This window comes from Serratia sp. MF1(2023), from assembly GCF_030954545.1.
GTDB classification, from domain to species: Bacteria; Pseudomonadota; Gammaproteobacteria; order Enterobacterales; family Enterobacteriaceae; genus Serratia; species Serratia sarumanii.
The window spans coordinates 113,697-208,635 of record NZ_JAVHUX010000045.1 but is presented as its reverse complement, the minus strand read 5'-3'; the positions used below and the strand labels follow the sequence as shown (position 1 = coordinate 208,635).

Sequence of the window (94,939 nt, the reverse complement as noted above, 5' to 3'; positions counted from 1 at the left end):
ATCCTGAGCGTGAACATGAAACGACTGCTTGCCGAGGTCAATACCGATGAGCGTAACGTTTTGCATGATGATCCCCTTCAGAAAGAAAAACACCCTGCCAGCGTACCGCTCACAGGGTGGGGGTGACCATCTCATTAACCGCCTGTACAGGCGGTTTTTTCTTAGGCAGCGGTGGTTATTCCGCGTCGCCGGCCGGTTTGGCCTTCGCCTGACGGCGTTTGCCGACGTTTTTGGCGTCGCGATGGCGCACTTTCACCTTGGCCTTTTCTTTGTTCTTCGCTTTATCTTCCGCGCGTTTGGCCAGCACTTTTTTCGACGGCTTGCCGTTGCTCTTCTCATTCGGCACCTTGGTTTTTGGCCGCAGTTCGTCGATCACGCGCGCTTTCAGCGGCTCGTTCAGGTAACGGCCCACTTTGCCCAGCAGCAGATGGTCGTGCGCTTCCACCAGCGAAATGGCGGTGCCTTTGCGCCCGGCGCGGCCGGTACGGCCGATGCGGTGCAGGTAGGTGTCCGCCGTGCGCGGCATGTCGAAGTTGAACACGTGGGTGATATCGAGGATATCCAGGCCGCGTGCGGCAACGTCGGTGGCCACCAGCACGTTAACCCGGCCATCCATCATGCGTTTGACCGCTTCGTTGCGTTTGGCCTGCACCATTTCACCTTCGAGATAGCAGGTGTTAATGCCCGCTTCGCGCAGCCAGGTGGCCAGCTCGTGCACGCGCTCGCGTTTGCGCACGAAGATCACCGATTTCTGCACGTCCGGCTGCTTCAGAAGGTGGATCAGCAGCGCGGTTTTGTGCTGCACGTCATCGGCGCGGTAGTACCACTGCAGGATTTTTTTGCGTTCGCGGCGCGACGGATCGGCCTCCACTTCCACCGGCTCTTTCAGGATGCGCTCGGCGAATTCGCGGATCGCTTCGCCTTCCAGCGTGGCGGAGAACAGCAGCGTCTGGTTGCGCCAGCGGGTTTCGGCGGAGATGGTTTCGATGTCCTGCGCGAAGCCCATGTCGAGCATGCGGTCGGCTTCGTCGAGGATCAGGGTTTCCACCGCACGGCAGTCGAAGTTCTCTTCTTTAATGTATTGCAGCAAACGGCCGGTGGTGGCGACCACCACGTCCTGATTTTCGCTGAACACTTCCGCGTGGTTCATGTAAGCGACGCCGCCGGTGATGGTGGCGATATCCAGCGAGGTATGAGCAGCCAATTCACGCGCCTGATCGGCGACCTGCATCGCCAGTTCACGCGTTGGCGTCAGGATCAATACGCGCGGCGGGCCGGATTTCTTGCGCGGGAAGTCCAGCAGGTGCTGCAAAACGGGCAGCAGGAAGGCGGCGGTTTTGCCGGTGCCGGTCGGAGCCGAACCTAAGACGTCGCGCCCGTCCATCGCCGGCGGGATCGCAGCGGCCTGAATGGCAGTGGGGCGATCGTAGCCTTTGTCGCGCAGCGCGTCGATCAGGCGATCATCGAGTTCGAGTTCGGAAAAAGTGGTTGCTGTCATGGTCTACCTCTACTTGGGGCGCCGATTATAGACGGGTTGGCCGCGATCTTCACCTATTTAAGCGGAAAGCCGCTCTTTTCCCGTCGATCAGATTGCCTTATGCTACGCCAGTTTTATAGCCAGGTGGTGAGTGTGAGCAAGCGATCGAAAGCCGATTTTACCCCGCGCCGCGGGGGTTTTACCTTTAAACAATTCTTTGTCGCCCACGATCGTTGCGCCATGAAAGTGGGCACCGACGGGGTGCTGCTCGGCGCCTGGGCGCCGCTGGGGCAGGCGCGCCGGGTGCTGGACATCGGCAGCGGCAGCGGGCTGATCGCGCTGATGCTGGCGCAGCGCAGCGGCGACGAAGTGACCATTGACGCGGTGGAGCTGGACGAAGCCGCCGCCGGCCAGGCGCGCGAAAACGCGGCGGCATCGCCGTGGCCGCAGCGGATCCGCGTGCATGCGCAGGATATTCACCATTATGCGCAGCGGCATGCCGCTGAGTATGATCTGATCGTCAGCAATCCGCCGTATTTCGAGCCGGCGGTGGCCTGCCGCGACCAGGCGCGCCACAACGCGCGCTACACCGAAACCCTGACGCACGAGGCGCTGTTGGCCTGCGCGGCACAGCTGCTGGCGGCGCAGGGGACGTTTTGCGTGGTGCTGCCGCACGACATCGGCGCTGAATTCGAACGCCTGGCGCAGCAAAGCGGCTGGCACACGGCGGTGAAAGTGAACGTCAGCGATCGGGCCGATACGCCGCTGCACCGGGTGCTGCTGGCGCTGACGCGGCGGGAAACGCCGCTGCAGGCGCAGGCGCTGGCGATCAAGCAGGCCGACGGCAGCTACACCGACGATTTCCGCCGGTTGATCGCCGACTTCTACCTGTTCTACTGAAAAGAAAAGGGCGCCGATTAGGCGCCCTGTCGCAGAGTTTAAGGCTGCAATATGGTCGGCAGCGCTTCCGGCAGCAGATCCGGGTAGTCCAGCGTGTAGTGCAGGCCGCGGCTCTCTTTGCGCGCCATGGCGCTGCGCACGATAAGCTCTGCCACCTGCACCAGATTGCGCAGCTCCAGCAGGTTGTTGGAGATGCGGAAGTGAGCGTAGTACTCGTCGATTTCCGCCTGCAGGGTGTTGATGCGGCGCAGGGCGCGCTCCAGCCGCTTGGTGGTGCGCACGATGCCGACGTAATCCCACATGAACAGCCGCAGCTCGTGCCAGTTATGCTGAATCACCACCCGTTCGTCCGCATCGTCCACCCGGCTTTCATCCCAGTGCGGCAGCTGTTTGGCCTGCTGGATGAACGGCAGGCGCTGCAGAATGTCTTCCGCCGCCGACCAACCGTACACCAGGCACTCCAGCAGCGAATTCGACGCCATGCGGTTGGCGCCGTGCAGGCCGGTATAGCTGACCTCGCCGATGGCGTACAGCCCGTCGAGATCGGTGCGGCCGTGCTGATCGACCATCACGCCGCCGCAGGTGTAGTGCGCCGCCGGGACGATCGGGATCGGCTGCCGGGTCAGATCGAAGCCCAGCGTCAGCAGCTTCTCGTGGATCATCGGGAAGTGCTGGGTGATGAACTCCGCCGGCTTGTGGCTGATGTCCAGGTACATGCAGTCGGCGCCCAGACGCTTCATTTCATGGTCGATGGCGCGGGCGACGATATCGCGCGGAGCCAGTTCGCCGCGCGGGTCGAAATCCGGCATAAAGCGGCTGCCGTCCGGGCGCTTCAGGTAAGCCCCTTCGCCGCGCAGCGCTTCGGTCAGCAGGAAGTTGCGCGCCTGCGGATGGAACAGGCAGGTCGGGTGGAACTGGTTGAACTCCAGGTTGGCGACCCGGCAGCCGGCGCGCCAGGCCATGGCGATGCCGTCGCCGGAGGAGATGTCCGGGTTGGTGGTGTATTGGTATACCTTGGCCGCGCCGCCGGTCGCCAGCACCACCGTTTTGGCGCGGTAGGTTTCCACCCGCTCCAGCTCGCGGTTCCAGACGTACGCGCCCACCACTCGGCGGGTGCCCGGCAGGCCGATTTTGTTCGAGGTGATAAGGTCAACCGCGTTGCGGCGCTCCATCACGCAAATATTGGGGTGAGCGCTTGCTTTCCCCACCAGCGTGGTCTCTACTTCCTTACCGGTCGCGTCCGCGGCGTGCAGGATGCGGCGATGGCTGTGGCCGCCTTCGCGCGTGAGGTGATAATGCTCCTCGCCCTGCGCGTTGACCTCGGTGTCGAACAGCACGCCCTGATCGATCAGCCACTGCACGCAGTGGCGCGCGTTGCCGGCGATGAATTCGACGGCCTCTTTGTCGCACAGGCCGGCGCCGGCAATCAAAGTGTCATCAACGTGTGAGGCAATGCTGTCCGTCTCATCGAACACCGCGGCGATCCCGCCCTGGGCGTAAAAGGTGGCTCCCTCGCTGAGCGGCCCCTTGCTGAGAACGGTAACCTTGCAATGCTGCGCCAGGCGCAGCGCCAGTGACAGGCCCGCAGCGCCGCTGCCGACGATCAGTACATCGCTTACATGTTCAGATGATGGTTGCATAACGTATGATGTGTGCAGAAGAAGAGTGAATTTCATGTTAGCCTAACTGTCCGGGCAAAAGCCACGGATAGGGTGACATCAACAGAAAAAACAATGGCGATATGGAACTTCGTGTTCTATATGAACTCCAAGCGAGTGCTTGCTCAGGAAAATAATGTATGGCTGGCAGTACAATTTTACGCGTGGAGACGGATTTGGGGAGAGTTTACCTCGGATGAGCGAGCAGTTAACGGATCAAGTTCTGGTCGAGCGGGTCCAAAAGGGCGATCAGAAATCGTTTAACCTACTGGTAGTGCGCTATCAGCATAAGGTGGCGAGTCTCGTTTCCCGCTATGTGCCGCAGGGCGATGTGCCCGATGTGGTGCAGGAGTCGTTTATCAAGGCCTATCGCGCACTGGAATCGTTCCGTGGCGACAGCGCTTTTTATACCTGGTTGTATCGAATCGCCGTGAACACGGCAAAGAATTATCTGGTTGCTCAGGGGCGCCGTCCGCCATCCAGTGATGTGGACGCCAACGATGCGGAAAATTACGAAAGTGCGGGCGCACTGAAAGAAATTTCGAACCCTGAGAACTTAATGTTGTCAGAAGAGCTGAGACAGATAGTTTTCCGTACCATTGAGTCGCTCCCCGAGGATCTTCGCATGGCGATTACCCTGCGGGAGTTGGATGGTCTAAGCTACGAAGAGATAGCCGCCATCATGGATTGCCCGGTCGGAACCGTACGTTCGCGTATTTTCCGCGCCCGGGAAGCTATCGATAATAAAGTTCAACCGCTGATCCAGCGTTAGCAATGGCGGGCACAGGAAGGGTACTTAGGCATGCAGAAAGAAAAGCTTTCCGCTCTGATGGATGGTGAATCGTTCGACAGCGAGCTGTTGAGTTCTCTGTCGCAAGATCGAACGCTTCAACAAAGCTGGCAGAGCTATCACCTGATACGTGACACACTGCGAGGTGATGTCGGGCAAGTGATGCATCTCGACATCGCCGATCGCGTAGCCGCTGCACTTGAGAAAGAACCCGCCCGGCTGGTGCCTTCCGCCGTTCAGGAATCTCAGCCGCAGCCTCACACCTGGCAGAAAATGCCGTTCCGGGACAAAGTGCGTCCCTGGGCGAGCCAGATTACGCAAATCGGTATGGCGGCCTGCGTGTCGCTGGCGGTGATCGTCGGCGTGCAGCAGTACAACCAGCCTTCTGCGCCATCGAACGCGTCCGAATCGCCGGCCTTCACCACGCTGCCGATCATGGGCCAGGCCTCGCCGGTCAGCCTGGGCGTCCCGGCCGACAGTTTCTCCACCGGCAGCGGCCAACAGCAGCAGGTGCAGGAACAGCGCAAGCGCATCAACGCCATGCTGCAGGACTATGAACTGCAACGTCGCCTGCATTCGGATCAGCTGCAGCTTGAGCAAGGCAACCCGCAACAGGCCGCCATTCAGGTTCCCGGAACTCAGTCTTTAGGAATGCAACAGCAGTAATGAAGCAAATCTGGTTCTCCGTTTGTTTATTGACGGGCAGCCTGCTCTATTCCAGCATCGCCCCGGCGCAGCCAACTGCGTCCGGGGCGTTATTGCAACAGATGAGCAGCGCCAGCCGTTCTCTCAATTACGAGCTCGCCTACATCAGCATCAGCAAGCAGGGAATCGAGTCGTTGCGCTATCGCCATGCGGTGATCGGCAACGTGCCGCTCGGCCAGCTGCTGCATATGGACGGCCCGCGCCGCGAAGTGTTGCAGCGCGGCGGCGGGATCAGCTACTTCGAGCCTGGCCTGGAGCCGTTCACGCTCACCGGCGATCACATCGTCGATGCGTTGCCGGCGATCGTCTATGCCGATTTCACCCGCCTGGCCAAGTACTACGACTTTATCTCCGTGGGCAGCACCCGCATCGCCGATCGGCCGTGTGAAGTGCTGCGCGTGGTGGCGCGCGACGGTTCCCGCTACAGCTATATCGTCTGGATGGACGAGGACACCAAGCTGCCGCTGCGGGTGGATCTGCTCGATCGCGACGGCGAAACGCTGGAGCAATATCGGGTGATCTCCTTCGCGGTCGGCGCCGACGTGCAGGGCGCGATGCAGGGGCTGCTCAAAGCCAACCTGCCGCCGCTGCTGTCGCTGCCGGCGGTAGAAAACGTCAAGCTCAGCTGGAGCACCGGCTGGCTGCCGGCCGGGGTGGACGAGGTGGCGCGCAATCGCCGAAAATTGCCGAACGTCGCCGTGCCGGTTGAATCCCGGCTCTACAGCGACGGCCTGTTCAGCTTCTCGGTCAACGTCAGCCCGGCGGGCAGCGGAGCCGGGCAGCAATACTACCGTCAGGGGCGCCGCACCATTCAGACCGAAGTGCGCGCGGGCAACGAAATCACTATCGTGGGCGAATTGCCGCCGGCTACGGCCAAGCGCATCGCCGACAGCATTTCTTTCAAGGTATCGCCGCAATGATGAAAGAGTGGGCCACGGTGGTTTCGTGGCAACAGGGCGTAGCGCTGCTGCGCTGTGAACCCAAGGCCGGCTGCGGCAGCTGCACCGCGCGTTCCGGCTGCGGCGCGCGCGCGCTGAACGAGCTGGTGCCGGAAACCGAGCATCAGCTGCAGGTGCATATCGATCAGCCGCTCGAACCGGGGCAGCGCGTTGAAGTCGGCATTGCGGAAGGCAGCCTGCTGCGCTCCGCCATGCTGGTTTACCTGACGCCGCTGCTGGGCATGATGCTGGGCGGCACGTTGCTGCAATATTGTTTCGGCAGCGACGCCTCGGCGGCCGTCGGCGCCGTACTGGGCGGCGCGGCGGCCTTTATGCTGGCGCGTCGGTTGGCCCGGCGTCTGGGCGAGCAGGCCGATTATCAGCCGGTGGTGCTGCAGATTGGGTTGCCGCCTACCGCGATGCGCATGCAGGCGGAAAATTCCCCGCTGATTTAAACCGACGGCCGCGTCATCGCCGGGTTGTGATAGGCGGGGATGCGGTTGTGGATCATATGCTCCAGCAGCGCGATGAACAGATCGGCGCTGAGCAGCGAATCGTAGTTAATCGCGAACAGCACATTTCCCTGGCCGTCGAGCAAACGGATGCCGCGCTGCGGATGGTTTTCCACCGCGCGGATCTGCTCGAGCGGCACGTTGCCCCGTTCCGTGGTCAGCAGGGTGGCGCTCAGCCGCAGCGTTTCGGTCGGCGTGCCTTGCCGCTTGCCGAGCAGCAGTTGCCACAGCCAGCGCGCGTCGCCCTCAACGGTGTGAAACGACACCGTCTCCCCTTGATAGAGCGCATTCAGCGCCAGCGGCCCGCGCTGCTGCAGCTGTTGGTCGACGATCACGTCCGCCAGCCGCCACGAATGGGCGACATTGCTGAAAACCGTACACCAGGGCTGATCCGCGCCGGCGCGGAACGCCGTGACGTCAAACAGCCCGCCAAAAGCCTGGCCGCCGCGAAAGCGATAGATATCGCCGATCTTCTCAAACGGGATGAAGCGCTCTTTGTGATGGTGGCCGTCAAAGACCCGCACGCCGTGCTCGTACAGGCGATAGGTCAGCGTCGGACGCAGATAATGCCGCAGCGCCAGCAGCGTACAGCCGAGTAAAATCGTGCCCGCGCCGGCCTGCAACAGCGTGATGACCTCGCTCTCATCAATGCTGCTCAGCAGCGGCAGCACCAACAGCGCCGCCCCCACGCTAAACAGCAGCGCCGCCGCCGCCAGAATGCCCCAGTTGACCTTTGAAAAATCGTGCCGGCTCAGCATTTGCCCTTTATCGATCATAATGCACCTTCCAATCAACGTACGCAGATATGCTGGTGAACCCCGGTAGGCTGCCGATGTAGTGCCCTGAATAATGTTTTGTCGCGGAGTTCATGCCCTTTCTATCCGAGGGGCGGTGGTGGCGTATATGGGGTTTTTCCTAAAGGAAGATGGATGAGATGGAAATCTAAGAGGTTGATCCAAATATTCTTTTTTTATTATTTCGGAGAGGGTTTATTGCGCTGCGGCCGGTTATGTATTAGCGCCGGAGTTTGGTGGCCACGAATCATCGGCAAGCCTTGGGTTCAGGCCGTATCGTCCGCGTTAACATCTGTTTTCACCCGCCGGGGCGCCCTGTAACATTTAGCGGCGCATAATAGAATGCCTTCACTGCACCGATCGCTAGGTTTTCAGTGGTGTGGCATGTAGAATGCAGCGATTCAGGTGCAAGACGGCCTAACCCATTCACTGTCGCTTTAGGTCCATGCGGGTTTCTATAGGCGAGTAATTCAGAAATACCAAGGCAGAAAAACTTTTATAATGAAGCATATACGAAATTTCTCCATTATTGCCCATATTGACCACGGTAAGTCGACGCTGTCTGACCGCATTATCCAAATCTGCGGCGGCTTGTCTGACCGTGAAATGGCCGCGCAGGTGCTCGATTCCATGGATCTGGAGCGCGAGCGCGGCATCACCATCAAAGCGCAGAGCGTGACGCTGGATTATAAGGCGCTGGATGGGCAGACCTATCAACTCAACTTTATCGACACCCCCGGCCACGTTGACTTCTCCTATGAAGTTTCCCGCTCGCTGGCGGCCTGCGAAGGCGCGCTGCTGGTGGTGGATGCCGGTCAGGGCGTCGAAGCCCAGACGCTGGCCAACTGCTACACCGCGATCGAAATGGATCTGGAAGTGGTGCCGGTGCTGAACAAAATCGACCTGCCGGCCGCCGATCCGGATCGCGCCGCGCAGGAAATTGAAGACATCGTCGGCATCGACGCCACCGATGCGGTGCGCTGCTCGGCCAAAACCGGCGTCGGCGTGCCCGACGTGCTGGAGCGCCTGGTGCGCGACATCCCGCCGCCGCAGGGCGATCCCGATGCGCCGCTGCAGGCGCTGATCATCGACTCCTGGTTCGATAACTACCTGGGCGTCGTGTCTCTGGTGCGCGTCAAGAACGGCACGCTGCGCAAGGGCGACAAGATCAAGGTCATGAGCACCGGCCAGGTGTACAACGCCGACCGCCTGGGCATCTTCACGCCGAAGCAGGTCGATCGCGACGTGCTGAACTGCGGCGAAGTGGGCTGGCTGGTCTGTGCGATCAAAGACATCCTCGGCGCGCCGGTGGGCGATACCCTGACGCAGGCGCGTCAGCCGGCGGATAAAGCGCTGCCGGGCTTCAAGAAAGTGAAGCCGCAGGTGTACGCCGGTCTGTTCCCGATCAGCTCCGACGATTATGAGTCCTTCCGCGATGCGCTGGGCAAGCTGAGCCTCAACGACGCTTCCCTGTTCTACGAGCCGGAAAGCTCCACCGCGCTGGGCTTCGGCTTCCGCTGCGGCTTCCTCGGCCTGCTGCACATGGAGATCATTCAGGAGCGTCTGGAACGTGAATACGATCTGGATCTGATCACCACCGCGCCGACGGTCGTCTACGAAGTGGAAACCACCGGCAAAGAAGTGATCTACGTCGACAGCCCGTCCAAGCTGCCGCCGTTGAACAACATCCAGGAACTGCGCGAGCCGATCGCCGAATGTCACATGCTGATGCCGCAGGAATACCTGGGTAACGTCATCACCCTGTGCGTTGAGAAACGCGGCGTGCAGACCAACATGGTCTACCACGGCAACCAGGTGGCGTTGACCTATGAAATCCCGATGGCGGAAGTGGTGCTCGACTTCTTCGACCGCCTGAAGTCCACGTCGCGCGGCTATGCGTCGCTGGATTACAACTTCAAGCGCTTCCAGGCCTCCGACATGGTGCGCGTGGACGTGCTGATCAACAACGAGCGCGTGGATGCGCTGGCGCTGATCACTCACCGCGACAACTCGCAGTATCGCGGCCGTGAGTTGGTGGAGAAGATGAAAGATCTGATCCCGCGTCAGCAGTTCGACATCGCGATTCAGGCGGCGATCGGCACGCACATCATCGCGCGTTCCACCGTGAAGCAGCTGCGTAAAAACGTGCTGGCGAAATGCTACGGCGGTGACGTCAGCCGTAAGAAAAAGCTGCTGCAGAAACAGAAAGACGGTAAGAAACGCATGAAGCAGGTCGGCAACGTCGAACTGCCGCAGGAAGCGTTCCTGGCCATTCTGCACGTCGGTAAAGACGGCAAGTAACCGCGACGAGTTCGCGAAACGAGGGAGTTTGCATGGCGAATATGTTTGCCCTGATCCTGGCGTTGGCCACCCTGGTCACCGGGATCATCTGGTGCTTCGAGCGCTTCAAATGGGCGCCGGCCCGCCGCGCGAAGATCGCGGCGGTCAACGCACAGACCGCGGGCGCCGTAGACGATAAAACGCTGGCGAAAGTGGCGAAGCAGCCAGGCTGGGTGGAGACCGGCGCATCGGTGTTCCCGGTGCTGCTGTTGGTCTTTGTGGTGCGTTCGTTTATTTACGAACCGTTCCAGATCCCGTCCGGCTCAATGATGCCGACGCTGTTGATTGGCGATTTCATTCTGGTGGAGAAATATGCCTACGGCATTAAAGATCCGATTACCCAGACCACGCTCATTGAAACCGGCCATCCGAAGCGCGGCGATATTGCGGTATTTAAATATCCGCTGGATCCGAAACTGGATTATATCAAGCGCGTGATCGGCCTGCCGGGCGACCGTATTACTTACGATCCGGTGAATAAGCGCGTTACCGTGCAGCCGTCCTGCAACAGTGGGCAGTCCTGCGATACCGCGCTGGCGGTGACCTACGCCGACGCGCAGCCGAGCGACTTCGTGCAGTTGTTCAGCCGCAGCGGCATGGGCGAGGCCAGCAACGGCTTCTACCAGATCCCGCTGAGCGATAACGTGCCGCCGGGCGGCATTCGCATGCGCGAGCGCCAGGAAAGCCTCGGCAACGTCACGCATCGTATCCTGACCGTGCCGGACGCGCAGGATCGGGTGGGCGCTTACTACCAACAGCCGGGCAAACCGCTGGCGGAGTGGGTGGTGCCGACCGGGCATTACTTCATGATGGGCGACAACCGCGACAACAGCGCGGACAGCCGTTACTGGGGCTTTGTGCCGGAGAAGAATCTGGTGGGTAAAGCCACGGCCATCTGGATGAGCTTTGAAAAGCAGGAAGGTGAGTGGCCTACCGGCGTGCGTTTCAGCCGGATCGGCGGCATTCATTAATCGCTGACTGATTCCCTGTTAATTTCACGCCGCAGCCTACTGCGGCGTGAAAGATTAAGGGGATATAAAACACAGCATTATGTTTCCACTCGTTGTAGAATACTTTCTCGAGCGATAAAAAGTTGGCCCCTGCTGGGAGCCACTGCAAACGAAACAGCTTTGGATCGGCTTTCGGCGAAGCAGGCCTGTTCCGTATGCTGCAAGTTTTTGACGCATTCTTGATCTATTGGTAACTCATGAACCCCATCGTAATAAACAGGCTGCAGCGGAAGCTGGGCTACACTTTTCAACAGCAGGAGCTTTTACTGCAGGCTTTGACTCACCGCAGCGCCAGCAGTAAACACAATGAACGTCTTGAGTTTCTGGGTGACTCGATTCTGAGCTTTGTCATCGCCAATGCGCTCTATCACCGCTTTCCTCGCGTCGACGAGGGCGATATGAGCCGCATGCGCGCCACGCTGGTGCGCGGCAACACGCTGGCGGAGATGGCGCGCGAGTTTGACCTGGGCGAATGTCTGCGGCTTGGGCCGGGCGAATTGAAAAGTGGTGGGTTCCGCCGCGAGTCAATCCTGGCGGATACGGTGGAGGCATTGATCGGCGGCGTGTTCCTGGACAGTGATATCCAGACCGTCGAGCGTCTGATTTTGGACTGGTATCGCAGCCGGTTGGACGAAATCAGCCCCGGTGATAAGCAGAAAGACCCGAAAACCCGTCTGCAGGAGTTTTTGCAGGGGCGTCATCTGCCGTTGCCTTCTTATTTGGTAGTGCAGGTTCGCGGTGAAGCGCACGACCAAGAGTTTACCATCCACTGCCAGGTGAGTGGTTTGAGCGAGCCCGTGGTGGGCACCGGCTCGAGCCGCCGTAAAGCCGAGCAGGCGGCAGCGGAACAAGCGCTGAAAAAGCTGGAGCTTGAATGAGCGAAGTAAAACAACACTGCGGGTTTATCGCCATCGTCGGCCGCCCGAACGTGGGCAAATCGACGTTGCTGAACCAACTGCTGGGGCAGAAGGTTTCCATTACGTCGCGTAAGCCGCAGACGACCCGTCACCGCATCATGGGCATCGACACCGATGGCGCCTATCAGGCGATCTACGTCGATACCCCAGGGCTGCACATCGAAGAAAAACGCGCCATCAACCGCTTGATGAACCGCGCGGCCAGCAGCTCGATCGGCGACGTCGAACTGGTGATCTTCGTGGTCGAAGGCACCAACTGGACCGCCGACGACGAAATGGTGGTCAACAAGCTGCGCAGCCTGCGCTGCCCGGTATTGCTGGCGATCAACAAGGTCGATAACGTCACCGACAAATCCAAGCTGTTGCCGCACATCGCGTTCCTCAGCCAGCAGATGAACTTCCTCGACGTGGTGCCTATCTCCGCCGAAAAAGGCATGAACGTCGACACCATCGCCGGCATCGTGCGCAAGCTGCTGCCGGAAGCGGAACACCACTTCCCGGAAGACTACATCACCGATCGCTCACAGCGCTTTATGGCCTCCGAGATCATCCGCGAGAAGCTGATGCGTTTCCTAGGCGAAGAGCTGCCGTACTCGGTGACGGTAGAAATCGAACAGTTCGTGGCCAACGATCGCGGCGGCTACGATGTGCACGGCCTGATCCTGGTTGAGCGCGAAGGCCAGAAGAAAATGGTCATCGGCAACAAGGGCGCCAAGATCAAAACCATCGGCATCGAAGCGCGCCAGGACATGGAACAGATGTTCGACGCCAAAGTGCATCTCGAGCTGTGGGTGAAAGTGAAATCCGGTTGGGCGGACGACGAACGTGCGCTGCGCAGCCTGGGCTATGTTGACGATCTGAAGTAACGATCCGTGGACGGCTGGGAGCGCGCTTTCGTCCTGCATGGGCGGCCGTACAGTGAAACCAGTCTGATGCTGGATCTGTTTACCGAAGGTCATGGGCGGGTGCGCTTGCTGGCGAAAGGCGCGCGCAGCCGCCGCTCCAATCTGAAGGGCTGTCTGCAGCCCTTTACCCCCCTGTTAGTGCGCTGGGGCGGCCGCGGCGAAGTGAAAACGCTGCGCAACGCCGAAGCGGTCTCCCTCGGTTTACCCCTCAGCGGCATGATGCTTTACAGCGGCCTGTACGTGAACGAACTGCTGGCGCGCGTGCTGGAGCAGGAAACCAACTATTCGGTGCTGTTCTTCGACTATCTGCAATGCCTGCAGGCGCTGGCAGCGGAAGACAGCTCGCCGGAGCAGGCGCTGCGCCAGTTCGAGTTGGCCTTGCTGCACCACCTGGGTTACGGCCTCGATTTCCTGCACTGCGCCGGCAGCGGCCTGCCGGTGGATGATGCCATGACCTATCGCTATCGCGAAGAGAAAGGCTTCATCGCCAGCCTGGTGGTGGATCACTACAGCTTCACCGGGCGCGAATTGCGCGCGTTGGCGGAGCGGCAGTTTCCCGATGCCGAGACGCTGCGCGCCGCCAAGCGTTTCACCCGCATGGCGCTGAAACCCTACCTCGGCGGCAAGCCGTTGAAGAGCCGCGAACTGTTCCGCCAGTTCGTGCGCAAACAGCCGAATACGCCGGTCGACGACGCCTGACCTTTTCCCCTTTTGCCGCCTTGCGCCCGCGTGTAAACTGCTGGCACTGAAAATCGTATTTAGAGGTTGTCATGGCTGATTTGCTGCTGGGCGTCAATATCGATCACATCGCCACGTTACGTAACGCGCGCGGAACCCAATACCCGGATCCGGTTCAGGCGGCATTCATTGCCGAACAGGCGGGGGCCGACGGCATTACCGTGCATCTGCGCGAAGACCGCCGCCACATCACCGACCGTGACGTGCGCCTGCTGCGCCAGACCATCCAGACGCGCATGAATCTGGAGATGGCGGTGACCGACGAGATGCTGGACATCGCCATTGAGCTGAAGCCGCATTTCTGCTGCCTGGTGCCGGAAAAGCGCGAAGAAGTGACCACCGAAGGCGGCCTGGACGTCGCCGGCCAGCTGGACAAAATGAGCGTGGCGGTCGAGCGCCTGGCGCAGGCGGGCATTTTGGTCTCGCTGTTCATCGATCCCGATCATCGCCAGATCGACGCGGCGGTGGCGGTGGGCGCACCCTATATCGAGATCCATACCGGCGCCTACGCCGAAGCGCAGGGCGAGCTGGCGGTACAGGCCGAGCTGCGCCGTATCGCGGTAGCCGCCGCCTACGCGGCCGAGAAAGGGCTGAAGGTCAACGCCGGCCACGGCCTGACCTACCATAACGTGCAGCCGATCGCCGCGCTGCCGGAGATGCACGAGCTGAACATCGGCCATGCGATTATCGGCCAGGCGGTGATGAGCGGGCTGCCGGCCGCGGTTGCCGACATGAAAGTGCTGATGCGGGAAGCGCGCCGGTAATGGCGGTGCTCGGGCTGGGAACCGACATCGTCGAGATGGCGCGTATCGAAGCGGTGGTGGAGCGCAGCGGCGATCGCCTGGCGCGCCGCGTGCTGAGCGACGCCGAGTGGGCGCTGTATCAGCAGCACCAGCAGCCGATTCGCTTTCTGGCCAAACGTTTCGCGGTGAAAGAGGCCGCCGCCAAGGCGTTCGGCACCGGCATTCGCAACGGCCTGGCGTTCAATCAGTTCGAAGTGTTCAACGATGCGCTGGGCAAGCCGAATATTCGTTTGCACGGCCGCGCCGCCGAGCTGGCCGGGGAGATGGGGGTCACCGCGATCCACGTTTCGCTGGCCGACGAACGGCGCTACGCCTGCGCGACGGTGATCGTCGAAAGCTGAAAATAGCAAGGGCGCCTGTGGCGCCCTTGTCAGTCCTGCGGCAAATTAAATGCGATCGGCGTGGTGCAGCACCACGAACTTGTCCCACAGCTGTTCGTTGGTCTCGCGATGCTGCGGATCGGTGATGATGGTGTTGTCGATCGGGCAAACCTGCTGGCAGGTCGGCGTATCGTAATGGCCGACGCACTCGGTGCAGCGATCGGTATCGATCTGATAAATCTCATCGCCCATCGAAATCGCCTGGTTTGGGCATTCCGGCTCGCACATGTCGCAGTTGATGCATTTCTTGGTAATCAGCAGTGCCATTGTCAGTTATCTTTCCATCGGTGTGCTCGGGCTGGCGCGCAATCTATCATAGAATCGCCGCGCGGCGGGCGTTTTTTCGTCATCTTACCGCTTAGGGTAACTCAGGTGGGTCATCAGCCAACTGATCGAAATCAACTCTTCTCTGCCCGTCAAACACCCAGCGCTTATCGGTATCCGCCATACGCATCGTAGGCATCACCTCCGGATGGGTAACCCGTATTCCCGCCTCTTGAGCAAACAACCCGATAAAATCGAACGCGCTCAAGGGATCATCAATGATCTGGTGCTGTTGGTCGCGATCGCTCAGCACCAGCAACGGCACCTGGTAATTCTGCCGGGTATCGCCGCTGTGACGCAGAGAACGTATGCCGCCGATATCCTTATGGGAAAGACCGTGATCGGAGAAATAGAACAGTTTAAACGGCGCGCCGGTCTGTTTCAGACTTTGATAAACCTGCTCGATAAAACGGTCAGTCTTGCGATAGGTAGAGAGGTAGCAGGCCAGCTCCTTATTCGGCGACTCGACGCTCGGCGGTTCGCCGTTAAGCCGCTCGCAAAAGTCGGCGTGCGAGCCCATCAGATGCAGCACATACAGGTTGCCTTGCCCCTGGCGGCTCAATAATTGGTCAAATATCGGCAGCAGTGCATCATCATCGGTGTTGCGCGATTGATAGTCGCCTTTCTTCAGGAAGTAATGGCTATCGCTGAACATGGCGATTTTTGATACCGGCGTATCGAATTGCCCGAACATGCCCTGATTGGACAGCCAGTGGGTATTGAGGCCGGCGGCTTTTGCCAGGGTGATAAGATTATCCCCGAGGGCAATGTTGTGGCCGTTGCTTAAAGCCAGCGTGCGGGGGAGCGATTCGAACGTATTCGGCGCGGTGGAAATATAATTGCTGTAAAACCGTCCCTTGGCATTATCCAGAAACGGTGTAGTGGACACCGGATAACCAAATAAGGACATATGATCCCTGCGCATACTTTCGCCGACGATAATGACATAGTTCTCATTCGTTGGTGCGCCGGCGGAAAGCGACCAGCGGTTTGGTGCTGAAGCGTCGGTGTTTAATTCATCAATCTGCTGTTGGTATTGATGGTAAGCTGAATAAGTGGATAAAAAGAAATCAGGCAATCGAAGATTACTCAACCCACCGCTGAATGCTCTGGCGATAATAATCACCGTAAGCAGGGCCAATGCGGTCAATATTGTTTTCTTTGACAGGGGGTATCGCCAAATAAATCGACCGAGAATGACCGGCGTAACCAGAATGGCGACAGGTAACAGATAACAGCTGGCCGGGAGGGTTTGCAAAAACTCCCTTGCCTCTATCGGGTTGGATTGCAGCAGGGCGGACACCACGACGGCTGATGGGGAACCGTATATGGCCCCGACCGGCGCATACAGCGCGCATAGCAGAATAAACGGAATAATCAGGCCGTAACGGGTAAGCGAATGGATAGATAATAATAACAAGGTAAGTGCAATAAAAAGAATATCAATGCCTTTTCCGCCGCTGTATCCCATCGCTTTGATCAATATCAAAGCAATAATGGCGTAAAATAAAAAAGTGCGCAGGGTCGGGTGAGCCACGGAGTGCCGCAACTTATCTAAAATAACAGTGTGTGTATTCATAATGGTATCGTTAAATAATGCTGTCCATGCATGCTCAATTATTGAACGATAATTGAGCGAGTCACCGCCCGCACATTATTTTTCGAATGCAGAGAAGGGAAATAATTGAGCTGGCGGCGTTTTATCGGCCGCCATTATACGCCTCAAACCAACTTTTTCATTAACTGTTCGCTGTGTTTGATGCGATCGCGGGCATGATCGAGATCGTGCTGGATCAGCGCCATAAACAGCAGGTCGGTGAGGGCGTACTGGGCCGTGCTGGAAGAGATGGCCGCGCTGCGGGTGTGGGGCTCTTCGGCGATGGTATAGAGGCAGTGGTCCGCGCGTTGCTGCAGGCCGTTGGGAGAGAAGCTGGTCAGCGCCAGCACTCTGGCGCCGGCCTGGCGCGCCTCTTCCGCCGCCAGATTGATTTCACGCCGTTCGCCGCTGAAAGAGATAGCCAGCAGCAGATCGCGTTTGTCCAGCGCCTGAACCGCCGCCAGCTGGACGTGCATGTCCGGTTCGGCCACTGCCATCACGCCGATTTTCAGCAGTTTGAAGGAGAAATCCTTGGCCACCAGCCCGGAGGCGCCGATGCCGATCAGCATGACCCGGCGCGCCTGGCGCAGCATGTCCAGCGCCTGATGCAGCCGCTCTTCGCTGTTGATGTCCAGCGTCGCGCGCAGCGCCGCCTGCTTTTCCGCCAGCAGTTTTTCACCGACGATTTTCAGCGTGTCGCTGCTGAGGATGTGGTTGTGAACGGTCACCACCGGCTCGGCCTGCGGCTGGGCCAGCGTTTCGCTCAGCGCCAGTTTCAGCGCCGGAAAGCCCTTATAGCCCAGCTTTTGGGCGAACTTCACCACGCTCGACTGGCTGATGCCGGCCAGCTCGGCCAGCTTTTGCGAGCTGAGATGGCGCGCCTGCTCGGCGTTGTTCAGCAAAAAATCCGCCAGCTTGCGGTCGTTTTGCGCCAGTGTCGGATACATCTGGCGTATGCGCAGAAGGGTACTCATTGATCTTTCCCTGGAAACCAGCGGCCATTTTGCCACGCAGGCGGCGAAAACGCGCGGTGAAAATTTTTGTGAGCTCGTCGTTAAAATAGCAAATAGCGCTCGCTTTGTTGAATAAAATATTCAAATATTGATTTAAATTTGTGAATTAAAAATTCAAAGGTGAACAGATGAACTTAGGCGCACTGGTATCGGAAACCCGCAACCCGGCCACCCTGGGGCTGGATGAGATGTCGACGCTGGAGATGGTCCGCTGCTTTAACCAGGAAGACCGCAAGGTGCCGGAGGCGATCGAAAAGGTGCTGCCGGCGATCGCGCAGGCGGTCGATTTGGCCGCGGCGGCGTTGAAGGCCGGTGGGCGGCTGATTTATTTGGGCGCCGGCACCAGCGGCCGATTGGGCGTGCTGGATGCCTCCGAGTGCCCGCCGACCTTCGGCGTGCCGCACGGCGTGGTGGTGGGCTTGATCGCCGGCGGGCCGGGCGCGTTGCTCAAGGCGGTGGAGGGGGCGGAAGACGACGAAGCCCTGGGCGAAGCCGATCTCCGGGCGCTGAACCTCACCGCCGTCGATATGGTGGTGGGGCTGGCGGCCTCGGGGCGCACGCCTTATGTGATCGGCGCACTGCGCTATGCGCGCGGGCTGGGCTGCCCGACGGTGGCCATCTCCTGTAACCCGGATTCGCCGATCGCGCATGAAGCGCAGGTGGCGATCTCGCCGGTGGTGGGGCCGGAGGCGCTGACCGGTTCGACGCGCCTGAAATCCGGCACCGCGCAGAAGCTGGTGCTCAACATGCTGTCGACCGGCGCGATGGTCAAGTTGGGCAAGGTCTATCAGAACCTGATGGTGGACGTGAAGGCCACCAACGTCAAACTGGTGGATCGCGCCTGCCGCATCGTGGTGGAGGCCACCGGCGCCGAACGCGCTCAGGCCGAGGCGGCGCTGGCGCAGACCGGCTTCGAGGTCAAGCCGGCGATCCTGATGATTCTGGCCGGCGTCAGCGCCGAAGAGGCGCAGCAGCGGCTGCAGCGGCACGACGGCTACCTGCGCGCGGCGCTGGCGCGTTAATTCACGGTGGGGGCGGCGATGGACAAGACAACGGCATTGGCGACACAGATCCTGGCGGGCGTGGGGGGCGAGGGCAATATCCTCAAACTGGAGAACTGCATGACGCGGGTACGCGTCGAGGTCAGCGACGAACAGCGTCTGGATCTGGCCGCTCTCAAGCAGCTGTCCGGCGTGAAGGGCTATATCAAACAGGGTGAGCAGCATCAGTTTATCGTTGGCCCGGGCGCCGCCGCCAAGGTGGTGGACGCCATGCGCGCATTGCTGAGCGGTAGCGCGCAGCCCGTCGTCGCCGTCGGTGACGCGGCCCGCATCAAGGCGCAGGCCAAGCAAAAATACGCTGCACCGATGAGCGGCGCGCTGAAAAAGCTGGCCGATGTCTTTATTCCGCTGATCCCGGCGTTTATCGCTTCGGGCCTGATCACCGGCATCATCAACCTGCTGAAACGGCCCGACATTGCCGGCCAACTGGCGGTGGACTACCCGAACGTGCTGGGGTTGCTGGCGATCTTCGGCAGCGCGGTGTTCGCCATCATGAACATTTTGGTCGGGGTCAACGCCGCGCGGGTGTTCGGCGGCTCCCAGGCGATGGGCGGCGTGATGGCGGGCATTCTCTCCAGCCCGGCTCTGGCGCAGATCACCTTGTTCGGCGAGGCGCTGCAGCCGGGGCGCGGCGGGGTGATCGCCGTGCTGCTGGTGGTGGCGTTGATGTGCTGGGTGGAGAAACGCCTGCGCACGCTGCTGCCGGAATCGGTTGAGCTGATCCTTAATCCATTGCTGACCACGCTGGTCACCGCCTCGCTGGCGATCCTGATTCTGCAGCCGATCGGCGGCATTATCTCCGACGCCATCGCCCACGGCGCCAATCTGGCGATCGACAAGGGCGGGCTGCTGGTGGGGGCGCTGCTCTCGGGGCTGTTCCTGCCGCTGGTGCTCTCCGGCCTGCATCAGGGGCTGGTGCCGATCCACGTCGAGCTGGTGCAGGCGCACGGTTCCAACCCGCTGCTGCCGATCCTGGCGATGGCCGGCGTCGGGCAGGTGGGGGCGGCGCTGGCGGTGCTGTTGAAGACCCGCAACGCGCGGCTGAAGAAGGTGATCAAAGGGGCGTTACCGGTCGGCATTCTCGGCATCGGCGAACCGCTGATCTTCGGGGTGACGTTGCCGCTGGGGCGGCCGTTTATCGGCGCCTGCCTCGGCGGTGCGGTCGGCGGCGCGCTGATCAGCTACTGGAAGGTGGCGACGGTAATCACCTTCGGCATTTCGGGGTTGCCTTTGGCGTTGACCATCGTCTCAGGTAAGGTGATGTTGTATCTGGCGGGGATGCTGATTACGATTATCGCCGGTTTTCTCTTCACCTGGATGATGGGGTTCAACGATCCCGAGGAGTAGCGTTTGAGCGACAAGCAGCAACAACCGGCCGCAGAGGGGCGCCGCGTGGTCTTTTTCGATCTGGACGGCACCCTGCATCAGGAGGATATGTTCGGCAGCTTCTTGCGCTTTCTGCTGCGCCGTTTGCCGCTGAACCTGCTGCTGGTGATACCGGTGCTGCCGCCGATCGGCCTGGCGCTGCTGCTGCTGGGGCGCGCCGCGCGTTGGCCGATGAGCCTGCTGCTGTGGGCGATTACTTTCGGGCGCTCCGAAGCGAAGCTCAAGGCGCTGGAGCGGCAGTTTATCGAGGCCTTTCGCCAGAAGGTGACCGCGTTTCCGGTGGTGCAAATGCGGCTGCGGCAGTATCTGGACGAGCACGATGCCGAAGTGTGGCTGATCACCGGCTCGCCGGAACGGCTGGTGGAGCAGGTGTATCGCGATTCGGCGTTTCTGCCGCGGGTGCGGTTGATCGGCAGCCGCATCACGCGCCGCTGCGGCGGTTGGGTCTTGACTCTGCGCTGCCTGGGGACGCAAAAAGTGGTGCAGCTGGAGCAGCGGCTCGGCGCGCCGCTAAAGCTGTACAGCGGTTACAGCGACAGCAAGCAGGATAATCCGCTGCTGTTCTTTTGCGAGCACCGCTGGCGGGTAAGCAAGCAGGGCGAGCTGCAGCAGCTGGAATAAGCCAAGGGCGGAGGATTCCGCCCTTGCTGTTTTTATCAGTACCGCGATCGGTCGTCGGTCACGTCGTGCGGCTGGCGCCCCAGCTGCCAAATCTTCTCCGCATAATGCCCCAGCGCCCACAGGCTCAGGCCGAGCAGCGCGAAAAAAATCGTCTTCGGCATGCTGTCCCAGAAAAACTCGAACAGGCGGGTATACAGGTTAATGCCGAGGAAGGTTAGCCCGAAGCCGCGCAGCATGGCGTCGTCATGCTTCAATCCCAGCCAAATGGCGGCGAGGGCGGCCAGCCCGAACAGCAGACTCCAGTGGAACAGCTCGATCTGGCGTGCGCGGTACCAGCTGTCGAGGTCGCCGTAGTTGCCGAAGATAGACAGCAGCCACAGGGCGATAAACAGATACAGCAGGCCCATCGCCAGCGACACCCGCTGCAGGCCGCGTTGCGCCAACAGCGGCCGCAGCAGCAGCGCGGCGGCGATCAGCACCGCGCCAAAGGCGATAAAACGAATCGGGTAGCTCATGCCGAGCCAGTAGGCGCCCCAGCCGGACAGGTAGCCGGTCTCGGCGCCGAAGGCGTTGCCGAGCGACAGCAGGGCGAACCACCACACCAGCCCGGAGCGGCTGAACCAGCCGATCGCGCCGTACAGCAGCGCGGCGAACAGCAGCAGCACGGAAACCCGGCCGCTGCCGTTATCCAGCCAGACCCCCAGCTGCCATAAGGCGCAGGCGGTAAGCAACACGGCGACAAACAGCGCCGCCTCATTGCCGTAGCGTTTTTCCGGGTGGCGCCGGCGGCGACGCAGCGCCCAGACGTAGGTCAGTGCCGCCAGTACGCCGGCGATCGCCATGCGCACCGGCGCGTCGAAGCGGAACAGTCCGCTGAGCCATGCAAGCAGTTCGCTGTCGGCGAACAGGCTGGTGACGGCGATCAGCAGCGAGGCCAGCGCGGCGAGAAACGCATAGCGCGCCAGCCGCCGCCAGTCGAAAGGCTGCACGGCCACATGCTGCAGCAGCTGCTGCCGTTGTGCGGGCGTCAAGGCGCCTTCTCCCACCCAGCCGTCCAGCGCCTTACGCACCACGACGGCGTTCTTTTTACTGAGTTTCATGCTTCTTGTCCCTGAATCACACGCTGATTCGGCCAGTATAGCCATTGGCGGGCGGCTACGACAAAGGAGGGCTAGTGTGTATAATGCCCGCCGCAAAAGCGCACGAGGAATTATGCGATGACTGAATATAACGATGAGTACTGGATGCGTCAGGCATTGCAGCTGGCCCTGCGCGCGCAGGAAGAGGGCGAGGTGCCGGTGGGGGCGCTGCTGGTGCTGGACAATCAGGTCATCGGCGAGGGCTGGAACCGCCCGATCGGCCGACACGATCCTACCGCACACGCCGAGATCATGGCGCTGCGCCAGGGCGGCGCGGTGCTGCAAAACTACCGTTTGCTGAATGCCACGCTGTACGTCACGCTGGAGCCCTGCGTGATGTGCGCCGGTGCGATGGTGCACAGCCGTATCCGCCGGCTGGTGTATGGCGCCGCCGACGAGAAAACCGGCGCGGCCGGTTCACTGGTGGACATTCTGCGCCATCCGGGCATGAACCATCAGGTGGAGATCGTCTCGGGCGTGTTGGCGGAGGAGTGCGCCGCCACCCTGAGCAATTTCTTCCGCCTGCGCCGCGAACAGAAAAAAGCGCTCAGGCTGGCGCAGCGGGCGGCGGATAAGCCGGAATAATCAGTAGTTGAGCGCCAGTTCCGGCATCACCGTCGGGTAGCCTTTCCCCAACGCCTCCTGCTCGGCGGCCGCTTGCGCCGCCTTTCTCTCTTTTTCCTGCAGATAGCCCACCAGGCTGACCTGGTAGCGGCGAATGTTTTCCACATAGTTGTAGGCTTCACGCCCGCGCGCATAGCCGTAGGTCAGCTGCGGGTAGTAGCGCTTCTGGCTGAGCATCGGCAGGCGCTGTTTGACGTCGACCCAGCTGTCCGGGTTGCCTTTTTGCGCCTTGGTCAGCTTGCGCGCGTCCAGCATGTGGCCCCAGCCCATGTTGTAGGCCGCCAGCGAGAACCAGATGCGCTCGTCTTCCGGCACGCTGTCCGGCACCTTGGCCATCAGCCGCTGCAGGTAAAGGGCGCCGCCCTGAATGCTCTCTTCCGGATCGAGGCGGTCGTTGACCCCGAGGCCGTCGGCGGTGGCGCGGGTCAGCATCATCAGGCCGCGCACGCCGGTGGGTGAGGTGGCCTGCGGATTCCAGTGCGATTCCTGATAGGCGATGGCCGCCAGCAGCTTCCAGTCGATCTCGTTGGCGTGCTTCTCGAACAGCGGGCGGAAGTTGGGCAGCACCGAGTCGATGGCCGACAGGAAGGTTTTGGTGTCCACATAGTCGAAGCTGCCGACGTGGCCGAGGTATTTCTCTTCGAGCCGCGCCAGGGTGCCGTCGTCCACCATCTGGCTGTAGAAGTCCAGCATCGCCGCGTACAGGCTGTCGTCGCCGTCGCGTTTCAGATACCAGGTGACCGGCTCTTCGTCGGTGACGTCGAACGCCACCGCCAGCTGCGGATGGATGCGCTGCAGCAGCGCGATGGTCACCGAATCGCCGAGGGTGTAGTCCAGCTTGCCGTCGGCCACTCGCTCCAGCAGCTCTTTGGAGGTGAGATCGCTGGAGGACTCCCAGGCGAGATCCGGGTATTTATCCTGTTTGAGCTGCTTGAGGGTGCTGACGTGCGCGGAACCGGAAGCGACCGCCAGCTTGCCTTTAATGTCGGCGAAACTTTTCGGCCGCGGGGTGCCCAGCCGGTACACCAGCTGTTGGGAAACGGAGTAGTAGGCCGGGCCGGTGCGCGCGCGGCTGAGGCGCTCCTGGTTGTAGATCAGACCCGCCGCCAGCAGATCGGCGTCGTCGTCGTCCAGATCGTCGAACAGGTCATTGATGTTCTGATGGGGGATCACCACCAGCTTCACCCCGAGGTAGTTGGCGAAGCGCTTCGCCAGTTCGTAGTCGAGCCCACCCGGCCCTTGCTTGGTGTTGAAATAGGTCAGCGGGGAGTTCAGCGTGCTGATACGCAACTCGCCGCGGGAAATGATCTCCTGGAGTTGCCCACCCTGGCCGCTGCGCCAGGTGATATTGGGCCACAGCGCGAGAGCCAGAAGCAGGGTAACAACGCCGATGAGGATGTAGTTTATTTTAAGACGTTTCAAATAGTTATCCAGTGGTGGCACAGGTACGCCGGCGACGATAACCGCGACTTTTCTCATGGTTAAATCACCAGTGCGGGGGCATTTTGCGCAACAAAACGCCAGTGTGCAACTTTATTGACACGTTATGACAATTCGACGGTGCGGCACGCTTTTATCAATTATCCCTACGCAAACGGTTTCGTCGGCGGCGAGGATTCTCTATAATGACGCGCGTTTTCCCCTGTTGCGCCCAATGAAGCGTCTTATCCGTCGCTTCGAAGACGAGAGAACTTTGATTATGGAAATTCTGCGTGGTTCGCCCGCTTTATCGGCTTTTCGCATTACCAAACTGCTGTCCCGCTGCCAGGACGCTCACCTGCCCGTCAGTGATATCTACGCCGAGTACGTCCACTTTGCCGATGTTAGCGCACCGCTCAGTGCCGAAGAACACGCCAAGCTTCAGCGGCTGCTCAAGTACGGTCCTTCTCTCGCCGAACACGCCCCCGAAGGCCGGTTGCTGCTGGTTACGCCGCGTCCGGGCACCATTTCTCCCTGGTCTTCCAAAGCCACCGACATCGCCCACAACTGCGGTCTGCAGCAGGTCGTGCGCCTGGAGCGCGGCCTGGCGTTCTACGTCAAGGCGCCCGAGCTGACGGAAACCCAGTGGCGGCAGCTCGCCGCGCTGCTGCACGATCGCATGATGGAAACCGTCTTCAGCGAACTGCAACAGGCCGAACAGCTGTTCGTGCACCATCAGCCGGCGCCGTATCAGTCGGTCGACGTGCTGGGCGCAGGGCGCGCCGCGCTGGAGCAGGCCAACGTCCGGCTCGGCCTGGCGCTGGCGCAGGACGAGATCGACTACCTGCTGAATGCCTTTACCGGTTTGGGGCGCAACCCGACGGATATCGAACTTTATATGTTCGCGCAGGCCAACTCCGAGCACTGCCGCCACAAGATTTTCAACGCCGACTGGATCATCGACGGCGAACAGCAGCCTAAATCGCTGTTCAAAATGATCAAGAACACCTATGAGCAGACGCCGGACTATGTGCTGTCGGCGTATAAAGACAACGCCGCCGTGATGGAAGGCTCGCAGGTCGGCCGCTTCTTCGCCGCGCCGGAGACCGGCACCTACGATTACCATCAGGAAGACGCGCACATCCTGATGAAGGTGGAAACCCACAACCACCCGACGGCGATCTCGCCGTGGCCGGGCGCCGCGACCGGCTCCGGCGGCGAGATCCGCGACGAGGGGGCTACCGGCCGCGGCGCCAAGCCGAAGGCCGGCCTGGTGGGCTTCTCGGTGTCCAACCTGCGTATTCCCGGCTTTGAACAGCCGTGGGAACAGGATTTCGGCAAGCCGGAACGCATCGTCACCGCGCTGGATATCATGACCGAAGGCCCGCTGGGCGGCGCGGCGTTCAACAACGAATTCGGTCGTCCGGCGCTGCTGGGCTACTTCCGTACCTATGAAGAGCGCGTCAACAGCCACAACGGCGTTGAGCTGCGCGGCTACCACAAACCGATCATGCTGGCGGGCGGCATCGGCAACATCCGTGCCGATCACGTGCAGAAAGGGGAAATCACCGTCGGCGCCAAGCTGGTGGTGTTGGGCGGCCCTGCGATGAATATCGGCCTGGGCGGCGGCGCGGCCTCGTCGATGGCGTCCGGCCAGTCCGACGCCGATCTGGACTTCGCTTCGGTGCAGCGCGACAACCCGGAAATGGAGCGCCGCTGTCAGGAAGTGATCGACCGCTGCTGGCAGCTGGGCGACCAGAACCCGATCCTGTTTATCCATGACGTCGGCGCCGGCGGCCTGTCCAACGCCATGCCGGAGCTGGTGAGCGATGGCGGCCGCGGCGGCCGCTTCGAGCTGCGCGATATCCTCAACGACGAGCCGGGCATGAGCCCGCTGGAAGTGTGGTGCAACGAATCGCAGGAACGTTACGTGATGGCGATCGCCCCGGCGCAGATGGCGCAGTTCGACGAGATCTGCCGCCGCGAGCGCGCGCCTTATGCGGTGATCGGCGAAGCGACCGAAGAACAGCATCTGACGCTCAACGACCGCCACTTCGACAACCAGCCGATCGACATGCCGCTGGACGTACTGCTCGGCAAGACGCCGAAAATGACCCGCGACGTCACCCGCCTGCAGGCGAGCGGCGAGGCGGTGCAGCGCGAGAACATCACGCTGGCCGACGCGGTGAAACGCGTGCTGCATCTGCCGGCCGTGGCGGAGAAAACCTTCCTGATCACCATCGGCGACCGCACCGTTACCGGCATGGTGGCGCGCGACCAAATGGTCGGCCCGTGGCAGATCCCGGTGGCCGACTGCGCGGTCACCACCGCCAGCCTGGACAGCTATTACGGCGAAGCGATGTCGCTCGGTGAACGCGCACCGGTGGCGCTGCTGGACTTCGCCGCCTCCGGCCGCCTGGCGGTCGGGGAAGCGCTGACCAACCTGGCCGCCACCGAGATCGGTAGCCTGAAGCGCGTGAAGCTGTCCGCCAACTGGATGGCCGCCGCCGGCCACCCGGGCGAAGACGCCGGCCTGTACGAAGCGGTGAAAGCGGTGGGCGAAGAACTGTGCCCGGCGCTGGGCATCACTATCCCGGTGGGTAAAGACTCCATGTCGATGAAGACCCGCTGGCAGGAAGGCAACGAACAGCGTGAAATGACCTCGCCGCTGTCGCTGGTCATCACCGCCTTCGCCCGCGTGGAGGACGTGCGCCACACCGTGACGCCGCAGCTGCGCACCGATAAGGGCGACAGCGCGCTGCTGTTGATCGACCTGGGCAACGGCCATAACGCGCTGGGTGCCACCGCGCTGGCGCAGGTCTACCGCCAACTGGGTGACAAACCGGCCGACGTGCGCAACGTCGCGCAGCTGGCGGGCTTCTTCAATGCCATGCAGCAGCTGGTGGCCGATCAAGCGCTGTTGGCTTACCACGACCGCGCCGACGGCGGCCTGCTGGTGACGCTGGCGGAGATGGCCTTCGCCGGTCACTGCGGCGTGGACGTCAACCTTGACGGCCTCGGCGATGATGCGCTGGCGGTGCTGTTCAACGAAGAGCTGGGCGCGGTGATCCAGGTGAGCGCCGAACGTCTCGATGACGTGAAGCAGGCGTTCGCTCAGCACGGTCTGACCGACAATGTGCATCACATCGGCAGCGTGCAGGCCGGCGATCGTTTCGTCATCACCCAACACGGCAAGGCACTGTACAGCGAAAGCCGCAATACACTGCGCACCTGGTGGGCGGAAACCACCTGGCAGATGCAGCGCCTGCGCGACAACCCGGCGTGCGCCGATCAGGAACATCAGGCCAAGCAGGATGAACAAGATCCCGGCCTGAACGTGAAGCTGACCTTCGCACCGCAGGAAGACATCGCCGCCCCGTATATCGCCAAGGGCGCTCGCCCGAAAGTGGCGGTGCTGCGTGAGCAGGGGGTGAACTCCCACGTTGAAATGGCGGCGGCGTTCCACCGCGCCGGCTTTGACGCGGTGGACGTGCACATGAGCGATCTGCTGGCGGGGCGCCGCGATCTGCAGGACTTCCACACGCTGGTGGCCTGCGGCGGCTTCTCTTACGGCGACGTACTGGGCGCCGGTGAAGGCTGGGCGAAGTCTATCCTGTTCAACGAGCGGGTGCGTGACGAGTTCGAAGCGTTCTTCCACCGTCCGCAGACGCTGGCGCTGGGCGTGTGCAATGGCTGCCAGATGATGTCCAACCTGCGCGAGCTGATCCCGGGCGCCGAACACTGGCCGCGCTTTGTGCGCAACCTGTCGGATCGCTTCGAGGCGCGTTTCAGCCTGGTTGAAGTGGCGGCCAGCCCGTCGCTGTTCCTGCAGGGCATGACCGGTTCGCGCATGCCGATCGCCGTTTCCCACGGCGAGGGGCATGTCGAAGTGCGCGATGCGGCGCATCTGGCCGCGCTGGAAAGCCACGGCCTGGTGGCGCTGCGTTTCGTCAACAACGCCGGTCAGGTGACGGAAACTTACCCGGCCAACCCGAACGGTTCGCCGAACGGCATTACCGCCGTGACCAGCGCCAACGGGCGCGCCACGGTGATGATGCCGCACCCGGAACGCGTGTTCCGCACCGTCAGCAACTCCTGGCACCCGGAAGAGTGGGGCGAGGACAGCCCGTGGATGCGCATGTTCCGCAACGCCCGTAAGCAGCTGGGCTAAAAACGGCCACCGCCGTACAGAGGGTGCAAGCAATTGCGCCCTTTTTTATGGCCGGCGTTCGCCGTCTGGCGGCTGTGTCTGCATTTTGCGACAGGCGCTATTTTTCCTGTCGCTAAATGGAGACATTTAACTATTTGATTTTATTAATGGTAAATGGGTTTGGCTTTAGTTGTCTGCATTTGGCGACAGCGCGGCGTTTTTTTCATCGCTCATCGGGGCGTGATGCACAAAGAAATTTGCTGATATAATCTTATTTTTTAATAAAATCATATTGTTATTATTTTTATTGCAAAGTTGGCATGTAACGTGCATTATTCTCGGCGGCTGCTCATTCACCTTTTTATGACGGCGCCGTAATTAGACGGCAAATCGCCTCATAAGCCTCCGAATGATGCCAAAGAAATGGTGCCTATCGTCCAACCAAACCGATAACAGACCGTGCAAGCGGCTTTATCAAGCATCGGGCGACACGTGGAGTGAGGCACCGCCTGTATCCAACTGTGATGAAGGGTTCATCAATCCTGGATACTTACGGATGCTATTCGTCCTGTTCGATGCCAGCCGCTGCGCTACATCACCCTGGGGACGAGGTTTAAGGGCATCCACACTTTCCTTGCGTTGGGGCAAGTTTCTTGCCCCGATGTCAATTCTCAACGCTGCGCTTATCCCTGTTGCGTTGCCTATGCCCTCGAACGCAGACGCTATCCCCACACTCTTGCTATCGCACCGGTTGATGTTACCGGGGCCGCATGCCGTCGGCAGGCCAGGCCTATGGGCGCGGTTCACCGATCCCGCAGCTTTTTCCTTGCGCGTTCAGGATTCTCCCTTGCCGGGCTTTTCTCTTTCCGGCGAGTCAGTTAGCATCGTGACAGAGCTGAGAGAATGAGATGATTTCGTTGAAAAGATGGCGTTTATTCCCCCGTTCGCTGCGGCAATTGGTGCTGCTGGCCTTCCTGTTGGTGCTGCTGCCGCTGCTGGTGCTGGCCTATCAGGCCTACCAGAGCCTGGATCACCTCAGCGCGCAGGCGGCGGACATCAACCGCACCACGCTGGTGGACGCGCGGCGCAGCGAGGCGATGACCAGCGTGGCGCTGGAGATGGAGCGCAGCTATCGTCAGTACTGCGTGCTGGTCGATCCCACGCTGCAAAAGCTGTATCAGAACCAGCGCAAGCAGTATTCGCAGATGCTGGACGCCCATGCGCCGATTCTGCCGGACGAGCGCTATTATCAAACGTTGCGCCAGCTGCTGACCCAGCTGGCGGCGATCAAATGCCATAACAGCGGGCCGGATCAAGAGGCTTCCGCCTTGCTCGAGTCGTTCTCGCGCTCCAACGCCGAAATGGTGCAGGCCACGCGCGCGGTGGTGTTCTCGCGTGGCCAGCAGCTGCAGCAGGCCATCGCCGAACGGGGCCAGTTCTTCGGCTGGCAGGCGCTGCTGCTGTTCCTGGTCAGCGTGCTGCTGGTGGTGCTGTTCACCCGCATGATCATCGGGCCGGTCAAGGCCGTGGAGCGGATGATCAACCGTCTGGGGGAAGGGCGCGCGCTGGGCAGCACCGCGTCGTTCAAAGGGCCGCGCGAGCTGCGTTCCCTGGCGCAGCGCATTATCTGGCTGAGCGAGCGGCTGGCGTGGCTGGAATCGCAGCGCCACGAGTTCTTGCGCCATATTTCGCACGAGCTGAAAACGCCGCTGGCCAGCATGCGCGAAGGCACCGAGCTGCTGGCCGACGAGGTGGCGGGGCCGCTGACTTCCGATCAGAAAGAGGTGGTGACGATCCTCGACAACAGCAGCCGCCATCTGCAGCAGCTGATTGAACAGCTGCTGGATTACAACCGCAAACTGGCCGATGGCCCGGCGGCACATGAGAACGTCGAGCTGCGCGAAATGGTCGATTTGGTGGTCGCCGCGCACAGTTTGCCGGCGCGGGCGAAGATGATTTCCACCGAAATTGCGCTGGAGGCGGAAATCTGCTGGGCAGAGCCTACGCTATTAATGCGCGTGCTGGATAATCTCTATTCCAATGCGGTGCACTACGGCAAGGAATCCGGTAACATTTGGATCCGCAGCCGTCAGGTTGGACAACGGGTGCAAATCGACGTCGCCAATACCGGCACGCCGATCCCCGAGGCTGAAAGAGCCATGATTTTCGAGCCTTTTTTCCAGGGTAGTCACCAGCGAAAAGGGGCGGTAAAAGGAAGCGGACTGGGGTTGAGCATCGCTCAGGACTGTATCCGTCGCATGCGCGGTGAGCTGCAACTGGCGACGGTCGCCGGTGCAGACGTCTGCTTCCGCATTGAATTGCCGTTAACCGCCGAGAATGAATAAATAATGTACACATGGTCTAAGCGACTTCGTCTTTCACAGACCGAAGGTTCACCGCGTGCCACGCACAGGACGCCGCTCGGCAAACGCCCGATCGGCTGGTTGGGCGCCGTCTTCTTTATGCCGCTGTTGCTGGCGGGCTGCGTCGATCGCGCCGTCAGCGGCGGCCTGAACGCTCAGCAGCAAGAGGCGATCCCGGATACCAAGGTGATCGATTACCGCACCGCGGCTTGCGATACCCTGTGGCAGTTGGACGACAAGGACGCGCTGGATAACGCGCTCTACTGGCTGCGCGCGATGGACTGCGCCGATCGCATCGGGTCGACCCAGGCGCGCGCGCTGGCGAAAACGGTGCCTGGCGACAGCTGGTCCGGCGTTTTCAAACAGAGTATCCTGCTGGGCAGCGCGCAGCCGACTTCCGGCGAGCGCCGCCAGATGATCGACAGGATCAACAGCTACCGAATGGAGTTCCCCGGCTCGTTGCGGCCGCTGACGCAGCTGTGGCGCCAGCAGCAGATGCTGCAGATCACGCTGTTCGATGAAAAAGCGCGCTATCAGCATCTGCAGGAGAGCAGCGACAGCCAGATCGATTCGCTGCGCCAGAGCCAGGCGCGCTTGCAATCGCAGCTGCAGGACACCTCGCGCAAGCTGGAAAACCTGACCGACATCGAGCGTCAGCTCTCATCGCGCAAGCAGCTGCAAGGGGAAATACCGGACAACGGCACAGGCTCGCAAAAGGGCGAAGCCGCCGGTAAAAACGGCGCGGCCGCGAAAGGGGCTGAGCCGCAGGACGAACCGGAAAAGGGCACTGCGCTGCCGGTTGAACCGGAAGACACCTATACGCCGCACCCTGCCAATAAGGAGTCCCACGCGCAATGACCGCACGCAAACCGGCCAACCTGTTATTGGTTGACGACGATCCCAGCCTGCTGAAGCTGCTGGGCATGCGCCTGACCAGCGAAGGTTTTCACGTCACCACCGCCGAAAGCGGCCAGGAAGCGCTGCGCCTGCTGGCGCGCGAACAGATCGATCTGGTGATCAGCGATCTGCGCATGGATGAGATGGACGGCATGGCGCTGTTCGCCGAGATCCAAAAACATCAGCCGGGCATGCCGGTGATCATTCTCACCGCGCACGGTTCGATTCCCGATGCGGTGGCCGCCACCCAGCAGGGGGTGTTCAGCTTTCTCACCAAACCGGTGGATCGCGATGCGCTGTACAAGGCCATCGACGAGGCGCTCGCGCTGTCGGCCAGCCCGGCCGGCGACGATGCCTGGCGAGAAGACATCGTCACCCGCAGCCCGTTGATGCTGCGCCTGCTGGAGCAGGTGAAAATGGTGGCGCAATCGGACGTCAGCGTATTGATCAACGGCCAGAGCGGCACCGGTAAAGAGGTGGTGGCGCAGGCGATCCACGCGGCCAGCCCGCGCGCCAGCAAGGCGTTCATCGCCATCAACTGCGGCGCGCTGCCGGAGCAGCTGCTGGAGTCCGAACTGTTCGGCCACGCCAAGGGCGCCTTTACCGGCGCGGTCAGCAGCCGCGAAGGGCTGTTCCAGGCGGCGGCGGGCGGCACGCTGTTCCTCGACGAGATCGGCGATATGCCGCTGTCGCTGCAGGTGAAGCTGCTGCGCGTGCTGCAGGAGCGCAAGGTGCGGCCGCTCGGCAGCAATCGCGATCTGGACATTGACGTACGCATCATCTCCGCTACCCACCGCGATCTGCAAAAGGCGATGGCGAAGAACGAGTTCCGCGAGGATCTCTACTACCGCCTCAACGTGGTGAACCTGAAGATCCCGGCGCTCAACGAACGCGCCGAAGATATCCCGCTGTTGGCCAACCACCTGTTGCGCGAAGCGGCCCAGCGGCACAAGCCGTTCGTGCGCAGCTTCTCGACCGACGCCATGAAGCGGCTGATGACCGCCAGCTGGCCGGGCAACGTGCGTCAGCTGGTCAACGTCATCGAGCAGTGCGTGGCGCTGACCTCGGCGCCGGTGATCGGCGAAGCGCTGGTGGAGCAGGCGCTGGAAGGGGAAAACACCGCGCTGCCGACCTTTGCCGAAGCGCGCAACCAGTTCGAATTGCACTACCTGCGCAAGCTGCTGCAGATCACCAAGGGCAACGTGACCCAGGCCGCGCGCATGGCGGGCCGCAACCGCACCGAGTTTTACAAATTGCTGTCGCGCCACGAGCTGGACGCCAACGATTTTAAAGAATGACAGTTTGCCGCCGGTGCCTGCCACGCAGGTTCTCAACAAATCCGGCGGAATGATTTACACTCCGTTCTCTTTGCCGCGGCGCGCCCGGCGTAGAGCACCATGGAACGTATTAAGCGGGATCGTACACAAATGAGCAGATCACTTTCCATCGCCCTGGCCCAGCTGAACCTGCTGGTCGGCGACATTGAAGGCAACACCGAACGCATGTTGCAAATCGTGCAGGAGCAGCAGAAGGCGGGAGCCGATCTGGTCATGTTCAGCGAACTGGCGCTGTCCGGCTACCCGCCGGAAGATCTGCTGTATCGCAATGATTTCTATCAGCGCTGCGACGCGCAGCTGCTGCGTTTGCAGCAGGCCTCCGCCGAGACGGCGATCCTGGTCGGCCACCCATGGCGCGAAGGCGACAAGCTGTATAACGCGCTGTCGCTGTTTGCCGAAGGCCGCCTGCTGACCCGCTACTTTAAACAGCAGCTGCCGAACTACGGCGTGTTCGATGAGAAGCGCTATTTCCACGCCGGCAACGACACCTGCGTGGTGGAACTGAAAGGCTACCGTCTGGGGCTGCTGATTTGCGAAGATCTGTGGTTCCCTGAGCCGATTGACGCCGCCAAGGCGGCCGGCGCGGAAATTATCCTGTCGATCAACGCCTCACCGTATAACCGCGAAAAGCCGTATATCCGCAAAACGCTGATGGCCGGCCACTGCCAGCGCACCCAGCTGCCGCTGGTGTACCTCAATCAGGTCGGCGGCCAGGATGAGCTGATCTTCGACGGCTGCTCCAAGGTCTTCGACGCCGCCGGCACCATGACTCACCGTCTGGCGGCCTTCGACGAGCAGGTGACTCGTCTGGAATTCAACGAGCTGGCCGTGGTGCCGATGGCCGATCCGGCCGCCGAGCTGCCGCAGCTGGCGCAGGTGTACCAGGCGCTGGTGTTGGCGGTGCGCGACTACGTGACCAAAAACGGCTTTAAAGGCGCGGTGCTGGGCCTGTCCGGCGGCATCGACTCGGCGCTGACGCTGGCGATCGCCGTGGATGCGCTGGGCAAAGACAAGGTGCAGGCGCTGATGATGCCGTTCCGCTATACCGCGGACATCAGCATCGCCGACGCCAAGGAAGAGGCGGAAATCCTCGGCGTGGAGTTCGATATCGTCTCCATCGAACCGATGTTCGACGCCTTTATGGGCCAGCTGTCGCCGATGTTCGCCGGCACCGAGCGCGACACCACCGAAGAAAACCTGCAGGCGCGTTGCCGCGGGGTGGTGCTGATGGCGCTGTCCAACAAACGCCGCAGCATCGTGCTGACCACCGGCAACAAGAGCGAAATGGCGGTGGGATACGCTACGCTGTACGGCGATATGGCCGGCGGTTTCGACGTGCTGAAGGACGTGCCGAAAACGCTGGTGTTCAAGCTGTCCGAATACCGTAACACCGTCTCCTACGTGATCCCGCAGCGGGTGATCGATCGTCCGCCGTCCGCCGAGCTGGCGCCGGATCAGGTCGATCAGGACAGCCTGCCGCCATACGATATCCTGGACGCGATCCTGGAAGGCTACGTTGAGCGCGACAAGTCGGTCGCCGATCTGGTGGCCGAAGGGTTCGACGAAGCGATCGTGCGCAAGGTGATCCGCCTGGTGGACATCAACGAATACAAGCGGCGTCAGGCCGCCGTCGGGCCGCGTATCACCGCCCGTAACTTCGGCAAAGACCGCCGCTACCCCATCACATCCGGTTTTGGCCGCAAAAATTGGTAAAAGGAAAGAAGATGAAAAAGATCGACGCGATTATCAAGCCGTTCAAACTGGATGACGTCCGCGAAGCGCTGGCCGAAGTGGGCATCACCGGCATGACGGTCACCGAAGTGAAAGGCTTCGGCCGCCAGAAGGGCCACACCGAGCTGTACCGCGGCGCCGAGTACATGGTCGACTTTCTGCCTAAGGTGAAGATCGAGATCGTGGTTGCCGACGACATCGTCGACACCTGCGTGGAAACCATCATGCAGACCGCGCAGACCGGCAAGATCGGCGACGGCAAAATCTTCGTCTTCGACGTGGCGCGCGTGGTGCGCATTCGTACCGGCGAGCAGGACGAAGAAGCGATTTAATGTGATCGTCTACCGAGCACCGCCAGCTTGAGCCTGGGCAGTGCTCGGTCTCCTCACGTACTGCGTGTACGCTCCGGGCCCTGCGCGCTGGCCGTGCCCAATCTGGCCGGCGCTCGCTACGCCCCACACCTCGGTGAACACCTCCCGACCTCTCCACAATTCTGGTTATTTTCACCATTAGCATTCTAAAAAAGCGAACGCTATCGCGTTTTTGATACTTTGCCCGATCGCTTTTTTTGCGGGATCTACAATCAATCTAACAATCTTGATTGAGGTGATCCCCAATGAATTTCAAGTTGCGGCTAGGCGGCAAGGGCGTGCATCCCCAGGAGCTTACTCAAGTAAGTGACTGGGGGGACAAATCTGCCGGGAGCAGATTTGAACGCTGCTTGCAGCGGCCCGTTAGGGCGTGGCCCACGGATGGGCCACGTAATAGAACGCAGACAACAACGCAGCGGCTTGAAAGGCGATGGGGATGATGACGTTACGCCAAATCCGCCACTTCATCGCGGTGGCGGAAACCGGGTCGATCTCCGCCGGCGCCCAGGCGGTGTTTGTCTCCCAGTCTTCGCTGACGCTGGCGATCCAGCAGTTGGAAACCGAGATCGGCGTGCGGCTGTTCGATCGCCACGCCAAGGGCATGACGCTGACCCATCAGGGGCACCAGTTTCTGCGCCAGTCGTATCTGATCCTGGCGACGGTGGACAACGCCAAGCGCAGCCTGCAGATCGGCACCGAAAGCCTGACCGGCAAGCTGACCGTCGGCGTCACCAGCCTGGTGGCCGGCTACTTCCTGGTGGAGCTGCTCACGCGCTTTAAATCGGCCTATCCCAACGTCACCGTGCAGGTGGTTGAAGACGAGCGCCCCTATATCGAGCATCTGTTGGTCAGCGGCGAGATCGACATCGGCGTGCTGATCCTGTCGAACATCGAAGACCGCGACGCGCTGCAGACCGAGGTGCTGATGCACTCGCCGTATCGCCTGTGGTTGCCGCCGCTGCACCCGCTGCTGGAGCACGAGAGTATCAGCCTGGCGGACGTGGCCAAACAGCCGCTGATCCAGCTCAACGCCGATGAAATGGACGTGCACGCGCGGCGCATCTGGGCGCGCGCCGGGCTGAAGCCGGAGATCGCTATGAAGACCGCCTCGACCGAGGCGGTGCGCAGCCTGGTGGCGGCGGGGATGGGGGTCTCCATCCAGCCGGACATGGCGTACCGCGCCTGGTCGCTCGAGGGCAACATGATCGAGGCGCGCAAGCTGGACGATCTGCTGGAGCCGCTGGACATCGGGTTGGCGTGGCGGCGCGGCAGCGCGCGGCCGGAGCTGGTGACGCCGTTCCTTACCATCGCGCGCGAGAACGGCAGCAAACACGCCGCCGGGCTTAAGCATTCGATTTAATCGAACGCGGCGTTCAGTATTTAGAATTTGTTGCCCGCCAGAGGCTCGCTTAGGCTGATTAAAACTAACTTATTCACATTTGGTTAACGTTTTTGTCACTTAGGGGCGTCAGGCGATGGCAGATGTGCAGGTTCTCTCAGGTTTGTCCTGTCAGCAGTTCATTAACGGTCAGATGGTCGACGGCGAAGGCCAGCAGGAGTGCATCGTCAATCCGGCCAACGGCGAGACGCTGATCGTCCTGACCGAAGCCTCTTCGGCGCAGGTCGGCAGCGCGGTGAAAGCCGCGCAGCAGGCGTTTGGTCACTGGTCGCGCACCACGCCGGCCCAGCGCGCCGCCCTGTTGCTGCGCATTGCCGACGCCATTGAGCGGCAGGCGCCGCAGCTGGCGCAGCTGGAAGCCCTCAACTGCGGCAAACCGCTGCATCAGGCGCTCAATGACGATCTGCCGGCGGCGGTCGACGTGTTCCGCTTTTTCGCCGGCGCGGTGCGCACGCAGCAAGGGCAGCTGGCCGGCGAGTATGTGCCGGGCCACACCTCGATGATCCGCCGCGATCCGATCGGCGTGGTGGCCTCGATCGCCCCCTGGAACTATCCGCTGATGATGGCGGCGTGGAAGATCGCGCCGGCGCTGGCGGCGGGCAATACCGTGGTGTTCAAACCCTCTGAACATACGCCGCTGACCATTCTGGCGCTGGTGCCGGCGCTGCAGGAGATCCTGCCGCCTGGCGTGCTGAATATCGTCTACGGCGGCGGCGAAGGGGTCGGCAGCCAGCTGGTGGGGCACCCGCAGGTGCGGCTGGTATCGGTCACCGGTGATATCGTCACCGGGCAAAAAATTCTGCAGGCGGCGGCCAAAAGCGTCAAGCGCACCCACCTGGAATTGGGGGGCAAGGCGCCGGTGATCGTCTGCGACGACGCCGATCTCGACGAAGTGGTCAACGGCATTCGCACCTACGGCTATTACAACGCCGGCCAGGACTGCACTGCCGCCTGCCGCATCTACGCGCAGGCGGGCATCTATCCCAAGCTGGTGGACGCGCTGGGCGAGGCGGTTGCCAGCCTGCGCTTCGCCCGCAAGCGCGATCAGGATAATGAGATCGGCCCGTTAATCAGTGCCCGCCAGCGCGATCGCGTCGCCAGCTTCGTCGAGCGGGCGCTCAGCCAACCGCATATCGAATTGATCACCGGCGCCGCGGCCCACTCCGGGCCGGGGTTCTATTACCAGCCGACCCTGCTGGCGGGCTGCCTGCAAAGCGACGAAATCGTGCAGCGCGAGGTGTTTGGCCCGGTGGTCAGCGTCACGCGCTTCGAACACCTGGAGCAGGCGGTGGCGTGGGCCAACGACTCGGAATACGGGCTGGCTTCGTCGGTGTGGACGCAAAATATCGATCGGGCGCTGCACATCGCCGCCCATCTGCAGTACGGCAGCACCTGGATCAACACCCATTTCACCTTGGCGAGCGAAATGCCGCACGGCGGCCTGAAACGCTCCGGCTACGGCAAGGATCTGTCCAGCGATTCGCTGCAGGATTACAGCGTTGTCAGGCACGTAATGGCGAAGTTCAAAGCCGGCTTCTAACGGTTATATCAAGAAAAATCAGGCGGCAGCCGTTCCCTGCCGCACACCGATAAGCAACACAGGGGTAATTACGATGGGAAAAACTACCGCAGTCACCACCACCGTCTCCGCGCTCTGTCTCACCGTGCTGTGCGGCCTGGCCCAGGCGGCCGATCTGCCGCAGACGCTGGGCAAAGGCGAAGGCCGGCTGGATATCATCGCCTGGCCCGGCTACATCGAACGCGGCCAGTCCGACAAAAACTACGACTGGGTCACCCAGTTTGAGAAGCAAACCGGCTGTGCGGTGAACGTGAAGACCGCCGCCACCTCTGATGAAATGGTCAGCCTGATGGCCAAGGGCGGCTACGATCTGGTGACCGCCTCCGGCGACGCCTCGCTGCGCCTGATCTTCGGCAAGCGGGTGCAGCCGATCAACACCGCGCTGATCCCTAACTGGAAGAACATCGATCCTCGCTTGCTGAACGGCGCCTGGTACACCGTGGACGGCAAAACCTACGGCACGCCGTACCAGTGGGGGCCGAACCTGCTGATGTACAACACCAAAACCTTCCCGACGCCGCCGGACAGCTGGGCGGTGATCTTCCAGCAGCAGAACCTGCCGGACGGCAAGAGCAACCAGGGCCGGGTGCAGGCTTACGACGGCCCGATCTACATCGCCGACGCGGCGCTGTTCCTGAAGGCCACCCAGCCGCAGCTCGGCATCAGCGATCCATACCAGCTCAACGAAGAGCAGTATCAGGCGGCGCTGAAGCTGCTGCGCAGCCAGCACGCGCTGATCCACCGCTACTGGCACGACACCTCGGTGCAGATGAGCGACTTTAAAAACGAAGGCGTGGTGGCCTCCAGCGCCTGGCCGTATCAGGCCAACGCCCTGAAGAGCGAGGGGCAGCCGATCGCCACCGTGTTCCCGAAAGAGGGCGTGACCGGCTGGGCGGACACCACCATGCTCCATGCCGACGCCAAGCACCCGAGCTGCGCCTACCAGTGGATGAACTGGTCGCTGGAGCCGAAGGTGCAGGGCGACGTGGCGGCCTGGTTCGGGTCGGTGCCGGCTTCGCCGGCAGGCTGCAAGGCCAGCGCGCTGCTGGGTGAGAAGGGCTGCGAAACCAACGGCTTCAACCAGTTCGACAAAATCGCCTTCTGGAAAACGCCGCAGGCGCAGGGCGGCAAGTTCGTGCCGTACAGCCGCTGGACCCAGGATTACATCGCCATCATGGGCGGCCGCTAAGCCGCGGGGCGCAGCCCGCTGCGCCCGAATTACATCAGTATGGAGCACAGAAAATGACCATTGCCGTGCAATTCATCGATGTTTCGCGGACTTTCGGCGATGTTCGCGCCGTGGATCGGGTATCTATCGACATTCAGGACGGGGAATTCTTCTCCATGCTCGGGCCGTCCGGCTCGGGCAAAACCACCTGCCTGCGCCTGATCGCCGGCTTTGAACAGCTCACTTCCGGCTCGATTCGCATCCACGGCCAGGAAGCCGCCAACCTGCCGCCGTACCAGCGCGACGTGAATACGGTGTTTCAGGATTATGCGCTGTTCCCGCACATGTCGGTGCTGGAAAACGTCGCCTACGGCCTGATGGTGAAGGGCGTCGCCAAACGCGAGCGGCTGGCGCGGGCGCAAGAGGCACTGGAGAGCGTGGCGCTCGGTTTCGTTGCCGAACGCAAACCGGCGCACCTGTCGGGCGGCCAGCGGCAGCGCGTGGCGTTGGCGCGCGCGCTGGTCAATCGGCCGCGGGTGCTGCTGCTGGACGAACCGCTCGGCGCGCTGGATCTCAAGCTGCGCGAGCAGATGCAGGGCGAGCTGAAGAAGCTGCAGCGCCAGCTGGGCATCACCTTTATCTTCGTCACCCACGATCAAAGCGAAGCGCTGTCGATGTCCGATCGGGTGGCGGTGTTCAATAACGGCCGCATCGAACAGGTGGATACGCCGCGCGAGCTTTACATGCGGCCTAAGACGCCGTTCGTCGCCGAATTCGTCGGCACCTCCAACGTGGTGCGCAGCGAGCTGGCGCAGCGCCTGCTCGGCGAAAGCCGAACCTTCTCGATCCGGCCGGAGCATATCCGCCTGCTGGAGCAGGGCGGCGCGGCGCAGGACGAGATCCAGGTGCAGGGCACGCTGCAGGAAATCCATTACCAGGGCGCGGCCACGCGGTATGAAATCGCGCTGAACGGCGGCGAAAAGCTGCTGGTCAGCCAGGCCAATCCGCAGTGGCTCGCCGAAGGGCAACAGCGGCAGATCGGCCAGCCGATCGTCGCCTGCTGGCCGCGCGCGGCGATGGTGCCGCTGCTGGAGGAGAGGTGAGATGGACATGAGCATCGATTCCCCCTCGGCGCGCGGCGGCACCGTGCGCGCGCTGTCGACCTGGCTCTATCGCCGGCCGACGCTGTATCTGCTTTTGCTGCTGGTGCCGCCGCTGCTGTGGTTCGGCGCGGTGTACCTCGGTTCGCTGCTGACGCTGCTGTGGCAAGGGTTTTACACCTTCGACGATTTCACCATGGCGGTGACGCCGGATCTGACCTTCGCCAACCTGGCGGCGCTGTTCAACCCGGCCAACTACGACATCATCCTGCGCACGCTGACCATGGCGGTGCTGGTGTCGCTGGCCAGCGCGGTGCTGGCGTTCCCGATCGCCTATTACATGGCGCGCTACACCAGCGGCCGCGTCAAGGCGTTCTTTTACATCGCGGTGATGATGCCGATGTGGGCCAGCTATATCGTTAAAGCCTATGCCTGGACCCTGCTGCTGGCGAAAGACGGCGTGGCGCAGTGGTTCCTGCAGCACTTGGGGCTGGAGCCGCTGTTGGCTTCGCTGCTGACGGTGCCCGGCGTCGGCGGCAACACGCTGTCGACCTCGGGGCTGGGGCGTTTTCTGGTGTTCGTCTATATCTGGCTGCCGTTCATGATCCTGCCGATCCAGGCGGCGCTGGAGCGCCTGCCGCCTTCGCTGCTGCACGCCTCGGCGGATCTGGGCGCCCGACCGGCGCAGACCTTCCGCCACGTCATTTTGCCGCTGGCGGTGCCGGGCATCGCCGCCGGGTCGATCTTCACCTTCTCGCTGACGCTGGGCGACTTTATCGTGCCGCAGCTGGTGGGGCCGCCGGGCTATTTCATCGGCAGCATGGTCTACGCCCAGCAGGGCGCGATCGGCAATATGCCGATGGCCGCGGCCTTTACGCTGGTGCCGATCGTCCTGATCGCCATCTACCTTTCCATCGTCAAACGTCTGGGGGCTTTCGATGCACTCTGAACGCGCGCCCTTAGGGCTGAAGCTGGCCGCCTGGGGCGGACTTGTCTTCCTGCATTTCCCGTTGGCGACCATCGCCATCTACGCCTTCAACACCGAGGATGCCGCTTTCAGCTTCCCGCCGAAGGGGTTCACGCTGCACTGGTTCAACGTTGCCGCCGGGCGGCAGGATATCCTCGATGCGGTGCTGCTGTCGGCGCAGATCGCCTGCCTGGCGACCGCCATCGCGCTGGTGCTCGGCACCTTGGCGGCGGCGGCGCTGTATCGGCGCGATTTCTTCGGCAAAGACAGCATTTCGCTGCTGTTGCTGCTGCCGATCGCGCTGCCGGGGATCGTCACCGGTCTGGCGCTGCTGGCGGCGTTCAAGGCGCTGAACATCGAGCCGGGCATCCTGACCATCGTCGTCGGCCATGCGACGTTCTGCGTGGTGATCGTGTTCAACAACGTCATCGCCCGGTTCCGCCGCACCTCGTACAGCCTGATCGAAGCGTCGATGGATCTCGGCGCCGACGGCTGGCAAACCTTCCGCTACGTGATCTTGCCGAACCTCGGCTCGGCGCTGCTGGCCGGGGGCATGCTGGCGTTCGCGCTGTCTTTCGATGAAATCATCGTGACCACCTTTACCGCCGGCCATGAGCGCACGCTGCCGCTGTGGCTGCTGAACCAGCTCGGTCGCCCGCGCGATGTGCCGATCACCAACGTGGTGGCGCTGTCGGTGATGCTGTTGACCATGCTGCCGATCCTCGGCGCTTACTACCTGACCAAAGGTGGAGAAAGCGTCGCCGGCAGCGGCAAATAATTTCCTTACCCGACCTCTGATAAAAGGATAACCCTATGCAAAGCCAACTGTTGATTGACGGCCACCTGGTGAACGGCCAGGGCACGACCCAGCCGGTGTATAACCCGGCGACCGGCGAAGTGATTGCGCAGGTGGCGGAGGCCAGCCCGGAGCAGGTCGATCGCGCGGTGCTGGCGGCGGATGCCGCGTTCGCCGCCTGGGGGCAAACCACGCCGAAGGAGCGCGCTGAGCATTTGCTCAAGCTGGCGGATCTGATCGATGCGCATGCCGAGACTTTCGCCAGGCTGGAGTCGCTCAACTGCGGCAAGCCTTATCACTGCGTGTTGAACGATGAACTGCCGGCGGTGGCCGACGTGTTTCGCTTCTTCGCCGGGGCCAGCCGCTGCCTGACCGGCATGGCGGCCGGCGAGTATCTGGCCGGGCATACCTCGATGATCCGCCGCGATCCGCTCGGCGTGGTGGCTTCGATCGCGCCGTGGAACTACCCGCTAATGATGGCGGCCTGGAAACTGGCGCCGGCGTTGGCGGCGGGCAACTGCGTGGTGATCAAGCCTTCGGAACAGACGCCGCTGACCACTTTCAAACTGGCCGAACTGGCCGCCGGGCTGTTCCCGCCGGGCGTGCTCAACGTGCTGTTCGGCCGCGGCGCAAGCGTCGGCGATCGGTTGACCGGGCATGACAAGGTGCGCATGGTGTCGCTGACCGGCTCGATCGCCACCGGCGAGCACATCATCGCCCACACCGCCGCCGGCATTAAGCGCACCCATATGGAGCTGGGCGGCAAGGCGCCGGTGCTGGTGTTCGACGACGCCGATCTGCAGCAGGTGGTGGACGGCATTCGCGGCTTCGGTTTCTACAACGCCGGGCAGGATTGCACCGCCGCCTGCCGCATCTACGCGCAGAAAAACATTTATCCTGAGCTGGTGAAGCGGCTGGGCGAGGCGGTGGCCAGCCTGAAGATCGGCGCGCCGGACGACGAGGGCACCGAGCTGGGGCCGTTGATTACCGCCCAGCATCTGGAGCGGGTCGCCGGTTTTGTCGAGCGCGCCAAAGCCTTGCCGCACGTGCAGGTGGTGACCGGCGGCGAGAAGGTGAAGGGGCCGGGTTACTACTTCCAGCCGACGCTGCTGGCCGGCGCGCGCCAGGAGGATGAAATCGTGCAGCGCGAGGTGTTCGGCCCGGTAGTGACGGTGACGCCGTTCGACGACGAAGCGCAGGTGCTGGCCTGGGCGAACGAATCCAACTACGGGCTGGCGTCTTCCGTGTGGACCCGCGACGTGGGCCGCGCGCATCGCTTAAGCGCCCGCCTGCAATACGGCTGCACCTGGGTGAACACCCACTTCATGCTGGTGAGCGAAATGCCGCACGGCGGCCAGAAACTGTCCGGCTACGGCAAGGATATGTCGATGTACGGGCTGGAGGATTACACCGCCATTCGTCATGTGATGTTCAAACATTGATTTTACAATAATTATCCGCACAATAGCGCGGCCTTCGGGCCGGCCCCGGCCGGCCGATGATAATAAAAAAGGAAGCCTATATGGGTATCACCCGACGCGATTTTCTCAACGGGGTGGCGATCACCATCGCCGCCGGGTTGACGCCGCTGCAAATCTTGCGCGCGTCGCCGCAAACCGCCAATCAAACCCTGTACTACCCGCCGGCGCTGACCGGGCTGCGGGGTAACCATCCGGGCTCGTTCGAGCATGCGCACCAGTTGGGGCGCGACGGCAAAACCTTTGATTTCGGCAGCGTGCCCGCCGTTGAAGAGTTCGATCTGGTGGTGGTCGGCGCCGGCATCAGCGGGTTGGCGGCCGCCTGCTTCTGGCAGCAGCTGAAAGGTGAGCAGCAGCGCATTTTGCTGATCGACAACCATGACGACTTCGGCGGCCACGCCAAGCGCAACGAATTCAACACCGACGACGGCATGCTGCTCGGCTACGGCGGCAGTGAATCGCTGCAGTCGCCGCGCTCCAACTTCAGCCCGGTGGCGATGGGGCTGCTGCGCAATCTCGGCGTCGATATCGATCGGCTGGAGCAGGCGTTTGACACCACCTTCTACCCGGATCTGAACCTGAGCCGCGGGGTTTACTTCGATCGCAAGAACTTCGGCGTCGACAAGGTGGTGAGCGGCGATCCGGGCCGCACGGTGGCGGACGACATTCCGCGCGATCGCCTCAACGGCCGCTCTTATGAAGCGTTCATCGGCGATTTCCCGCTGCCGGAAAGCGATCGCCAGGCGTTGATCGCGCTGCATACGGTGAAGAAAGATTATCTGCCGGAGATGACGCTGGAGCAGAAGGTCGAGTGGCTCGATACCCACAGCTACACCCAGTTCCTGCGCGAGAAGGTGGGCCTGAGTGAGCTGGCGATCCGTTATTTCCAGCAGACCACCAACGATTTCCAGGCGGTGGGCATCGACGGCACGTCGTGCAGCGATGCGCGCATTTGCGATCTGCCGGGCCTTGACGGCATGAATCTGCCGCCGCTGGATGAGGAGTCGCAGGCGGATCTCGACGATCCTTACGTGTTCCACTTCCCGGACGGCAACGCCACGCTGGCGCGCCTGATGGTGCGCAAGCTGATCCCGGCGGTGGCGCCGGCCGGCAAAGACATGAACGATGTGGTGCTGGCCAAATTCGACTACGGCCAGCTCGATCGGCCGGAATCGCCGGTGAAGCTGCGTTTGAACAGCACCGGGCTGCATGCGGCCAACGTTGGCGACAAGGTGGAAGTCACCTACATGACCGGCGAGAAGATGACCAAGGTGCGCGCCGGGCAGGTGGTGATGGCCGGCTACAACATGATGATCCCGTACCTGGTGCCGGAGATGTCGCACGAGCAGCAGGAGGCGCTGAAACAGAACGTCAAGTCGCCGCTGGTGTATAGCAAGGTGGTGATCCGCAACTGGCAGCCGTTCATCAAGCTGGGCGTGCACGAGATCTATTCGCCGGCCGCGCCGTACAGCCGCGTGAAGCTGGATTACCCGGTGAGCATGGGCGGGTATCAGCACCCGCGCGATCCGGATCGGCCGATCGGCCTGCATATGGTGTACGTGCCGACGCTGCCGGGCAGCGGCCTCAGCCCGCGCGAGCAGTCGCGCAAAGGGCGCGCGCTGCTGCTGGGCACGCCGTTCGAGGTGCACGAGCAGATGATCCGCGAACAGCTGCAGGGCATGCTGGGCGAGGCCGGTTTCGACCATCAGCGCGACATTCAGGCGATCACCGTCAACCGCTGGTCGCACGGTTACTCCTACTTCCTCAACGGGCTGTTTGACGACGAAGACGAGGCCACGAAAATCATCGAAACGGCGCGGCAGCCGATCGGCAAGATCGTTATCGCCAACTCCGATGCCGACTGGAGCCCGTACGCCAACTCGGCGATCGATCAGGCGTGGCGCGCGGTGAATGAACTGGCCTACGGCAAGGTTGCCGCCAAGGAGGGAACATGAGTCTGCGTTCGCTGTACCTGTTGAGCCTGCTGGCGGCCGGCGGCTCGGCCCAGGCGATGTCGGCCGGGGAATACGTCGCCAAAGCCGGTGACTGCACCGCCTGCCACACCGCGCCGGGCGGCGCCGAATTGGCGGGTGGCATGAAGTTCCCGACGCCGCTCGGGGCTATCTACGCCACCAACATCACGCCGGACAAGCTGCACGGCATCGGCGCCTATTCGTTCGAAGAGTTCGATCGCGCCATGCGCCAGGGGGTAACCAAAGACGGTCACCGGCTCTACCCGGCGATGCCGTACACCTCGTACGCCAAAATGAGCGCGGAAGACATGCGCGCGCTGTATGACTATCTGATGAATGAGGTGCCGGCGCAGAACGTGGCCAACCGGGACAGCGACATCAGTTGGCCGCTGTCGATGCGCTGGCCGCTGGCGGTGTGGAACCAGCTGTTCCACGACGACCAGCCGTATCAGGCGGATCCGCAACAAAGCGCCGAGTGGAACCGCGGCGCCTACCTGGTGCAGGGTGCGGGCCATTGCGGCAGCTGCCACACGCCGCGCGGCTGGGCGATGCAGGAGAAGGGGCTGGACGGTAAGGAGCCGGTGTTCCTGAGCGGTGCCGAGCTGGACGGCTGGTACGCCTCCAATCTGCGCGGCCTGCCGCCGGAAGAGGTGACGGCACTGCTGAAAACCGGCCGCAGCCGCCATGCGGCGGTCGCCGGGCCGATGAGCGAGGTGGTGACCCACAGCACGCAGTACCTCAGCGACGGCGATCTGAACGCCATCGCGGTGTACCTGCGCAGCCTGGCGCCGGAAACCGCCGCCAAAGCCGCTGCGCCTGCCGCGCAGGCGAATAATCCGGGCGGCAAGGCGACCTACGCGATGTACTGCTCGACCTGCCACGGCAACAAGGGGGAGGGCACCGACTTCGCCATTCCGGCGCTGGCGGGCAATGCCACGGTAACGGCGGACAATCCGCTGACCGCGCTGCGGGTGGTGCTGGAGGGGGCGCATACGCCGATCACGCAGCAGGCGATGGCGTTCGACATGCCGGCTTACGGCTGGGCGTTGAACGATCGGCAGGCGGCGGATCTGATGAGCTATCTGCGGGGAAGCTGGGGCAACCAGGCGGCGCCGGTGACGGTGCAGCAGGTGCAGGACGCGCGCCAACTGCAGGCGAAATGAAGAGGGAGCGCGATCTGACGGCCGCGCTCCGCAAGCATTACAGCACCTTATGCGGGCCGAAGCATTCGTAGTGGATGCGTTCGGCTTCTACGCCCATTTCCAGCAGCTGTTTGCCCACGAACTGCATGAAGGCCACCGGGCCGCAGAAGTAATAGTGCATCTGCGGATCGGCCAGGCTGCCTTGCAGCGCGCTCAAATCCATCAATCCGCGGCTGTGGTAGTCGCGGCCTTCCACGTCATCGGCGCCCGGCTCGCGGTACCACACATGGCGGCTCAGATTCGGCATGCGCCCGGCAATATCCGCCACTTCATCGGCAAAGGCGTGCACGCCGCCGTTTTCCGCCGCGTGCAACCAGTGGACCTGCGCCTGATGCTGGCTGTCGTGCAGGGTGTTGAGCATGCCGAGCATCGGGGTTTGGCCGACGCCGGCGGAGATCAGCGCCACCGGCGTGGTCGGCGCCACGTCGAGGAAGAAATCGCCGTGCGGCGGGGCGATGTAGATCACGTCGCCTTCCTGCGCCTGCTGGTGCAGGTAGTTGGACACTTTCCCCTGATCTTCGCGCTTCACCGCGATGCGGTAGAACTCGCCGTTCGGCGAGGTGGTCAGCGAGTACTGGCGAATTTCCTGATGTTCCAGGCTGTCGTGCTTGATGTAGACCGCCAGATACTGCCCCGGTTTGAAGTCCGCCACCCGGCCGCCGTCCACCGGCGCCAGCACGAAACTGCAGATCACGTCGCTCTGCGGCTGTTTCTTCAGGATGCGGAACGCGCGCAGATCGCGCCAGCCGCCGTTGTCGGTTTCACTCTGCTGATAAATCTGTTCTTCACGCTGGATAAATACGTTGGCCAGCACGCCGTAGGCCTTGCCCCAGGCGTCCAGGACTTCCTGACCCGGGCTGAACATTTCGTCCAGGGTCGCCAGCAGGTGACCGCCGACGATGTTGTACTGCTCCGGCTGGATATTGAAGCTGGTGTGCTTCTGCGCGATGCGCTCCACCGCCGGCAGCAGCGCCGCCAGGTTCTCGATGTTGGCGGCATAGGCGCAGATGGCGTCGAACAGCGCCTGACGCTGATCGCCGTTGCGCTGGTTGCTCATGTTGAAAATGTCTTTCAATTCCGGGTTGTGCGCGAACATGCGATCGTAAAAGTGGGCGGTCAGCTTCGGCCCGGTCGCAGCCAGCAGGGGAATGGTGGATTTCACGGTGGCGATGGTTTGGCTATCCAGCATGGAAGCGCTCCTTGGGTTGGGATCTTGACGATAATTGTAATGATGTATTTTAAATGCATCTTATTGGGTTCCGCGTCGCTTGTAAATACCCTTGTTTTCGTTGCGGTGTTCTTCGGGCGTCGATCGCGCTCACAGAACATGAAAAAAGCGCATCGTTCGCATGAGGAAATGTCCGTTGATAAACGGCGGCGTTTAGCGGATCAAAGCCTTGCGCCACCTTATGCCAATCGTTTGCGTAAAAACCTCTGTCAAGACCTATCTTCGGTGGGGCGAAACGGTTTACACTGTGGCCCAGAACCCAAACGGGTAGTTATTTGGTGATTTTTTAGTTAGCTGATTTAAGTCAGGAGATGCCGGATGTTAAAGCGTGAAATGAACATTGCCGATTACGATGCGGAACTGTGGCGTGCCATGGAGCAGGAAGTGGTGCGTCAGGAAGAGCACATCGAGCTGATCGCGTCTGAGAACTACACCAGCCCGCGCGTGATGCAGGCTCAGGGTTCCCAGCTGACCAACAAATACGCTGAAGGCTATCCGGGCAAGCGTTACTACGGCGGCTGCGAATACGTGGATATCGTTGAGCAGCTGGCTATCGATCGCGCCAAAGAATTGTTCGGCGCCGATTACGCCAACGTGCAGCCGCACTCCGGCTCCCAGGCTAACTTCGCCGTGTACACCGCCCTGCTGCAGCCGGGCGACACCATTCTGGGCATGAACCTGGCGCACGGCGGCCACCTGACCCACGGTTCCCCGGTCAACCTGTCCGGCAAACTGTATAACGTGGTGCCTTACGGCATCGACGACAAAGGCCAAATCGACTATGACGATCTGGCCAAGCAGGCGCAAACCCACAAGCCGAAAATGATCATCGGCGGCTTCTCCGCTTACTCCGGCGTGGTTGACTGGGCCAAAATGCGCGAAATCGCCGACAGCATCGGCGCTTACCTGTTCGTCGACATGGCGCACGTGGCGGGCCTGATCGCCGCCGGCGTCTACCCGAACCCGGTACCGCACGCGCACATCGTCACCACCACCACCCACAAAACCCTGGCGGGCCCGCGCGGCGGCCTGATCCTGGCGAAGGGCGGCGACGAAGAGCTGTACAAGAAGCTGAACTCCGCCGTGTTCCCTGGCGGCCAGGGCGGCCCGCTGATGCACGTGATCGCCGGCAAGGCGGTGGCGCTGAAAGAAGCGATGGAGCCTGAGTTCAAGGTTTATCAGCAGCAAGTGGCGGTCAACGCCAAGGCGATGGTGGAAGTGTTCCTGCAGCGCGGCTACAAAGTGGTCTCCGGTGGCACCCATAACCACCTGTTCCTGCTGGATCTGGTCGACAAAAACCTGACCGGTAAAGAAGCGGACGCCGCCCTGGGCCGCGCCAACATCACCGTCAACAAAAACAGCGTGCCGAACGATCCGAAAAGCCCGTTCGTCACCTCCGGCGTGCGTATCGGCACCCCGGCCGTCACCCGTCGCGGCTTCAAAGAAGCCGACGTGCGCGAACTGGCCGGTTGGATCTGTGATGTGCTGGACAACATCAACGATGAAGCCACCATCGAACGCACCAAGAAGAAAGTGCTGGATATCTGCGCCCGCCTACCGGTTTACGCGTAATCCCGCTTTCGCCCGACAAAACCCGCTGCGGCGGGTTTTTTTGTGGCCGCTCGCGGCAAACTGTGAGCTGTCTGGCACTCTAACGCATTGAAGTGGAATGAAGATTGCGGGGCGGTGTGAGCTCTGTCAAAGTATTGCCCTCACTCCGGAGGGATCATGGTTCTGCAATCCACGCGTTGGCTCGCGCTCAGTTATTTCACCTACTTCTTTTCCTATGGCATCTTCTTACCGTTCTGGGGCGTGTGGCTGAAAGGGGAGGGCATCGCGCCCGAAACCATCGGCATGCTGCTCGGCGCCGGCTTGGTGGCCCGCTTCCTCGGCAGCTTACTGATTGCACCCCGCGTTAAAGATCCCTCTCATTTAGTCTCCGCCCTGCGCCTGCTGGCGCTGCTGACCCTGGCCTTTGCGGTCGGTTTCTGTTTCGGCAACGGCTGGGGTTGGCTGATGCTGGTGATAGCGGGTTTCAACCTGTTCTTCTCGCCGCTGGTGCCGCTGACCGACGCGTTGGCCGCCACCTGGCAAAAGCAGATCCGTATGGACTACGGCCGGGTGCGGCTGTGGGGCTCGCTGGCGTTCGTCATCGGCTCGGCGCTGACCGGGCAGCTGGTAGCGGTATGGGGCCATAACGCCATTCTCTACAGCCTGATCTTCAGCGTGCTGGCGATGCTGCTGGGCATGCTGTTGAAGCCGAGCGTCATGCCGCAGGGCGAAGCGCGCGCGCGCAGCGGAACCGAACGTTCGCTGTGGGCGCTGCTGAAAGAAGGGCCGGTCTGGCGCTTCCTGCTGTGCGTCACGCTGCTGCAAGGGGCGCACGCCGGCTACTACAGCTTCGGCTCCATTTACTGGCAGGAGGCCGGCTATTCGGCCTCGACCATCGGCTATCTGTGGTCGCTGGGCGTGGTGGCGGAGGTGATTATTTTCGCCAGCAGCAACGTGCTGTTCCGCCGCTGGAATGCGCGCAACCTGCTGTTGCTCTCCGCCTGCTGTGGCGTGTTGCGCTGGAGCCTGATGGCCTACAGCACCGAGCTGGGCTGGCTGCTGCTGATCCAGATCCTGCACTGCGGCACTTTCACCGTCTGCCATTTGGCGGCGATGCGCTTTATCGCCGCGCGTCAGGGGCAAGAGGTGATCCAACTGCAGGCGGTGTATTCGGCGCTGGCGATGGGCGGCGGCATCGCCGTCATGACGGTCATTGCCGGGTTCCTGTTCGAACATTGGCAGGGCGGGGTATTCTGGGTGATGGCGGCGGTCGCGGTGCCGGCCTTGTTCATCCGGCCGCCGGCGGTCAGCGTCAGCCGCTGATTAAGGGGCTTCCAGCAGCGCGCGGATCGCCTGGCGCTGCCGGGGTTCCAGCGGTAGTTCGGTATAGATCAGCGGCGGGTGCGGATCGCTGTGCACCGCCGCATAAGGGGTGATCACCAGCGTGACGCCCTGCGGCGCTCCGCCGCGCAGATAGTCGCTCAGCGGCAGGTACTTGATGTTCAGCGGCAATAGCGTGAGCTCGCGGATCTGATATTCCACTTCCTCTTCCAGCTGCGGGTTGTCCAGCGTCAGTAGCAGCACCTGCTTTTCCTGCAGCGCGTTGTCCTGCATCAGCCAGGCGCCGAAGCTGATGGCCACCAGACCCGCCTCCTCGTTGGAAAAATGCACGCCGTACTCCTGCTCCAGCGGTTTCAGCGCTTCCTGCGTGGTGCGCATCAGCCGCGGGTATTTGCGCACCACTTCTTCCAGCAGCATATTGTCGATGCCGATGGCGAAACGGCAGCGCTCCAGCGCCGGCGCCAGATGGGCGAACAGCTGGCTGACCAGCTCCGCCTTGCTGCTGAAGGCCATGCCGGAAAGTTGCTGGAAGCGCTCGACCATGCTGTCGATCGCCACCATCAATCTCCGCTCTTGCGCTGAGTCGTTGCTGTGGTAGCTGTGATTTTTCAACATGGTAAACGTCAGCGCCAAAAAATCGCGCTCGTCTGCCTGCGGCGGCTGGTTAAACAGCCGGTTGCAGGCCTGATGCAGCCAGGCGGCGGCTTGCTGTTCCGGCTTTTTCCGCAGCCAGTCGCGTTGAACCGCGTCGAAACGCGGATGCTGCTGCAGGCGATTTTGCCAGGCGTAGTAGAGCAGGTAATGCTGCAGGAATTGGCGGTCGCGCGCATCGAAGTGGCGGCTGAGCAGCGGCTCGCAGGCGTCGATCGCCTCTGTCAGCGCAGACGCCGGGGAGGCATCGGTCGCCAGCGCTTGCCGCAGGCGCGGGGCGAAATCGCCTTCGACAAACCGCGGGCTGCAGCGCAGGGCCCGCCGCAGCCAGTGGATGAGGCACAGGCGTTGGTCGAGCACGCTGCCCCGCAGTTGGTAGCCATGGTCGGGATCGACGGCGATCTCCAGGTGATGGAAACGCTGGATTTCACTGGCCACCTCGGCTATATCTTGCCGGGTTATCGGGGGGGCGACGCCGTTGATTCGGCTTAGGGTCTCCAGCTGTAACTCGGGCTCCGGCGTGTACAGCATCAGCAGCAGATGGCAGCGCCGTTGTTGTCCGGAGAGCTCGGGCACGGGAGAGGTGTCCAGGCTCATTATCACCTTCCGGCATAAAAGGTTGCGATTATGCCTAAGCATAGCAAAAGGCTTTGTGACGGCAGGATTACCGCGCGGCTTTTACTTCGGCTTACAACTTTCGTCACAAATATCGCCGGGAGAGGCGGGCCGTTAGGCATCTATTTGTGTTACGTTATAACAAATGCAGGTAAGACAGGATAATGATGAAGTTACGTCGTCTTTTGGCTGCCTTCGGCGCCGTGTTCAGCGCCGGTGCGATCGCTCATCCGCACAGCTTTATCGACATGAATACCACCTTCGTCGCCAAAGACCAGCGGCTGGTCGGCCTGAAAATGGTGTGGGTGATGGATGAAATCACCTCGGCGGATCTGCTCTACGATGCGAAAAACGCCAAGAGCGATTCGGCAGTGTGGAAAAAGCTGGCGGCGGAAGTGATGGCCAACGTGCTGGGGCAGCACTATTTCACCGATCTTTACCGCGACGGCAAACCGGTGAAATACCTGAACTTGCCCAGTGAATATCACCTGTCGCGCCAGGGCAACCAGGCGGTGCTGGAGTTCGTGCTGCCGTTGGCCGAGCCGCAGCCGCTGGCGGGCAAGCCGTTCGAACTTTCGACTTACGATCCGACTTATTTTGTGGATATGACCTATAAAGACCAAAATGCGCTGCATCTGCCGCCGGAGATGGCGCAGCTGTGTAGCTACAAGCTGATGACGCCGAAGCCGAATGCGTCGCTGCAGGCCTATGCGCTGTCGCTCGACAAGAACGACTCGCCCGGCGAAGACCTGGCGCTGGGGCAGCAGTTCGCCCAGCGGGTGACGCTGCAATGTCGTTAAATCTCTCGCAACCGACGACGAGCCGGCGCCACTGGGCCTTCGGCCTGTGGCCGCTGCTGCCGTTCACGCTGGCGCTGGCGGCCGCCGCGCTGCTGGCGTGGCACTATTGGCCGCAGCTGCTGATGCAGAGCGTGGTGTGGCAAAAAGCGCTGCACCAGCAGATGGCGGGGCTGTTGCAGCAGGTGAAGGCCGCGCCGCAGCAGGCCGGGCTGGCGCTGATGCTGTTCAGCCTCGGCTATGGCGTCTTGCATGCGCTCGGCCCCGGCCACGGCAAAGTGGTGATCGCCACCTACCTGGCTACCCATCCGGCGCGGCTGAAAAGCAGCCTGAAGCTGACCTTCGCCGCCTCGCTGGTGCAGGGTGGGGTAGCGATCGCGCTGGTCACGCTGATGCTGGTGGTATTGCAGCTCTCTTCGCGCCAGCTGCACCAAAGCAGTTTCTGGCTGGAGAAGGGCAGCTTTATTCTGGTGATGCTGCTTGGCGTGCTGCTGAGTTGGCGCGCGCTGAAACGCCTGTTTGCGGCGATCAAGGCGATGCGCCCGGCGCCGGCGCTGCGCATCAACAGCCTGACGCCGCTGGCGGCGGATCATGTGCACAGCGCCAATTGCGGCTGCGGCCACCGGCATCTGCCGAGCGACAGCGAGCTGCAGGCGGGAAGCGACTGGCGCACTCAGGCCGCCATCGTGCTGGCGATGGGCATGCGCCCCTGTTCGGGGGCGATTTTGGTGCTGCTGTTCTCCAAAGTGATCGGCGTGTTCGGCTGGGGAGTGATCTCCGCGCTGGCGATGGCGTTCGGCACCTCGTTGACCATCTCGATGCTGGCGCTGCTGGTACATTACAGCCGCCGGCTGGCGGTGCGCCTCAGCCGTTCGCGCGCGCCCGCCGCCTGGAGCGCGGTGGCCTGGGGGGCGTTGGCGCTGGCCGGCGGCCTGATCCTGCTGGCCGCCGGGCTGTTGCTGTACGTCAGCGCGCAGCCGGAATTCGGCGGCGGCATCCGTCCCTTCTCCCGCTAACGGGCATAAAAAAAGCGCTGCATCGGCAGCGCTTTTTTCGATTCGCTTCTGGCGATTAACGCTTCAGCGCTTCGCTCAGTTCTTCACGCATGGTGGCCAGCATGGCTTTCACTACGCGCGGGTTGCCTGCCACCACGTTGCCGGAGCTGAAGTGGTTGTGGCCGCCGACGAAGTCGGTCACCAGGCCGCCGGCTTCACGCACCAGCAGTTCGCCCGCGGCGAAATCCCACGGCTTCAGGCCGATTTCGAAGAAACCGTCTACGCGGCCGGCGGCCACATAGGCCAGATCCAGCGCCGCGGAACCGGTGCGGCGGAAGTCTGCGCACTGGGTGAACAGCTTGCCGACGATGTTGATGTAAGGCGTTGCGTGCTGTTTGACCTTGAACGGGAAGCCGGTCGCCAGGATGGTGCCATCCAGATCTTTGGCGTTGGTGCCGCGCAGGCGGTAGCCGTTGAGCTGTGCGCCCTGGCCGCGAGTGGCGGTGAACAGTTCGTTGCGCATCGGATCGTAAACCACGGCCACTTCAGTACGGCCTTTGATGCGTACGGCGATGGAAACGGAGAAATGAGGGAAACGTTTGATGAAGTTTGCAGTGCCATCCAGTGGATCGATCACCCATTGCACATCGCGATCTTCGCCGATCAGCTCACCGCGTTCTTCGCTCACGATACTGTGTTGCGGATAAGACTTGCGGATGACGTCGATGATCAGATGCTCTGCATCGCGATCGACGTTGGTGACGAAGTCATTGGTCCCTTTCTGGCTCGCTTCTACAGCGTCCGGGGTTTCGTAGTTTTTGGCAATCAGGTTACCGGCCTTGCGCGCAGCGCGCACGGCGATAGTCAGCATCGGATGCATGGGTATCTTCCAACTAGGATGTTAAAGAACAGGAAACGGCGCGAAGTATAGCAGCTGTTCGGCAAATTGCCTATGGCTGTGTTAAGATGCTGCGATTTTCCGCCACGCTCAGAGTTTGTATGCTGCACAATATCCGCATTGTTCTGGTAGAGACTTCACATACCGGCAACATGGGCTCGACCGCCAGAGCCATGAAAACCATGGGTTTAACCAACCTTTATCTGGTTAATCCGCTGATCAAACCCGATTCTCAGGCCATCGCCCTGGCCGCCGGCGCCAGTGACGTGATCGGCAACGCCACTATCGTCGACACCCTCGATGACGCCATCGCCGGCTGTAGCCTGGTGGTGGGCACCAGCGCCCGTTCTCGCACCTTGCCGTGGCCGATGCTGGAGCCGCGTGAATGCGGCGTGTGCGCGGTGCACGAGGGCGAGCACGCGCCGGTGGCGCTGGTGTTCGGCCGCGAACGCGTCGGGCTGACCAACGATGAATTGCAGAAGTGCCACTACCACGTCGCCATTCCGGCCAACCCGGACTACAGCTCGCTGAACCTTGCGATGGCGGTGCAGATCCTGGCGTACGAAGTGCGCGTGGCTTACCTCGATCGCCAACAGGCGGGCGCGCCGCAGCTGGAAGAGACGCCGTATCCGCTGGTGGATGACCTCGAGCGTTTCTATCAGCACCTGGAGCAGACGCTGCAGCGCACCGGCTTTATTCGCCCGTCCCATCCGGGCCAGGTGATGAGCCGCCTGCGTCGGCTGTTCACCCGCGCGCGCCCGGAAGGGCAGGAGCTGAATATCCTGCGCGGCATGCTGACGTCGATCGAGAAACAGGATAAACATCAAGGTAATTAATTGATGTGGCATAGCGGCGGGTGACAATAGTATTAGTTATCCAAAGGTTATAACATGTATTTTATATACCTTTGTTCTTGCTAAGTTCAAAACGTGCTAATACTTGAGTCAATTACTAGGTTAAATAGTTGACTGTTTTACTCAGGAATGTCAGACTTTCGGCCATATTTGACCAACAGGTAACCATTGAGCTATGAGACTGACATCCAAAGGCCGTTATGCCGTAACCGCTATGCTTGACGTAGCGCTGCATTCCCAGGAAGGGCCGGTGCCACTGGCGGACATTTCCGAACGCCAGGGTATTTCGCTCTCTTATCTGGAACAATTATTCTCCCGTCTGCGCAAGAATGGCCTGGTGGCCAGCGTGCGCGGCCCGGGCGGTGGTTATCTGCTGGGTAAAGACGCGGGTGAGATCGCCGTTGGCGCTGTCATCACTGCCGTCGATGAATCGGTAGATGCAACCCGGTGCCAGGGCAAAGAAGGCTGTCAGGGCGGCGATCGCTGCTTGACCCACGCCCTGTGGCGCGATCTGAGCGAGCGCATCAGCGGGTTCCTGAACAACATTACGCTGGCAGAACTGGTCAACAACCAGGAAGTGCTGGTGGTGGCGGATCGTCAAAACAACGATACGCGCCGCACGGCCAACGGTCGTCCGCAAGAAACTATCAACGTTAATCTGCGCGCATAAGCAGCTGGCGAAATTATTTTAGTTTTTGGAAGTGATGTACGGAGCACAAGAGCAATGAAATTACCGATTTATCTGGATTACTCAGCAACGACGCCGGTTGACCCGCGCGTTGCTGAGAAGATGATGCAGTTTTTGACCCTGGACGGCACTTTCGGCAACCCGGCTTCCCGTTCCCACCGTTTCGGTTGGCAGGCGGAAGAGGCGGTAGACATCGCCCGTAACCAAATCGCCGAACTGGTGGGTGCCGACCCGCGCGAAATCGTCTTCACCTCCGGGGCGACCGAATCTGACAACCTGGCGATCAAAGGCGCTGCCAATTTCTACCAGAAAAAAGGCAAGCACATCATCACCAGCAAAACCGAACACAAAGCCGTGCTGGACACCTGCCGTCAGCTGGAGCGCGAAGGGTTCGAAGTGACCTATCTGGCGCCGCAGAGCAACGGCATCATCAGCCTGCAGGATCTCGAAGCGGCGCTGCGCGATGACACCATTCTGGTCTCCATCATGCACGTCAACAACGAAATCGGCGTGGTGCAGGACATCGAAGCGATCGGCGAAATGTGCCGCGCGCGCGGTATCATCTACCACGTTGACGCCACCCAGAGCGTGGGCAAACTGCCTATCGATCTGAGCAAGCTGAAAGTCGACCTGATGTCGTTCTCCGGCCACAAAATCTATGGCCCGAAAGGCATCGGCGCGCTGTACGTGCGCCGCAAGCCGCGCATCCGCATCGAAGCGCAGATACACGGCGGCGGTCACGAGCGCGGCATGCGCTCCGGCACCCTGCCTGTCCACCAGATCGTCGGCATGGGCGAAGCTTATCGCATCGCCAAAGAAGAGATGACCGAAGAGATGGCGCGTCTGCGCACCCTGCGCGATCGTCTGTGGAACGGCGTGAAAGATATGGAAGAAGTGTATCTGAACGGCGATCTGGAGCACGGCGCACCGAACATCCTGAACGTCAGCTTCAACTACGTTGAAGGCGAGTCGCTGATCATGGCGCTGAAAGACCTGGCCGTTTCCTCCGGTTCAGCCTGTACCTCCGCCAGCCTCGAGCCGTCCTACGTGCTGCGCGCGCTGGGCATGAGCGATGAATTGGCGCACAGCTCGATCCGTTTCTCCCTGGGGCGTTTCACCACGGAAGAAGAGATCGACTACACCATTCAACTGGTGCGTAAATCCATCGGCCGTCTGCGCGATCTGTCTCCGCTGTGGGAGATGTTCAAGCAGGGCGTGGACATCAACAGTATCGAATGGGCGCATCATTAATTCTCAGGTTTCAGGAGCAAGGTCATGGCTTACAGCGAAAAAGTAATCGATCATTATGAAAACCCGCGCAACGTGGGTTCCTTCGACAACGAAGATCCTACCGTCGGTAGCGGCATGGTAGGGGCGCCGGCTTGCGGCGACGTCATGAAGCTGCAAATCAAGGTTAACGATGAAGGCATCATCGAAGACGCGCGCTTTAAAACTTACGGCTGCGGTTCCGCCATCGCCTCCAGCTCGCTGGTGACCGAATGGATGAAAGGCAAGTCGCTCGATCAGGCTGAAGCGATCAAAAACACCCAGATCGCCGAAGAGCTGGAATTGCCGCCGGTCAAAATTCACTGCTCGATCCTGGCTGAAGACGCCATCAAAGCAGCGATTGCCGACTATAAGAGCAAGCATAGCGCCGAGTAATTTGTCTGAGTCGGCCCGGCCACGCCGGGCTTTGATTTGAAGTGTGAGGTTGTGATGTCTATTACCATGAGCGACAGCGCTGCGCAGCGTGTTCAGGCGTTTTTGACGAACCGCGGCAAGGGTCTCGGCCTGCGTCTGGGAGTGCGAACTTCCGGCTGCTCCGGAATGGCCTACGTGCTGGAATTTGTTGACGAAGCCAACGATGACGACATCGTGTTTGAAGACAAAGGCATCAAGGTGATCATCGACGGCAAGAGCCTGGTTTACCTTGACGGCACCGAGCTTGATTTCGTTAAGGAAGGCCTGAACGAAGGCTTCAAGTTCAACAACCCGAACGTCTCAAGCGAATGCGGCTGCGGCGAGAGTTTCAACGTCTGACAGTCCATCGTGCTCCCCCGTTTCGGCGGGGGAACTTCATCCGCTAACGCCCAGAGCACGCTATGGATTACTTTACTTTATTCGGGCTGCCAGTTCGCTACACCGTGGACGGCAGCCTGCTTGCGTCCCGCTTCCAGGATCTGCAGCGCCAATTTCACCCCGATCGTTTCGCCAACCAGCCGGAGCGCGAACGCCTGATGGCGTTGCAGCAGGCGGCGACCATCAACGAAGCCTACCAGTCGCTGAAGCACCCGTTAAAACGCGCGGAGTATATGCTATCTTTGCACGGCTTCGATCTGGGCAACGAACAGCATACGATGCGCGACACCGCCTTTCTGATGGAACAGCTGGAACTGCGCGAAGAGCTCGATGCCATTGAGCGCAAGCCGGAAGCGGAAAGCCTGCTGGCCGATTTCGGCGCGCGGCTGGCCGCCTCCATCAAACAGCGCAGTGCGCTGATGCTGCAGCAGCTGGACGGCGAGCAGTGGGCGGACGCCGCCGACACCGTGCGCAAGCTGCGCTTTTTGGACAAACTCCAGCAACAGGTTGAACAACTCGAAGAAAAACTGCTGGGTTTTGAGTAACACCTTCTGATTCTGATTGTGGAAGCTTCAACATGGCCTTATTACAAATTAGTGAGCCTGGCCTCAGCGCCGCGCCGCACCAACGACGTCTGGCCGCCGGCATCGACTTAGGCACCACCAACTCGCTGGTCGCCACGGTGCGCAGTGGGCAAGCGGAAACGCTGGCCGACGAACAGGGCCGCCATTTGCTGCCTTCGGTGGTGCATTATCAGGCGGACGCGCAGCGCGTCGGCTGGGAGGCGCGCCAACAGGCGGCGCAGGATCCGGCCAATACCGTCAGCTCCATCAAGCGCATGATGGGCCGCTCGTTGGCGGACGTGCAGCAGCGTTACCCGAACCTGCCTTATCAATTCCAGGCCAGCGACAACGGCCTGCCGCTGATCGTCACCGCCGCCGGTCCGGTTAACCCGGTCGGCGTCTCCGCCGATATCCTGCGGGCCCTGTCCGCGCGCGCGCAAGCGGCGCTGGAAGGGGAGCTGGATGGCGTGGTGATCACCGTTCCCGCCTACTTCGACGACGCGCAGCGCCAGGGCACCAAAGACGCGGCGCGTCTGGCCGGCCTGCACGTCCTGCGCCTGCTGAACGAACCGACCGCGGCAGCGATCGCCTACGGGCTGGACTCCGGCCAGGAAGGGGTGATCGCGGTTTACGATCTGGGCGGCGGCACCTTTGATATCTCCATTCTGCGCCTCAGCCGCGGCGTGTTCGAAGTGCTGGCCACGGGCGGCGATTCCGCGCTGGGCGGCGACGACTTCGATCACCTGCTGGCCGACTGGCTGCGCGAGCAGGCCGGCGTGGCCGATCGCAGCGATCACGGCGTGCAGCGCCAGCTGCTGGACGCCGCCATCGCCGCCAAAATCGCGTTGAGCGATGCCGACAGCGTGCGCGTCGAGGTGGCCGGCTGGCAGGGCGAGGTGACCCGCGCCCAGTTCGAAGCGCTGATCGCTCCGCTGGTGAAACGCACGCTGATGGCCTGCCGCCGCGCGCTGAAAGACGCCGGCGTCGCCGCCGACGAGGTGCTGGAAGCGGTGATGGTCGGCGGTTCCACCCGCGTGCCGCTGGTGCGTGAGCAGGTGGGCGCCTTCTTCGGCCGCACGCCGCTGACGTCGATCGATCCGGATAAAGTGGTCGCCATCGGCGCCGCGATCCAGGCCGACATTCTGGTGGGCAACAAGCCGGACAGCGACATGCTGCTGCTGGACGTGATCCCGCTGTCGCTGGGCCTCGAAACCATGGGCGGTCTGGTGGAGAAAGTGATCCCGCGCAACACCACCATTCCGGTGGCGCGCGCGCAGGAATTCACCACCTTTAAAGACGGCCAGAGCGCGATGATGATCCACGTGCTGCAGGGCGAGCGCGAGCTGGTGCAGGACTGCCGTTCGCTGGCGCGTTTCACGCTGCGCGGCCTGCCGCCGCTGCCTGCCGGGGGCGCGCACATTCGCGTCACCTTCCAGGTGGATGCCGACGGTCTGCTGAGCGTCACCGCGATGGAGAAATCCACCGGCGTGGAAGCCTCGATCCAGGTGAAGCCGTCGTACGGCCTGTCGGACAGCGAAATCGCCGGCATGATCAAGGATTCGATGGCCAACGCGCAAAGCGACGTGGGCGCGCGCAAGCTGGCGGAGCAACGCGTGGAAGCCGCGCGGGTGCTGGAAAGCCTGCAGGGTGCGCTGGCCAGCGACGCCGCGCTGCTGAGCGAGGCGGAAAGCCAGGCGATCGCCGCCGCGACCCAGGCGTTGCAGCAGGCGGTGCAGGGGGAAGATCCCGCCGCTATCGAAGACGCCATCAAAACATTAGATGCACAAACGCAAGATTTTGCCGCGCGCCGCATGGACGCTTCCATTCGCCGCGCGCTGGCTGGCCATTCTGTGGATGAGGTTTAACCATGCCTAAAATTGTTTTCCTGCCCCATCAAGATCTTTGCCCGGAAGGGGCGGTTCTGGAAGCTGAAAAAGGGGAGTCGATCCTCAACGTTGCGCTGCGCAACGGCATTGAAATCGAGCACGCCTGCGAGAAATCCTGCGCCTGCACCACCTGCCACTGCATCGTGCGTGAAGGCTTCGATTCGCTGGAAGAGAGCAGCGAGCTGGAAGACGACATGCTGGACAAGGCCTGGGGGCTGGAGCCGGAAAGCCGCCTGAGCTGCCAGGCGCTGGTCGCCGACGAAGATCTGGTGGTCGAAATGCCGCGCTACACCGTCAACCACGCGCGTGAGCATTAATTGTTAGCCGCAGCGCCAACCCGGAGATCATAATGGGACTGAAGTGGACCGACAGCCGTGAAATCGGCGAAGCCCTGTACGACCAATACCCGGACACCGATCCGAAAACCGTGCGTTTTACCGACATGCATCAGTGGATCTGCGATCTGGAAGAGTTCGACGACGATCCGCAGGCTTCCAACGAAAAAATACTGGAAGCGATCCTGCTGGTCTGGTTAGATGAAGCGGAGTAAATAGCGTAACGGGCTGCCATGGGCGGCCCGTTTATTTTGTATCCGACATACCCGTCGTCTTTCAAACCGCAGCGTTGTTACCTGCACGTAGTTACGTGGCCCATCCGTGGGCCACGCCCCAAGGGGCCGCTGCGAGCAGCGTTCAAATCTGCTCCCGGCAGATTTGTCTTACCCCAGTCACTTACCTGAGTAAGCTCCTGGGGATGAGATCGCTGGGCGCCTAGCTGCAATTTGAAATCCATAGGGTATGCAATAAAGCCCTAATGAAATAATAAAGGGAACATCCGGAGTAAGAAGGCTATGACAACAGAATTCATGCAGGTCACGCTGTCGCAACAACCTGCCGACGCCCGTTGGGGCGAAAAAGCGCTGCTCAGCACCAACGGCGAAGGGATGACCATCCACCTGACCGGCACCGACAAGCTGGGCGCGATCCAGCGCGCGGGCCGCAAAATTGACGGTCAGGGCATCAAAAACGTCAAGCTGGCCGGCGACGGTTGGGACTTGGAAAACAGCTGGGCGTTTTGGCAGGGCTACCGCGGGCCGAAAGGGCAGCGCAACGTCGAATGGGCCGAGCTGCCGGAAGCCGCGCGTCAGGAGCTGGATAAGCGCCTGAAGATCGTTGACTGGGTGCGTGACACCATCAACATGCCGGCGGAAGAGCTGGGGCCAGAGCAACTGGCGACCCGCGCCGTCGATCTGATGTGCGACGTCGGCTGCGATGCCGTCAGCTACCGCATCACCAAGGGCGAAGATCTGCGCGAGCAGAACTATGCCGGCATCCACACCGTCGGCCGCGGCTCCGAGCGTCCGCCGGTGCTGCTGGCGCTGGACTTCAACCCGACCGGTAACCCGGACGCGCCGGTGTTCGCCTGCCTGGTCGGCAAGGGCATCACCTTCGATACCGGCGGTTATAGCCTGAAACAGAGCGCCTTTATGGACTCGATGAAGGCTGACATGGGCGGTGCGGCCACCATCACCGGCGCCCTGGCGCTGGCGGCGGCGCGCGGCCTGAAGCAGCGCGTGAAGCTGTACCTGTGCTGCGCCGACAATATGGTCAGCGGCAACGCTTTCAAACTGGGCGACATCATTCGCTACCGCAACGGCAAAACCGTCGAGGTAATGAACACCGATGCGGAAGGGCGCCTGGTGCTGGCCGACGGCCTGATTGACGCTTCTGAGCAGAACCCGCAGCTGATTATCGACTGCGCGACCCTGACCGGCGCCGCCAAAACCGCGGTCGGCAACGACTACCATGCGCTGTTCAGCTTCGACGACGCGCTGGCGCAGGAGCTGCTGAACAGCGCCACCGCCGAGCAAGAGCCGTTCTGGCGTCTGCCGCTGGCCGAGTTCCACCGCAGCCAGCTGCCGTCCAACTTCGCCGAGCTGAACAACGTGGCCGGCCCGGCCTACACCGCCGGCGCCAGCACCGCGGCGGCCTTCCTGTCGCATTTCGTCAAGAATTACCAACAAGGCTGGCTGCACATCGACTGTTCCGCCACCTACCGCAAAGGCGCGGTGGAGCAGTGGTCGGCCGGCGCGACCGGTTTGGGCGTGCGTACCCTGGCCAATCTGCTGCTGAGCAAAGCCAAATAATTGAACGCCCGCCGCGTCGGGCGCTAGAATGCGCATTATCTTCGGGGCCCAGCATGCTGGGCCTCGCTATTTTATCCCTGGAGTTTGCCATGAGTGCCCATCATCACGATGCCGCCCCGAGCGAGAACGAACTTGAACGCCTGCTGAAGCTGGCGGTGACGGAGCCGGCCCACCGCCCGGCGTTCTTCCGTGAACTGCTCGACGCCACGGTGCTGATCCTCGGCGACAGCGAGCAGGTGCAGCAGGACGGCGACATCGCGCTGAACGCGGATACGCCGGTCAATATCCAGCATTGGGAGAAGCAGGACGGCGGCAGCATCATTCCGTTCTTCACCTCGCTGGAAGCGCTGCAGAAAGCCGTTGAGGACGAACAGCCGTTCATCGCCATGCCGGCGCGGGTGCTGTTCGAAATCACCCAGGGTGCGGATCTGTTCCTCAACCCGAAGGCGGAGTACGGCAAGGAGTTCTATCCGGAAGAGGTGGCGATGCTGCTGGCGACCGGCGGCGTCGTCAAACCGGTTGAGCATTACGTCGACAAAGAGACCCAAATCCTGCTGGGGCAGCCCGAAGAGTATCCGTCGGCGATGGTGGATGCGTTGACTACGCTGTTCAGCCAGCGCAAACCGGTGCGCCGCGCGTTTCTGGCGCTGATGCACGATCAGGCGGCGGACGAGAAGCCGAATCTGCTGATCGGGCTGGAAGTGGACGCCGAGCCGGCGGAGATCGAGGCGTTGATCAACGAGGCCGGCAGCGTCGCCAGCGAAACGGCGCCGAACGACGAACCGGTGGATTTCTGCCTGGTGTCGGAGAACGAGCGCGGCATCAGCCACTATCTGATCTCCCATACGCAGCCGTTTTATCAGCGCCGCTGGGGCAGTTGGCTGCGCAATTTGATCCCGTCTACCGACAAGACCCAGTAGCGCCGCCGCGTGGTCGAAAATGAATCATGAAGATCATATTTTTTTAATGAAATGTTGTTTTTCCCGTAGGCAAGCGTTAACGGCGCACATATAATCTGCGCCACTTGAGAAGGCCGGCAACATTGCAGACCGGCCTGTTTTGGAAGTCATACAGAGGCCATCATGACCGTAGAACGTACCTTTTCCATCGTTAAACCAAACGCTGTAGCCAACAACGACATCGGCGCTATCTACGCTCGTTTCGAGCGCGCCGGTTTCAAAATCATCGCCGCTAAAATGCTGCGTCTGACTCGCGAGCAAGCTGAAGGCTTCTACGCTGAGCACAAAGGCCGCCCATTCTTCGACGGTCTGGTTGAGTTCATGACCTCCGGCCCAATCATGGTGCAGGTTCTGGAATCTGAAAACGCCGTGCAGCGCAACCGCGACATCATGGGCGCAACCAACCCGGACAACGCGCTGGCCGGCACCCTGCGTGCCGACTACGCGGACAGCTTCACCGCTAACGCCGTTCACGGTTCCGATTCCGTTGAATCCGCACAGCGCGAAATCGCTTACTTCTTCAACGAAAGCGAAATCTGCGCACGTTAATCGTGCCGTTTCTGAGCTGATAGCCAGGCATTCACCGGCTGAAACAATAAAAATGCCCTGAATGCCTTTCAGCCGTAGCCACCCGCTACTAAAATTTGTACAATGCCGCGCCCCTGATAAGACGACTTGTCAGGGGCGTGTTTTTAGTGCCGCCACCCGAATCATGCGGGCTGAAATGCACAACTTACTGTCCATTCTTTAGCGCCATAACGTGTAATAACGAGGCCAGAGATCATTATGTTAGAACCCATCACGTCCGAGCACACCGTGTCTGAAAATAATTCGCTGACTACCCCCTCCGTTAACGTGGAGCAACCGGCTGCGGCCAAAATCAACCTGCTGGACCTGAACCGCCAGCAAATGCGCGAGTTCTTCGCCGAAATGGGCGAGAAACCGTTCCGCGCCGATCAGGTGATGAAGTGGATTTACCACTACTGCTGCGACGATTTCGAGCAGATGACCGACATCAACAAAGTCCTGCGCGGCAAGCTGCAACGCGTGGCGGAAATCCGCGCGCCGGAAGTGGCGGAAGAACAGCGTTCGGCCGACGGCACCATCAAGTGGGCGATTAAAGTCGGCGATCAGCAGGTCGAAACCGTGTATATCCCGGAAGCCGACCGCGCGACGCTGTGCGTCTCCTCGCAGGTAGGCTGCGCGCTGGAGTGCAAATTCTGTTCGACGGCGCAGCAGGGCTTCAACCGCAACCTGCGCGTGTCGGAAATCATCGGCCAGGTGTGGCGCGCGGCGAAAATCATCGGCGCGCTGAAGGTGACCGGCCAACGCCCGATCACCAACGTGGTGATGATGGGGATGGGCGAGCCGCTGCTCAACCTGAACAACGTGGTGCCGGCGATGGAAATCATGCTGGACGACTTCGGCTTTGGCCTGTCCAAACGCCGCGTGACCCTGTCTACCTCCGGCGTGGTGCCGGCGCTGGACAAGCTGGGCGACATGATCGACGTGGCGCTGGCGATCTCGCTGCACGCGCCGAACGACACCATCCGCGATGAGATCGTGCCGATCAACCGCAAGTACAACATCGAGACCTTCCTGTCCGCGGTGCGTCGCTATTTGGAGAAATCCAACGCCAACCAGGGCCGCGTGACCGTCGAGTACGTGATGCTGGATCATATCAACGACAGCACCGACGATGCGCATCAGCTGGCGGAAGTGCTGAAAGACACGCCGTGCAAGATCAACCTGATCCCATGGAACCCGTTCCCGGGTGCCCCTTACGGCCGCAGCTCCAACAGCCGGGTGGATCGTTTCTCCAAGGTGTTGATGGAATACGGCTTTACGACTATTGTTCGTAAAACCCGTGGTGACGATATCGACGCCGCCTGCGGGCAACTGGCGGGTGAAGTGATCGACCGTACCAAGCGTACCCTGAAGAAGAAAATGGCCGGGGAACCTATCAACGTACGGGCGGTCTGAATCCTATAGCACCATTTTTTGTTATCTAACAGCCTGTTATGCGAAAGCGTGTCGCTGGCGGGCGTTAGCTGACGGCCGATAAGGAAATGAATGCGGGCATGAAGCTGAAACTGTGGGGTGTGTGGCTGGCGGCCGGGTTGTTGGCCGGGTGTTCCGGTTCAGCGCCGGAAAAGGAAGCGCAAGTCTCTGAGGCGGGCCAGACGCGGTTGCAGCTGGGCCTGGAGTACCTGCAGCAAGGCGATATGGACGCCGCGCGCCAGAACCTGGAAAAGGCGTTGGACGCAGCTCCGCAGGATTACCGCACTCAGTTGGGCATGGCACTCTATGAGCAGCGGATCGGTGAAAATGCCGCGGCCGAACAGCGTTATCGGCAAGCGCTCAAACTTGCGCCGGGCAATGGCACCGTATTGAATAATTACGGTGCGTTTCTTTGCGGTTTAGGGCAGTATGTACCGGCGCAACAGCAGTTTAGCGCTGCGGCGCTGGCGCCCGATTATGGCCAGGTCGCCGACAGCCTGGAAAACGCAGGTTACTGTTTTCTCAAGGCCGGACAAAACGATGAGGCGCGCACGCTGTTGAGCCGCGCGCTGAAAGTCGATCCGGACAAAGGCACTCCGCTGTTGGCGGAGGCCGAAAAGCAATTTGGAGAAGGGAAGCGCGCCCAGTCGCAACTTTTATTGGATGTTTATCAGCATGTTCTGCCGGCCAGCGCCAGCAGCTTATGGTTACAGATTCGTTTCGCCGCGTTAGCCGGCCGTCAGGATAGCGTTCAACGCTATGGCAAGCAGCTAGCGCGAAGTTTTCCACAATCCAAACAGTACCAGCAGTTCTTAGCTAATGAATACTGAAGCCTCCCAAGATAAAACCGTATCCATGACGACGGGCCAGCGCCTGCGTCAGGCCCGTGAGCAACTCGGGCTGAGCCAACAGACCGTTGCAGAACGCCTGTGTCTCAAAATGTCCACCGTGCGCGATATCGAGGAAGACAGCGTGTCCGCTGACCTCGCGTCCACCTTCGTGCGCGGCTACATCCGTTCCTACGCCAAGCTGGTGCATTTGCCGGAAGACGAACTGCTGCCGATGCTGGCCAAGCAGGCGCCGTTGAAGATGGCGAAAGTGGCGCCGATGCAAAGCTTCTCGCTGGGCAAACGCCGCAAGAAACGCGACGGCTGGCTGATGAGCTTCACCTGGCTTATCGTGTTCGTGGTGATCGGCCTGACCGGCGCCTGGTGGTGGCAAAACCACAAGGCCCAGCAGGAAGAGATCGCCACCATGGCCGATCAGTCCTCCGCGCAACTTTCGCAGAATAACGAAGGGCAGTCCGTGCCGCTGACCGACGGCAATGCCGACACCGGCACCAACGTGCCGTTGACCGACAACAGCGCCGCGCCGGCCGATACTGGCGCAGCGGCTCAGGCGCCGGCGGCGACCGCCCAGGCGCCGAGCGCGGCTCAGCAGCAGCCTGCCGTGGTGTCGCCAAGCCAGACCACCCTGCCGGAAACCGCGCCGGCGGCACAGGCGCCGTTGCCGACCGCCGATGCGGGCGTGGCTGCGCCGGTGGCCGATCCGAATGCGCTGGTGATGGATTTCTCCGCCGACTGCTGGCTGCAGGTGACCGACGCGAGCGGTAAGACGCTGTTCAGCGGCACCCAGAAGCAGGGCGGCAAGCTGAACCTGACCGGCACTGCGCCGTATAAACTGACCATCGGCGCGCCGGCGGCAGTTCAGATCCAGTATCAGGGTAAACCGGTTGATTTAAGCCGGTTCGTTAAGTCAAACCGTGTTGCTCGCCTGTCCGTCGCCGCGCAGTAATCGCGCGGCACCGGTCGTGATGTCAGAGCAGCAATGGAGAGTAAGTAATGCATAACCAAGCGCCCATCAACCGTCGAAAATCTACACGCATTTACGTCGGCAAGGTGCCTATTGGTGATGGCGCGCCGATTGCCGTGCAGTCGATGACCAACACCCGTACCACCGATGTTGAAGCAACGGTTAATCAGATTAAAGCGCTGGAGCGCGTGGGCGTCGACATCGTCCGCGTTTCGGTTCCTACCATGGACGCCGCCGAGGCGTTCAAGCTGATCAAGCAGCAGGTCAACGTGCCGCTGGTCGCCGATATCCACTTCGATTATCGCATCGCGCTGCAGGTTGCCGAATACGGCGTAGACTGCCTGCGCATCAACCCGGGCAACATCGGCAACGAATCGCGCATTCGCTCGGTGGTGGACTGCGCCCGCGACAAGAACATCCCGATTCGCATCGGCGTCAACGGCGGCTCGCTGGAGAAAGACCTGCAGGAAAAGTACGGCGAACCTACGCCGGAAGCGCTGCTGGAATCCGCCATGCGCCACGTGGGCATCCTCGATCGCCTCAACTTCGACCAGTTCAAGGTCAGCGTCAAGGCGTCGGACGTGTTCCTGGCGGTGCAGTCTTACCGCCTGCTGGCCTCGCGCATCGATCAGCCGCTGCATCTGGGCATCACCGAAGCCGGCGGCGCACGCAGCGGGTCGGTCAAATCGGCCATCGGCCTGGGCATGCTGCTGTCTGAAGGCATCGGCGACACCCTGCGCATCTCGCTGGCGGCGGATCCGGTCGAAGAAGTGAAGGTCGGTTTCGATATCCTGAAGTCGCTGCGCATCCGCGCGCGCGGTATCAACTTTATCGCCTGCCCGACCTGTTCGCGTCAGGAGTTCGACGTGATCGGCACGGTGAACGCGCTGGAGCAGCGCCTGGAAGATATCATCACGCCGATGGACGTTTCGATCATCGGCTGCGTGGTGAACGGCCCGGGCGAAGCGCTGGTGTCCACCATGGGCGTGACCGGCGGCCACAAGAAGAGCGGCTTCTATGAAGACGGTGTGCGCCAGAAAGAGCGTTTCGACAACGAACAGATGATCGACCAGCTGGAAGCGAAAATTCGCGCCAAGGCCGCGATGATGGACGAAAGCAACCGCATCACGGTCAACCTGCTGGAAAAATAAGCGTTATTGCTACACGGCGGGCCTGTTGGCCCGCTTGTTTATGAGCCTGAAGGGCAGAAAACCGCATCCGCGTTGAATACCGGGCGGCAAAGTCCCTATAATCAGGTTCATTTTTACAGACAACGGACAGAGAACTCACGTGGCAAAGAACATTCAAGCCATTCGCGGCATGAACGACTACCTGCCGGAAGAAACGGCATTATGGCAGCGTATTGAAGGCACCCTCAAGCAGGTGCTGGGCAGCTACGGTTACAGCGAAATCCGGTTGCCGATTGTAGAGCAGACCCCGTTATTCAAACGCGCGATCGGTGAAGTTACCGACGTCGTGGAAAAAGAGATGTATACCTTCGAAGACCGCAACGGCGAAAGCCTGACGCTGCGTCCGGAAGGGACGGCCGGCTGCGTGCGCGCCGGCATCGAACATGGTCTGCTGTACAATCAGGAACAGCGTCTGTGGTACATCGGCCCGATGTTCCGCTACGAGCGCCCGCAGAAGGGTCGTTACCGTCAGTTCCATCAGCTGGGTGCGGAAGTGTTCGGCCTGCAAGGCCCGGACGTCGACGCCGAGCTGATCCTGCTGACCGCCCGCTGGTGGAAAGCGCTGGGCATCGCCGAGCACGTCAAGCTGGAGCTGAACTCCATCGGTTCGCTGGAGGCGCGCGCCAACTACCGCGACGCGCTGGTGGCGTTCCTGGAGCAGCACGTCGAGGTGCTGGACGAAGACTGCAAACGCCGCATGTACAGCAACCCGCTGCGCGTGCTGGACTCCAAGAATCCTGAGGTGCAGGCGCTGTTGAACGACGCGCCGCGCCTGTCCGAGTACCTGGATGAAGAATCCCGTGCTCACTTCGCCGGTCTGTGTGAACTTTTGGCGCAGGCAGGTATCCCATATACCGTTAACGAGCGCCTGGTGCGCGGTCTGGATTACTACAACCGCACCGTGTTTGAGTGGGTAACCACCAGCCTGGGCGCGCAGGGCACCGTCTGCGCGGGCGGCCGTTACGACGGCCTGGTCGAGCAATTGGGCGGCCGTGCCACCCCGGCGGTCGGTTTCGCCATGGGCCTCGAACGCCTGGTGTTGCTGGTGCAGGCGGTTAACCCGGAATTCAAGGCGCCGTCGGCTATCGACGTGTACGTCATCTCTTCCGGCGCGGGCACCCAGAGCGCGGCGATGCAGCTGGCTGAACAGGTGCGCGACGCGGCGCCGCAGCTGAAGCTGATGACCAATTACGGCGGCGGCAACTTCAAGAAGCAGATCACCCGTGCGGACAAATGGGGCGCGCGCATCGCGCTGATCCTGGGTGAGAGCGAAGTGGCGGCGCAGCAGGTGGTGGTGAAAGACCTGCGCAGTGGTGAACAAGAAACGCTGGCGCAAAGCGAAGTCGCTGCGCGTCTGGCTTTGATGTTAGGTTAAGGAGAAGGACGCCGTGGAAGTCTATACCACTGAAAACGAACAAGTCGACGCACTGCGTCGGTTCTTTGCCGAGAACGGCAAAGCGCTGGCGGTGGGCGTGGTGCTCGGAATTGGTGCCCTGGTTGGCTGGCGTTACTGGCAGAGCCATGAAAACTCCAACATGATGGCTGCGTCGCAATCCTATCAGGAAGCCAGCGATCGTCTGGCGGCCGGCAAGCCGGATGACGTGGCTGCCGCGGAGAAATTTGTCCAGGCTAACGGCAACAGCTACGGCGTATTGGCCGCGCTGCAGTTGGCCAAGCACTTTGTCGAACAGAATGATTTCGCCAAGGCGGAACAGCAATTGGCGCTGGCGCAGGGCCAGACCAAAGACGACAACCTGTTGGCGATGATCGACCTGCGTCTGGCGCGCGTCCAGCTGCAGGAGAAAAAGCTGGATGAAGCGCTGAAAACGCTGGATGGCGTGAAAGGCGAAGGCTGGGCGGCGATGATGCAGGATGTGCGCGGCGATGTGCTGCTGGCCAAGGGCGACGCCAAGGGCGCGCGCGAAGCTTACAGCAAAGGCATTGAGTCCAACGCTTCTCAGGCGCTGCAGGTTCTGCTGCGCATGAAATTGAATAACTTGTCCAGCTAAGGGGAATTCCCATGCAATTGCGTAAAACACTCTTGGTCGGACTGGTTTCCGCTGCCTTGCTGAGTGGTTGCTCGCTGTTTAACAGCGAAGAAGACGTGGTTACCATGTCGCCGTTGCCGAAAGTTGAAAATCAGTTTACGCCGAGCAAGGCGTGGAGCACCTCGGTGGGCGACGGCATCGGTGAGTATTACTCCCACCTGCGTCCGGCCTATCAGGACAGCACCATTTACGCCGCCGATCGCTTCGGCATCGTGAAAGCGATGGACGCCGACAGCGGCAACGAGAAGTGGAAGGTCAATCTCTCCGAGAAGACCGGCTTCTTCTCCAGCAACCTGTCTGCGCTGCTGTCGGGCGGCCTGACGGTCGCGGGTGACAAGGTTTACGTCGGCAGCGAAAAAGCGGTGGTTTACGCATTGAACACCGCCGACGGCGCCATCGCCTGGCAGACCAAAGTGGCCGGCGAAGCGATCTCCCGTCCGGTTGTCAGCGACGGTATGGTGTTGGTGCACACCTCCAACGGCATGCTGCAGGCGTTGAACGAAGCCGACGGCGCGGTGAAATGGACGGTTAACCTGGACATGCCTTCGCTGTCGCTGCGCGGTGAATCCGCGCCGGCCGTCGCCTTTGGCGCCGCCATCGTCGGCGGTGACAACGGCCGCGTCAGCGCCGTGCTGATGCAGCAGGGCCAACTGATCTGGCAACAGCGTATTTCTCAGCCGAGCGGCGCGACCGAAATCGATCGCCTGAACGACGTGGACACCACGCCGGTGATCGTTGACGGCGTGGTCTACGCGCTGGGCTACAACGGCAACCTGACGGCGCTGGATCTGCGTTCCGGCCAGATTATCTGGAAACGCGAGCTGGGTTCGGTGAACGATTTCATCGTCGACGCGGGCCGCATCTACCTGATCGACCAGAACGATCGCGTAGTCGCGCTCAGCACCGAAGGCGGCGTGACCGTGTGGACGCAGAGCGATCTGCTGCACCGCAACCTGACGCCGCCGGTGATGTATAATGGTTATCTGGTGACCGGTGACGCCGAAGGCTATCTGCACTGGATTAACACCACCGATGGCCGTTTTGTCGCCCAGCAGGAAGTGGACAGCTCCGGCTTCCTGTCTGCGCCGATGGTGGCCGGCGACAAGCTGATCATCCAGGCTCGCGGCGGGAAAGTTTACGCTTTCACCCGCTAACGCCGCTCGTCGCAAGGCTTGAAAACGGCTCCTGAATGTTCAGGGGCCGTTTCGTATTTTTATAAGCTGTACCGCTGGTGTCTATCCACAGTGCAGTAACGCATTGATTATTAAGTAATGAGGCTTCAACAATGATACCTGTCGTCGCGCTGGTCGGGCGCCCGAATGTGGGTAAATCCACCTTGTTCAACCGTTTAACCCATACGCGCGATGCGCTGGTGGCGGATTTCCCGGGGCTGACGCGTGACCGCAAGTATGGTCGTGCTGAAATCGAAGGCAATGAATTCATCATCGTCGATACCGGCGGTATCGACGGCACCGAAGACGGCGTCGAAACGCGCATGGCCGGTCAGTCGCTGCTGGCGATCGAAGAGGCGGACATCGTGCTGTTCATGGTCGACGCCCGCGCCGGCCTGATGCCGGCGGATCAGGGCATCGCCCAGCACCTGCGCAGCCGCCAGAAGGCGACCTTCCTGGTGGCCAACAAGACCGACGGCCTGGATCCGGACACCGCCACCGCCGATTTCTACTCGCTCGGCCTGGGTGAAGTGTTCGCTATCGCCGCTTCCCACGGCCGTGGCGTGACCCAGCTGATCGAACACGTGCTGGTGCCGTTTGTGCCGGAAAAACCGGAAGACGTCGAGCTGACCGAGGAAGAGGCCAACGCCGCTTACTGGGCCGAGCAAAACGGCGAAACGCTGGAAGGCGAAGAAGACGAAGAGCCAGAAGAAGCGTTCAACCCGCAGGATCTGCCGATCAAACTGGCGATCGTTGGCCGTCCGAACGTAGGTAAGTCTACGCTCACTAACCGCATCCTCGGCGAGGAGCGCGTGGTGGTGTATGACATGCCGGGCACTACCCGCGACAGCATCTACATTCCGATGGTGCGTGACGAACGCGAATACGTGCTGATCGACACCGCCGGGGTGCGTAAACGCGGCAAGGTGACTGAAACCGTCGAGAAGTTCTCGGTGATCAAGACCCTGCAGGCGATTGAAGACGCCAACGTGGTGCTGCTGGTGATCGACGCGCGTGAAGGCATCTCCGATCAGGATCTCTCGCTGCTCGGCTTTATCCTTAATAGTGGGCGCTCACTGGTGATTGCGGTCAACAAGTGGGACGGCATGAGCGAAGAAGATCGCGAGCACGTGAAAGAGATGCTCGACCTGCGTCTGGGCTTCGTCGACTTCGCGCGCGTGCACTTCATTTCCGCGCTGCACGGCAGCGGCGTCGGCAACCTGTTCGAATCGGTGCAGGAAGCCTACGAGTGCGCAACCCGCCGCGTAAACACCTCGATGCTGACCAAAATCATGCAGATGGCGGTTGACGATCACCAGCCACCGTTGGTGCGCGGCCGCCGCGTGAAGCTGAAATACGCCCACGCCGGCGGTTACAACCCGCCGATCGTGGTGATCCACGGCAACCAGGTCAGCGACCTGGCCGATTCGTACAAACGCTACCTGATGAACTACTTCCGCCGCTCGCTGAACGTGATGGGGACGCCGATCCGCATCCAGTTCAAAGAGGGCGACAACCCGTTCGCCGGCAAACGCAACCTGCTGACGCCGACCCAGATGCGTAAGCGCAAGCGCCTGATGAGCCACCTGAAAAAGAGCAAGTAATCGCTCATGAGGGGCGCGGCAGTGATGCCGCGCCCCTTTTTTATTGGCCCGAAATCGTTTTATTATCTGAAGATTACCTCGCCTGCCTGAAGGAACACCATGTCCTGGGAAACCTGGAGTTTTGCGTTTAACGTCACCGTGCCGAATCTGCTGATGATGCTGTTGGGGATCCTGCTGCGCCATTGGCGCCTGATGGATGACCGCTTCGTCGACGGCGCGACCCGCCTGGTGTTCAATCTGGCGCTGCCGTGCCTGCTGTTTTTCAGCATCGCCACCAACCATCCGCAGCTGCTCGGCAACCTGCCGCTGGTGCTGTTCGGCGCGGTCGGCACGCTGGCGACCTTCCTGCTCCTGGAGCTGGCCGCCAAGTGGCTGGTGAAAGAACCGCGTGAGCGCGGGGTGTTCGTACAGGGCGGTTTCCGCGCCAATACCGCCATCGTCGGCCTGGCCTACGCCATGACCGCCTACGGCAGCGAAGGCATTGCGCTCGCTTCGCTGTACCTGACGGTGACGGTGATCCTGTTCAACATACTGTCGGTCATCACCCTCACGCGCAGCCTGCAGGGCGGGCAGGGCAAGAAAATCAGCCACCTGTCTTTGCTGCGCAGCATCGTTACCAACCCGCTGATCATCGGCCTGGTGTGCGGGCTGCTGTACGCGCAAACCGGGCTGGGCATCCCGACCGTGATCCGCCAGACCGGCAGCTATATCTCTGCGCTGTCGCTGCCGCTGGCGCTGCTGTGCACCGGCGCCAGCCTGGATTTTCGCGCCATGTTCCGTTCGTCCAACGTGGCGGCGCTGTCGTCGGCGGCCAAGCTGTTTCTGGTGCCGTGCCTGATGACGCTGGCCGGCTGGCTGTGCGGGTTTCAGGGGGCTGCGCTGGGCATTATCTTCCTGTTTTCCGCCACGCCGACCGCGTCGGGCAGCTATGTGATGACGCGCGCCATGGGCGGCAACGCCACGCTGGCGGCCAACATTATCGCCATCACCACCGTCGGTTCGTTCTTCACCACCGCGTTGGGGATTTATTTCTTGCGCTCATGGGGCGCGATTTAACCTGGAGTCGTTATGGAAGCGCACTGTCCGCAATGCCGTCAGACCATGAAGTGGGTAGCGGGTCACTACCATTGTGAAGCCTGCCAGCGCGATTATCGGCAGCTGGCGAGCTGCCCGGAGTGCGGGCAGCCGCTGCATGAATTGAAAGCCTGCGGGGCGGTGGATTACCTGTGCCAGAACGGGCACGGGCTGATCTCCAAAAAACGGGTGAATTTCAGCTATCAGCCGCTGTAAGTCCTCACTCATCCACCTGGCCGGTTTTCCACAGATCCACCAGCGCCTGCGGCGCGCTGCTTTCCGGGATTAACAGCACGATCTCAGTGCTCAGGGTGGGGCTGGTGTAGTTGATTTGCACGCGGTAGTAGCGCTGGTCGCCGCAGCCGGGGGAGCTGGGCTGGCCTTCTTCCTGCGCGTAGGGCAGCGTCTGGTTCAGCAACTGATTCAGGCGCTGCCGCTGCTCCGGCGTGATATCGGCCAGCGCGATGCGGCGCTGGCCCGCCAGTTTGGGAATGTAGGCAAAGCCTCCCTCGCGCGCCAGCTCAATGACCGTATCCTGATTGAGCGTCGGCAGCGGTTTCATTATTCCACCCCCACCTGATGCCAGGCTTGCTGCACCTTGTCCGCCACGCTCTGGTCGAAACGCGCTTGCGCATGTTTCACCGTGGTGCGGGCGAAGGTGGCGAAGTCGGCGTTTTGCGGCAGCGCTTTGTCGCACACCGTGTCATACCAGACGTAACCGGCTTTCTCCCAGGCGAAGCCGCCCAGCGCCGTCGCCGCCAGGTAGAAGGCGCGGTTGGGGATGCCGGAGTTGAGGTGCACGCCGCCGTTGTCTTCCTTGGTCTGGATATAATCCTTCATGCTGGCGGGCTGCGGGTCTTTGCCCAGCAGCGGATCGTCGTAGGCGGTGCCGGGTGCCGACATCGAGCGCAGCCCTTTGCCTTTGATGCCCTCGGCGAGCAGCCCGGCGCCGATCAGCCAGTCGGCTTTATCGGCGGTTTGCTGCAGGTGGAACTGCTTGACCAACGAGCCGAATACGTCGGACAACGACTCGTTGAGCGCCCCGGACTGCTGGTAGTAGATCAACCCGGCTTCGCTCTCGGTCACGCCGTGCGCCAGCTCGTGGCCGACCACGTCGATGGCGATGGTGAAACGGTTGAAGATCTCGCCGTCGCCGTCGCCGAACACCATCTGCTGGCCGTTCCAGAAGGCGTTCTGGTACTCCTTGCCGTAGTGCACGCTGCCGACCAGCGGCAGCCCCTGGTTATCCAGTGAATTGCGGCGGTAGGCCTGCCAGAAGAAATCGTAGGTGACGCCGAGATAGTCGTAGGCTTCGTCCACCGCCACATCGTGGTTGCTGGGCTGGCCCTCTTTGCGCACCTGTTTGCCGGGCAGTTGGGTGCCGTTCTGGGCGTCGTAGATATCGCGGAGCGCTTCGCCGGCTCGGGCGTTTTTCTCGGTCGGCGAACGCAGCGGCTTGTTGCCGAGCAGGCTTTGCACGTGGTTCAGCGTGTGCAGCGCGCAGTCGCGCTGCGGGGCGTTGCCGTGTTCAATGATGCGGCGCAGCATGTAGGGAGGAATGACGGAACGCATGCGCTGGGCTGGCATAGTGGCTCTCCTTAGGCAAAAATTTTACCTCATCGAATGAATGCACTGTGCCTAAGTGTAGCCTACTCGTCATAAAGCCTGTGGTCATGCGTGCTCACCGCCGGCGCGGTCTTGTGCGGGCTGATGCGTCGCACCGAGGCGCGCACCGCCAGCTGGCCGTGCAGCAGCAGATTGCACGGCGGCGCGTCGGCGCGCAGCATGCGCCGCTGCAGCAGCTGGATCGCCTCGTAACCCAGTTCGTCGCGCGGCACCTGCACCGAGGTCAGCGGCACATCGTGGATTTCCGCCAGATTGAAGCCGTCGGTGCTCATCACCGAGACGTCACCCGGCACGCTCAGCCCCCGCTTGTTGAGCGCTTTGACCGCCCCGACCGCCATGTAGTCGCCGCCGGCCAGGATCGCCGTCGGCAGCGGGGCGTGGCCGTGGATGCCATCGAGATAGGTGGTCAGCGCCTGCTCGGCCTCTTCGCCGCCGAAGCCGGAGGTGGTGATCAGATGGCGGCCGTCGTCGAACGGCAGATGATGTCGGGCGTAGGCCTGGCGGATGCCCGCCAGCCGCAGCTCCATGGTGTGGCGGCGCAGGCATTGCAGATTGAGGATATGGCTGTGCCCCTGCTGAAACAGGTAGCTGGCGGAATAGTCGCCGATCAGCTGATGATCCGGTGAGACGCTGTCCAGCCGCATCTGCCGATCGCTGCAGTTGATCAGCACGCAGGGCTTGTGCAGATCGGCGGCCAGGGTGTGGATATGCTCGTCGTCGATGCCGATGATCAGCGCCGCTTCGGTGTGCGGGTCGCTCATCTTTTCCAGAAACAGCGCGCCGTCGCTGTGTTGCTCTTCCAGCCCGCAGTAGCGGATGCGCACCTCGTGCTCCATCAGCGCGGCGGCGATACCCTGAATGACCTTGTAGTAGAAGATGTCGGTGCGTACGTCGAACGCGCGCTGCGGCGCGAACACCATCACGTTGTTCAGCATCAGCCGGCCGCTGGAAATGCCCTGCAGAATGCCGTTTTGCTGCGCACAGTCCAGCACCTTGCGGCGCGCCTCGGCGCTGGTGTTGGCCTTGCCTGCCAGCACGCGGGAAACGGTGCTGATCGACAGCCCGGTTTGGCGAGCGATCTCCTGAATTTTCAGCTTTCCGTTCATTCTGTGATCTCCTTCAAATTCGTCCGTGAGAATATTTTCATTGCAGATTTTCAGCGTCTTGACCGGATTTCTTGGTCATTATGACTATTTTTTCACCCGCCTGTGAAAATCTTTGCAAAAAACAGCGTTTCGCTGCGCGCTCTCGCTGAGTAGTCTGCATTGGTACACCAATTTTAGCGACCTGTCAGTCCAATTTTAACGGTGTGCGAAAATGAAAACAAAAATAAATCATGGGGTTGTGATTGTCTGTCGGCCAGTGATACGGCGCCGACCCGTTTTCACCGCCCCGTGTTTGATAGCACAACGTACCCTACCAAAACGCGCGTCGCCGTAGCCGGCGGCCGCGGGGAGAGAACCGATGAGTGTGGAGATCAATCAGGCGGTCGCGCAGAGCGGCCGGCGCAAGTTCAAATCGCTGCGCTGGTGGATGCTGGCGCTGTTCTTGCTGGGTGTCACGGTCAACTACATCACCCGCAACTCGCTGGGCATTCTGGCGCCGGAGCTGAAAACCAGCCTGAACATGAGCACCGAGCAATATGCCTGGGTGGTGGCGTCGTTCCAACTGGCTTACACGGTGTTTCAGCCGATCTGCGGCTGGCTGATCGACGTTATCGGCCTGAAGATGGGCTTTCTGATCTGCGCCGGTATTTGGGCGGTGGTATGCATGCTGCACGCCGGCGCAGGCAGCTGGCTGCAACTGGCCATTCTGCGTTTCTTCATGGGGGGCGCGGAGGCGGCGGCCACCCCGGCCAACGCCAAGGCGATCTCCGACTGGTTCCCGAAGAAGGAGCGGCCGATCGCCGCCGGCTGGGCCGGCGTCGGTTTCTCCATCGGCGCCATGCTGGCGCCGCCGATCATCGTCATCGCTCACGTCTCTTTCGGCTGGCAGGGCGCCTTCCTGTTCTCCGGCGGGCTGGCGCTGATCTGGGTGGTGCTGTGGTGGCTGTTCTACCACTCGCCGCAGCAGCACCCGAACCTCAGCCAGCAAGAGCTGGATCTGATCCGCGAAGACAACGAACCGGTGCTGCCTAAGCTGCCGTTCCTCACCTCGCTGGCCAGCCTGTGCAAGAACAAGAAGTTTTACGGCATCGCCATCCCGGCCTTTCTCGCCGAGCCGGCCTGGGCGGTATTCAGCTTCTGGGTGCCGCTGTACCTGGCCACCGAACGCGGCATGGATCTGAAACAGATCGCGATGTTCGCCTGGCTGCCGTTTCTGGCGGCGGATATCGGCAGCGTCGCCAGCGGCTATCTCACCACCCTGTACCGCAAATGGTTCGGCTGCAGCCGCGTCAACTCGGTGGTCGCCAGCTCGGTGACCGGCGCTTTCCTGATGGTGTCGCTGGCGTTCGTGGCGATCACCCAAGATCCCTATGTGGCGATCGCGCTGATCTCGATCGGCGGCTTCGGCCACCAGGTGATCTCCTGCATGCTCAGCGCGCTGGTGGTGGAGTCGTTCGATAAAAACCAGATGGCGACGGTCAACGGCATGCGCGGATCCAGCGCCTGGATCGCCAGCTTCCTGTTCACGCTGCTGATCGGCGCGGTATCCGACACCATCGGCTTCAACCCGCTGTTCATCGCCATGGGCTTCTTCGATCTGATCGGTGCCCTGTTCCTGATTGCCCTGATCGCCGAACGCGGCGGTAAGAAAACACCTTCACACAGCTAAGTGGAATGCTTATGAAAACCTTGAAAAACTGGACGCTGGCGGCGCAGCATGCCGACCACGTTGAGCTGCTGGTCGATGAACGCCACCGTTTCTGCCTGTACGTGCTGGAAGACGGTCTGTTCCGCGTGTTGATCAAACGTGAGGGCGAACTGGCGCTGGATCGCACCTGGAGCATCGCGCCGCAGGAGGATGTGCCCTGGGAGGGGCGCGATCGGCTCAGCGTCGCCGGCTTCAGCCTGCCGGGCTACCAGCTGCGCCAGGAGGGCGAGCGGCTGATGGTCAGCACGCCGCTGCTGCGCGTGACGGTGCATCAGCCGCTGTGGCTGGAATGGGAATATTGCAACGCCGCCGGCGAATGGCGGCCGCTGGCGGCGGATCGGCCGACCAGCGCCTACCTGCTCAATGCGCACGGCGACGGCGTGGCGCACTATCAGCGGCGTTTCGCCGATGAGCGTTATTACGGCCTGGGGGAGAAGGCCGGCGATCTGGAGCGCACCGGCCGCCGCTTCGAGATGCGTAACCTGGACGCCATGGGCTACAACGCCGCCAGCACCGATCCGCTGTACAAGCACATTCCGTTCACCATCACCCGCGGGCCGGAGGCGAGCTTCGGCCTGTTTTACGACAACCTGAGCAGCTGCTGGTTGGATCTGGGCAACGAGATCGACAACTACCACGCGGCCTATCGCCGCTATCAGGCCGAAGCGGGCGATCTGGATTACTACCTGTTCCTCGGGCCGAAGGTCTTGGACGTCACTAAGGCTTTCGTGCGCCTGACCGGCCGCACCCACTTCGGACCGAAGTGGAGCCTGGGCTACAGCGGCTCGACCATGCACTACACCGACGCGCCGGATGCCCAGCAGCAGCTGCAGCAGTTCATCGCGCTGTGCCGTCAACACGCCATTCCCTGCGACTCCTTCCAGCTGTCGTCGGGCTACACCTCGATCAACAACAAGCGCTACGTGTTCAACTGGAATTACGACAAGGTGCCGCAGCCCAAGCTGCTCAGCCAGGCGTTTCACGACGCCGGCCTCAGGCTGGCGGCCAACATCAAGCCGTGCCTGCTGCAGGATCACCCGCAGTATCAGGAGGTGGCGGCGCAGGGGCTGTTTATCCGCGATTCGCAAAGCGACGCGCCCGAGCGCTCCAGCTTCTGGGACGACGAAGGATCGCACCTCGACTTCACCAACCCTGCGGCGGTGCGCTGGTGGCAGCGGGGCGTCACGCAGCAGCTGCTGGAGATGGGCATCGACTCGACCTGGAACGACAACAACGAATACGAAGTGTGGGACGGCGAAGCGCGCTGCCACGGCTTCGGGCGGCCAATCGCCATCAAGCACATCCGCCCGGTGATGCCGCTGCTGATGATGCGCGCCTCGATGGAGGCCCAGCAGCGCTTCGCGCCGCAGAAGCGGCCGTATCTGATCTCGCGCTCCGGCTGCGCCGGCATGCAGCGCTACGTGCAGACCTGGAGCGGCGACAACCGTACCAGCTGGCAGACGCTGCGCTACAACATCCGCATGGGGCTGGGCATGAGCCTGTCCGGGCTGTATAACCTTGGCCACGACGTCGGCGGCTTCTCGGGCGACAAACCGGATGCGGAGCTGCTGGTGCGCTGGGTGCAAAACGGCGTGATGCATCCGCGTTTCACCATCCACTCCTGGAACGACGACGCCACGGTCAACGAGCCCTGGATGTACCCGGCCGCCACCCCGGCGGTGCGCGAGGCGATCAACCTGCGTTACCGACTGCTGCCGTATTTCTACACGCTGTTGTGGCAGGCCTGCGCCGACGATGAGCCGATGCTGCGCCCGACCTTTCTCGATCATGAACAGGATGCGCGCACCTTCGGCGAGAACGACGATTTTCTGATCGGCCGCGATCTGCTGGTGGCCAGCGTGGTGGAGCCGGGGCAGCGCCGGCGTTCGGTATATCTGCCGGACAACGGCGAAGGCTGGTACTGCTTCTACAGCGGCCAATGGTTCGGCGGCGGCCAGACGGTGACGCTGGCGGCGCCGCTGGAGCGTTTGCCGCTGCTGGTGCGCGCCGGGGCGGCGCTGCCGCTGTCGCAGCGGCTGGCGCATGTGGACGTGGCCGCCGACGATCGGCGCGAGCTGCGGCTGTTTCCGCTCAAGGGCTGCGGCGCAAGCAGCGGGCTGTTGTTTGAGGACGACGGTGAAAGCGAAGGCTGGCGACAGGGCGATGCGCTGTGGCTGCGCTGGGAAATGCGCTGCGACCATCAGCGCATCATGCTGGATATCACGACGGAAGGGCGTTTCCGCCCGGCCTGGCGCACGTTGGCGCTCAGCCTGCCGGAAGGCGAAATGCGCGCGCTGTGGGTGAACGGCGAACCGGGCGAGCGTTTTACGCTGGAGTAGGGGTTACTCGGCCGCGCGTTTCTTGCGCGGCTTCTTGGCGACGGTGATGGTTTTCACCTCGCTTTCCACCCAGCCGTCCTGCAGGCGGGTTTTCAGCAGTTCGCCGACCTGCGCCTGCTTGGTGGTTTTCAGCAGCTCGCCGCGCGGGGTTTGCGTCACGCTGTAGCCGCGCGCCAGCGTCGCCAGCGGGCTGACGGTTTCCAACTGGCTGCAGGCCACGCCGAAGCGCTGGCGGTAGGCGTTGAGCTGCCGCTCCATTGCTTGCTGCAGGCGGTATTCCTGCTGCTGCACGCGCTGTTGGTAGCGATGAATGCGGCCCTGCGGCTGCACCTGCGCCAGCCGCTGCTGGGCGCGTTCGCTGCGGCGGGCGGCCAGGCGCAGCTGTTGCTGCATGCCGTCTTCCATCCGGCGCTGCAGCTTGAACAGCAGCGTCTGCTGGCGCGCCAGGCGCAGATGCGGATGCTGCTGCTGCAAACGGTGGTGAATGCGGGTGAACTGCTGCTGGCGCTGCGCCAGGTAGTAATCCATCGCCATCTCCAGCCGCTGCTGCTGCGATTGCAGCTGGCGCAACAGCTCGAGCTGATTGCGGCTGACCAGTTCGGCGGCGGCGGAAGGGGTCGGCGCGCGCAGATCGGCGACGAAGTCGGCGATGGTGACGTCGGTTTCATGGCCGACGGCGCTGACGATCGGAATGCGGCTGGCGAAGATCGCCCGCGCCACGCGTTCGTCGTTGAAGCTCCACAGATCTTCCAGCGAACCGCCGCCGCGGCCGACGATCAGCACGTCGCATTCGTCGCGGCGGTTGGCGGCCTCGATGGCGCGCACGATCTGCATCGGCGCTTCCGCGCCCTGCACTGAGGTGGGGTAGATGACGATCGGCAACGACGGATCGCGCCGCTGCAATACCTGCAGAATATCGTGCAGCGCCGCGCCGCTGGCGGAGGTGATCACCCCGACGCGTTTGGCAGGGGCGGGCAGCGGCTGCTTGAACTGCTGATCGAACAGCCCTTCGGCGCTCAGGCGCTGTTTCAGCTGCTCGAACTGTTGCTGCAGCAGGCCGTCGCCGGCGGGCTGCATGCTCTCGGCGATCAGCTGGTAGTCGCCGCGCGGTTCATACAGCGTGATGCTGGCGCGCACCAAAACCTGCTGGCCGTTTTGCGGCCGGAAGGTGACGCGGCGGTTGCTGTTGCGGAACATCGCGCAGCGCACCTGGGCGCGATCGTCTTTCAGCGTGAAATACCAGTGGCCGGAGGCGGGCTGGGAGAGGTTGGAGATCTCGGCGGAGAGCCAAATCTGCCCCATTTCCATTTCCAGCAGTTGGCGAACCGTCTGATTGAGGCGGCTTACGGTAAAAATGGAAGGCGAAACAGGTAGCGACATGTGACCCAGATCAAATTTCAAAACAATCACTTAATTGGTCGATACTACATGGCTGAAAAAGGTAATCAAGACTTTTTGTAAGAAAGTGCTGGAGGCAACCGATTCCGCTCTGTATAATGCCGCGGCAATATTTTATCTTTTTCACAGCCCACCCTGGTGAGATATTGCCCATGCTACGTATCGCTAAAGAAGCTCTGACGTTTGACGACGTCCTCCTGGTTCCAGCCCACTCCACGGTTCTGCCTAACACCGCAGAGCTCGGCACCCAACTGACCAAAACCATCCGCCTGAACATCCCTATGCTGTCCGCAGCCATGGATACCGTTACCGAATCCGGCCTGGCCATCGCGCTGGCGCAGGAAGGCGGCCTGGGCTTCATCCACAAAAACATGTCCATCGAGCGCCAGGCTGAAGAAGTCAGCCGTGTGAAGAAGCATGAAAGCGGCGTAGTTACCGACCCGCAGACCGTTACCCCATCCACCACGCTGCAGGAAGTGAAAGAGCTGACCGCGCGCAACGGCTTTGCCGGTTACCCGGTCGTCACCGAAGACAATGAGCTGGTCGGCATCATCACCGGCCGCGACGTGCGCTTCGTGACCGATCTGACCCAGCCGGTCACCGCGGTCATGACGCCGAAAGATCGCCTGGTCACCGTGAAAGAAGGTGAAGCGCGCGACGTGGTGCTGCAGAAGATGCACGAAAAGCGCGTAGAAAAAGCGCTGGTGGTGGACGACAGCTTCCACCTGCTGGGCATGATCACCGTTAAAGACTTCCAGAAAGCGGAACGCAAACCGAACGCCTGTAAAGACGAGCACGGTCGTCTGCGCGTGGGCGCGGCCGTCGGCGCCGGCGCCGGCAACGAAGAGCGCGTTGACGCGCTGGTGGCGGCAGGCGTTGACGTTCTGCTGATCGACTCCTCGCACGGCCACTCCGAAGGCGTGTTGCAGCGCATCCGCGAAACCCGCGCCAAATACCCGGATCTGCAGATCGTTGGCGGCAACGTCGCGACCGCAGCGGGCGCCAAAGCGCTGGCTGAAGCCGGCGTGAGCGCGGTGAAAGTCGGTATCGGCCCTGGCTCCATCTGCACCACCCGCATCGTGACCGGCGTGGGCGTACCGCAGATCACCGCCATCGCCGACGCGGTGGAAGCGCTGGAAGGCACCGGCATTCCGGTTATCGCCGACGGCGGCATCCGCTTCTCCGGCGATATCGCCAAAGCGATCGCCGCGGGCGCATCCTGCGTGATGGTCGGCTCCATGCTGGCGGGCACCGAAGAATCTCCGGGCGAAATCGAGCTGTATCAGGGCCGTTCGTTCAAATCTTACCGCGGCATGGGCTCGCTGGGCGCGATGTCCAAAGGCTCTTCCGACCGTTACTTCCAGACCGATAACGCCGCCGACAAACTGGTGCCGGAAGGTATCGAAGGCCGCGTGGCCTATAAAGGCATGCTGAAAGCCATCGTGCACCAGCAGATGGGCGGCCTGCGCTCCTGCATGGGCCTGACCGGCTGCGCCACCATCGACGATCTGCGCACCAAGGCGGAGTTCGTGCGCATCAGCGGCGCCGGCATTCAGGAAAGCCACGTGCACGACGTGACCATCACCAAAGAGTCGCCGAACTACCGCATGGGCTAATGCCTTAACCTCTCCTGAGTGAGAGGCCGGGGTGGGGCGTTAAGCCCCATCCCGAAACACACATTTTCGCTCTTTTTCTCTTGTTGCTGGAATTCGCCTCACATGACACAAAATATCCATAAGCATCGCATCATGATACTGGACTTCGGTTCGCAATACACCCAACTGGTCGCCCGCCGCGTGCGCGAAATCGGCGTTTACTGCGAACTGTGGGCCTGGGACGTTAGCGAAGAGCAGATCCGCGAATTCAACCCAAGCGGCATCATCCTCTCTGGTGGCCCGGAAAGCACCACCGAAGCCGGCAGCCCGCGCGCCCCGGACTACGTGTTCAACGCCGGCGTGCCAGTGCTGGGCGTGTGCTACGGCATGCAGACCATGGCGATGCAGCTGGGTGGCCATGTGCAGGGCTCCAACGAACGCGAGTTCGGCTACGCGCAGGTGGAAATCGTCAACGAGAGCGCGCTGCTGCGCGACATCGAAGACGCCATCAGCCCGGCCGGCAAACCGCTGCTGGACGTGTGGATGAGCCACGGCGACAAAGTGACCGCGATCCCGTCCGACTTCGTGACCGTCGCCAGCACCGACACCTGCCCGTTCGCCATTATGGCCAACGAAGAAAAACGCTTCTACGGCGTGCAGTTCCACCCGGAAGTGACCCACACCCGCCAGGGCCAGCGCATGCTGGAGCGCTTCGTACTGGACATCTGCCAGTGTGAAGCCCTGTGGACCCCGGCCACCATCATCGAAGATGCGGTCGAGCGCATCCGCGAGCAGGTGGGTGAAGACCACGTGATCCTCGGCCTGTCCGGCGGTGTCGACTCCTCCGTGACCGCGATGCTGCTGCACCGCGCCATCGGCAAACGCCTGACCTGCGTGTTCGTCGACAACGGCCTGCTGCGCCTGAACGAAGCCAAGCAGGTAATGGAAATGTTCGGCGACCACTTCGGCCTGAACATCGTGCACGTCGAAGCGGAAAACCGCTTCCTGACCGCACTGGCGGGCGTGGACGAGCCGGAAGCCAAGCGTAAAATCATCGGCCGCGTGTTCGTTGAAGTGTTCGACGAAGAAGCCTGCAAGCAAGAGCAGGTGAAATGGCTGGCGCAGGGCACCATCTACCCGGACGTAATCGAATCCGCCGCTTCCGCCACCGGCAAAGCGCACGTGATCAAGTCGCACCACAACGTGGGCGGCCTGCCGAAAGAGATGAAGCTGGGCCTGGTCGAGCCGCTGAAAGAGCTGTTCAAAGACGAAGTGCGCAAGATCGGCCTGGAGCTGGGCCTGCCGTACGACATGCTGTTCCGTCACCCGTTCCCGGGCCCGGGTCTGGGCGTGCGCGTGCTGGGCGAAGTGAAGAAAGAGTACTGCGATCTGCTGCGCCGCGCCGACGCCATCTTCATCGAAGAACTGCACAAGGCCGACCTGTACAACAAAGTCAGCCAGGCGTTCACCGTGTTCCTGCCGGTGCGTTCGGTCGGCGTGATGGGCGACGGCCGCAAATACGACTGGGTGGTCTCCCTGCGTGCCGTAGAAACCATCGACTTCATGACCGCGCACTGGGCGCACCTGCCGTATGACTTCCTCGGCCGCGTCTCCAACCGCATCATCAACGAAGTGGACGGCATCTCCCGCGTGGTGTACGACATCAGCGGCAAGCCGCCGGCGACGATCGAGTGGGAATGATTTGACACTTCCCGCAACCTGTTCGTAACTAGGCCGAAGTGACTGAAACCCTCTGTTTTTACAGAGGGTTTTTCTTTATATGGCCATATCTTTTCTGCCTGGTTCCAGCCATGAGTAAAGCCGAACATTGTTTGTGGCCTAAATCTGGCCTATGTTCGGACCTTGGCATGATTGATAGCGCCTGGGGATACGATGAAAGTAGAGACCATCAACTACGTTATAGAATCCTATGAGCAGCAGAAGCGAGAGAACGCCATTGCTCTGCAGAAATTGCTGACGCTGTCAGAGAAGGATAAAGCGGAAGGGCGAGTGTTCTCGAAGGAACAGCTGCTGGATGGGCTTACGGATTGAACGCAGGACACTCACGTTAAGGGGGTTCCTATTTCAATTATGGATTTTTTAATTAACCCCCCTAAACGTCTTTATAGTGAAAATTTAAATTGTGGGTGCTGAGTTATTAAAATATTCCTCCCAAGATTCACTCCATTTTTCATTTAGAGAGAATAGTGGTTGCCTACCATTCTCATGATAATTAAGCCAGGATAACTTCAGGATACTATCCTTTCTTAATTCTCTAGACATATTGTTTGCAGATATTTTTGGTCTGTTAATATTAATCACCATATGCTCATTAATTATTTTTGTTAATTCGGATGCGTTACTTTTCTTGAATCCTTTTGCTTTTCTTAGGACTAAGGAAACTAATATTATTGGTATGTATATAGTTCCATAGATCTTTAGTATGCCAATGTTTTCTGGTATTGCATTTATAAGGTTTTTATCAATAGACCTTTCAACTGATTTTTTTGTTTTGTTTTGATGATTTGGCAATTGAAGATGTTCTGTTGATGTAAAAAGGTTTAGCCTAAGTTGACCATTATCTTCTTCCAAATCTAATATCGAATTTCTTACTGATCTATAATCAGATTTTGGAACTTCTATATACTGTAACTCATCATTTTCATCTGATTCAATAATAAGTCCCAGTGGTGCATTCTTAGAGGACATTAGCTCAACATAACAACCATAGTCGAGTGTGTATAAAGTATATTTTTTGCCGACTGCATTTTTTGCGGAAACACCTTGCCTAAGAACGTGAATTACTCTCATATCATATAGATAATCTATCAGTTTATGATTTTTTTCATTGCTAATTAGGAATCCCCTAGATTTTCTATGTCCAATAACTTCGTTTATTATTCTGTCAAGTAGTGACACGGCTTCTGGCCTGCTGTTAAGGGCGGCGTGCTTGTTGACCTGAAACCATTTTTGAGCGGAGTTACGGATATGAAAAATAGATATTTTGTTTGATAAAGCAGTCTGTGCAGCTAATGAAATAATATTTATGGCATCTCTTGGAACTCCTTCAACTGCTCTTACATATTCGTCAAAAGCCGAAGTTTGAGTAAATACATCATTTATAAATAGGTTAGGCTCTCGATCGCAGATTGAGTTTTTATCGATAGCGCAAACATGGCGATGAAGTAGGTTTTTAAAGAAGTTTTTGGCGGCATCGCTATCATTATCAAACACCATGTATTCATCCAAATTTATCACAGATGAAGCATCTGAACCTAATTCTATACCAATGCTGGCACCAGTATTCATGTCCACTTCCATGAAGTTGCATCTATGAGCAATAGCTGCAATTTTTACAGTAATGTTAGGAATAGGATATAATATCCTTCTTAAAAGTTCTGCAAGATAAGGTTGAAGATCTAAAGGAATCTCTGACCATTCATCAATTAATATCCAAAGCTCCTTATGAGGCAATATTGAAACAATGTCGTTAAGTTTTTTTGTTATTGAGTTGAAATGAATTCTTAAAGTTCTTTTTCCTGTGGTTTTTATTCTTTCTGAACTTCCAATGGCAGTGCTTTTTGTGAGTTCCACTCCTGCGGAAATACTTTTCAATGATGCATTTGATTTAATTGAGAAGTTATTGGATATGTTATTAGATGAACCAATTTCCTCTTCAGATGTACCTTCTATGTTTAATGCGGTTGCTTGTTCAAGAAAATTGTTTAATAATTCCGTTATCTCTGTTGTTTTATCTATTTCGTTTTCAAATATATAATCTAGAATAACCTCGTGAATATTGCATAAAGTATCTGAAAGCAGTCTTGTTGCCCTTTCACTTAAGGGGATGTTTTGATCTGAAAATATCCCTCCTGTTGAGCCTATTAATCGCATGTCAATAGGTACGCTGATAATCCCTCGATTAGATATTTCATTGTTGAGCACTGCTAAGAAGTGTGTCTTTCCCGTCCCTCTGCGCCCAAACATTATTTGATTATCTGTGCTTGAAAGTAATGTATATGTAGGGCCAACATCAACGAAGGATTTGATCAGATGCTCAGTTTGTAATTTTTCAGCTCGTTTAGCTAGTCTCATTATTATTGAGTTGATATTTCTCATAATTTTCCACCATTTTAATCTGATAGTCTTTCCGTGGCTCAGTCAGAGATTGCAAGTAAAATAATTATTTGATCTAAGCTATCATTTTTTTACCTACTTATAAATATCGATGATTATAGTGTTTATATGTTATTGTTTTTTTTAAACTATATCTTATTTGTTTATTTAACATCACTATACTCTATTGATGAAGTAGGTATTAAATAAAGTTTTTATATTATTAGCCCGCAAACAGTGTTCCAAGAGGTGCCAAACCACCTTTAGCCCGCCCCCCACTGCGTCAGCAGCGCATGCAGCCTGGCCGGCTCCAGCGGCTTGCGCAGCACCAGATAGCCTTCCTGCTCGGCCTCTTGCAATATCTGCGAGTTGAACTCGCCGCTGACCATGGCGCCGCTCACGTCCGGCAGGCGTTCGAACAGCGCTTTCAGGATGTCGAAACCGCTCTCGCCGGAGCGCAGGCGCTGGTCGCACAGCACGGCGAACGGCGTAAAACCGTCGTCGACAATGGCGAAGGCTTCCTCGGCGGAGGCCGCGCAGCGCACGGTGATGCCCCAAGTGCTCATCAGGCTCTCCCAGGCTGAAGTAACCAAAGGATCGTCGTCCACCACCAGGCAGGCGCCGCGCAGCGGCGCATAGCGGGTAGGCGTGGCGGTGTTGTCGTAGGCGGCCGTGGTTTCCGGCGCTTTGTCTTCGCCGATGTATTGCGTGAAGCGCATCCAGAAGCGTGAGCCTTTGCCTTCGACGGAGTGCATGCCGTACTTCACCTTCATCAGCTTGGCGCAGCGCGCCACTACCGCCAGTCCCAGCCCGTGGCCGGCGCTGTCGATTTTCCACGCCAGTTCGGGGCGGTAGTAAGGGGAGAAGATTTTGCTTTTCTCTTCGTCGGCTATGCCCACGCCGGTGTCCCATACTTCCACCAGGCACTCGGCGCCGCGCGGGCGGATGGCGATCAGCACGCCGCCCCGTTGCGTGTAGCGCAGGGCGTTTTGGATCAGGTTGATCAACGATTGCCGCACCAGCAGCGGATCGCCCATCACGCTGATGCGCCGTTTAGGCCGCCAGGTGCGCAGCGCCAGGGAGCGGCTGTTGGCCTCTTCGCGGAACAGGGTGATCACCGAGTCGAGCAGGGCGCCGATATCCACATGGGTGGCGGCGGTGCGCACGTTGCCGGACTCGATCTTGCTGAGATCGAGCAGCGAATTGAACATCAAATGCACCGAACGCACGCTCTGTTGCAGATCCAGCAGCTGCGGCGTCAGGCTGTCGTCGCGGTTCTTGTGGATGATGGCTTCGATCAGAAAGCCCATGGCGTGCACCGGCTGGCGCAGATCGTGGCTGGCGGTGGTCAGGAACTGGTTCTTGTCCAGCAGCGCCTGTTCCGCCTCCTCTTTAGCTTGCCGGAACTGTTCCGCCAGGCGCGAGCTTTGTTCTTCGAGCAACGCCTGCTGGATAAAGAACGCATGCGAGGTTAACGCGTGGCGGTAAATGGCGAAGCCGTACAGCAAGTTCAGCATCAGCACGATGAACATCACGTCTTCCAGCCGCCAGATGATGCCGAGGTTCAGCAGCCCCCAGGAAGCGAAGAAAAAGCGGGTAAAGGTGCTGATAACCGGCGTCAGATGCGTTGCGTTGGCGGCGACGATCGCGGCGATGCTGATATTGAGCAGCAGAAAAAAGTCAAAGTTATGGGTCTGCGGCGTAATTAAATAGAGTGAGGAGATCCCCAATCCGTGAATAAACGCCACCTTATTAATGCGCGGCAGCCAGCGGCGCAGCACGGCGTCTTCATCATTTTCTTTGGCCTCGCGTTGGTAGCGCCGATGCCATATTCTGATCGCCACGGCGCATAGCAGGTAAACCATGATCCAGGCAATGGTTGGGCCGAGTTCATCCCCCAGCAAATAAATCCAGATGGCGAACGGGATGCCGACGAAAGGCACGGCGGTGAAGCTGAACACCAACCGCATGAAGGTGTTGTCCAGCAGGCGGATCTGCGCGCGTGAGGAGATGCCATCATTTTGTAAATTCTGGAAAAACGTCATTGCGACGGATCCCGTTTGCCGTGCAACAGCGTGATGGCTTCTACCCGGCTGTTGACGCCGATCTTTTTTAAGATATTACTGATATGCTCTTTCACGGTGGGTTCGGAAATAGACAGCTGCGTCGCGATCCTTTTATTCGGCAGGCCGCGCAGCATCATAGTCAATACGTCGATTTGTCTCGGCGTTAAATTGAATTTATTTAAATGTTCATGACTGTTTTTAATGGCGGATTCATTTCCTTCCGGGAACCACTCCTGATTATTATTCAACGCAAAAACCGCTCTGGCGAATAATTCCGGGGGTTCATTTTTTAATACGAACCCATGCCCGCCGGCATTGTGCACTTTCTGCCAGATATCGTTATTTTCGTCGCCGCTGACCACCAAAATACGCACCTGAGAATAACGTTGTTTTACTTCTTTGAGTAATTTCAACGCCGTACCGGAAGAGAGCCAAAAATCGATCACCAGTAAACGCGGTGGGCCATTTTCCCTAATGTGACGGTAGCAATTTTCTTCATTGGTCACTACATGTGCCTGTTTGAATCGGCAATGCGTGCTGAGAAAGTTAGCGATACCGCTTGCTACCAATGGATGGTCATCAACGACCAACGCATAATCCTGCCCCAAAGGATTCTCCTTTCGCCTTCACAGTTCAGATAGGTCTGATGAATTATTATCAACCCTCCCTACTTTAGGAGGGTTTTTTCGTTTAGGAAAGGGAAATATATTATTCGAGGATTTGGATAAGAGAAAACATAAAGCCAATCGATAATTTTAACTGATTGGTTATAAAGGATAATTTATGAAAAAACCACTTATCGCTTTAACCGTTACGATGATGATAGCCGGTTGTTCCACCCTGAAAACCGATCAGGCCATTCCATTACTGCAGGCGGAAACCGCCAAAATGCTGGGCCTGGGCTCATCGGACGAAATTACCGTGACCAATGTCAATGGCGCACCGCCGGATGCGCTGGGCGGGCAAAAACTTTCTTATCGCGCCACCACGGAAAAAGGCCGCATTTTCGATTGCTCGTCGCTGATGATGCCGGGAATTTTAGGTTCGTCGCCGTCGCTGAGCGCGCCGACCTGTACGCCGGTGGTCACGCATAAATAATTCGCTTTGGGGGCGGTATTGCCGCTTCCTGGTTTTCCATCGTCGGAGCGTCAGCGCCGGGGGGCTATAAGCTTTTGCTTCGACGATCACTAAACCGGCGTGCGCGAAATAACGCCTTACACCTCCTCTAGTGCATTGAGTTTCCCTATAACAATAAATTTCGCGCCATCACGCCAACGAGTACGGAGATAGCCCGTGAATGACAAGACATCGCATCCTTTAGCGGTTAAAACACCGCTTTCCAAACTTTACCTCGCTCTATTTTCTGCGCCGCTGTTGATGCTGGCGCCCGCCGATATCGCTCGCGCAGATGATGCCATTTTTGATGGCGACGCAAAAATTACCGAATCATTGGCCTACACCGGGGACGTTTACGTCGGCCGTAATCAAAGCGGCAACCTGCTGATCGATAATGGCAAGATCAGCGCCTATAACATCAATATCGGCCGGATGTTCAACGGCCAAATTCATGAAAGCCTGGTCACGGTCCGCGGGCCGAACGCCGAGCTGAACGCGGTGAACGATCAGTTCGTGCTGCGCGGCGGCCTGAATCTGGGGCGGGGCACCCTGCGGGTTGAAGACGGCGCGCTGGCCAGCGCGAAAGAGATCGTGGTCGGCACCACGCGTGGCTACGACAGCCACCTGATCGCCACCGGCGCCGGTTCTCGAGTTACCAGCAATTTTCTCAGCGTCGGCACCGATTTAGGAGCACGATCCACGCTGGCGATTGAAGACGGCGCGGTGCTGAACACCGCCTTTGACGCGCGCATAGGCAATGGCAGCGGGCCGGGCGAGACCGATACGCTGAGCCCGAAAGCCACGGTCACCGGGGCCAATTCCCAATGGAACGTCGGCCGCGCGCTCACGCTTTACGGCGATCTGGACGTGCTGAACGGCGGTGCGGTCAGCGTTGGCAGCATCGAAGTGGCGGGCGTCTCCGGCGCGCGTAAAACCGCCGAGCTGACGATCGCCGGCAACGGCTCACGGTTTACCAGCGGCAGCAGCGTCAACGTCGGCGATTACGGCAACGGCGTGCTGGCGGTCATGGACGGCGGGACATTCTCCGCCGGCGGCAACGAAGTGGTGCTGGGCAAGACCGGCTCCGGCTCGAACCGCGGCGCGCTGATTATCGGCAGCCGCGGCAACATGGACACCGGCACCGGGTTGACCGAGCCGACGCTCGGCGCGGCGGGCGCCGCAGGCACCATCGATGCCCAGACGGCGATCGCCCTGCGGGGCGGATTGTTCCGCAGCTATGTGTACTTTAACCATACCGACGGCAATTACGTTTTCAGCAACAAGATGAGCGGCGAAGGCGAGGTGATCAACAGCGCCGGGCACACGACGCTGAACGGCGATCTCTCTGAGCTGCAGGCGAACGTCACCGCGCGCGGCGGCAAGCTCATCATCGCCAGCGACATCAATACCCAGAAAGAAGACGATATCTTCGAGATCCAAACCCTCAGCGCAGAGAACGGCGGCACGCTGATCCTCAACGCGACGGCGGGTTCCGACGTCAATAACGGGCAGGGCTACAGCAGCGCCGCGTCGATCAAGGCCGGCGGCACATTGGGCGGCAACGGCACGCTGGGCCAGACCGAGATCCAGTCCGGCGGCCATATCTCGCCCGGCGACGGCAATATCGGCACGCTGACGCTGAAACGCTACCTGAATTTTATCGGCGAATCCTTCTATGACGTCGATATCGCCGGTGACGGCCGCAGTGACCAACTGCTGGTGGCGGGCAAAACCACCATCAGCGATCGAGCCAAGGTGCAGGTTACGGCGCTGGATCCGCAAACCAGCTATAAAACCGGCCAAAGCTACCGCATTCTGACCTCGGACGGCGGCATTGACGGCCAGTTCGCGGCGGCGGTCTCCAAGTCTGCCTTCCTCGATGTGGCGCTGAATCACAGCGCCAACGCTGTGGATCTGACCATCGCGCAGAAAGACACGGGCGGTGAAAATCCAGGCGGCGAAAACCCGGGTGGAGAAAACCCGGGTGGAGAAAACCCAGGCGGTGAGAATCCAGGGGGCGAGAATCCGGGCGGGGAAAACCCAGGGGGTGAAAATCCGGGGGGCGAGAATCCGGGCAGCGGCAAGCCGGGCATTTTCCAAACGGTGGCCGAAAGCGGCAACCAGTGGAATACCGCCGGTGCGCTCTCGACGCTGACGCAGAGCGGCCCTTCGCTGGCGCTGTACAACTCGCTGCTGCTGCTGAGTGCGCCGGAAGCGCGCGAGGCGTTTAATCAGCTGTCCGGCGAAGTCTATCCGTCGATGCAGTCTAACCTGATCGCCGGCAGCACCCAGCTGTTCAACGTGCTGAACCAGCGCATGCTGCGCCTGTTCGACAACGACAGCCTGCCGATACCGCCGTTGGCGATGTCGCTGGTGCAACCGGCGCAGGCGCAAAACAGCGGCGTCTGGGGGCAGACCTTCAGTTCATGGGGCAAAAACAGCGGCAACGGCAACGTGGGCAAGTTGGATGGCAACACCACCGGCTTCCTGTTGGGGGCGGATCGCAAGCTGGCGGACCATAACGTGCGCATCGGCGGCTACTTCGGTTACAGCCGCGGCGACTACGACGTCGACAGCCGCCGTTCCAAGGCCGATACCGACAACTACCACCTCGGCCTGTATGCGGCGGGGCAGCAGGATGCGTTCTCGCTGCGCGGCGCGCTGGGTTACACCTGGCACAAGATTGAAGGCAAGCGCAACGTCGATTTCGGCGGTTTCTCGGATCGGCTGAAGTCGGACTACGACGCCAACTCATTGCTGGCGTTCACCGAAGCGGGTTACCGTTTCGGCCAGCCGGAGATGAACGTCGAACCGTTCATCAACCTGAGCTACATCCGTCTGCATACCGACAGCTTCCAGGAGTCGGGTGGCGCGGCGGCGCTGAGCGTGCGCAATGAAACGATGAACACCTTCTACTCCACGCTCGGGGTGCGCGGCGTGACCGAACTGCCGAAGAACGTCAGCCTCTACGGCTCGCTCGGCTGGCAGCACGCCTACGGCGATAAGAACACCTCATCGCGTATGGCGTTTGCCGGCAGCGACGCGTTCGTCACTCAGGGCCAGGCCGTGGATGACAACGTGATGGTGGGCGATATCGGCGTGAGCGTGAAACTGTCGCGCGCCGCGACGCTGGATGTCGGCTATCAGGGGCAATT

The 94,939-nt window shown here is 60.7% G+C and carries 81 protein-coding genes and 1 pseudogene (1 of these 82 running past the window's edge); 64 read left to right on the top strand and 18 right to left on the bottom strand.

The features are described from left to right. Nucleotides 1–175: 175 nt before the first annotated feature. Nucleotides 176–1,498, bottom strand: coding sequence for an ATP-dependent RNA helicase SrmB (gene srmB, locus REA38_RS22135; protein ID WP_016929798.1), 1,323 nt, complete (start codon nucleotides 1,496–1,498; stop codon nucleotides 176–178). A 99-nt stretch (nucleotides 1,499–1,597) separates the two neighbouring features. Here srmB and REA38_RS22130 point away from each other — a divergent pair, with 99 nt between their 5' ends. After that, complete coding sequence (locus REA38_RS22130) at nucleotides 1,598–2,377, top strand: methyltransferase (RefSeq protein ID WP_308886638.1); 780 nt, start codon at nucleotides 1,598–1,600, stop codon at nucleotides 2,375–2,377. Between the two features lie 38 nt (nucleotides 2,378–2,415). Here the strand turns inward: REA38_RS22130 and nadB are convergent, their stop codons facing one another. Continuing rightward, entirely contained in the window at nucleotides 2,416–4,017 is a 1,602-nt protein-coding gene (nadB, locus tag REA38_RS22125; RefSeq protein WP_170310565.1) for an L-aspartate oxidase, read from the bottom strand. 214 nt (nucleotides 4,018–4,231) lie between these two features. Here nadB and rpoE point away from each other — a divergent pair, with 214 nt between their 5' ends. Genes rpoE through rseC form a run of 4 tightly spaced genes read left to right on the top strand, consistent with a single transcriptional unit; the run spans nucleotide 4,232 to nucleotide 6,923 of the window. Further along, on the top strand, nucleotides 4,232–4,807 hold the full coding sequence (rpoE, locus tag REA38_RS22120; RefSeq protein WP_004929136.1) for an RNA polymerase sigma factor RpoE: 576 nt from the start codon (nucleotides 4,232–4,234) through the stop codon (nucleotides 4,805–4,807). Between the two features lie 30 nt (nucleotides 4,808–4,837). Then, nucleotides 4,838–5,491 (top strand): anti-sigma-E factor RseA, encoded by a 654-nt coding sequence (gene rseA / locus REA38_RS22115; protein ID WP_308886637.1) that lies wholly within the window; start codon nucleotides 4,838–4,840, stop codon nucleotides 5,489–5,491. Continuing rightward, a complete protein-coding gene (rseB, locus tag REA38_RS22110) occupies nucleotides 5,491–6,450 on the top strand; it encodes a sigma-E factor regulatory protein RseB (RefSeq protein WP_033635628.1) in 960 nt (319 codons plus the stop codon). The genes rseA and rseB overlap by 1 nt, the downstream gene beginning before the upstream one ends. Continuing rightward, the gene (gene rseC, locus REA38_RS22105; protein ID WP_033635627.1) at nucleotides 6,447–6,923 is read left to right on the top strand and encodes a SoxR-reducing system protein RseC; all 477 of its coding nucleotides are present in this window, start codon (nucleotides 6,447–6,449) and stop codon (nucleotides 6,921–6,923) included. The genes rseB and rseC overlap by 4 nt, the downstream gene beginning before the upstream one ends. Here rseC and REA38_RS22100 read toward each other — a convergent pair. Continuing rightward, entirely contained in the window at nucleotides 6,920–7,756 is an 837-nt protein-coding gene (locus REA38_RS22100; protein ID WP_033654302.1) for a hypothetical protein, read from the bottom strand. The two genes, rseC and REA38_RS22100, sit on opposite strands and share 4 nt — an antisense overlap. 519 nt (nucleotides 7,757–8,275) lie before the next feature. Between REA38_RS22100 and lepA the strand changes: the two genes are divergently transcribed. From lepA to acpS, 7 genes are all read left to right on the top strand, one after another. Next, nucleotides 8,276–10,075 carry a translation elongation factor 4 gene (lepA, locus tag REA38_RS22095; protein ID WP_033648940.1) on the top strand — a complete coding sequence of 600 codons (1,800 nt, stop codon included), beginning with the start codon at nucleotides 8,276–8,278 and terminating at the stop codon, nucleotides 10,073–10,075. Between the two features lie 32 nt (nucleotides 10,076–10,107). After that, nucleotides 10,108–11,085 (top strand): signal peptidase I, encoded by a 978-nt coding sequence (lepB, locus tag REA38_RS22090; protein ID WP_308886636.1) that lies wholly within the window; start codon nucleotides 10,108–10,110, stop codon nucleotides 11,083–11,085. A gap of 236 nt (nucleotides 11,086–11,321) precedes the next feature. After that, nucleotides 11,322–12,002 (top strand): ribonuclease III, encoded by a 681-nt coding sequence (rnc, locus tag REA38_RS22085; protein WP_004929158.1) that lies wholly within the window; start codon nucleotides 11,322–11,324, stop codon nucleotides 12,000–12,002. Then, entirely contained in the window at nucleotides 11,999–12,907 is a 909-nt protein-coding gene (era, locus tag REA38_RS22080; RefSeq protein WP_004929162.1) for a GTPase Era, read from the top strand. Before rnc ends, era begins: the two co-directional genes overlap by 4 nt. 6 nt (nucleotides 12,908–12,913) lie before the next feature. Then, nucleotides 12,914–13,645, top strand: coding sequence for a DNA repair protein RecO (recO, locus tag REA38_RS22075; RefSeq protein ID WP_004929165.1), 732 nt, complete (start codon nucleotides 12,914–12,916; stop codon nucleotides 13,643–13,645). 71 nt (nucleotides 13,646–13,716) lie between these two features. Beyond that, entirely contained in the window at nucleotides 13,717–14,448 is a 732-nt protein-coding gene (gene pdxJ / locus REA38_RS22070; RefSeq protein ID WP_025303943.1) for a pyridoxine 5'-phosphate synthase, read from the top strand. Continuing rightward, nucleotides 14,448–14,828, top strand: a complete 381-nt coding sequence (gene acpS / locus REA38_RS22065) for a holo-ACP synthase (RefSeq protein ID WP_004929169.1) — start codon at nucleotides 14,448–14,450, stop codon at nucleotides 14,826–14,828. The genes pdxJ and acpS overlap by 1 nt, the downstream gene beginning before the upstream one ends. Nucleotides 14,829–14,873: 45 nt before the next feature. On the opposite strand, the gene REA38_RS22060 is transcribed toward acpS, so the two are convergent. The 3 genes from REA38_RS22060 to REA38_RS22050 all read right to left on the bottom strand — a co-directional run bounded on the left by REA38_RS22060 (nucleotide 14,874) and on the right by REA38_RS22050 (nucleotide 17,762). Then, the gene (locus REA38_RS22060; protein ID WP_033635622.1) at nucleotides 14,874–15,134 is read right to left on the bottom strand and encodes a YfhL family 4Fe-4S dicluster ferredoxin; all 261 of its coding nucleotides are present in this window, start codon (nucleotides 15,132–15,134) and stop codon (nucleotides 14,874–14,876) included. Between the two features lie 91 nt (nucleotides 15,135–15,225). Further along, nucleotides 15,226–16,770 carry a phosphoethanolamine transferase gene (locus REA38_RS22055; RefSeq protein ID WP_308886634.1) on the bottom strand — a complete coding sequence of 515 codons (1,545 nt, stop codon included), beginning with the start codon at nucleotides 16,768–16,770 and terminating at the stop codon, nucleotides 15,226–15,228. A 143-nt stretch (nucleotides 16,771–16,913) separates the two neighbouring features. Further along, a complete protein-coding gene (locus tag REA38_RS22050) occupies nucleotides 16,914–17,762 on the bottom strand; it encodes a MurR/RpiR family transcriptional regulator (protein ID WP_033648938.1) in 849 nt (282 codons plus the stop codon). A gap of 167 nt (nucleotides 17,763–17,929) precedes the next feature. On the opposite strand from REA38_RS22050, the gene murQ reads away from it, so the two are divergent. Genes murQ through yfhb form a run of 3 tightly spaced genes read left to right on the top strand, consistent with a single transcriptional unit; the run spans nucleotide 17,930 to nucleotide 20,869 of the window. Next, nucleotides 17,930–18,823, top strand: a complete 894-nt coding sequence (gene murQ, locus REA38_RS22045) for an N-acetylmuramic acid 6-phosphate etherase (protein WP_103774389.1) — start codon at nucleotides 17,930–17,932, stop codon at nucleotides 18,821–18,823. A gap of 18 nt (nucleotides 18,824–18,841) precedes the next feature. Further along, nucleotides 18,842–20,209, top strand: a complete 1,368-nt coding sequence (locus REA38_RS22040) for a PTS transporter subunit EIIC (RefSeq protein ID WP_041036370.1) — start codon at nucleotides 18,842–18,844, stop codon at nucleotides 20,207–20,209. 3 nt (nucleotides 20,210–20,212) lie between these two features. Beyond that, a complete protein-coding gene (yfhb, locus tag REA38_RS22035) occupies nucleotides 20,213–20,869 on the top strand; it encodes a phosphatidylglycerophosphatase C (RefSeq protein ID WP_049234852.1) in 657 nt (218 codons plus the stop codon). A 35-nt stretch (nucleotides 20,870–20,904) separates the two neighbouring features. Here yfhb and REA38_RS22030 read toward each other — a convergent pair whose 3' ends face one another. Beyond that, nucleotides 20,905–21,969 (bottom strand): DUF2157 domain-containing protein, encoded by a 1,065-nt coding sequence (locus REA38_RS22030; RefSeq protein WP_308886631.1) that lies wholly within the window; start codon nucleotides 21,967–21,969, stop codon nucleotides 20,905–20,907. A 117-nt stretch (nucleotides 21,970–22,086) separates the two neighbouring features. Here REA38_RS22030 and tadA point away from each other — a divergent pair, with 117 nt between their 5' ends. Beyond that, entirely contained in the window at nucleotides 22,087–22,593 is a 507-nt protein-coding gene (gene tadA, locus REA38_RS22025; RefSeq protein ID WP_033648933.1) for a tRNA adenosine(34) deaminase TadA, read from the top strand. Here the strand turns inward: tadA and mltF are convergent, their stop codons facing one another. After that, nucleotides 22,594–24,054, bottom strand: coding sequence for a membrane-bound lytic murein transglycosylase MltF (gene mltF, locus REA38_RS22020; protein WP_060388325.1), 1,461 nt, complete (start codon nucleotides 24,052–24,054; stop codon nucleotides 22,594–22,596). A 274-nt stretch (nucleotides 24,055–24,328) separates the two neighbouring features. Here mltF and purL point away from each other — a divergent pair, with 274 nt between their 5' ends. The 15 genes from purL to REA38_RS21945 all read left to right on the top strand — a co-directional run bounded on the left by purL (nucleotide 24,329) and on the right by REA38_RS21945 (nucleotide 46,523). Next, the gene (gene purL / locus REA38_RS22015; protein WP_181423070.1) at nucleotides 24,329–28,222 is read left to right on the top strand and encodes a phosphoribosylformylglycinamidine synthase; all 3,894 of its coding nucleotides are present in this window, start codon (nucleotides 24,329–24,331) and stop codon (nucleotides 28,220–28,222) included. 887 nt (nucleotides 28,223–29,109) lie between these two features. Continuing rightward, nucleotides 29,110–30,546, top strand: coding sequence for a HAMP domain-containing sensor histidine kinase (locus REA38_RS22010; protein ID WP_033635614.1), 1,437 nt, complete (start codon nucleotides 29,110–29,112; stop codon nucleotides 30,544–30,546). Nucleotides 30,547–30,549: 3 nt separating this feature from the next. Further along, complete coding sequence (qseG, locus tag REA38_RS22005) at nucleotides 30,550–31,422, top strand: two-component system QseEF-associated lipoprotein QseG (protein WP_072270159.1); 873 nt, start codon at nucleotides 30,550–30,552, stop codon at nucleotides 31,420–31,422. Next, nucleotides 31,419–32,759, top strand: coding sequence for a two-component system response regulator GlrR (gene glrR, locus REA38_RS22000; protein ID WP_049194940.1), 1,341 nt, complete (start codon nucleotides 31,419–31,421; stop codon nucleotides 32,757–32,759). Before qseG ends, glrR begins: the two co-directional genes overlap by 4 nt. Nucleotides 32,760–32,888: 129 nt before the next feature. Then, nucleotides 32,889–34,511, top strand: a complete 1,623-nt coding sequence (locus tag REA38_RS21995; protein WP_025303930.1) for an NAD+ synthase — start codon at nucleotides 32,889–32,891, stop codon at nucleotides 34,509–34,511. A gap of 11 nt (nucleotides 34,512–34,522) precedes the next feature. Continuing rightward, on the top strand, nucleotides 34,523–34,861 hold the full coding sequence (gene glnB, locus REA38_RS21990; RefSeq protein ID WP_004847623.1) for a nitrogen regulatory protein P-II: 339 nt from the start codon (nucleotides 34,523–34,525) through the stop codon (nucleotides 34,859–34,861). A gap of 475 nt (nucleotides 34,862–35,336) precedes the next feature. After that, nucleotides 35,337–36,260 carry a LysR substrate-binding domain-containing protein gene (locus REA38_RS21985; protein ID WP_004941365.1) on the top strand — a complete coding sequence of 308 codons (924 nt, stop codon included), beginning with the start codon at nucleotides 35,337–35,339 and terminating at the stop codon, nucleotides 36,258–36,260. Nucleotides 36,261–36,375: 115 nt separating this feature from the next. Then, nucleotides 36,376–37,839: a gamma-aminobutyraldehyde dehydrogenase gene (locus tag REA38_RS21980; protein WP_041036359.1), complete on the top strand. Its 1,464-nt coding sequence runs from the start codon at nucleotides 36,376–36,378 to the stop codon at nucleotides 37,837–37,839. Between the two features lie 73 nt (nucleotides 37,840–37,912). Further along, on the top strand, nucleotides 37,913–39,067 hold the full coding sequence (ydcS, locus tag REA38_RS21975) for a putative ABC transporter substrate-binding protein YdcS (RefSeq protein ID WP_308886628.1): 1,155 nt from the start codon (nucleotides 37,913–37,915) through the stop codon (nucleotides 39,065–39,067). Between the two features lie 53 nt (nucleotides 39,068–39,120). After that, complete coding sequence (locus tag REA38_RS21970; RefSeq protein ID WP_033635610.1) at nucleotides 39,121–40,149, top strand: ABC transporter ATP-binding protein; 1,029 nt, start codon at nucleotides 39,121–39,123, stop codon at nucleotides 40,147–40,149. Nucleotide 40,150: 1 nt separating this feature from the next. Then, entirely contained in the window at nucleotides 40,151–41,095 is a 945-nt protein-coding gene (locus REA38_RS21965) for an ABC transporter permease (protein ID WP_025303927.1), read from the top strand. Continuing rightward, the gene (locus REA38_RS21960) at nucleotides 41,085–41,891 is read left to right on the top strand and encodes an ABC transporter permease (RefSeq protein ID WP_308886627.1); all 807 of its coding nucleotides are present in this window, start codon (nucleotides 41,085–41,087) and stop codon (nucleotides 41,889–41,891) included. The genes REA38_RS21965 and REA38_RS21960 overlap by 11 nt, the downstream gene beginning before the upstream one ends. Before the next feature lie 35 nt (nucleotides 41,892–41,926). Then, nucleotides 41,927–43,351, top strand: a complete 1,425-nt coding sequence (gene patD / locus REA38_RS21955) for an aminobutyraldehyde dehydrogenase (RefSeq protein ID WP_308886626.1) — start codon at nucleotides 41,927–41,929, stop codon at nucleotides 43,349–43,351. A gap of 80 nt (nucleotides 43,352–43,431) precedes the next feature. Beyond that, nucleotides 43,432–45,342 (top strand): NAD(P)/FAD-dependent oxidoreductase, encoded by a 1,911-nt coding sequence (locus REA38_RS21950; RefSeq protein WP_308886625.1) that lies wholly within the window; start codon nucleotides 43,432–43,434, stop codon nucleotides 45,340–45,342. Next, nucleotides 45,339–46,523 carry a cytochrome c gene (locus REA38_RS21945; RefSeq protein ID WP_308886624.1) on the top strand — a complete coding sequence of 395 codons (1,185 nt, stop codon included), beginning with the start codon at nucleotides 45,339–45,341 and terminating at the stop codon, nucleotides 46,521–46,523. The genes REA38_RS21950 and REA38_RS21945 overlap by 4 nt, the downstream gene beginning before the upstream one ends. A gap of 37 nt (nucleotides 46,524–46,560) precedes the next feature. Here REA38_RS21945 and hmpA read toward each other — a convergent pair whose 3' ends face one another. Beyond that, nucleotides 46,561–47,751: an NO-inducible flavohemoprotein gene (hmpA, locus tag REA38_RS21940; RefSeq protein ID WP_033648924.1), complete on the bottom strand. Its 1,191-nt coding sequence runs from the start codon at nucleotides 47,749–47,751 to the stop codon at nucleotides 46,561–46,563. 357 nt (nucleotides 47,752–48,108) lie between these two features. Here hmpA and glyA point away from each other — a divergent pair, with 357 nt between their 5' ends. Both glyA and REA38_RS21930 read left to right on the top strand, forming a co-directional pair. Further along, entirely contained in the window at nucleotides 48,109–49,362 is a 1,254-nt protein-coding gene (gene glyA / locus REA38_RS21935; protein WP_004941389.1) for a serine hydroxymethyltransferase, read from the top strand. 156 nt (nucleotides 49,363–49,518) lie between these two features. Beyond that, nucleotides 49,519–50,664 (top strand): 3-phenylpropionate MFS transporter, encoded by a 1,146-nt coding sequence (locus tag REA38_RS21930; protein WP_033648923.1) that lies wholly within the window; start codon nucleotides 49,519–49,521, stop codon nucleotides 50,662–50,664. Here REA38_RS21930 and csiE read toward each other — a convergent pair whose 3' ends face one another. After that, entirely contained in the window at nucleotides 50,665–51,930 is a 1,266-nt protein-coding gene (gene csiE, locus REA38_RS21925; protein WP_308886622.1) for a stationary phase inducible protein CsiE, read from the bottom strand. It abuts the gene before it with no gap. A gap of 182 nt (nucleotides 51,931–52,112) precedes the next feature. On the opposite strand from csiE, the gene REA38_RS21920 reads away from it, so the two are divergent. Further along, nucleotides 52,113–52,748, top strand: a complete 636-nt coding sequence (locus REA38_RS21920) for a DUF1007 family protein (RefSeq protein WP_049194926.1) — start codon at nucleotides 52,113–52,115, stop codon at nucleotides 52,746–52,748. Further along, the gene (locus REA38_RS21915; protein ID WP_016929766.1) at nucleotides 52,739–53,761 is read left to right on the top strand and encodes a nickel/cobalt transporter; all 1,023 of its coding nucleotides are present in this window, start codon (nucleotides 52,739–52,741) and stop codon (nucleotides 53,759–53,761) included. The genes REA38_RS21920 and REA38_RS21915 overlap by 10 nt, the downstream gene beginning before the upstream one ends. 55 nt (nucleotides 53,762–53,816) lie before the next feature. On the opposite strand, the gene suhB is transcribed toward REA38_RS21915, so the two are convergent. Further along, nucleotides 53,817–54,620: an inositol-1-monophosphatase gene (gene suhB / locus REA38_RS21910; protein WP_004941400.1), complete on the bottom strand. Its 804-nt coding sequence runs from the start codon at nucleotides 54,618–54,620 to the stop codon at nucleotides 53,817–53,819. A gap of 119 nt (nucleotides 54,621–54,739) precedes the next feature. Between suhB and trmJ the strand changes: the two genes are divergently transcribed. The 22 genes from trmJ to REA38_RS21800 all read left to right on the top strand — a co-directional run bounded on the left by trmJ (nucleotide 54,740) and on the right by REA38_RS21800 (nucleotide 74,930). Continuing rightward, the gene (gene trmJ, locus REA38_RS21905) at nucleotides 54,740–55,474 is read left to right on the top strand and encodes a tRNA (cytosine(32)/uridine(32)-2'-O)-methyltransferase TrmJ (protein ID WP_308886620.1); all 735 of its coding nucleotides are present in this window, start codon (nucleotides 54,740–54,742) and stop codon (nucleotides 55,472–55,474) included. A 193-nt stretch (nucleotides 55,475–55,667) separates the two neighbouring features. Beyond that, nucleotides 55,668–56,162, top strand: coding sequence for a Fe-S cluster assembly transcriptional regulator IscR (gene iscR / locus REA38_RS21900; RefSeq protein WP_004941404.1), 495 nt, complete (start codon nucleotides 55,668–55,670; stop codon nucleotides 56,160–56,162). Nucleotides 56,163–56,216: 54 nt separating this feature from the next. Then, a complete protein-coding gene (iscS, locus tag REA38_RS21895) occupies nucleotides 56,217–57,431 on the top strand; it encodes a cysteine desulfurase (RefSeq protein ID WP_033654284.1) in 1,215 nt (404 codons plus the stop codon). A 24-nt stretch (nucleotides 57,432–57,455) separates the two neighbouring features. After that, nucleotides 57,456–57,842 carry a Fe-S cluster assembly scaffold IscU gene (iscU, locus tag REA38_RS21890; protein WP_033635600.1) on the top strand — a complete coding sequence of 129 codons (387 nt, stop codon included), beginning with the start codon at nucleotides 57,456–57,458 and terminating at the stop codon, nucleotides 57,840–57,842. A 54-nt stretch (nucleotides 57,843–57,896) separates the two neighbouring features. Beyond that, on the top strand, nucleotides 57,897–58,220 hold the full coding sequence (gene iscA / locus REA38_RS21885; RefSeq protein ID WP_004941410.1) for an iron-sulfur cluster assembly protein IscA: 324 nt from the start codon (nucleotides 57,897–57,899) through the stop codon (nucleotides 58,218–58,220). Nucleotides 58,221–58,282: 62 nt separating this feature from the next. Continuing rightward, nucleotides 58,283–58,804, top strand: coding sequence for a co-chaperone HscB (gene hscB / locus REA38_RS21880; RefSeq protein WP_047570915.1), 522 nt, complete (start codon nucleotides 58,283–58,285; stop codon nucleotides 58,802–58,804). A 32-nt stretch (nucleotides 58,805–58,836) separates the two neighbouring features. Further along, nucleotides 58,837–60,687 (top strand): Fe-S protein assembly chaperone HscA, encoded by a 1,851-nt coding sequence (gene hscA / locus REA38_RS21875; protein ID WP_033654281.1) that lies wholly within the window; start codon nucleotides 58,837–58,839, stop codon nucleotides 60,685–60,687. 2 nt (nucleotides 60,688–60,689) lie between these two features. Further along, nucleotides 60,690–61,025, top strand: a complete 336-nt coding sequence (gene fdx / locus REA38_RS21870; protein ID WP_004941417.1) for an ISC system 2Fe-2S type ferredoxin — start codon at nucleotides 60,690–60,692, stop codon at nucleotides 61,023–61,025. Between the two features lie 32 nt (nucleotides 61,026–61,057). Beyond that, a complete protein-coding gene (gene iscX, locus REA38_RS21865) occupies nucleotides 61,058–61,258 on the top strand; it encodes a Fe-S cluster assembly protein IscX (RefSeq protein ID WP_006327336.1) in 201 nt (66 codons plus the stop codon). A 300-nt stretch (nucleotides 61,259–61,558) separates the two neighbouring features. Continuing rightward, a complete protein-coding gene (pepB, locus tag REA38_RS21860) occupies nucleotides 61,559–62,854 on the top strand; it encodes an aminopeptidase PepB (protein WP_049194914.1) in 1,296 nt (431 codons plus the stop codon). A gap of 89 nt (nucleotides 62,855–62,943) precedes the next feature. Then, nucleotides 62,944–63,774: an enhanced serine sensitivity protein SseB gene (gene sseB / locus REA38_RS21855; RefSeq protein WP_033635596.1), complete on the top strand. Its 831-nt coding sequence runs from the start codon at nucleotides 62,944–62,946 to the stop codon at nucleotides 63,772–63,774. Between the two features lie 162 nt (nucleotides 63,775–63,936). Beyond that, on the top strand, nucleotides 63,937–64,362 hold the full coding sequence (ndk, locus tag REA38_RS21850; protein ID WP_004941424.1) for a nucleoside-diphosphate kinase: 426 nt from the start codon (nucleotides 63,937–63,939) through the stop codon (nucleotides 64,360–64,362). A gap of 237 nt (nucleotides 64,363–64,599) precedes the next feature. Continuing rightward, nucleotides 64,600–65,796: a bifunctional tRNA (adenosine(37)-C2)-methyltransferase TrmG/ribosomal RNA large subunit methyltransferase RlmN gene (locus REA38_RS21845; RefSeq protein ID WP_004941426.1), complete on the top strand. Its 1,197-nt coding sequence runs from the start codon at nucleotides 64,600–64,602 to the stop codon at nucleotides 65,794–65,796. A 98-nt stretch (nucleotides 65,797–65,894) separates the two neighbouring features. Beyond that, nucleotides 65,895–66,644, top strand: a complete 750-nt coding sequence (pilW, locus tag REA38_RS21840; protein ID WP_033638557.1) for a type IV pilus biogenesis/stability protein PilW — start codon at nucleotides 65,895–65,897, stop codon at nucleotides 66,642–66,644. Further along, nucleotides 66,634–67,608 (top strand): cytoskeleton protein RodZ, encoded by a 975-nt coding sequence (rodZ, locus tag REA38_RS21835; protein ID WP_308886615.1) that lies wholly within the window; start codon nucleotides 66,634–66,636, stop codon nucleotides 67,606–67,608. The genes pilW and rodZ overlap by 11 nt, the downstream gene beginning before the upstream one ends. Before the next feature lie 47 nt (nucleotides 67,609–67,655). After that, nucleotides 67,656–68,777, top strand: a complete 1,122-nt coding sequence (gene ispG, locus REA38_RS21830; protein ID WP_308886614.1) for a flavodoxin-dependent (E)-4-hydroxy-3-methylbut-2-enyl-diphosphate synthase — start codon at nucleotides 67,656–67,658, stop codon at nucleotides 68,775–68,777. 139 nt (nucleotides 68,778–68,916) lie between these two features. Continuing rightward, nucleotides 68,917–70,191 carry a histidine--tRNA ligase gene (gene hisS / locus REA38_RS21825; protein ID WP_033635593.1) on the top strand — a complete coding sequence of 425 codons (1,275 nt, stop codon included), beginning with the start codon at nucleotides 68,917–68,919 and terminating at the stop codon, nucleotides 70,189–70,191. Between the two features lie 13 nt (nucleotides 70,192–70,204). After that, nucleotides 70,205–70,825, top strand: a complete 621-nt coding sequence (locus tag REA38_RS21820; protein ID WP_033635592.1) for a YfgM family protein — start codon at nucleotides 70,205–70,207, stop codon at nucleotides 70,823–70,825. Nucleotides 70,826–70,836: 11 nt separating this feature from the next. Then, the gene (gene bamB / locus REA38_RS21815; protein ID WP_033635590.1) at nucleotides 70,837–72,018 is read left to right on the top strand and encodes an outer membrane protein assembly factor BamB; all 1,182 of its coding nucleotides are present in this window, start codon (nucleotides 70,837–70,839) and stop codon (nucleotides 72,016–72,018) included. 131 nt (nucleotides 72,019–72,149) lie between these two features. After that, on the top strand, nucleotides 72,150–73,640 hold the full coding sequence (gene der / locus REA38_RS21810) for a ribosome biogenesis GTPase Der (RefSeq protein WP_004941442.1): 1,491 nt from the start codon (nucleotides 72,150–72,152) through the stop codon (nucleotides 73,638–73,640). A 99-nt stretch (nucleotides 73,641–73,739) separates the two neighbouring features. Next, entirely contained in the window at nucleotides 73,740–74,696 is a 957-nt protein-coding gene (locus REA38_RS21805) for an AEC family transporter (RefSeq protein WP_033648913.1), read from the top strand. A gap of 12 nt (nucleotides 74,697–74,708) precedes the next feature. Next, nucleotides 74,709–74,930, top strand: a complete 222-nt coding sequence (locus tag REA38_RS21800; protein WP_033648912.1) for a zinc ribbon domain-containing protein — start codon at nucleotides 74,709–74,711, stop codon at nucleotides 74,928–74,930. A gap of 4 nt (nucleotides 74,931–74,934) precedes the next feature. Here the strand turns inward: REA38_RS21800 and REA38_RS21795 are convergent, their stop codons facing one another. From REA38_RS21795 to REA38_RS21785, 3 genes are all read right to left on the bottom strand, one after another. Continuing rightward, on the bottom strand, nucleotides 74,935–75,276 hold the full coding sequence (locus tag REA38_RS21795) for a protealysin inhibitor emfourin (protein WP_033648911.1): 342 nt from the start codon (nucleotides 75,274–75,276) through the stop codon (nucleotides 74,935–74,937). Beyond that, nucleotides 75,276–76,301, bottom strand: coding sequence for a M4 family metallopeptidase (locus REA38_RS21790; RefSeq protein WP_033648910.1), 1,026 nt, complete (start codon nucleotides 76,299–76,301; stop codon nucleotides 75,276–75,278). Before REA38_RS21790 ends, REA38_RS21795 begins: the two co-directional genes overlap by 1 nt. 62 nt (nucleotides 76,302–76,363) lie before the next feature. Further along, a complete protein-coding gene (locus REA38_RS21785) occupies nucleotides 76,364–77,446 on the bottom strand; it encodes a LacI family DNA-binding transcriptional regulator (protein WP_308886613.1) in 1,083 nt (360 codons plus the stop codon). 358 nt (nucleotides 77,447–77,804) lie between these two features. Between REA38_RS21785 and REA38_RS21780 the strand changes: the two genes are divergently transcribed. After that, nucleotides 77,805–79,115, top strand: a complete 1,311-nt coding sequence (locus REA38_RS21780; protein WP_033635583.1) for an MFS transporter — start codon at nucleotides 77,805–77,807, stop codon at nucleotides 79,113–79,115. Between the two features lie 11 nt (nucleotides 79,116–79,126). Then, entirely contained in the window at nucleotides 79,127–81,493 is a 2,367-nt protein-coding gene (locus tag REA38_RS21775; RefSeq protein WP_308886612.1) for a glycoside hydrolase family 31 protein, read from the top strand. A gap of 3 nt (nucleotides 81,494–81,496) precedes the next feature. Here REA38_RS21775 and xseA read toward each other — a convergent pair whose 3' ends face one another. Further along, on the bottom strand, nucleotides 81,497–82,873 hold the full coding sequence (gene xseA / locus REA38_RS21770) for an exodeoxyribonuclease VII large subunit (RefSeq protein WP_031299944.1): 1,377 nt from the start codon (nucleotides 82,871–82,873) through the stop codon (nucleotides 81,497–81,499). Between the two features lie 170 nt (nucleotides 82,874–83,043). On the opposite strand from xseA, the gene guaB reads away from it, so the two are divergent. The 3 genes and pseudogenes from guaB to REA38_RS21755 all read left to right on the top strand — a co-directional run. Further along, nucleotides 83,044–84,507, top strand: coding sequence for an IMP dehydrogenase (guaB, locus tag REA38_RS21765; protein WP_033635581.1), 1,464 nt, complete (start codon nucleotides 83,044–83,046; stop codon nucleotides 84,505–84,507). Nucleotides 84,508–84,609: 102 nt separating this feature from the next. Beyond that, on the top strand, nucleotides 84,610–86,187 hold the full coding sequence (gene guaA, locus REA38_RS21760) for a glutamine-hydrolyzing GMP synthase (protein WP_308886611.1): 1,578 nt from the start codon (nucleotides 84,610–84,612) through the stop codon (nucleotides 86,185–86,187). 213 nt (nucleotides 86,188–86,400) lie between these two features. Continuing rightward, nucleotides 86,401–86,538 (top strand): annotated as a pseudogene (locus REA38_RS21755) (type II toxin-antitoxin system Phd/YefM family antitoxin); the annotation flags it as partial. A gap of 84 nt (nucleotides 86,539–86,622) precedes the next feature. Here the strand turns inward: REA38_RS21755 and REA38_RS21750 are convergent. The 3 genes from REA38_RS21750 to REA38_RS21740 form a co-directional block, all read right to left on the bottom strand. Next, nucleotides 86,623–88,605 carry a hypothetical protein gene (locus REA38_RS21750; protein WP_308886610.1) on the bottom strand — a complete coding sequence of 661 codons (1,983 nt, stop codon included), beginning with the start codon at nucleotides 88,603–88,605 and terminating at the stop codon, nucleotides 86,623–86,625. A 260-nt stretch (nucleotides 88,606–88,865) separates the two neighbouring features. Beyond that, nucleotides 88,866–90,647 (bottom strand): hybrid sensor histidine kinase/response regulator, encoded by a 1,782-nt coding sequence (locus tag REA38_RS21745; protein ID WP_308886609.1) that lies wholly within the window; start codon nucleotides 90,645–90,647, stop codon nucleotides 88,866–88,868. Further along, nucleotides 90,644–91,276: a response regulator transcription factor gene (locus REA38_RS21740; RefSeq protein ID WP_128884863.1), complete on the bottom strand. Its 633-nt coding sequence runs from the start codon at nucleotides 91,274–91,276 to the stop codon at nucleotides 90,644–90,646. The genes REA38_RS21745 and REA38_RS21740 overlap by 4 nt, the downstream gene beginning before the upstream one ends. Before the next feature lie 175 nt (nucleotides 91,277–91,451). On the opposite strand from REA38_RS21740, the gene REA38_RS21735 reads away from it, so the two are divergent. Beyond that, a complete protein-coding gene (locus REA38_RS21735; RefSeq protein WP_041036313.1) occupies nucleotides 91,452–91,766 on the top strand; it encodes a hypothetical protein in 315 nt (104 codons plus the stop codon). Nucleotides 91,767–91,961: 195 nt separating this feature from the next. After that, nucleotides 91,962–94,939: the 5' portion of an autotransporter domain-containing protein gene (locus REA38_RS21730; protein ID WP_308886608.1), read on the top strand. It continues 55 nt past the right edge of the window; the window shows 2,978 of its 3,033 coding nt (coding positions 1–2,978); its start codon is at nucleotides 91,962–91,964; the stop codon falls past the right edge of the window.

Excerpts from the sequence above, each read along its gene's own strand:
- REA38_RS22060 (WP_033635622.1), bottom strand. The coding sequence starts at position 15,134 with ATGGCACTGCTGATTACCAAGAAATGCATCAACTGCGACATGTGCGAG.
- acpS (WP_004929169.1), top strand. The coding sequence starts at position 14,448 with ATGGCGGTGCTCGGGCTGGGAACCGACATCGTCGAGATGGCGCGTATC.
- ndk (WP_004941424.1), top strand. The coding sequence starts at position 63,937 with ATGACCGTAGAACGTACCTTTTCCATCGTTAAACCAAACGCTGTAGCC.
- xseA (WP_031299944.1), bottom strand. The coding sequence starts at position 82,873 with ATGTCGCTACCTGTTTCGCCTTCCATTTTTACCGTAAGCCGCCTCAAT.
- REA38_RS21845 (WP_004941426.1), top strand. The coding sequence starts at position 64,600 with ATGTTAGAACCCATCACGTCCGAGCACACCGTGTCTGAAAATAATTCG.
- REA38_RS21775 (WP_308886612.1), top strand. The coding sequence starts at position 79,127 with ATGAAAACCTTGAAAAACTGGACGCTGGCGGCGCAGCATGCCGACCAC.
- REA38_RS22100 (WP_033654302.1), bottom strand. The coding sequence starts at position 7,756 with ATGATCGATAAAGGGCAAATGCTGAGCCGGCACGATTTTTCAAAGGTC.
- pepB (WP_049194914.1), top strand. The coding sequence starts at position 61,559 with ATGACAACAGAATTCATGCAGGTCACGCTGTCGCAACAACCTGCCGAC.
- hmpA (WP_033648924.1), bottom strand. The coding sequence starts at position 47,751 with ATGCTGGATAGCCAAACCATCGCCACCGTGAAATCCACCATTCCCCTG.
- REA38_RS21780 (WP_033635583.1), top strand. The coding sequence starts at position 77,805 with ATGAGTGTGGAGATCAATCAGGCGGTCGCGCAGAGCGGCCGGCGCAAG.
- pilW (WP_033638557.1), top strand. The coding sequence starts at position 65,895 with ATGAAGCTGAAACTGTGGGGTGTGTGGCTGGCGGCCGGGTTGTTGGCC.
- rpoE (WP_004929136.1), top strand. The coding sequence starts at position 4,232 with ATGAGCGAGCAGTTAACGGATCAAGTTCTGGTCGAGCGGGTCCAAAAG.
- patD (WP_308886626.1), top strand. The coding sequence starts at position 41,927 with ATGCAAAGCCAACTGTTGATTGACGGCCACCTGGTGAACGGCCAGGGC.
- REA38_RS21805 (WP_033648913.1), top strand. The coding sequence starts at position 73,740 with ATGTCCTGGGAAACCTGGAGTTTTGCGTTTAACGTCACCGTGCCGAAT.
- REA38_RS21970 (WP_033635610.1), top strand. The coding sequence starts at position 39,121 with ATGACCATTGCCGTGCAATTCATCGATGTTTCGCGGACTTTCGGCGAT.
- REA38_RS21965 (WP_025303927.1), top strand. The coding sequence starts at position 40,151 with ATGGACATGAGCATCGATTCCCCCTCGGCGCGCGGCGGCACCGTGCGC.
- iscX (WP_006327336.1), top strand. The coding sequence starts at position 61,058 with ATGGGACTGAAGTGGACCGACAGCCGTGAAATCGGCGAAGCCCTGTAC.
- glyA (WP_004941389.1), top strand. The coding sequence starts at position 48,109 with ATGTTAAAGCGTGAAATGAACATTGCCGATTACGATGCGGAACTGTGG.
- REA38_RS21945 (WP_308886624.1), top strand. The coding sequence starts at position 45,339 with ATGAGTCTGCGTTCGCTGTACCTGTTGAGCCTGCTGGCGGCCGGCGGC.
- ispG (WP_308886614.1), top strand. The coding sequence starts at position 67,656 with ATGCATAACCAAGCGCCCATCAACCGTCGAAAATCTACACGCATTTAC.
- REA38_RS21735 (WP_041036313.1), top strand. The coding sequence starts at position 91,452 with ATGAAAAAACCACTTATCGCTTTAACCGTTACGATGATGATAGCCGGT.
- csiE (WP_308886622.1), bottom strand. The coding sequence starts at position 51,930 with ATGAGCCTGGACACCTCTCCCGTGCCCGAGCTCTCCGGACAACAACGG.
- rseC (WP_033635627.1), top strand. The coding sequence starts at position 6,447 with ATGATGAAAGAGTGGGCCACGGTGGTTTCGTGGCAACAGGGCGTAGCG.
- rnc (WP_004929158.1), top strand. The coding sequence starts at position 11,322 with ATGAACCCCATCGTAATAAACAGGCTGCAGCGGAAGCTGGGCTACACT.
- guaB (WP_033635581.1), top strand. The coding sequence starts at position 83,044 with ATGCTACGTATCGCTAAAGAAGCTCTGACGTTTGACGACGTCCTCCTG.
- hscA (WP_033654281.1), top strand. The coding sequence starts at position 58,837 with ATGGCCTTATTACAAATTAGTGAGCCTGGCCTCAGCGCCGCGCCGCAC.
- bamB (WP_033635590.1), top strand. The coding sequence starts at position 70,837 with ATGCAATTGCGTAAAACACTCTTGGTCGGACTGGTTTCCGCTGCCTTG.
- iscA (WP_004941410.1), top strand. The coding sequence starts at position 57,897 with ATGTCTATTACCATGAGCGACAGCGCTGCGCAGCGTGTTCAGGCGTTT.
- era (WP_004929162.1), top strand. The coding sequence starts at position 11,999 with ATGAGCGAAGTAAAACAACACTGCGGGTTTATCGCCATCGTCGGCCGC.
- REA38_RS21795 (WP_033648911.1), bottom strand. The coding sequence starts at position 75,276 with ATGAAACCGCTGCCGACGCTCAATCAGGATACGGTCATTGAGCTGGCG.
- REA38_RS22030 (WP_308886631.1), bottom strand. The coding sequence starts at position 21,969 with ATGAAACTCAGTAAAAAGAACGCCGTCGTGGTGCGTAAGGCGCTGGAC.
- rseB (WP_033635628.1), top strand. The coding sequence starts at position 5,491 with ATGAAGCAAATCTGGTTCTCCGTTTGTTTATTGACGGGCAGCCTGCTC.
- guaA (WP_308886611.1), top strand. The coding sequence starts at position 84,610 with ATGACACAAAATATCCATAAGCATCGCATCATGATACTGGACTTCGGT.
- iscU (WP_033635600.1), top strand. The coding sequence starts at position 57,456 with ATGGCTTACAGCGAAAAAGTAATCGATCATTATGAAAACCCGCGCAAC.
- REA38_RS22055 (WP_308886634.1), bottom strand. The coding sequence starts at position 16,770 with ATGAATACACACACTGTTATTTTAGATAAGTTGCGGCACTCCGTGGCT.
- REA38_RS21785 (WP_308886613.1), bottom strand. The coding sequence starts at position 77,446 with ATGAACGGAAAGCTGAAAATTCAGGAGATCGCTCGCCAAACCGGGCTG.
- REA38_RS21920 (WP_049194926.1), top strand. The coding sequence starts at position 52,113 with ATGATGAAGTTACGTCGTCTTTTGGCTGCCTTCGGCGCCGTGTTCAGC.
- REA38_RS22130 (WP_308886638.1), top strand. The coding sequence starts at position 1,598 with ATGCTACGCCAGTTTTATAGCCAGGTGGTGAGTGTGAGCAAGCGATCG.
- REA38_RS21745 (WP_308886609.1), bottom strand. The coding sequence starts at position 90,647 with ATGACGTTTTTCCAGAATTTACAAAATGATGGCATCTCCTCACGCGCG.
- sseB (WP_033635596.1), top strand. The coding sequence starts at position 62,944 with ATGAGTGCCCATCATCACGATGCCGCCCCGAGCGAGAACGAACTTGAA.
- REA38_RS21980 (WP_041036359.1), top strand. The coding sequence starts at position 36,376 with ATGGCAGATGTGCAGGTTCTCTCAGGTTTGTCCTGTCAGCAGTTCATT.
- glrR (WP_049194940.1), top strand. The coding sequence starts at position 31,419 with ATGACCGCACGCAAACCGGCCAACCTGTTATTGGTTGACGACGATCCC.
- rseA (WP_308886637.1), top strand. The coding sequence starts at position 4,838 with ATGCAGAAAGAAAAGCTTTCCGCTCTGATGGATGGTGAATCGTTCGAC.
- REA38_RS22040 (WP_041036370.1), top strand. The coding sequence starts at position 18,842 with ATGGACAAGACAACGGCATTGGCGACACAGATCCTGGCGGGCGTGGGG.
- iscR (WP_004941404.1), top strand. The coding sequence starts at position 55,668 with ATGAGACTGACATCCAAAGGCCGTTATGCCGTAACCGCTATGCTTGAC.
- REA38_RS21790 (WP_033648910.1), bottom strand. The coding sequence starts at position 76,301 with ATGCCAGCCCAGCGCATGCGTTCCGTCATTCCTCCCTACATGCTGCGC.
- suhB (WP_004941400.1), bottom strand. The coding sequence starts at position 54,620 with ATGCATCCGATGCTGACTATCGCCGTGCGCGCTGCGCGCAAGGCCGGT.
- REA38_RS21915 (WP_016929766.1), top strand. The coding sequence starts at position 52,739 with ATGTCGTTAAATCTCTCGCAACCGACGACGAGCCGGCGCCACTGGGCC.
- qseG (WP_072270159.1), top strand. The coding sequence starts at position 30,550 with ATGTACACATGGTCTAAGCGACTTCGTCTTTCACAGACCGAAGGTTCA.
- pdxJ (WP_025303943.1), top strand. The coding sequence starts at position 13,717 with ATGGCTGATTTGCTGCTGGGCGTCAATATCGATCACATCGCCACGTTA.
- tadA (WP_033648933.1), top strand. The coding sequence starts at position 22,087 with ATGACTGAATATAACGATGAGTACTGGATGCGTCAGGCATTGCAGCTG.
- REA38_RS21800 (WP_033648912.1), top strand. The coding sequence starts at position 74,709 with ATGGAAGCGCACTGTCCGCAATGCCGTCAGACCATGAAGTGGGTAGCG.
- REA38_RS21950 (WP_308886625.1), top strand. The coding sequence starts at position 43,432 with ATGGGTATCACCCGACGCGATTTTCTCAACGGGGTGGCGATCACCATC.
- fdx (WP_004941417.1), top strand. The coding sequence starts at position 60,690 with ATGCCTAAAATTGTTTTCCTGCCCCATCAAGATCTTTGCCCGGAAGGG.
- REA38_RS22050 (WP_033648938.1), bottom strand. The coding sequence starts at position 17,762 with ATGAGTACCCTTCTGCGCATACGCCAGATGTATCCGACACTGGCGCAA.
- der (WP_004941442.1), top strand. The coding sequence starts at position 72,150 with ATGATACCTGTCGTCGCGCTGGTCGGGCGCCCGAATGTGGGTAAATCC.
- iscS (WP_033654284.1), top strand. The coding sequence starts at position 56,217 with ATGAAATTACCGATTTATCTGGATTACTCAGCAACGACGCCGGTTGAC.
- lepB (WP_308886636.1), top strand. The coding sequence starts at position 10,108 with ATGGCGAATATGTTTGCCCTGATCCTGGCGTTGGCCACCCTGGTCACC.
- murQ (WP_103774389.1), top strand. The coding sequence starts at position 17,930 with ATGAACTTAGGCGCACTGGTATCGGAAACCCGCAACCCGGCCACCCTG.
- nadB (WP_170310565.1), bottom strand. The coding sequence starts at position 4,017 with ATGCAACCATCATCTGAACATGTAAGCGATGTACTGATCGTCGGCAGC.
- trmJ (WP_308886620.1), top strand. The coding sequence starts at position 54,740 with ATGCTGCACAATATCCGCATTGTTCTGGTAGAGACTTCACATACCGGC.
- glnB (WP_004847623.1), top strand. The coding sequence starts at position 34,523 with ATGAAAAAGATCGACGCGATTATCAAGCCGTTCAAACTGGATGACGTC.
- hscB (WP_047570915.1), top strand. The coding sequence starts at position 58,283 with ATGGATTACTTTACTTTATTCGGGCTGCCAGTTCGCTACACCGTGGAC.
- rodZ (WP_308886615.1), top strand. The coding sequence starts at position 66,634 with ATGAATACTGAAGCCTCCCAAGATAAAACCGTATCCATGACGACGGGC.
- REA38_RS21995 (WP_025303930.1), top strand. The coding sequence starts at position 32,889 with ATGAGCAGATCACTTTCCATCGCCCTGGCCCAGCTGAACCTGCTGGTC.
- REA38_RS21930 (WP_033648923.1), top strand. The coding sequence starts at position 49,519 with ATGGTTCTGCAATCCACGCGTTGGCTCGCGCTCAGTTATTTCACCTAC.
- lepA (WP_033648940.1), top strand. The coding sequence starts at position 8,276 with ATGAAGCATATACGAAATTTCTCCATTATTGCCCATATTGACCACGGT.
- ydcS (WP_308886628.1), top strand. The coding sequence starts at position 37,913 with ATGGGAAAAACTACCGCAGTCACCACCACCGTCTCCGCGCTCTGTCTC.
- REA38_RS21750 (WP_308886610.1), bottom strand. The coding sequence starts at position 88,605 with ATGAGAAATATCAACTCAATAATAATGAGACTAGCTAAACGAGCTGAA.
- REA38_RS21985 (WP_004941365.1), top strand. The coding sequence starts at position 35,337 with ATGATGACGTTACGCCAAATCCGCCACTTCATCGCGGTGGCGGAAACC.
- REA38_RS22010 (WP_033635614.1), top strand. The coding sequence starts at position 29,110 with ATGATTTCGTTGAAAAGATGGCGTTTATTCCCCCGTTCGCTGCGGCAA.
- REA38_RS21960 (WP_308886627.1), top strand. The coding sequence starts at position 41,085 with ATGCACTCTGAACGCGCGCCCTTAGGGCTGAAGCTGGCCGCCTGGGGC.
- srmB (WP_016929798.1), bottom strand. The coding sequence starts at position 1,498 with ATGACAGCAACCACTTTTTCCGAACTCGAACTCGATGATCGCCTGATC.